General features: G+C 63.1%; 101 protein-coding genes, 1 tRNA gene, 1 pseudogene and 2 riboswitches (1 of these 105 only partly in view). Of the genes and pseudogenes, 69 read left to right on the top strand and 34 right to left on the bottom strand.

Annotated features, from left to right (window positions below):
* Together ACE3P9_RS00515 and ACE3P9_RS00510 are read left to right on the top strand one after the other, a co-directional pair.
* A protein-coding gene (locus tag ACE3P9_RS00515; RefSeq protein WP_374490880.1) for a murein L,D-transpeptidase crosses the window boundary here: on the top strand, positions 1–1,183 show its 3' portion. Its footprint begins 428 nt before the window's first position; only the last 1,183 of its 1,611 coding nucleotides appear in the window; its start codon lies off the left edge, out of view; its stop codon occupies positions 1,181–1,183.
* 203 nt (positions 1,184–1,386) lie between these two features.
* On the top strand, positions 1,387–1,980 hold the full coding sequence (locus tag ACE3P9_RS00510; RefSeq protein ID WP_374490878.1) for a YcbK family protein: 594 nt from the start codon (positions 1,387–1,389) through the stop codon (positions 1,978–1,980).
* 82 nt (positions 1,981–2,062) lie between these two features.
* On the opposite strand, the gene moaC is transcribed toward ACE3P9_RS00510, so the two are convergent.
* Complete coding sequence (gene moaC, locus ACE3P9_RS00505) at positions 2,063–2,554, bottom strand: cyclic pyranopterin monophosphate synthase MoaC (protein ID WP_374490876.1); 492 nt, start codon at positions 2,552–2,554, stop codon at positions 2,063–2,065.
* 29 nt (positions 2,555–2,583) lie between these two features.
* Here moaC and mobB point away from each other — a divergent pair, with 29 nt between their 5' ends.
* The 6 genes from mobB to mog are packed head-to-tail and all read left to right on the top strand — an operon-like array spanning position 2,584 to position 6,355.
* Positions 2,584–3,195 carry a molybdopterin-guanine dinucleotide biosynthesis protein B gene (mobB, locus tag ACE3P9_RS00500; protein WP_374490874.1) on the top strand — a complete coding sequence of 204 codons (612 nt, stop codon included), beginning with the start codon at positions 2,584–2,586 and terminating at the stop codon, positions 3,193–3,195.
* Complete coding sequence (locus ACE3P9_RS00495; RefSeq protein WP_374490872.1) at positions 3,192–3,443, top strand: MoaD/ThiS family protein; 252 nt, start codon at positions 3,192–3,194, stop codon at positions 3,441–3,443. Before mobB ends, ACE3P9_RS00495 begins: the two co-directional genes overlap by 4 nt.
* 4 nt (positions 3,444–3,447) lie before the next feature.
* Positions 3,448–3,912, top strand: coding sequence for a molybdenum cofactor biosynthesis protein MoaE (locus ACE3P9_RS00490; RefSeq protein ID WP_374490870.1), 465 nt, complete (start codon positions 3,448–3,450; stop codon positions 3,910–3,912).
* Positions 3,909–4,550 (top strand): molybdenum cofactor guanylyltransferase MobA, encoded by a 642-nt coding sequence (mobA, locus tag ACE3P9_RS00485; RefSeq protein ID WP_374490867.1) that lies wholly within the window; start codon positions 3,909–3,911, stop codon positions 4,548–4,550. Before ACE3P9_RS00490 ends, mobA begins: the two co-directional genes overlap by 4 nt.
* Entirely contained in the window at positions 4,543–5,766 is a 1,224-nt protein-coding gene (gene glp, locus ACE3P9_RS00480; RefSeq protein ID WP_374490865.1) for a gephyrin-like molybdotransferase Glp, read from the top strand. The genes mobA and glp overlap by 8 nt, the downstream gene beginning before the upstream one ends.
* Positions 5,759–6,355 (top strand): molybdopterin adenylyltransferase, encoded by a 597-nt coding sequence (mog, locus tag ACE3P9_RS00475; RefSeq protein WP_374490863.1) that lies wholly within the window; start codon positions 5,759–5,761, stop codon positions 6,353–6,355. The genes glp and mog overlap by 8 nt, the downstream gene beginning before the upstream one ends.
* 42 nt (positions 6,356–6,397) lie before the next feature.
* Here mog and moaA read toward each other — a convergent pair whose 3' ends face one another.
* Together moaA and ACE3P9_RS00465 are read right to left on the bottom strand one after the other, a co-directional pair.
* Entirely contained in the window at positions 6,398–7,426 is a 1,029-nt protein-coding gene (gene moaA / locus ACE3P9_RS00470) for a GTP 3',8-cyclase MoaA (protein ID WP_374490861.1), read from the bottom strand.
* A 36-nt stretch (positions 7,427–7,462) separates the two neighbouring features.
* Positions 7,463–8,212 (bottom strand): RluA family pseudouridine synthase, encoded by a 750-nt coding sequence (locus ACE3P9_RS00465; protein ID WP_374490859.1) that lies wholly within the window; start codon positions 8,210–8,212, stop codon positions 7,463–7,465.
* A gap of 223 nt (positions 8,213–8,435) precedes the next feature.
* Here ACE3P9_RS00465 and ACE3P9_RS00460 point away from each other — a divergent pair, with 223 nt between their 5' ends.
* From ACE3P9_RS00460 to trmD, 5 genes are all read left to right on the top strand, one after another.
* On the top strand, positions 8,436–9,083 hold the full coding sequence (locus ACE3P9_RS00460; RefSeq protein ID WP_374490857.1) for a DUF47 domain-containing protein: 648 nt from the start codon (positions 8,436–8,438) through the stop codon (positions 9,081–9,083).
* A 122-nt stretch (positions 9,084–9,205) separates the two neighbouring features.
* Complete coding sequence (locus ACE3P9_RS00455) at positions 9,206–10,225, top strand: anion permease (RefSeq protein ID WP_374490855.1); 1,020 nt, start codon at positions 9,206–9,208, stop codon at positions 10,223–10,225.
* 208 nt (positions 10,226–10,433) lie between these two features.
* On the top strand, positions 10,434–10,691 hold the full coding sequence (gene rpsP / locus ACE3P9_RS00450; RefSeq protein WP_374490853.1) for a 30S ribosomal protein S16: 258 nt from the start codon (positions 10,434–10,436) through the stop codon (positions 10,689–10,691).
* Positions 10,692–10,858: 167 nt separating this feature from the next.
* Positions 10,859–11,446 (top strand): ribosome maturation factor RimM, encoded by a 588-nt coding sequence (rimM, locus tag ACE3P9_RS00445; RefSeq protein ID WP_374490850.1) that lies wholly within the window; start codon positions 10,859–10,861, stop codon positions 11,444–11,446.
* 21 nt (positions 11,447–11,467) lie between these two features.
* Positions 11,468–12,262, top strand: a complete 795-nt coding sequence (gene trmD / locus ACE3P9_RS00440) for a tRNA (guanosine(37)-N1)-methyltransferase TrmD (RefSeq protein WP_374490848.1) — start codon at positions 11,468–11,470, stop codon at positions 12,260–12,262.
* Between the two features lie 90 nt (positions 12,263–12,352).
* Here trmD and ACE3P9_RS00435 read toward each other — a convergent pair whose 3' ends face one another.
* The 3 genes from ACE3P9_RS00435 to ACE3P9_RS00425 form a co-directional block, all read right to left on the bottom strand.
* On the bottom strand, positions 12,353–13,171 hold the full coding sequence (locus tag ACE3P9_RS00435; protein ID WP_374490845.1) for a BPSS1780 family membrane protein: 819 nt from the start codon (positions 13,169–13,171) through the stop codon (positions 12,353–12,355).
* Positions 13,162–14,139, bottom strand: coding sequence for a homoserine kinase (locus ACE3P9_RS00430; protein ID WP_374490843.1), 978 nt, complete (start codon positions 14,137–14,139; stop codon positions 13,162–13,164). Before ACE3P9_RS00430 ends, ACE3P9_RS00435 begins: the two co-directional genes overlap by 10 nt.
* A gap of 118 nt (positions 14,140–14,257) precedes the next feature.
* Positions 14,258–14,638 (bottom strand): hypothetical protein, encoded by a 381-nt coding sequence (locus tag ACE3P9_RS00425; RefSeq protein WP_374490841.1) that lies wholly within the window; start codon positions 14,636–14,638, stop codon positions 14,258–14,260.
* On the opposite strand from ACE3P9_RS00425, the gene ACE3P9_RS00420 reads away from it, so the two are divergent.
* Together ACE3P9_RS00420 and polA are read left to right on the top strand one after the other, a co-directional pair.
* Positions 14,637–14,879, top strand: coding sequence for a hypothetical protein (locus ACE3P9_RS00420; RefSeq protein WP_374490839.1), 243 nt, complete (start codon positions 14,637–14,639; stop codon positions 14,877–14,879). The two genes, ACE3P9_RS00425 and ACE3P9_RS00420, sit on opposite strands and share 2 nt — an antisense overlap.
* A complete protein-coding gene (gene polA, locus ACE3P9_RS00415; protein ID WP_374490837.1) occupies positions 14,827–17,679 on the top strand; it encodes a DNA polymerase I in 2,853 nt (950 codons plus the stop codon). Before ACE3P9_RS00420 ends, polA begins: the two co-directional genes overlap by 53 nt.
* A gap of 54 nt (positions 17,680–17,733) precedes the next feature.
* Here the strand turns inward: polA and ACE3P9_RS00410 are convergent, their stop codons facing one another.
* The 3 genes from ACE3P9_RS00410 to ACE3P9_RS00400 form a co-directional block, all read right to left on the bottom strand.
* Positions 17,734–18,609 (bottom strand): sulfurtransferase, encoded by an 876-nt coding sequence (locus tag ACE3P9_RS00410; RefSeq protein ID WP_374490834.1) that lies wholly within the window; start codon positions 18,607–18,609, stop codon positions 17,734–17,736.
* Between the two features lie 112 nt (positions 18,610–18,721).
* The gene (locus tag ACE3P9_RS00405) at positions 18,722–19,603 is read right to left on the bottom strand and encodes a DMT family transporter (protein ID WP_374490832.1); all 882 of its coding nucleotides are present in this window, start codon (positions 19,601–19,603) and stop codon (positions 18,722–18,724) included.
* A gap of 87 nt (positions 19,604–19,690) precedes the next feature.
* Positions 19,691–20,833 (bottom strand): aromatic ring-hydroxylating dioxygenase subunit alpha, encoded by a 1,143-nt coding sequence (locus ACE3P9_RS00400; protein WP_374490830.1) that lies wholly within the window; start codon positions 20,831–20,833, stop codon positions 19,691–19,693.
* A gap of 322 nt (positions 20,834–21,155) precedes the next feature.
* Here ACE3P9_RS00400 and xseB point away from each other — a divergent pair, with 322 nt between their 5' ends.
* The 4 genes from xseB (at position 21,156) to ACE3P9_RS00380 (ending at position 25,644) form a co-directional block, all read left to right on the top strand.
* Positions 21,156–21,422: an exodeoxyribonuclease VII small subunit gene (xseB, locus tag ACE3P9_RS00395; protein ID WP_374490828.1), complete on the top strand. Its 267-nt coding sequence runs from the start codon at positions 21,156–21,158 to the stop codon at positions 21,420–21,422.
* Positions 21,415–22,359, top strand: a complete 945-nt coding sequence (locus tag ACE3P9_RS00390; protein ID WP_374490826.1) for a polyprenyl synthetase family protein — start codon at positions 21,415–21,417, stop codon at positions 22,357–22,359. The genes xseB and ACE3P9_RS00390 overlap by 8 nt, the downstream gene beginning before the upstream one ends.
* A 120-nt stretch (positions 22,360–22,479) precedes the next feature.
* Positions 22,480–24,336 carry a 1-deoxy-D-xylulose-5-phosphate synthase gene (gene dxs / locus ACE3P9_RS00385; RefSeq protein WP_374490824.1) on the top strand — a complete coding sequence of 619 codons (1,857 nt, stop codon included), beginning with the start codon at positions 22,480–22,482 and terminating at the stop codon, positions 24,334–24,336.
* 162 nt (positions 24,337–24,498) lie between these two features.
* A complete protein-coding gene (locus ACE3P9_RS00380) occupies positions 24,499–25,644 on the top strand; it encodes a TRAP transporter substrate-binding protein (protein ID WP_374490822.1) in 1,146 nt (381 codons plus the stop codon).
* Positions 25,645–25,823: 179 nt separating this feature from the next.
* On the opposite strand, the gene glnD is transcribed toward ACE3P9_RS00380, so the two are convergent.
* Positions 25,824–28,655 carry a [protein-PII] uridylyltransferase gene (glnD, locus tag ACE3P9_RS00375; RefSeq protein WP_374490820.1) on the bottom strand — a complete coding sequence of 944 codons (2,832 nt, stop codon included), beginning with the start codon at positions 28,653–28,655 and terminating at the stop codon, positions 25,824–25,826.
* Between the two features lie 168 nt (positions 28,656–28,823).
* The gene (gene map, locus ACE3P9_RS00370; protein WP_374490818.1) at positions 28,824–29,642 is read right to left on the bottom strand and encodes a type I methionyl aminopeptidase; all 819 of its coding nucleotides are present in this window, start codon (positions 29,640–29,642) and stop codon (positions 28,824–28,826) included.
* A 137-nt stretch (positions 29,643–29,779) separates the two neighbouring features.
* Positions 29,780–30,040, top strand: a riboswitch (cobalamin riboswitch).
* Between the two features lie 232 nt (positions 30,041–30,272).
* Between map and ACE3P9_RS00365 the strand changes: the two genes are divergently transcribed.
* From ACE3P9_RS00365 to purL, 5 genes are all read left to right on the top strand, one after another.
* Complete coding sequence (locus ACE3P9_RS00365) at positions 30,273–32,312, top strand: TonB-dependent receptor plug domain-containing protein (protein ID WP_374490816.1); 2,040 nt, start codon at positions 30,273–30,275, stop codon at positions 32,310–32,312.
* Positions 32,313–32,409: 97 nt separating this feature from the next.
* Entirely contained in the window at positions 32,410–33,309 is a 900-nt protein-coding gene (locus tag ACE3P9_RS00360; RefSeq protein ID WP_374490814.1) for an ABC transporter substrate-binding protein, read from the top strand.
* Positions 33,306–34,346 (top strand): FecCD family ABC transporter permease, encoded by a 1,041-nt coding sequence (locus tag ACE3P9_RS00355; RefSeq protein ID WP_374490812.1) that lies wholly within the window; start codon positions 33,306–33,308, stop codon positions 34,344–34,346. Before ACE3P9_RS00360 ends, ACE3P9_RS00355 begins: the two co-directional genes overlap by 4 nt.
* Complete coding sequence (locus ACE3P9_RS00350; RefSeq protein WP_374490810.1) at positions 34,343–35,149, top strand: ABC transporter ATP-binding protein; 807 nt, start codon at positions 34,343–34,345, stop codon at positions 35,147–35,149. The genes ACE3P9_RS00355 and ACE3P9_RS00350 overlap by 4 nt, the downstream gene beginning before the upstream one ends.
* A 288-nt stretch (positions 35,150–35,437) precedes the next feature.
* Positions 35,438–39,487 (top strand): phosphoribosylformylglycinamidine synthase, encoded by a 4,050-nt coding sequence (gene purL, locus ACE3P9_RS00345; RefSeq protein ID WP_374490808.1) that lies wholly within the window; start codon positions 35,438–35,440, stop codon positions 39,485–39,487.
* Between the two features lie 107 nt (positions 39,488–39,594).
* On the opposite strand, the gene ACE3P9_RS00340 is transcribed toward purL, so the two are convergent.
* Both ACE3P9_RS00340 and ACE3P9_RS00335 read right to left on the bottom strand, forming a co-directional pair.
* Positions 39,595–40,077, bottom strand: a complete 483-nt coding sequence (locus ACE3P9_RS00340; RefSeq protein WP_374490806.1) for a gamma-glutamylcyclotransferase — start codon at positions 40,075–40,077, stop codon at positions 39,595–39,597.
* 6 nt (positions 40,078–40,083) lie between these two features.
* The gene (locus ACE3P9_RS00335) at positions 40,084–41,271 is read right to left on the bottom strand and encodes an LD-carboxypeptidase (RefSeq protein WP_374490804.1); all 1,188 of its coding nucleotides are present in this window, start codon (positions 41,269–41,271) and stop codon (positions 40,084–40,086) included.
* 296 nt (positions 41,272–41,567) lie between these two features.
* On the opposite strand from ACE3P9_RS00335, the gene thiM reads away from it, so the two are divergent.
* The 3 genes from thiM to ACE3P9_RS00320 all read left to right on the top strand — a co-directional run bounded on the left by thiM (position 41,568) and on the right by ACE3P9_RS00320 (position 43,721).
* Positions 41,568–42,428 (top strand): hydroxyethylthiazole kinase, encoded by an 861-nt coding sequence (thiM, locus tag ACE3P9_RS00330; RefSeq protein ID WP_374490801.1) that lies wholly within the window; start codon positions 41,568–41,570, stop codon positions 42,426–42,428.
* The gene (gene thiE / locus ACE3P9_RS00325; RefSeq protein WP_374490799.1) at positions 42,425–43,111 is read left to right on the top strand and encodes a thiamine phosphate synthase; all 687 of its coding nucleotides are present in this window, start codon (positions 42,425–42,427) and stop codon (positions 43,109–43,111) included. Before thiM ends, thiE begins: the two co-directional genes overlap by 4 nt.
* Before the next feature lie 82 nt (positions 43,112–43,193).
* Positions 43,194–43,721 carry a GNAT family N-acetyltransferase gene (locus ACE3P9_RS00320; protein WP_374490797.1) on the top strand — a complete coding sequence of 176 codons (528 nt, stop codon included), beginning with the start codon at positions 43,194–43,196 and terminating at the stop codon, positions 43,719–43,721.
* 51 nt (positions 43,722–43,772) lie between these two features.
* Here ACE3P9_RS00320 and dmeF read toward each other — a convergent pair whose 3' ends face one another.
* Positions 43,773–44,780 (bottom strand): CDF family Co(II)/Ni(II) efflux transporter DmeF, encoded by a 1,008-nt coding sequence (dmeF, locus tag ACE3P9_RS00315; RefSeq protein ID WP_374490795.1) that lies wholly within the window; start codon positions 44,778–44,780, stop codon positions 43,773–43,775.
* A gap of 82 nt (positions 44,781–44,862) precedes the next feature.
* Here dmeF and ACE3P9_RS00310 point away from each other — a divergent pair, with 82 nt between their 5' ends.
* On the top strand, positions 44,863–45,138 hold the full coding sequence (locus tag ACE3P9_RS00310; RefSeq protein ID WP_374490793.1) for a metal/formaldehyde-sensitive transcriptional repressor: 276 nt from the start codon (positions 44,863–44,865) through the stop codon (positions 45,136–45,138).
* Positions 45,139–45,251: 113 nt separating this feature from the next.
* Positions 45,252–46,274, top strand: a complete 1,023-nt coding sequence (gene dusA, locus ACE3P9_RS00305) for a tRNA dihydrouridine(20/20a) synthase DusA (protein ID WP_374490791.1) — start codon at positions 45,252–45,254, stop codon at positions 46,272–46,274.
* Between the two features lie 85 nt (positions 46,275–46,359).
* On the opposite strand, the gene ACE3P9_RS00300 is transcribed toward dusA, so the two are convergent.
* Positions 46,360–48,042 (bottom strand): phosphoethanolamine transferase, encoded by a 1,683-nt coding sequence (locus tag ACE3P9_RS00300; protein ID WP_374490789.1) that lies wholly within the window; start codon positions 48,040–48,042, stop codon positions 46,360–46,362.
* A 274-nt stretch (positions 48,043–48,316) separates the two neighbouring features.
* Entirely contained in the window at positions 48,317–49,129 is an 813-nt protein-coding gene (locus ACE3P9_RS00295; RefSeq protein ID WP_374490788.1) for a PP2C family serine/threonine-protein phosphatase, read from the bottom strand.
* Between the two features lie 109 nt (positions 49,130–49,238).
* On the opposite strand from ACE3P9_RS00295, the gene ACE3P9_RS00290 reads away from it, so the two are divergent.
* Entirely contained in the window at positions 49,239–51,380 is a 2,142-nt protein-coding gene (locus ACE3P9_RS00290; RefSeq protein ID WP_374490786.1) for an ATP-dependent DNA helicase, read from the top strand.
* Positions 51,381–51,485: 105 nt separating this feature from the next.
* Here the strand turns inward: ACE3P9_RS00290 and ACE3P9_RS00285 are convergent, their stop codons facing one another.
* The 3 genes from ACE3P9_RS00285 to thiC all read right to left on the bottom strand — a co-directional run bounded on the left by ACE3P9_RS00285 (position 51,486) and on the right by thiC (position 54,093).
* Positions 51,486–51,842 carry a carboxymuconolactone decarboxylase family protein gene (locus ACE3P9_RS00285; RefSeq protein WP_374490784.1) on the bottom strand — a complete coding sequence of 119 codons (357 nt, stop codon included), beginning with the start codon at positions 51,840–51,842 and terminating at the stop codon, positions 51,486–51,488.
* A gap of 37 nt (positions 51,843–51,879) precedes the next feature.
* On the bottom strand, positions 51,880–52,074 hold the full coding sequence (locus ACE3P9_RS00280; RefSeq protein WP_374490782.1) for a DUF2892 domain-containing protein: 195 nt from the start codon (positions 52,072–52,074) through the stop codon (positions 51,880–51,882).
* Between the two features lie 126 nt (positions 52,075–52,200).
* On the bottom strand, positions 52,201–54,093 hold the full coding sequence (gene thiC / locus ACE3P9_RS00275) for a phosphomethylpyrimidine synthase ThiC (protein ID WP_374490780.1): 1,893 nt from the start codon (positions 54,091–54,093) through the stop codon (positions 52,201–52,203).
* Positions 54,094–54,189: 96 nt separating this feature from the next.
* Positions 54,190–54,311: riboswitch (TPP riboswitch) on the bottom strand.
* 150 nt (positions 54,312–54,461) lie between these two features.
* On the opposite strand from thiC, the gene thiS reads away from it, so the two are divergent.
* The 3 genes from thiS to greB are packed head-to-tail and all read left to right on the top strand — an operon-like array spanning position 54,462 to position 56,084.
* A complete protein-coding gene (gene thiS, locus ACE3P9_RS00270) occupies positions 54,462–54,692 on the top strand; it encodes a sulfur carrier protein ThiS (protein ID WP_374490778.1) in 231 nt (76 codons plus the stop codon).
* Positions 54,693–54,698: 6 nt separating this feature from the next.
* Positions 54,699–55,484 (top strand): thiazole synthase, encoded by a 786-nt coding sequence (locus ACE3P9_RS00265; RefSeq protein ID WP_374490775.1) that lies wholly within the window; start codon positions 54,699–54,701, stop codon positions 55,482–55,484.
* A 15-nt stretch (positions 55,485–55,499) separates the two neighbouring features.
* Positions 55,500–56,084 carry a transcription elongation factor GreB gene (gene greB, locus ACE3P9_RS00260; RefSeq protein ID WP_374490773.1) on the top strand — a complete coding sequence of 195 codons (585 nt, stop codon included), beginning with the start codon at positions 55,500–55,502 and terminating at the stop codon, positions 56,082–56,084.
* A 43-nt stretch (positions 56,085–56,127) separates the two neighbouring features.
* Here greB and ACE3P9_RS00255 read toward each other — a convergent pair whose 3' ends face one another.
* From ACE3P9_RS00255 to ACE3P9_RS00240, 4 genes are all read right to left on the bottom strand, one after another.
* Entirely contained in the window at positions 56,128–58,350 is a 2,223-nt protein-coding gene (locus tag ACE3P9_RS00255; RefSeq protein WP_374490771.1) for a bifunctional (p)ppGpp synthetase/guanosine-3',5'-bis(diphosphate) 3'-pyrophosphohydrolase, read from the bottom strand.
* A gap of 209 nt (positions 58,351–58,559) precedes the next feature.
* On the bottom strand, positions 58,560–58,763 hold the full coding sequence (gene rpoZ / locus ACE3P9_RS00250; protein WP_374490769.1) for a DNA-directed RNA polymerase subunit omega: 204 nt from the start codon (positions 58,761–58,763) through the stop codon (positions 58,560–58,562).
* A gap of 15 nt (positions 58,764–58,778) precedes the next feature.
* Positions 58,779–59,426, bottom strand: coding sequence for a guanylate kinase (gene gmk, locus ACE3P9_RS00245; RefSeq protein WP_374490767.1), 648 nt, complete (start codon positions 59,424–59,426; stop codon positions 58,779–58,781).
* A 19-nt stretch (positions 59,427–59,445) separates the two neighbouring features.
* Positions 59,446–60,396 carry a YicC/YloC family endoribonuclease gene (locus ACE3P9_RS00240; RefSeq protein ID WP_374490765.1) on the bottom strand — a complete coding sequence of 317 codons (951 nt, stop codon included), beginning with the start codon at positions 60,394–60,396 and terminating at the stop codon, positions 59,446–59,448.
* A gap of 97 nt (positions 60,397–60,493) precedes the next feature.
* Here ACE3P9_RS00240 and ACE3P9_RS00235 point away from each other — a divergent pair, with 97 nt between their 5' ends.
* The 7 genes from ACE3P9_RS00235 to ACE3P9_RS00205 all read left to right on the top strand — a co-directional run bounded on the left by ACE3P9_RS00235 (position 60,494) and on the right by ACE3P9_RS00205 (position 67,394).
* A complete protein-coding gene (locus ACE3P9_RS00235) occupies positions 60,494–61,429 on the top strand; it encodes a serine/threonine protein kinase (protein ID WP_374490763.1) in 936 nt (311 codons plus the stop codon).
* 113 nt (positions 61,430–61,542) lie between these two features.
* Positions 61,543–62,460 (top strand): PP2C family serine/threonine-protein phosphatase, encoded by a 918-nt coding sequence (locus ACE3P9_RS00230; RefSeq protein ID WP_374490761.1) that lies wholly within the window; start codon positions 61,543–61,545, stop codon positions 62,458–62,460.
* A 4-nt stretch (positions 62,461–62,464) separates the two neighbouring features.
* A complete protein-coding gene (rph, locus tag ACE3P9_RS00225; protein WP_374490759.1) occupies positions 62,465–63,199 on the top strand; it encodes a ribonuclease PH in 735 nt (244 codons plus the stop codon).
* Positions 63,200–63,210: 11 nt separating this feature from the next.
* Entirely contained in the window at positions 63,211–63,828 is a 618-nt protein-coding gene (gene rdgB / locus ACE3P9_RS00220; RefSeq protein ID WP_374490757.1) for an RdgB/HAM1 family non-canonical purine NTP pyrophosphatase, read from the top strand.
* On the top strand, positions 63,825–65,054 hold the full coding sequence (gene hemW / locus ACE3P9_RS00215) for a radical SAM family heme chaperone HemW (protein WP_374490754.1): 1,230 nt from the start codon (positions 63,825–63,827) through the stop codon (positions 65,052–65,054). Before rdgB ends, hemW begins: the two co-directional genes overlap by 4 nt.
* A gap of 144 nt (positions 65,055–65,198) precedes the next feature.
* Positions 65,199–66,926, top strand: a complete 1,728-nt coding sequence (locus ACE3P9_RS00210) for an NAD+ synthase (RefSeq protein WP_374490752.1) — start codon at positions 65,199–65,201, stop codon at positions 66,924–66,926.
* A 129-nt stretch (positions 66,927–67,055) separates the two neighbouring features.
* Entirely contained in the window at positions 67,056–67,394 is a 339-nt protein-coding gene (locus ACE3P9_RS00205; protein ID WP_374490750.1) for a P-II family nitrogen regulator, read from the top strand.
* Between the two features lie 109 nt (positions 67,395–67,503).
* Here the strand turns inward: ACE3P9_RS00205 and ACE3P9_RS00200 are convergent, their stop codons facing one another.
* Positions 67,504–68,625: a beta-ketoacyl-ACP synthase III gene (locus tag ACE3P9_RS00200; protein ID WP_374490748.1), complete on the bottom strand. Its 1,122-nt coding sequence runs from the start codon at positions 68,623–68,625 to the stop codon at positions 67,504–67,506.
* Between the two features lie 287 nt (positions 68,626–68,912).
* On the opposite strand from ACE3P9_RS00200, the gene dnaB reads away from it, so the two are divergent.
* The gene (gene dnaB, locus ACE3P9_RS00195; protein ID WP_374491631.1) at positions 68,913–70,316 is read left to right on the top strand and encodes a replicative DNA helicase; all 1,404 of its coding nucleotides are present in this window, start codon (positions 68,913–68,915) and stop codon (positions 70,314–70,316) included.
* A gap of 30 nt (positions 70,317–70,346) precedes the next feature.
* Here dnaB and pabB read toward each other — a convergent pair whose 3' ends face one another.
* The 4 genes from pabB to ACE3P9_RS00175 form a co-directional block, all read right to left on the bottom strand.
* The gene (gene pabB / locus ACE3P9_RS00190) at positions 70,347–72,284 is read right to left on the bottom strand and encodes an aminodeoxychorismate synthase component I (RefSeq protein ID WP_374490746.1); all 1,938 of its coding nucleotides are present in this window, start codon (positions 72,282–72,284) and stop codon (positions 70,347–70,349) included.
* 204 nt (positions 72,285–72,488) lie between these two features.
* The gene (locus tag ACE3P9_RS00185; RefSeq protein WP_374490744.1) at positions 72,489–74,402 is read right to left on the bottom strand and encodes a PhoH family protein; all 1,914 of its coding nucleotides are present in this window, start codon (positions 74,400–74,402) and stop codon (positions 72,489–72,491) included.
* Positions 74,403–74,659: 257 nt separating this feature from the next.
* Positions 74,660–76,165 carry a CoA-acylating methylmalonate-semialdehyde dehydrogenase gene (locus ACE3P9_RS00180; RefSeq protein ID WP_374490742.1) on the bottom strand — a complete coding sequence of 502 codons (1,506 nt, stop codon included), beginning with the start codon at positions 76,163–76,165 and terminating at the stop codon, positions 74,660–74,662.
* A 181-nt stretch (positions 76,166–76,346) separates the two neighbouring features.
* On the bottom strand, positions 76,347–77,744 hold the full coding sequence (locus ACE3P9_RS00175; RefSeq protein WP_374490740.1) for an aspartate aminotransferase family protein: 1,398 nt from the start codon (positions 77,742–77,744) through the stop codon (positions 76,347–76,349).
* A 231-nt stretch (positions 77,745–77,975) separates the two neighbouring features.
* Here ACE3P9_RS00175 and ACE3P9_RS00170 point away from each other — a divergent pair, with 231 nt between their 5' ends.
* The 3 genes from ACE3P9_RS00170 to ACE3P9_RS00160 all read left to right on the top strand — a co-directional run bounded on the left by ACE3P9_RS00170 (position 77,976) and on the right by ACE3P9_RS00160 (position 80,900).
* Complete coding sequence (locus ACE3P9_RS00170) at positions 77,976–78,869, top strand: LysR family transcriptional regulator (RefSeq protein WP_374491628.1); 894 nt, start codon at positions 77,976–77,978, stop codon at positions 78,867–78,869.
* A gap of 195 nt (positions 78,870–79,064) precedes the next feature.
* A complete protein-coding gene (locus ACE3P9_RS00165) occupies positions 79,065–80,048 on the top strand; it encodes a sulfate ABC transporter substrate-binding protein (RefSeq protein ID WP_374491626.1) in 984 nt (327 codons plus the stop codon).
* A gap of 156 nt (positions 80,049–80,204) precedes the next feature.
* Positions 80,205–80,900: an aspartate/glutamate racemase family protein gene (locus ACE3P9_RS00160; RefSeq protein ID WP_374490738.1), complete on the top strand. Its 696-nt coding sequence runs from the start codon at positions 80,205–80,207 to the stop codon at positions 80,898–80,900.
* Between the two features lie 152 nt (positions 80,901–81,052).
* On the opposite strand, the gene ACE3P9_RS00155 is transcribed toward ACE3P9_RS00160, so the two are convergent.
* A complete protein-coding gene (locus ACE3P9_RS00155) occupies positions 81,053–82,252 on the bottom strand; it encodes an amino acid aminotransferase (RefSeq protein ID WP_374490736.1) in 1,200 nt (399 codons plus the stop codon).
* Between the two features lie 326 nt (positions 82,253–82,578).
* Between ACE3P9_RS00155 and uvrB the strand changes: the two genes are divergently transcribed.
* From uvrB to ACE3P9_RS00075, 16 genes are all read left to right on the top strand, one after another.
* Positions 82,579–84,669 (top strand): excinuclease ABC subunit UvrB, encoded by a 2,091-nt coding sequence (gene uvrB / locus ACE3P9_RS00150; protein WP_374490734.1) that lies wholly within the window; start codon positions 82,579–82,581, stop codon positions 84,667–84,669.
* A 404-nt stretch (positions 84,670–85,073) separates the two neighbouring features.
* Positions 85,074–85,613 carry a Fe-S cluster assembly transcription factor gene (locus tag ACE3P9_RS00145; RefSeq protein WP_374490731.1) on the top strand — a complete coding sequence of 180 codons (540 nt, stop codon included), beginning with the start codon at positions 85,074–85,076 and terminating at the stop codon, positions 85,611–85,613.
* 119 nt (positions 85,614–85,732) lie between these two features.
* Positions 85,733–86,950: an IscS subfamily cysteine desulfurase gene (locus ACE3P9_RS00140; RefSeq protein WP_374490729.1), complete on the top strand. Its 1,218-nt coding sequence runs from the start codon at positions 85,733–85,735 to the stop codon at positions 86,948–86,950.
* 152 nt (positions 86,951–87,102) lie between these two features.
* Positions 87,103–87,405 carry a hypothetical protein gene (locus tag ACE3P9_RS00135; protein WP_374490727.1) on the top strand — a complete coding sequence of 101 codons (303 nt, stop codon included), beginning with the start codon at positions 87,103–87,105 and terminating at the stop codon, positions 87,403–87,405.
* Complete coding sequence (iscU, locus tag ACE3P9_RS00130) at positions 87,392–87,781, top strand: Fe-S cluster assembly scaffold IscU (protein WP_374490725.1); 390 nt, start codon at positions 87,392–87,394, stop codon at positions 87,779–87,781. Before ACE3P9_RS00135 ends, iscU begins: the two co-directional genes overlap by 14 nt.
* A 99-nt stretch (positions 87,782–87,880) precedes the next feature.
* The gene (gene iscA, locus ACE3P9_RS00125) at positions 87,881–88,204 is read left to right on the top strand and encodes an iron-sulfur cluster assembly protein IscA (RefSeq protein ID WP_374490723.1); all 324 of its coding nucleotides are present in this window, start codon (positions 87,881–87,883) and stop codon (positions 88,202–88,204) included.
* Positions 88,205–88,220: 16 nt separating this feature from the next.
* Complete coding sequence (gene hscB / locus ACE3P9_RS00120; RefSeq protein ID WP_374490721.1) at positions 88,221–88,757, top strand: Fe-S protein assembly co-chaperone HscB; 537 nt, start codon at positions 88,221–88,223, stop codon at positions 88,755–88,757.
* 130 nt (positions 88,758–88,887) lie between these two features.
* Positions 88,888–90,759, top strand: coding sequence for a Fe-S protein assembly chaperone HscA (gene hscA, locus ACE3P9_RS00115; RefSeq protein WP_374490719.1), 1,872 nt, complete (start codon positions 88,888–88,890; stop codon positions 90,757–90,759).
* A gap of 2 nt (positions 90,760–90,761) precedes the next feature.
* Positions 90,762–91,100 (top strand): ISC system 2Fe-2S type ferredoxin, encoded by a 339-nt coding sequence (gene fdx / locus ACE3P9_RS00110; RefSeq protein ID WP_374490717.1) that lies wholly within the window; start codon positions 90,762–90,764, stop codon positions 91,098–91,100.
* Positions 91,101–91,243: 143 nt separating this feature from the next.
* Positions 91,244–91,960 (top strand): DNA polymerase III subunit epsilon, encoded by a 717-nt coding sequence (gene dnaQ / locus ACE3P9_RS00105; protein WP_374490715.1) that lies wholly within the window; start codon positions 91,244–91,246, stop codon positions 91,958–91,960.
* Positions 91,961–92,035: 75 nt separating this feature from the next.
* Positions 92,036–92,110: transfer RNA gene (locus ACE3P9_RS00100), tRNA-Val, on the top strand.
* 178 nt (positions 92,111–92,288) lie between these two features.
* A complete protein-coding gene (locus tag ACE3P9_RS00095) occupies positions 92,289–92,645 on the top strand; it encodes a RidA family protein (protein WP_374490713.1) in 357 nt (118 codons plus the stop codon).
* A 6-nt stretch (positions 92,646–92,651) separates the two neighbouring features.
* Entirely contained in the window at positions 92,652–92,957 is a 306-nt protein-coding gene (locus ACE3P9_RS00090; RefSeq protein ID WP_374490711.1) for a hypothetical protein, read from the top strand.
* A 363-nt stretch (positions 92,958–93,320) separates the two neighbouring features.
* A complete protein-coding gene (locus tag ACE3P9_RS00085; protein ID WP_374490709.1) occupies positions 93,321–93,680 on the top strand; it encodes a hypothetical protein in 360 nt (119 codons plus the stop codon).
* Positions 93,681–93,820: 140 nt separating this feature from the next.
* Positions 93,821–94,438 carry a TRAP transporter small permease subunit gene (locus ACE3P9_RS00080; protein ID WP_374491623.1) on the top strand — a complete coding sequence of 206 codons (618 nt, stop codon included), beginning with the start codon at positions 93,821–93,823 and terminating at the stop codon, positions 94,436–94,438.
* Between the two features lie 23 nt (positions 94,439–94,461).
* Positions 94,462–96,309 (top strand): TRAP transporter large permease subunit, encoded by a 1,848-nt coding sequence (locus ACE3P9_RS00075; RefSeq protein ID WP_374490707.1) that lies wholly within the window; start codon positions 94,462–94,464, stop codon positions 96,307–96,309.
* Positions 96,310–97,047: 738 nt separating this feature from the next.
* Here the strand turns inward: ACE3P9_RS00075 and ACE3P9_RS00070 are convergent.
* The 3 genes from ACE3P9_RS00070 to ACE3P9_RS00060 form a co-directional block, all read right to left on the bottom strand.
* A complete protein-coding gene (locus tag ACE3P9_RS00070; protein ID WP_374490705.1) occupies positions 97,048–98,874 on the bottom strand; it encodes a GspE/PulE family protein in 1,827 nt (608 codons plus the stop codon).
* Positions 98,875–98,962: 88 nt separating this feature from the next.
* Complete coding sequence (locus ACE3P9_RS00065) at positions 98,963–100,048, bottom strand: 3-deoxy-7-phosphoheptulonate synthase (protein WP_374490703.1); 1,086 nt, start codon at positions 100,046–100,048, stop codon at positions 98,963–98,965.
* Positions 100,049–100,193: 145 nt separating this feature from the next.
* Complete coding sequence (locus tag ACE3P9_RS00060) at positions 100,194–101,075, bottom strand: EamA family transporter (RefSeq protein ID WP_374491622.1); 882 nt, start codon at positions 101,073–101,075, stop codon at positions 100,194–100,196.
* A gap of 442 nt (positions 101,076–101,517) precedes the next feature.
* Here ACE3P9_RS00060 and ACE3P9_RS00055 point away from each other — a divergent pair, with 442 nt between their 5' ends.
* Positions 101,518–101,967, top strand: coding sequence for a hypothetical protein (locus ACE3P9_RS00055; RefSeq protein ID WP_374490701.1), 450 nt, complete (start codon positions 101,518–101,520; stop codon positions 101,965–101,967).
* Between the two features lie 160 nt (positions 101,968–102,127).
* Here the strand turns inward: ACE3P9_RS00055 and ACE3P9_RS00050 are convergent, their stop codons facing one another.
* On the bottom strand, positions 102,128–103,753 hold the full coding sequence (locus tag ACE3P9_RS00050) for a 3-(methylthio)propionyl-CoA ligase (RefSeq protein WP_374490699.1): 1,626 nt from the start codon (positions 103,751–103,753) through the stop codon (positions 102,128–102,130).
* 180 nt (positions 103,754–103,933) lie between these two features.
* Between ACE3P9_RS00050 and ACE3P9_RS00045 the strand changes: the two genes are divergently transcribed.
* The 8 genes and pseudogenes from ACE3P9_RS00045 to ACE3P9_RS00010 all read left to right on the top strand — a co-directional run.
* Positions 103,934–105,466: a YdiU family protein gene (locus tag ACE3P9_RS00045; protein ID WP_374490697.1), complete on the top strand. Its 1,533-nt coding sequence runs from the start codon at positions 103,934–103,936 to the stop codon at positions 105,464–105,466.
* Between the two features lie 72 nt (positions 105,467–105,538).
* The gene (msrB, locus tag ACE3P9_RS00040; protein ID WP_374490695.1) at positions 105,539–105,964 is read left to right on the top strand and encodes a peptide-methionine (R)-S-oxide reductase MsrB; all 426 of its coding nucleotides are present in this window, start codon (positions 105,539–105,541) and stop codon (positions 105,962–105,964) included.
* Between the two features lie 177 nt (positions 105,965–106,141).
* The gene (locus tag ACE3P9_RS00035) at positions 106,142–106,699 is read left to right on the top strand and encodes a septation protein A (protein ID WP_374490693.1); all 558 of its coding nucleotides are present in this window, start codon (positions 106,142–106,144) and stop codon (positions 106,697–106,699) included.
* A complete protein-coding gene (locus ACE3P9_RS00030; protein ID WP_374490692.1) occupies positions 106,696–106,977 on the top strand; it encodes a BolA family protein in 282 nt (93 codons plus the stop codon). Before ACE3P9_RS00035 ends, ACE3P9_RS00030 begins: the two co-directional genes overlap by 4 nt.
* 82 nt (positions 106,978–107,059) lie before the next feature.
* Entirely contained in the window at positions 107,060–107,848 is a 789-nt protein-coding gene (locus ACE3P9_RS00025; protein WP_374490690.1) for a peptidylprolyl isomerase, read from the top strand.
* An 87-nt stretch (positions 107,849–107,935) separates the two neighbouring features.
* Complete coding sequence (locus ACE3P9_RS00020) at positions 107,936–109,930, top strand: U32 family peptidase (RefSeq protein WP_374490688.1); 1,995 nt, start codon at positions 107,936–107,938, stop codon at positions 109,928–109,930.
* A 41-nt stretch (positions 109,931–109,971) separates the two neighbouring features.
* The gene (gene aat, locus ACE3P9_RS00015) at positions 109,972–110,781 is read left to right on the top strand and encodes a leucyl/phenylalanyl-tRNA--protein transferase (protein ID WP_374490686.1); all 810 of its coding nucleotides are present in this window, start codon (positions 109,972–109,974) and stop codon (positions 110,779–110,781) included.
* A 27-nt stretch (positions 110,782–110,808) separates the two neighbouring features.
* Positions 110,809–111,365, top strand: a pseudogene (locus tag ACE3P9_RS00010) (transposase); the annotation flags it as partial.
* A gap of 168 nt (positions 111,366–111,533) precedes the next feature.
* On the opposite strand, the gene ACE3P9_RS00005 reads toward ACE3P9_RS00010, so the two are convergent.
* A complete protein-coding gene (locus ACE3P9_RS00005; RefSeq protein WP_374490684.1) occupies positions 111,534–112,631 on the bottom strand; it encodes a topoisomerase in 1,098 nt (365 codons plus the stop codon).
* Between the last annotated feature and the right edge of the window lie 469 nt (positions 112,632–113,100).

Raw genomic sequence — 113,100 nt, 5'->3', positions numbered from 1 at the left:
GCGTTACCTGCGTCTGGAGCGTGGCAGCCTCTGGAAACGCAGCGCAGGAGCCGATGGGCAGGTGGTCACAGATGCAGAGGGGTCTGCCTCCATGCCAGTCGCTCCCCAGCGCAAGGCGAACAAAAAACACCCGGCTGCACAGACGACGGCGGGGTCTTCTCTGGCCGAGCAGCGCCTGGTCGCTCTGGGCGATCTGTCGGCAGCCGATCTGGAAGGCAGTTCCGCTTCCGGCAAGAAGGCGTTTCAGGCCGGGGTGCGTTCCTTCCAGCAGCGACATGGGCTGGCTGCCACGGGAGTGCTGGATGCAGCCACACGGGCGCAGCTGGAGGTGCCACCTTCCTCTCGGGCAGAGCAGATTGCACTCACCATGGAACGCATGCGCTGGACTCCTGTGCTCAAGGGGCGGCGCAGCATCGTGGTCAACGTTCCCGAGTTCTATCTGAGAGCCTATGACAACGCCAGTGGGCAGGCCGAGGAAAAACTCGGCATGCGGGTGATCGTCGGCAAGTCACTGGACACTCGTACCCCCCTGTTCGACGAGGACATGCGCTACATCGAGTTCAGCCCCTACTGGAACGTGCCGCCCTCGATCGAACGCAAGGAGCTGGTTCCCCATCTGCGGCGCGATCCTGGTTACCTCAAGCGGGGGGGATTCGAGATCGTGACGGCTGGAGGCGGCGTTACCACCAGCGCTTCTGCCGGGGTGCTGAATGCCGTGCTGGCAGGCAAGGCGCGCATCCGCCAGCGTCCTGGGCCCAAGAATGCCCTGGGCGACGTGAAGTTCGTCTTCCCCAACAATTCCAACATCTACCTGCACCACACATCGAGTCCGGGACTGTTCTCGCGCACCCGACGTGATCTGAGTCACGGCTGCATTCGTGTCGAAGAACCCGTGCAGCTTGCCGAGTTCGTGCTCCAGGACGATCCGGCATGGACGGAAGAACGCATCCGCAAGGCCATGGATCGGGGTCAGCCCACCACAGCACGCCTCAAGGAGCCGCTGCCCGTGGTCATCACCTACAACACCGCTGTGGTACGTGATGGAAAGGTCTATTTCTTGGGCGATCTGTACGGCCAAGACCGTGTATTGGCGCAGGCCCTCTCTCACCAGGGAACTGCAGGAAAGGCCCCTAAGTCCGCGAAGGCGTTACAAAAAAATGATAGCCCCAGAAAGGGGCGATGACTACAATGAGCAGGCTGTCTTCAGCAAATCCATTCCTGTAGGGTCCGTTCTCCAGGAATGCGGGGAGAGTTTTCTCCCCGCGCTTCGATGCCGGAAAGCAGAGTGCTCAGGCGGCGTGTCCGCAGGACATCGATATATTTCCCGTGGTCATGCCATGCAGCGGGAGTCATGGGGAACGGGCTGGTTGTTCAGGCATTGAACGTATGACATCTCAGCACAATTCCCATCGACGTCGTTTTCTCGGGGGGGCCATGCGGGCCGCCCAGGTATCTGCCGCAGCAGGTCTGCTCATGAACGGAGGGCGGGCCCTGGCGTTCAGCTCGCCGGTGCTGGCCCCGCTGTCCGGCTCCCGCAGTCTTTCATTTGACAATCTGCACACGCAGGAAAGTCTGCGGCTGGTGTATGCCGTGGGGAGCGATTTCGTGCCCCAGTCCCTCAATCGGCTCAACGTGTTCCTGCGAGACCATTACAGCGGCACGGTGGGCCACATGGATCCCCAGTTGTTCGACGTGCTGTTCCGGCTGCGGCAGGTCATCGGGTCTCGAGAGTCCTTTCAGGTCATTTCGGGCTATCGCAGTCCAGCCACCAATGAAAATCTGCGAGAAACGCGTGCAGGGGGAGTGGCCAAGCACAGTCTGCACATGGATGGCAAGGCCATCGACATTCGTCTTCCGGGCACTTCGCTGTCAGATCTGCATGGTGCGGCACTGTCCCTGCAGGCTGGGGGCGTGGGCTTCTATCCCCGCGAGAACTTTGTCCATATCGACACCGGGCGCGTGCGCCGCTGGGGTGGCTGAGAACCTCTCCATTCCGCATCGTTCGGCTCCTTGTCCGGATGGCAGACGCAGCCCACGGGCTTGGCTCAGGAGCTGACGACGCTCAGTTTTCCACCTTGGCAGGTGCCGTCCAGGTGCCGCTCTTGCCGCCGCTCTTGGCCAGCAGGCGGATGCCGTCGATGTGCATGCCGCGGTCCACAGCCTTGAGCATGTCATAGACGGTCAGCAGGCCAGCCATGACTCCGGACAGGGCTTCCATTTCCACCCCTGTGCGTCCCACAGTCTCGGTGGTGACTTGGATGTGTACCTGGTGGTGCGCGTCGCTCTGCGTGAATTCCACGTGCACATGGGTCAGTGCCAGAGGGTGGCACAGCGGAATCAGGGAAGCCGTCTGCTTGGTTCCCTGAATGGCCGCCAGGCGTGCCACGCCAATCACATCCCCTTTCTTGGCGCTGCCTTCCTGCAGCAGGGCAAAGGTGGCCGGCTGCATGGAAATATGCCCGGTGGCGGTGGCCACGCGCCGGGTCATTTCCTTGTGGCCCACATCGACCATGTGGGCCTGTCCGCTGGTGTCAAAATGCGTGAGGGAGGACATGCTGTGCAATCCGAAACAAGAGGTGTGCGATGGGCGATAGTGTAGTGGCTGAGGAGGGGAGGGCCGCTGCAGCGTCCTGCAAGCCCGCACAGCAACAGGCGGTGCTGGGGATTGTGGGGTGGTCCGGCAGCGGCAAGACCACGCTGATCGAGCGGCTGCTGCCTGCCTTGTGCCTGAGCGGAATGCGGGTGTCCACCATCAAGCACAGCCATCATGACATCGTGCTTGATGCGGAAGGCAAGGACAGTGACCGGCACCGATTGGCTGGAGCTGCCGAGGTGATGGTGGTGAGTCCGCATCGGTGGGGCCTGTTTGTCGAGACCGCACAATCTCCCGACCTGGCCGCGCAGCTGGCGCGGATGGCACCGGTCGATCTGGTGCTGATCGAAGGGCAGAAGCATCTGCAGATTCCCAAGATCGAGGTATGGCGTCCTGCGCTTGGCCGGACTCCGCGGTACGGGGAAGATCCCTGCGTGATCGCAGTGGCCACCGATGCCATGGAAGACCTTGCCGGTGCATGTTCCTTGCCTGTTCTCAATCTTGATGCCGTCGAGTCTGTGGCAGACTTCGTGCTTGCGCAGTGGAGGCAGGGGTGCCTGTATCCATTGCTTTCATCATCCCAATCAAGTTCACAGAGATGATCAGAATTCTGTATTTCGGTGCCCTCAGGGAGCGCCTGGGCACCGAGGCCGAGGAACTCGCCTGGACGTCTGGCTGCACCAGCGACACGCTGCTCGCCCAGCTGCGCAGCCGAGATGCCCATTGGGCGGAGGTTCTGGCTCCAGGGCAGGTCTTCAGGGTCGCCGTGAACCGGCAGATCGCTCACGGCGATACGCCCGTGCCGGATGGGGCCGAGGTCGGCATTCTGCCTCCGGTCACGGGGGGATGACACCATGTGGCTCAAGGTGGATGTAGGGCCCGAGCCCTTTGAGATGGCAGCCGAGGAGCGGCTGCTGCGCGAGCAGGCGGGAGATGCAGGAGCGCTGGTGGCTTTTCAGGGCATGGTGCGGGCTTGTGACCATGCCCATCCGCTGGCAGCGCTGCATCTGGAGCATTATCCCGGACTCACCGAGTCGGAGATCGCACGCATCGCCCAGGAAGCCGGCCGCCGGTGGCCGATCACTGCGTGCCGTGTGGTCCATCGCGTGGGGCGTCTGGAGCCTGGAGAAGGCATCGTGCTCGTGCTGACGGCTTCGCCCCACCGGCGTGCGTCGTTTGCCGCTGCGGAATATCTGATGGACTACCTCAAGACCGAGGCCCCGTTCTGGAAACGCGAGGAATTTGCCGATGGCAGCCATCAATGGGTCGAGGCACGGCACAGCGACAGCGAGGCACGGCAGCGCTGGGAATCGGCATGACCGACCGCACCAGGATCCTTGGACTCGTGCTGGCAGGCGGAGAGGGACGACGCATGGGGGGGCGCGACAAGGGACTGCTGCCGCTCGGCAATCGACCCATGGTGGCCCATGTGCTGGAACGGCTCATGCCCCAGGTGGCCTGTGCATGCATCAGCGCCAACAGACACCTGACGGCTTATGCCGAGCTGGGTGTTCCTGTCTGGGGCGATGCGCCGGCATGGCAGGGCATGGGGCCGCTCGCCGCACTGGCCAGCCTGCAGGCACGGCATGCCACTGCATCGCCAGGGGCGGCGCTGTGCCGTGGGGCATGGGTTCAGCTCGCACCCTGCGACACGCCTGAATTTCCCTCGACACTGGTGGCCAGGCTGGCGGCCGCCTGGGAGAAAAATCCCGGTCTGGACGTGGCTTATCCCTGCACGGAAGCGGGGCCTCAGCCCGCCATGCTCCTGGCGACCTGGGCAGGCCTTGCCTCTGTGGCGGAATATCTGGAAGAAGGTGGCAGAAGTCTGCGTGGCTGGATTGCCCGCCGCCATTCCATCGCAGTCGACTGCGAGGATCTTGCTGCCGGTTTTGTCAATGCGAATACGCCGGAGGCATTGCTCCGGCTCGAACAGAAATGGAAGGAATCCCATGCTTGATTACCACGAGGCACTGACACAGTTGCTCGATGCCCTGCCGGGGCCTGTCGGGGGGCATGATCTGCCGCTTGCCCAATGCGTAGGGCGGGTGCTGGCGAATTCAGTGGTGGCGTGTCAGGACACGCCCCTGTTCGACAACAGTGCCATGGATGGCTATGCCGTAGCCGACACCTCCGGGCATCTCACAACATTCACGGTGGTCGACCGTATCGCTGCGGGCGATGCAGCCAGCTCCCCGCTGCGCGAAGGGGAGGCCGCGCGCATCTTCACCGGAGCACCAGTTCCGGCCGGGACCACGGCCGTGGTTCCGCAGGAACAAACCCAGCGCGATGGCACCCTGGTCCACATGGAGCAGGCGCCCAGGGCAGGCAGCAACATCCGCAGGCGGGCAGAGGAATACGCAGCCGGCGCCGTGCTGCTGGCACCCGGCACGGTGCTGGACGCAGCGGCCATCGCACTGGCGGCCAGCCAGGGACATGCCTGTCTGTCCGTGACCAGGCCTCTGCGGGTCATGGTGTTTTCGAGCGGCAACGAGCTGCGGCAGCCTGGCGAAGCGCTGGCCTCTGGGCAGATCTGGGACGCCAACCGCTATCAGCTGCTGGCATGGCTGGCCGGGCTGTCTGTCGAAGTCATCGATGGGGGCATCCTGCCTGATGAGGCCAGCGTGACCCGCATGCGCCTGCAGGAGGCGGTGGAACAGGCCGATGTGGTTCTGACCAGCGGAGGCGTCTCTGTCGGAGAGGAAGACCATGTACGGGCTGCGCTGGAGGCGATCGGGCACCTGGAAGTCTGGAAGCTTGCCATCAAGCCCGGCAAGCCCTTTGCCTGGGGAACGGCCGGCAGAGCCCACGTCTTCATGCTCCCGGGCAATCCAGTGGCCACATTCGTCACCTTCCATCAGATGGTGGCTCCCGCACTGCGCCGTTTGCAGGGACAGCCTGCTTTGGCAGTCCGACCTGCTTCCTTCCAGGCAGTGTCTTCCTTTGCACGGAGCAAGCGCGAACCGCGTCGTGAATTCCTGCGCGCCGTGATGACCCCCTGCGAGGATGGCCGCTGGGCAGTGCGTGCCCTGCAGGGACAGGGCTCCGCCATGCTGTCGGCCTGTGTGGAGGCCAATGCCCTTGTGGAAGTCCCGCCGGATACGCCGGTACGAGAAGGCGATCTCCTCACCGTGTATCCCCTGCCCCTCAAATCCTGGAGTGTTTCCCATGTCTGATGCTGATGCTTCTGTTTCCCTGCCTTCCGTGCGGATCGGCCTCGTATCGGTGAGCGATCGTGCCAGCACAGGGGTGTACCGGGATGAGGGATTGCCGGCCCTGCGCACCTGGCTGACCTCGGCGCTCGACAATCCCGTGGAGTGGGTGGAGCGACTCATTCCGGACGAGCAGCCCGTCATCGAGCAAACTCTTCGCGCACTGGTGGATGAGGAGGCGTGCAGCCTGGTGCTGACGACCGGGGGAACAGGGCCTGCGCCGCGCGATGTGACTCCGGATGCCACGCTGGCCGTGGCCGACAGGGTCATGCCCGGCTTTGGCGAGCAGATGCGGCAGATCAGTCTGTACTACGTGCCCACAGCCATTCTGTCGCGGCAGGTGGGTGTCATTCGTGGCCAAAGTCTGATTCTGAATCTGCCTGGCCGTCCCAAGTCGATTCAGGAAACGCTCGGAGGCGTGCGCGATGCGGAGGGCAGGGTGGTGGTCCACGGCATCTTTGCCTCCGTGCCCTATTGCATCGAACTGATGGGGGGACCGTATCTCACCACCCGACCCGAAATCGTCACTGCCTTTCGGCCGAAGAAAAAGTAGCATCGGCGTGCTCCAGAGCTGGAGCCTTCTGACGCTGGAAGGTCAGCCCCCGGTCATGGACATGAAGCGAACCGTCTGCTCGGGCTTTTCGTTGAATTCATGGCGTTCGGGCTTGAGCTCGATGGCCTGCCGGAGCGCCTCTTCCAGCTCGGTTTCGCTGCAACCGCTGCGCAGCCGCTCGCGCAGCGCAAAATCGTCGTTCTGGCCCAGACACATGTACAGAGTGCCATCCACAGCCAGTCGCACGCGGTTGCAGCTGGCGCAGAAGTGCTGCGACATGGGCGTGATCAGGCCCAGGGTGAAGCCAGTGGCAGGACTGCTCCAGTAGCGGGCAGGGCCGCCCCCCAGGGGGGCAGTGTCGGGAACCAGACCGTGTCGTGCCTGCAGGCGCTCCATGACCTGCTCGAAGGGCATGCCCTGGGTTTGTTGCCCGGTATGTCCCATGGGCATGGCCTCGATGAGGCGCAGCACGAAGCCGCGTTCGATGCAGAAGGCCACCATGTCGTCGACATCCGAATCATTCACCCCCACCATGGGCACCATGTTGATCTTGATGCGCCGGAAGCCGGCCTGCTGGGCGGCCTCCAGACCGGCCAGTACCCGGGGCAGACTGTCGCTGCCGGTGATGGCCTGTACGCAATCGCCGCGCAGCGAGTCCAGGCTGACGTTGAGGCGGTGCAGGCCGGCATCGCGCAGCGCCTGTGCATGGCGTGCCAGCTGTGTGCCGTTGGTGGTGAGCGACAGATCCTCCACCTGTGGCAGCTGTGCGAGCCGCGCGATCAGCTCAGGCAGATTGCGCCGGAGCAGAGGCTCGCCCCCTGTCAGCCGGAATCGCCGGGTGCCCAATCGCGCAAAGGCCGCTGCCACTCGCACGATTTCGTCAAAAGTCAGCCAATGGGCTGGTTCCTCGAAGTCGCGGAATCCCTTGGGGATGCAGTAGCTGCAGCGCAGGTCGCAGCGATCCGTCACCGAAATGCGAACGTAGTCGATGCTTCGCCCGAATCGGTCACGCAGACTGTCGGATGCCGGTGGCAAGGCCGCGTCGGTAGGCTGAGAGGAAGGGGAGAACATGTGGCCATTGTCCCGGCAACGGGTGATACGAGCGGATCAAGGGGAAATTTCCCCTTCGGACGGGCATGGATTGCGGGTGGGAACCGCGAAGTTCGTTGGGCAATCCCAGCGCATGTGCGCGCCGGTGCAGGGGTGAACCAGTTCAAGCATGCAGGCATGCAGCAGCAGGCGGGGGGCCATGGCCTGGTTTTCGGGCGAGCCGTACAGGGTGTCTCCGGCAATGGGGTGTCCCAGCGACTGCAGATGCACCCGCAGCTGGTGAGAGCGTCCGGTCACAGGCGCCAGCTCCAGCACCGTGTGGGCGTCGTCGGGGCGATGCCAGTCCGGGGTCAGCATGCCCGGATGTGCCGCAGCATCGGCAGGCAGAACCCTCCAGCGCGTGAGGCTGGGCTTGCCCAGCACTGGATCGATCTTGCTGCGCGGACGATGAGGCCAGTCGACGATCAGCGGGGCATCGATGGTGGACCAGCCTTCCGCATCGAGAGCGGTCTGCGGCAGCATGCCCTCCACCACGGCGACATAGCGCTTGTGCACCTGCCGTGCAGCAAAAGCCATGCTCAGACTCCGGTGCACGGCAGCGCTCCGGGCCATGACCAGCAGGCCGCTGGTGGCCATGTCCAGGCGATGCACGATCAGGGCCTCGGGCCAGATCGTCTGCACGCGGCGGGCCAGACAATCCTGGCGATCTGCGCCGCGTCCCGGAACACTCAGCAGATTGGCCGGCTTGTCCAGCACCAGCAGATGTGCATCTTCGTGGATCACCGAAAAGTGTGCATGGGAAGTCATGAATGGGAATAAAGGGCTGTATATGCACGAAAAATGGTCACGTGCGATGGCCAGAGCAGGCCATGCACGCACGAAATTGGGCACTGCGGTCTGCGGGAGCTGCAGTCCGCTCGGGTAAACTCTAGGGTGTCATGATTTTGTCAAATCGCACGAGAGTTCGCTTCCGTGCGAACAGGAATGGCACTGGCCATTGCCTGCATCGGTATCGTCTTCAGGTATACGCATGTTCCTCAGCAAGCTTCTTCCGCACGACCAGAATTTCTACGAGCTGCTCGATCAGCATGCGGCCTGCATTGTCACTGCCGCACGGGCCTTTTCCCAAATGGTGGCCAACTATGCGGATCCCGTGGCGCGCGAGAAATTCAACCGCGAAGTCGACGAGGCCGAGCAGCAGGCCGACGGCATCAACCAGCATGTCAGCGTGGCCCTGCGCAAGACCTTCATCACGCCCATTGACCGGGACCAGATCCACCAGCTGATCGACACCATGGATGACGTGGTCGACCTGATCCAGGACTGCACCGAGACCATGTCGCTCTACGACATCCATGCGATGACGCCCGACATCGTCAACCTCACTGAAATCACCCTGCGCTGCTGCGAGGCACTGCAGGGCGCCATCGAAGGTCTGCCCCGGCTGCAGAAGCAGGAAACTGCGGCTCAAGTGGTACGCCAGTGCGCGCGCATCGACGAGCTCGAATCCGAAGCCGATCAGGTGCAGCGCGAAGCCATGAGCCGTCTGTTCCGCCAGGAGACGGATGTGCGTGAGCTCATCAAGCTCAAGGCTGTCTACGAAGTGCTCGAAAGCGTTAGTGACCGCTGCGAGGACGTCGCCAAGATCGTCGAGGGCGTGGTGCTCGAAAACTCCTGAGCATCCGCGCGGCGCCTCGGGCACCGGACTCTCCTGCACTGTGTTTTCTGCCTGCGGCAGGATTTAGTGCAGGCACCGGATGCGCCTCAAGGGCGCCATTTCACAGACCAACAGGGAATACCATGCAGGCCGCTTCAAGCGCATTGTGGATCGTCATCATTCTGGTCATGCTTGCCGTGATCTTCGACTTCATGAACGGCTTCCATGATGCCGCCAACTCCATCGCCACGGTGGTGTCCACCGGAGTGCTCAAGCCGGTGCAGGCGGTGGTGTTCGCGGCCTTCTTCAATTTTCTGGCCGTGTTCATCTTCCATCTGAGCGTGGCGGCAACCGTGGGCAAGGGCATTGTGTCGCCCGGCATGGTCGACATCCATGTCGTGTTCGGCGCGCTCACGGGAGCCATTGTCTGGAATGTCATCACCTGGTTCTTCGGCATTCCCAGCAGCTCTTCCCATGCCCTGATCGGCGGCATCGTGGGGGCTGTGGTGGCCAAGGGGGGAGCCGCATCCCTGCTGTGGGGCGGTATCGGCAAGACGGTGCTGTTCATCGTGCTGTCGCCACTGCTGGGATTCGTGCTCGGATCGCTCATGATGGTGCTGGTGTCCTGGGTCTTCCGCCATACCCGGCCCGGGGCCGTCGATCGCTATTTCCGCCGGCTGCAGCTGCTTTCCGCCGGTGCTTACAGCCTTGGGCATGGAGGCAACGATGCACAGAAGACCATCGGCATCATCTGGATGCTGCTGATCGCCACCGGCTTTGCCAAGGCAGGCGAGAGCAGTCCACCCACCTGGACGATTCTGCTGTGCTACACCGCCATTTCCATGGGAACGGTGTTCGGTGGCTGGCGCATTGTGCGCACCATGGGGCAGAAGCTCACCAAGCTCAAGCCGGTAGGGGGGTTCTGTGCAGAGACTGGCGGGGCCATGACCCTGTTCCTGGCCACGGCACTCGGGGTGCCGGTGTCCACCACACACACCATCACCGGTGCCATCGTCGGAGTCGGGTCGACCCAGCGGGCCAGCGCCGTACGCTGGGGTGTCGCTGGGAACATCGTCTGGGCGTGGATTCTCACCATTCCGGCAAGCGCTCTGGTGGCGGGCCTGGGGTATTACCTGAGTCTGGTGCTGTTCGCACACGCCTGATTGCGCCGGCACGACCGGGCGTGAGGCCATAGGGCATGGTCATGCCATGCCCTGTTTCTGCCACACAGGGTCTGTTTCTGCGACTTTCAGGGTAGATGCAACAGGCATTTTCCCTTTATAATCGTGCGTTTTCAGTGTTGTCGCTGGCCGGGTGGCCAGTTGCGTGTCTCAAGCACTGGAAGAATTTTTCCACCCGAAGGATTTGATCATGGTCGTTATTCGACTCTCCCGTGGCGGCGCCAAGGCCCGTCCGTTTTTCAATGTGGTCGTGGCCGACAAGCGCGTGCGTCGTGATGGCAGCTTCATCGAGCGCCTGGGTTTCTACAATCCCGGCGCCAAGGATGGTGAAGAAGGCCTGCGTATCGCTCTGGATCGCCTGAACTACTGGAAGAGCGTGGGTGCACAGGCATCTCCCACCGTGGATCGCCTGGTCAAGCAGCTGTCCAAGCAAGTGGCAGCAGCCTGATCGGTCGGCCCAGCGCCGGTATCCGGGCAAAGCCCAGTGGTTTCCACTGGGCTTTGCTTTTTCTGAAAAGCCCCTATGGTGCAGGTGCAGACTTGCAATGGCGCACGGCTGGGTTGGCCTTGCGCTTCCCTGCCTCATCTTTATTCATTCTCTCTTCTTCGCGCATCATGACTCCAGACCTCGCCACCTTGCTCGCTCCATCCTCTCTTCCGGAGGATGCCGTGGAGGTTGCACGCATCGGTGAGCCGTGGGGTGTGCGTGGCTGGTTCAAGATCATTCCCTACAGCACGGCTCCAGATGCCCTGCAGAAGGCCAAGATCTGGCATCTGCTGCCGGCAGAGCGGGGGGCGCGCCACTTCGGTGGTGTGCTGGATCTGCCGGTGCGTCAGGTGCGTGCGCATGGCGATGGGCTGGTTGCCCAGTCGGCTGCCATCGAAACCCGGGACAGCGCAGAGCTGCTGAAGGGGGCGCGCATCTTTCTGCCTCGGTCGGCGTTCCCTGCTCCGGCCGAAGGAGAATATTACTGGGTCGATCTGATCGGCTGTGTCGTGCGCAACCGTGAGGGTGTGGAGCTGGGTGTGGTGAAGGATCTGCTGTCCATGGGGCCCCAGACCACCCTGGTGCTGGAAGCCGCCGCACCAGAAGGCGAGGATGCCCGCCCGGTCGAACGTCTGATTCCGTTTGTCGATGCCTTTGTGGATGAGGTGGATACGGCAGGGCACCACATTCTGGTGGACTGGCAGCCGGATTACTGAGCTGCAAGCGAGTGAATCTTCATGCGTTTTGACGTCATTACCCTTTTCCCGGAGCTCATTGCCCCCTACCTGGAAACAGGCGTGACTCGTCGAGCCTATGCCTCCGGCCAGATGCAGGTGCGTCTGTGGCAGCTGCGCGATTTTGCCGAAGGACACTATCGGCGCGTCGACGACCGTCCCTTTGGAGGTGGCCCAGGCATGGTCATGCAGGCCGAGCCACTGGCCAAGTGTCTGGCAGCGATCTGGCAGGAGCGGGGAGTCGATCCTGCCACTTCTGCTGCTTTGCCTCCCGTGGTGCTGTTTTCTCCGGTGGGGCGGACTCTGCGCCATTCCGCTGTGCAGCAATGGGCGGATGGAGAGGGGGCAGTGCTGATCTGTGGGCGCTACGAGGGGGTAGATCAACGGTTCATCGATGCCAGTGTGACGCACCAGATCAGCCTGGGGGATTTTGTGCTCTCGGGGGGGGAGATTGCCGCCGTGGCACTGCTGGATGCCGTGGCCAGGCTGCAGCCGGGGGTGCTGCATGACGAGGCCAGTCATGTGGAAGACAGCTTCAATCCTGCTCTCGATGGCCTGCTCGACTGCCCGCATTACACACGGCCGGAAGAGTGGCAGGGCCGCAGAGTGCCCGACGTGCTGCTCGGCGGGAACCATGCTGCCATTGCGCGCTGGCGACGGGCACAGAGCGTGTCGCTCACCCATATGCACCGGCCGGATCTGCTGCAGGAGGCAAGGCGCCTTCCCACCTGGAGCGCGGCCGACGAACGTCAGCTCGAAGCACTGCACCGTCCGCCCAGGGACACGTCCGGGAACTGAGCAGATACGCCCCTTGCCAGCGGCTGCAGGCGCAGGCAAAGGCACGTGCCATCATGCATCTGGACTCTCCCGCTCCAGGAGTATGCGCATTCAGGGGGCTTCGGCGGTATCTGCAGTATCTGCAGAGGGAGCTGGATCGTCGAGGAAGCAGTCGCGGAAGCTGTAATACTGCGAGGCGAAGAACATGGCTCCCATGACCACCGCGACGACCTGTTCGGCAATCAGCATGAGGCCCATGCTTCCGATGGCGCTCATCACCAGCGACACCACGAGCATCGTGAGCATGACAATGCCCAGCCATGCCATGGCGTACAGGAAAAAAGCCTTGAAGTTGCGCAGGCATGCCACCACGCTGAAGAACAGGCTCTTGAGTGCCGGCACTTCATGCCAGTACACCAGTGCGGGCGCATGCCAGAAAAACATGGACAAAAGGGTCGTCAGCACGCCAGCGGTGAACGTGGACAGGAGCAACCCGGGCGATTGAATGCGTTGGATCATCTCCTGCTGGTTGAGTTTTTCACCCTCGATGAACAGGCGGATGAATTCCCCGCCATCGATCAGCCAGGTCACTCCCACCACCATGCCGAAGCCCAGCGCATAGATCGCACCGAGCTGCAGCATGGCGCTGCGACGGGAATCTGCCTGCCTGAAGGCCAGGAACAGGATCGTGGGCATGGGGTACAGCCCGGCACGGACCTTGCGCGTGGCGGCCATGTAGCCCAGCGTGCATGCGGGAAGTACGAGCAGGGCCAGGACGGGCCCGACCATGGGGAGCATTCCGAGTAGGCTCACGACCATCAGGAACATCAGGTACAGCCCCAGCAGCGCGATGGGCTTGCGCCCGAAGGTGGCCATGCCTTCGCGTACCCACTGGATGCCCTGTCCTGCAGGAACGATGTTCAGGCGCATGGGCAATCCCCGGAGTTGGGCACCGTGACCGGATGGGCGATGCGTTCGCGCAGCACCCGCTCGAAATGCACGGGATCATGGGGCGTGAGCATCTGTGCCTCGCGGGGCAGAAAATAATCCCACAGCCGCGAGATCCAGAATCGCAGGGCAGCGGCACGCAGCAGGGCGGGCATGAGCTCACGTTCGGCTGCTTCCAGGGGGCGCACGCCTTGGTAGGCTTCGAGCATGGCATCCGCTCGACGAGGTTCGAGTGCTCCGGTGGCATGGTCGATGCACCAGTCGTTGAGGCAGACGCCCAGGTCGAACAGCCAGGTGTCGACACCGGCAAAGTAGAAGTCGAAGCACCCGGTAAGGATGTCGCCGTCGAACATGACATTGTCACGGAACAGGTCTGCGTGGACCGGCCCCCGTGGCAGCGCGGCATAGGAGGCCCCTGCGGCGATGTGGTTCTGGTAGGCCAGTTCGCTGCGCAGGAGCGTGGCCTGATCTGCATCGAGATGGGGGAGCACCTGGGGAGCGGTTTCGTTCCACCATGCCAGACCGCGCAGATTGGGCTGCTGGCGCGGGTAGTCACGGGCGGCGAGGTGCATGCGCGCCAGGGTCTGGCCCACGGCTGCGCAATGCACGGGCAGAGGCTGCAGCTGGCTGCGTCCGGCAAGCCGGTTCACCACGGCGGCAGGCTTGCCGCACAGAGTGAACAGGATATCGCCCTCCCGGTTGCCGGCAGGCTGGGGGACGGGGATGCCACGCAGTGCCAGGTGCTGCATCAGGTACAGGTAAAACGGGAGCTGTTCGGCCGTCAGGCGCTCGAAGAGGGTGAGGACATATTCTCCCTGGTCGGTGGTGGCGAAGTAGTTGGTGTTCTCTATGCCGCCGGAGATGCCTTGCAGCGCCTGGAGCTTGCCGATGCGCAAAGTGTCGAACAGGGAACTGGCAGCCTCCAAGGAGACTTCGGTGAATACAGCCATGGGATCAGTGGACAGGACGAACCGGACTTCGGAGAGCCGGCCATAGGGAAAAGGGGAACCAGGCGATGCATTCCGGTCTGGGGGCGACTGGAACCATGCCCAAGAGGGGCAAGGGAATTCAGAATTTGAGCACGTTCCAGACTCGCTGGCCGCTCAGCGGGTTGGGTGTGGTGCGCTCCGGCACGATGTCGTAGGCGGGGGTATGGCCGTAGTGCGGCTGCACGCTGATGCTGCGGGCTTCGCCGCCTTCGCGGACTTCATCGATGGTGCTGCCGCTGTCGCTGTGATGGAGGTGCTCGATCTTCTGGTCATGCGTGCGAGGTGCAGCAGCATCCGCAGGGGCGATGTCGGAGGTGCGCTGGGCCGGCTGTGGTCTTTCCCGGGAACCGGAGGCCGCTGGGGAAGAGGGCACACCGATCTGAGCATCGGACTGGGCCAACGCACTGCCGGTCGGGCATCCGATTGCAAGGATCAGGGAAAGAAGAAGGCGAGAGTTCATGAAGGACACAAAAAATGGGCAGAAGATCAGCCCACTGTCGATGGGGCCGAAGGGGCGGGGCACATCCTTTTTTCCCCTGTCGGTGAGACAGGCAAGGAATGGCCGTGCGATGTCATTGCAGGTTTCCATTTTAGAGCCTCCGGCCGTGCGCCATGCCACGCTGGCTTTGCAGGCACAATCACGGCATCATGCAAGATTCGGTACCTTCTTCGTCTTCCACGTCCTCCCCGGCCTCGACTGAGAGCGGGGAGCCTTCGGCTTCTTCCGACAACACGCTGCTGCTGGTGGATGGCTCCAGCTACGTGTATCGTGCCTTTCATGCGGGGGGCAACTGGAGCGTGACCCTGCCTGACGGCACGCACCAGCCTACCGGCGCGCTGCGCATCATGGTGAACATGATGCAGTCGCTGGCCCGCGAGTATCCCACCCGCTATGCGGTGTGCGTGTTCGATGCCAAGGGCAAGACCTTCCGCAACGATCTGTACCCGGACTACAAGGCCAACCGTCCCCCCATGCCGGACGATCTGCGCAGCCAGCTGGCCCTGATTCATGAGGTGGTGGAACTGCTGGGCTGGCATGTGCTGACCATCGAAGGAGTGGAAGCCGATGACGTCATCGGTACGCTGAGCCGCATCGCTTCCGACCGGGGCATGCATGTGGTGGTGTCGAGCGGGGACAAGGACCTGAGCCAGCTGGTGGATGCGCGTGTCACCATCATCGACACCATGAACGGCAAGCGTCGGGACGTGGCGGGGGTGGAGGCCGAGTTCGGGGTACCGCCTTCCCGCATGATCGATTTCCAGACGCTGGTGGGAGATCCGGTGGACAACGTCCCGGGTGTCTACAAGGTGGGGCCCAAGACGGCAGCCAAGTGGCTGCAGGCCTATGGCTCAGTCGATGCCGTGATGGCCCATGCCGACGACATCAAGGGGGCGGCTGGCGAGCATCTGCGCAAGGCGCTGCCCTGGCTGCCCACGGCACGCACCCTGGTGACCATCAAGACGGACTGCGATCTGCGGGACCGGATCGAGGGATTTCCGTCCTTCGATGCGCTGGCCAAGCATCCGCCCCGGGTGGAGGATCTGCGCAGCTTCTATCTGCGCTATCAGTTCAACAGCCTGCTCAAGACTTTGCCGCGCGTCTCCGAGGCCCATCAGAATGGCGTCCCGACGGGGCATACGGAGGACCTGTTCGCAGAGGGGATCACTCCCGAGCAGGGACAGGCGCCGGGCGAACAGGAAGTGCGGTATGACACCATCCGCACGCAGGCGCAGTTCGAGGAATGGCTGCGTCGCATCGATGCGGCGGAACTCACTGCCATCGACACCGAAACCACTTCGCTCGACGCACTGCAGGCCCGTATTGTAGGGATCAGCCTGTGCGTGCATCCCGGTGAAGCGGCCTACATTCCTTTGGCCCACGAAGGCCCCGATGCAGGCGAGCAGCTCGCCCTGCAGGAAGTGCTCGACCGGTTGCGCCCGTGGCTGGAAGATGCGGCACGGCCCAAGCTCGGCCAGCACATCAAGTATGACCGGCACGTGCTGGCCAACCATGGCATCGAGGTTCGGGGCTATGCGCATGACACCATGCTGCAGAGCTATGTGCTGGAGGCGCATCGTCCACACAGCCTGGAGAGTCTGGCACTGCGGTTCCTGGGGCGCACCGGACTGAGCTACGAGGATCTGTGCGGCAAGGGGGCAGGGCAGAAGCCCTTTGCCCAGGTGCCGGTGCAGGATGCCACGGTGTATTCCTGCGAGGATGCCGACTTCACGCTGCAGGTGCATCGCAGGCTGTGGCCGGAGTTGCAGCTTCATGAGCCGCTGGCGCACATCTATGCGCTGGAAATGGCCACGAGCGAGGCGCTTTTCCGTGTCGAACGCAACGGTGTGCTCATCGATTCCGGCGAACTCGCGCGGCAGAGCAACGAGTTGGGACTGCGCATGCATGCGCTCGAACAGCAGGCCCATGAGATGGCTGGACAGCGCTTCAATCTGGGCTCTCCCAAGCAGATCGGCGAAGTGCTGTTCACACAGCTGGGACTGCCCGTGGTCAAGAAGACGGCTTCCGGTGCTCCCAGTACCGACGAGGAGGTGCTGGAAAAGCTCGCCGAGGATTTCCCGCTGCCTCGTGCGCTGCTGGAGTTTCGCAGCCTGTCCAAGCTCAAGAACACCTATACGGACAAGCTGGCCGCCATGGCCGACCCGGTCACGGGCAGGGTGCATACCCACTATGCCCAGGCTGTGGCGGTCACCGGCCGCCTGTCGAGCAACGAGCCGAACCTGCAGAACATTCCGGTGCGCACGCCCGAAGGGCGCCGCATCCGGGAAGCCTTTGTCGCAGGTCCCGGCAACCTGATTGCCAGCGCGGACTACAGCCAGATCGAGCTGCGCATCATGGCGCACATCAGCGGGGATGCAGCCCTGATCCGCGCCTTCGAAACAGGGGTGGACATCCATCGTGCCACTGCCTCGGAGGTGTTCGGAGTGTCGCCGGAGGCAGTCAGCGCAGAACAGCGCCGATATGCCAAGGTCATCAATTTCGGTCTCATCTACGGCATGAGCAGCTATGGACTTGCCAAGTCCCTGGGCATCGACAACGGCGCGGCACGCAACTACATCGAGCGGTATTTCGACCGCTATCCGGCTGTGCGTGCCTATATGGAGCGCACGCGCGAACAGGCGCGCGAACAGGGCTATGTCGAGACGGTCTTCGGACGACGCCTCTATCTGCCGGATATCCGCAGTCCCAACGGGCCCCGCAGGGCTGGGGCCGAGCGGGCCGCCATCAATGCGCCCATGCAGGGCACCGCTGCCGATCTCATCAAGAAAAGCATGGTGGCCGTGCAGAAGGCGCTCGATGACCGGCACATGGCCACCCGCATGATCATGCAGGTACACGATGAACTGGTGTTCGAGCTGCCTGAATCCGAGGCCGACTGGGTGCGCGAGCAGGTCCCGTCGCTCATGGCAGGCGTCGCACGGCTGCATGTTCCCCTGATCGCAGAGATTGGCATCGGGCCGAACTGGGAGCGTGCCCACTGAGGGGCAGCCTCTGCCTCACCGCCGAACGGGGAGAGAAAAGGGGAAATGCCCTTCTCAGCCCCTGGCCACGGGAAGCGGTGGCTGGTGCGTGCACCAGGCGCTCCAGCTTCCTGCGTACAGCGTGGGAGTCGGGCGGCCGCTCAGCGCCAGTGCGAGCACGTTGGGGGTTGCGCTCACACCGCTGCCGCAATAGACCGTCACCGGCAGGGCGGTATCGGTGCCCAGAAGCGCATCGAACTCCTCCCGCAGCTGGGCAGGGGACTTGAATCGTCCGTCGGGTCCCAGGTTGTCCGAGAAGGGGCGGTTGAGAGCTCCCGGAATATGGCCTGCCACAGGGTCCATGGGTTCCACGTCGCCCCGGTAGCGCGGTGCGCCGCGCGAATCGACCAGCCTGCGGTCAGGGGCGTTCAGGTGTGCCAGCACTTCTTCCGTGGAGGCCAGGCTCACCAACGCGGGCTGCATGACGAAGTCGGAAGACGTTGCAGGAGCGCCAGAGGCTTCCCCGGCGGCAAGGGGGAGGCCCTGTGCCTCCCACCCCTGCAGACCGCCGTCGAGCACCGCAACGGCAGCATGCCCCATCCATTGGAGCATCCACCAGAGCCGGCCGCAGTAGTTGCAGCCGTTGCGGTCGTACACCACCGCCTGCATCCCGTTGTGGAAACCGATGTGCCTCAGCCAGGCGGCAAAGGTTTCGCGGTCGGGCAGCGGGTGGCGACCAGCGCTCACAGCGTGGACAGGTTCATGGGTGCTCAGGGCATGGTCCAGATCGGCATAGACGGCCCCCGGAATATGGCTTGCCGCGAACATCCGGGGACCGGCTGCCGGATCTGACAGCTCGAAGCTGCAATCGAACACCATGACAGGAGCGCCGGCAGCACGCAGCTGCTGCAGCTCTTCAGGGGAGATCAGAAGGGAATGACAAGATGGCATGACGAAGATTCTCGGGACCGAAAAATGGAGGAGCGATTCTGGTCAGCGATCCGCATGCCCCTGAGCGATGCCGGGTGGAAGTGGAGGAATGCGCCTGCAGTGTTCCCGTGCATCACGAAGTGCGGTGCGCCGCTGCGCCAGACCCATGCTGCCGCAGCCAGGTGGCAGCCACTCCACTGAGCACGATGATGCCCATGCCCCACCATGCCCACGGATGCAGATGCTCCTTGAACAGCAGAATGCTGAAGAGAGAAGCATATACCAGCCCCAGGTATTGCAGAGTGGCAACCACCAGTGTCGATCCCCGGGTATAGGCCCGCGTAAGGCACAGCTGACCGAGTGAGGCAAATATTCCGGTGGCTGGCAGCAGCCAGGCCGTCTGCCAGTGCAGGGGCGTGAACCCCCCGAAGGCCAGGGTGCCGACCAGGCCCACGAGCGTGGTGCCGAGCGAAAAGTAGAACACGGTACGCAATTCGGGCTCCCCTGCCTTGCCCAGTGCACTAACCTGCATATAGGCCATGGCCGACAGCATGCCGGAGCACACACCCAGCACGCTGGGCAGAGGCGCGTTGCCCTCGAACCGCGGATCCAGCAGCAGCACGACGCCGACGAATCCCGCCACCACGGCCACGAAGAGCCAAGGGTAGGCCATTCTGCGGGTTTTCCACCAGGCACCGGCAATCAGGATCGTGCCGATCCACACGCTGCTCATGTTGTTGAGCGTCATGGCCGTGGCAAAGGGCAGGTGTCCGATGGCGTAGAACCACAGCGACATGGCCGCAATGCCGGCAGCATTGCGCTGCACATGCAGCCGGGGTACGGGCGTGGCCAGCGACAGCCCGCTCATGCGCAGCATCACCGCGAACATCACGATGCCCGTGAGCCCCCGGTACATCACAATCTCCATGGTCTGGTAGGAACTGGATGCGAGCTTGATGCAGACCCCCATCATGGCAAAGAACAGGGCGCCGAGCGCCATCCAGAGGGCTTGCATGCGATGTCAGATACGGGAGCGGTTAAAAAAGGCCCGTCCAGCAGGGTGGACGGGCCTCGGATTCAGAGAGGAGACGAGCGCACCGCATTACCGGGGCAGGGCATCCTGGGCGAGGTCTTCGGGGGATCCCACCTTGCGGCGGTACCACTCATGGAAATGCTGCATGCCATCTTCCATGGGACTTTGGTAGGGGCCCACTTCGTTGTCGCCACGCTCCAGCAGAGCCTTGCGGCCGGCATCCATGCGCTCGGCGATTTCGTCGTCCTCGATGCAGGTCTCCATGTAGGCTGCGCGCTGCGCTTCCATGAATTCGGGCTCGAAGGCCGCGATCTCCTCGGGGTAGAAGAATTCCACCAGATTGAGCGTGCGATCCACGGCAAGCGGATGCAGTGTGGACACCGTCAGCACGTTGGGATACCACTCCACCATGATGTGAGGGTAATACGTCAGCCAGATGGCACCATGCTCTGGCAGTTCGCCATGGCGGTATTTCATCAGCACATCCTGCCAGTGCTTGTAGACCGGGCTGCCGGATTTCTTGAGCTGGTTGGCAATGCCGACGGTCTGGACGGAATACTCGGGCTTGAATTCCCAGCGCAGGTCATCGCAGGTCACGAAGTTGCCCAGTCCGGGATGGAAGGGGCCGACGTGGTAATCCTCCAGATAGACCTCGATGAAGGTCTTCCAGTTGTAGTTGCATACATGCGATTCGACATGCCCCAGCACATACCCGTCGAAAGTCAGTGAGCTTGCCGGGCCCATGTCGGCGAGGTCGGCATGGATGTCGCGGCCGTTGTCCTCGAACAGCATGCCGTGCCATTCGCGCAGGCGGTAGTTGTGGAGATCCAGACACGGATCGTGGCTGAAATGGGGGGCGCCCAGCAGCTTGCCCCCGGCACTGTAGGTCCAGCGATGGAGGGGACAGACGATGTGACCACCGGATTTCTCGCCCAGGTTGCCGCGTCCCTTGAGCATGACGGCCTGACGGTGCCGGCAGACATTGGAGACGAGCTGGATGCCTTCAGGGGTGTGCACGAGCGCACGCCCCTCGTTTTCCTGGGGCAGGGCGTAGTAATCCCCCACATTCGGTACGGATGCCACATGGCCGACGTAGCGCGGCCCCTGGGCAAAAATGGTGTCGAGCTCGCGCCGGAAAAGCGCTTCGCTGAAATAGCTGCTGACGGGGAACTGGCTTTTGGCCTGCTGTAATTGAAGACTTAAATCAGACATCTTGTCCTGACCTAGAGACTCCCCCTATGAAGGGGCAGGTGCGCAAGGTGCGCGAAAAGGTGAAGCATGTCGAAACATTGCGGGAAGCACATGCCACCATGCCCCCACCGGCGAATCTTCAATTGTACCTTACACCCCCTGTTTGCAGAAATGTCCCTGTTCCCGGCCAAGGGAAGACGCATCCATGCCCGAGGTCTGGGCACCGGCAACAGGGGGAATGGCGGGAGCAGCAGCCCAACGCCGGATGCCGCACAGGAAAAGAGGCCGCCATGTTCATGGCCGGCCCTTACAATTCGAGGCATATTCACGGTAAAACCGAACGATGACCAGTAAGAAACAATCTGCCGGCGACAGAATGCCGGCCACCTACGAGGCCGCCCTGGCGGAACTGGAGTCTCTGGTGCAGACGCTGGAATCGGGACAGACGCCGCTCGACCAGCTGCTCGAAAGCTATCGCAGGGGATCGGCACTGCTCGAATTCTGCAAGGAACGCCTGGCTTCCGTGGAGCAGCAGATCCGCGTGCTCGATGCTTCCGGACAGCAGACCGGCGAAGCCGTCGGAATCCGCGAGGAGACTTCTCATGACTGAGCATATGCATACGCCGGAAATTCAGGGCGATGCTTCCTGGGCCGCGCAGCCCTTCGCAGCCTGGAATCGCCATGTGCTGGAAACCGTTGAATCCGGGCTCGATCGATGGGTGGGGCGGGATGCCCCTTCTCCGCTCAAGGAAGCCATGCGCTATGCCGTGCTCGATGGAGGCAAGCGTCTGCGGCCTCTCCTGGTGTATGCCGCAGGAGAAGCGGTGCAGGGCCATGCAGGGGCCATGCTGCGGGCGGCCTGCGCCGTGGAGCTGATCCATGCCTACTCGCTCGTGCACGATGACATGCCCTGCATGGACAACGATGTGCTGCGGCGGGGCAAGCCCACCGTGCATGTCCAGTTCGGGGAGGCGGGGGCACTGCTGGCCGGGGATGCCCTGCAGGCACTGGCCTTCGAGCTTCTCGCGCCTCCCCCGTCAGAGGACGACATGCCCGTCGAGATGCAGGCCCAGCTCTGCAGGCAGCTTGCCCGCGCGGCGGGAGTGACCGGCATGGCCGGGGGGCAGGCAATCGACCTGGCCAGTGTGGGCAAGCGCCTGTCGGCACCGGAGCTTCAGCACATGCATGAACTCAAGACAGGGGCTCTTCTCAGGGCCTGTGTGCGCATGGGAGCAGCTTGCGGAGCGGAAGTGGAAGACAGGGCGCAGGAGGCGCTGGCCGAATATGGTTCGGCCATGGGGCTGGCCTTCCAGGTGGTCGACGACATTCTGGATGTGGTGGCGGATTCGCAGACCCTGGGCAAGACAGCCGGCAAGGATGCGGCGCAGGACAAGCCCACCTATGTGTCCCTGATTGGGCTGGATGCCTCCCGGGCCTTTGCACGCGATCTGCATGACCATGCCCTGACTGCGCTGCAGTCTTCCGGACTGTCCAATACCGCACGGTTGAAGGCCCTGGCCGACCTCATGATCGATCGCGCCTTCTGAGTTCTGTCCGGCTCATTACAATCGTGAGCAGACAGGCACGCCCAGAAACCGTGCATCTCCCCCATCACCGGCAGAGGCATGTCGCCTTGGCATGCTCCTGCCCTTCAGGACGTGTCCTTCATGTCATCCTTGTTAGACAGCATTCACAATCCCCAGGAACTGCGGCGACTGCCCCGTCAGCAACTCGTGGCACTGGCCGATGAACTGCGCGGCTTTCTTCTCGACAGCGTTTCAAAGACAGGGGGACACCTCAGCTCCAATCTGGGGACCGTGGAGCTGACGATTGCCCTGCACTATGTGTTCAATACGCCCGATGATCGCATCGTGTGGGATGTGGGGCACCAGACCTATCCCCACAAGATCCTCACCGGACGCAAGGACCGCATGCCCACGCTGCGGCAATGGCAGGGACTGAGCGGTTTTCCCAAGCGCGACGAGAGCGATTACGACACCTTCGGCACCGCACATTCGAGCACCAGCATCTCGGCGGCGCTGGGCATGGCCGTGGCAGCACGCCAGCAGGGACTGACCGACCGCCAGCACATCGCCGTCATCGGGGATGGCGCCATGACGGCCGGCATGGCCTTCGAGGCCCTCAACAATGCAGGAGTCGAGGACGACATCAATCTGCTCGTCATTCTCAACGACAACGACATGAGCATCAGCCCTCCTGTCGGAGCGCTCAACCGCTATCTGGCGCAGCTCATGAGTGGACGTTTCTATGCGCAGGCACGCCATGTGGGCAAGAGCGTGCTCAGGAATGCGCCCCCGCTTCTCCACCTGGCCAAGCGGCTGGAGGAGCAGGCCAAGGGCATGGTGGTGCCGGCCACGTTGTTCGAGAAGTTCGGCTTCAACTACATCGGCCCCATCGACGGGCATGATCTCGAATCGCTCATTCCCACCCTGGAAAACATCCGCAAGCTCAAGGGCCCCCAGTTCCTGCACGTGGTGACCAAGAAGGGGCACGGCTACGAGCTCGCAGAGGCCGACCCTGTGGCCTACCATGGCCCCGGGAAGTTCGATCCTGCCGTGGGGCTGCAAAAGCCTGCAGGCACGCCCAGGACCACCTTCACCCAGGTGTTCGGAAAATGGCTGTGCGACATGGCTGCGCACGACAAGCGTCTGGTTGGCATCACGCCGGCCATGCGCGAGGGGTCTGGCATGGTGGAGTTCCATCGCCGCTTCCCCGACCGCTATTACGACGTGGGTATTGCCGAGCAGCATGCCGTGACCTTTGCGGCCGGTCTGGCCTGCGAAGGGCTCAAGCCGGTGGTGGCCATCTATTCCACCTTTCTGCAGCGTGCCTATGACCAGCTGATCCATGACGTGGCGTTGCAGAATCTGCCGGTCGTGTTCGCACTGGACCGGGCCGGACTGGTCGGAGCCGATGGTCCGACCCATGCCGGCAACTACGACATCGCCTTCACGCGCTGCATTCCCAACATGAGTGTGGCCTGCCCAGCCGATGAGGCCGAATGTCGGCAGCTCCTGTCGACCGCCTATGCCCAGAACAGCCCGGTGACGGTGCGGTACCCCCGTGGAGCAGGTGTGGGGCATCCCCCCCGTGAAGGACTGGAAGAGCTTCCCTATGGCAAGGCCGAGCTGCGCCGGCAGGGCAGGCGCATCGCCATCCTCGCTTTCGGCACGCTGCTGTACCCGGCGCTGGAAGCCGCCGAGCGGCTTGATGCCACGGTGGTCAACATGCGGTGGGCCAAGCCGCTCGACCATCAGATGCTCATGCAGGTGGCAGAGGGGCACGAGGCACTTGTCACCATCGAGGACGGCTGCATCATGGGAGGGGCAGGCAGTGCCGTCATGGAGCATCTGCAGGCACATGGGCTGAGTCGGCCGGTGCTGCAGCTGGGATTCCCGGATGTGTTCATCGAACACGGAGACCCGGTGCGCCTGCTGCAGATGCAGGGACTCGATGGCGCAGGGATCGAGACCTCCATCCGCCAGCGCTTCGGGGCATCCTGAAACAAGCGCATGCAGCTGGTCTCGGACAGACGAGTGCCGGTGGATGCTTTGGCAGTCGTGCATGTTCCGCACCAGGCATGGGAAAGTGCGGACGCAGGTCCTGCAGGGGAGCGTCCTATAATTCGGCGATTTTCCAAGTTGGATGACTTCAAGGGAGTAGAGATGGATCGACGTTCACTGGTCAAGAACCTCGGGATCGCCGGGGCTACGGTGGCTGCAGGCGCGCTGGCGGCGTGCGGCAAGAAGGAGGGTGCCGATGCCGGTGCCTCCGGTGCTGTGAAGGGGGCGTCTGCCGTGCAGAGTGGCGAGACTGTGCGCTGGCGTCTGGCTTCGAGCTTTCCCAAGTCGACCGACACCATCTACGGCAGCGCAGAGCGGTTCGCGGAAACCGTCAAGCAGCTCTCGGGCGGCAAGTTCGAGGTGACCGTGCATGCAGCCGGTGAGCTCATGCCGGCCTTCGGCGTGGTGGATGCCCTGCAGAACAACACCATCGAGATGGCAGAAACCGCGTCCTACTACTTCACTGGCAAGGATCCGATCTTTGCCTTTGGCTGTGCAGTGCCTTTCGGGCTCACCACGCTCCAGATGGATGCCTGGATGGACCAAGGCAATGGCCGCAAGCTCATGGACGAGTTCTACGCCAAGTACAACATCAAGAGTGCCAGCGCCGGCAATACCGGTACGCAGATGGGGGGGTGGTACCGCAAGGAAATCAACACCCCCGAGGACCTCAAGGGGCTGAAGATGCGCATGGGCGGTGGCGTGTTCGGCGAAGCCATGCAGAAGCTGGGCGTGGTGTCCCAGAACATGCCGGCCGGCGACATCTACCAGGCGCTGGAGAAGGGCACGCTCGATGCCGTGGAATTCGTCGGCCCCTATGACGACGAAAAGCTCGGCTTCAACAAGGTGGCCCCCTATTACTACTATCCCGGCTGGTGGGAAGGCAGCGCCGAGCTGGAATTCTTCATCAATGCCAAGGCCTACAACGCTCTGTCGGCCACCAACAAGGCCATTGTCGATGCGGCTACCCGCGTGGCTGCTGCCGAGACCACAGCCAAGTACAACGCGCGCAACCCCGGCGCCCTCAAGCGTCTGGTGGCTGCCGGCACCCAGCTCAAGCCTTTCTCCAAGGAAGTGATGGACGCCGGGTTCAAGGCCTCGATGGAGGTGTTCGCCGAGCACGAAGCCAAGTCGCCCGAGTTCAAGAAGATCCACCAGTCGATGCGTGAATTCCAGCGCGACCAGATCCTCTGGAACCGCTTCTCGCAGTTCCGCTTCGACAGCTACATGGCGACGGTCAAGGTCTGATCCTGGCTGCGGCGCAGCTGGTGCGCCGTCTGTCTGTGCATTCCGAGGCGGGGATGTGCCGCAGCAGGTCACAGGCAGCGCCCGCAGGCTGCCCTTCTCAGGCTCCCTGTGCCCTTTTGGGCAGGGAGCCTTTGTTTTTGGCGGAGGCTTCACGAAGAGAGCGCAGCCTCCGCCTCCCTTCATGCGGCCGAGATGGCGTCGAGCAGGTCCGATTCGAGCCGGGCCTGCACCGGGCCGGATGACAGGCCCTTGCCCTTGACGAGGAAGGTGTCCTCCACCCGGTCGCCCATGGTGGAGATGTGCGCGAGCTGCAGGTGGATATGGTCGTGCGCCAGCACGCGGGTGATGCGGTAAAGCAGTCCCATGCGGTCGCTGGCGTTGATGGTGATGAGCCAGTGCTCGACCTTTTCATCCGGGGTGAACTGGACCGTCGGCGTCATGGGGAAACTCTTGGCCCGGCGCGAGAGTCGGCCATGCGAAGGTTCGGGCAGGGCGCCCGGATGCTCAAGGACGTGGGTGAGCGAGCTTTCGACCATGGTCATGAATTCGCGGTAGTGCTCGGGCATGATGGAGGTGACCACCTGGAAGGTATCGAGTGCGTAGCCGTCGGTGGTGGTGTGGACCTTGGCATCCAGGATGCTGAACGAGGCGCTGTCGAAGTAGCCGCAGATGCGGGCGAACAGCTCGGGCTGGTCGGGGGTGTAGACCAGCACCTGCAGTCCCTCGCCGTGCGGCGAGAGCCGGGCGCGAACGATGGTTCTGCCCTGCCCGGCATGGCGGGCGATGTGACGCGTGTGCCATGCGATTTCGTTGGCGTCGTGCCGCATGAAATAGCTCACGTCCAGGGCGTTCCAGAGCTTGAGGTGGCCTTCGAAGGGCATCGAGTAGCGCGCCAGTTCGACCTGGGCATCGCGCTTGCGTGCTTCCACCAGCGCATCCAGATCGGGCACGTGGCCACCGAGCACGCGCAGCGTGGCCTTGTAGAGGTCTTCGAGCAGCTTGCCCTTCCAGCCGTTCCAGACCTTGGGGCTGGTGCCGCGGATGTCGGCCACGGTGAGCAGGTAGAGGGCGGTGAGGTAGCGTTCGTTGCCCACGGTCTTCGCAAAGGCGGTGATGACATCGGGGTCGCTGATGTCCTGCTTCTGGGCCACCATGCTCATGGTCAGGTGCTGGCGCACCAGAAAGGCGATCAGGTCGGTGTCTTCCTGGGAGATGCCATGGATCTTGGCGAACTTGCGCACTTCCTGCTCGCCGAGCTGGGAGTGGTCGCCTCCGCGGCCCTTGGCGATGTCGTGGAACAGGGCTGCGGTGGAGAGGATCCAGGGGGCATCCCAGCCGGCGGCGAGCTGGGAGCAGAAAGGGTATTCGTGCGCGTGCTCGGGGATGAAGAAGCGCCGCACGTTGCGCACGACCATGAGAATGTGCTGGTCGACCGTGTAGACGTGGAACAGGTCGTGCTGCATCTGGCCCACGATCTTGCGGAACACCCAGAGGTAGCGGCCCAGCACGGAGGTCTGGTTCATCAGGCGCAGGGCATGGGTGACGCCCGAAGGGGCCTGCAGGATCTCCATGAACTGGCGATGGTGGACCGGATCGCGCCGGAAGGCACTGTCCATGATCACCCGGGCGTTGTAGAGCGCACGCAGGGTGCGGGCAGACAGACCGCTGATGCCGATTTCCCGCTGGGCCAGGATGAAGGTTTCCAGGATGGCGTGCGGTTCACGGAAATACAGGTCGTCGGTGGCGACTTCGAGCAGGCCGTTGTTGTCGAGGAAGCGCTCGTTGATGGAGGGCAGGTGCCGGGGTTCCTGGGTCTGCTGTTCGTAGTCGATGTCCGTCACGGCCGTGCTGGCGACCGGGTTGACGGTTTCCTGCAGGGCCAGGGCGGAGTTGCCCGATTCCTCGGCCTGGATGGCGGCCCTGGCCTGCTGGGCTCTGGCGCTGTCCTGCAGGCGCTTCATGGCTTCGGTGACCGGTGCGGGATCGTCCTCGCGCGTGTGGCCGCTGGCCTGCAGCCGCTCGGCAATGTTGAGCAGCAGGATCTGGGTGAGCTGGGTGACGGCCTTGGCGGTCCAGTAGTAGTGCTTCATCAGCGCTTCGCTGGGGCGCAGCGGACTGGTCTTGCCGGCTCGGGAGGAGGGGGTTTCCAGCGCATAGCCGAAGAGCTTGGCGACGGGGTCCTGCAGATCGAAGATGAGACGGTCCTCGCGGCGGCGCGCGACCATGTGGAGGCGGGTGCGGACGAGGCTCAGCATGACGTAGCTGCGCCGCACATGGCGTGCTTCATAGGGTGTCATGAGCCCGCTGCGCATGAGCGCGCTCCAGGAGTCTCCGTAGCCGGCTGCCTTGGCTACCCAGAGCACGACCTGCAGGTCGCGCAGGCCACCGGGAGATTCCTTGCAGTTGGGTTCGAGCGAGTAGGGCGTGTTCTCGTACTTGCCGTGGCGCTGACGCATCTCGAGCGTCTTGGCCAGATAGAACCCGTAGGGGTGCATGGCACTGTCATAGGCGGCGCTCAGCGCGTCGTAGAGGTCGGCGGGGCCTGTGATGAGGCGGCGTTCGAGCAGGGCGGTCTGGACGGTGATGTCCTTTTCGGCTTCGGCCACGCATTCCTGCACCGAACGCACGCTGGAGCCGATTTCGAGGCCCATGTCCCAGCAGCTGCCCACGAAAGCCTCGATGCGCTGGCGCAGGTCGGCCCCCGCTTCCTGCATGGGCATGGGCAGGAGGATGAGCACATCGACGTCCGAGTAGGGGTACAGCTCGCCTCTGCCGAAGCCACCCACTGCCGCCAGCGCAACCCGTTCGCGGTCGAGCCCATGCTGCTGCCACAGGGCCGTGAGCGAGTGATCGGTGAGTTGCGCCAGCCGGTGCAGGATGCCCATGATGCTGCGCATGGCGCGCACGCTGCCGGATTCATCGGCCAGCGGCGCGAGCAGGGCCTGCTTGGCGGCCTGGTAGTCCTGGCGCGTGAGCGGGGCAGGGGCGGAGAAGGGAGACGGAGTGCTCATGGGAAAGGGGAAAAGGCAGATTTCTCGGAGGACCGGAAAGGAGTGGCACCGGCAGGTTGACCAGGCACTCCGGAGAGGTGCAACTCCGTGGCAAGCAAGAAGCGCACCAGGGCACTGCCTCCCCGGACAAGGCCGCAGCGTCTGCCGGCCGAGCACCGGGAATGGGCATCAGGTCGCAGTGGCGTGCACAAAGTCGGGCAGCGCGGGCATGCCGGGCGACAGGGTGAGCACCTCATAGCCCGTGGGCGTGACGACCACGGCATGTTCCCATTGGGCCGAGAGGGATCGGTCCTTGGTGACGATGGCCCAGCCATCGGGACCTTCCTTGATCTCGCGGCGGCCTGCATTGACCATGGGCTCGATGGTGAAGATCATGCCTGGAACCAGTTCCTCCATGGTGCCTGGCCGGCCGTAGTGCAGCACCTGCGGATCGGTGTGGAAGTCGCGGCCCACTCCGTGTCCACAGAATTCGCGTACCACGCTGTAGCCGTGGCTCTCGACGTATTTCTGGATGGCGTGGCCCACGTCTCCCAGATGGGCTCCGGGCCTGACTTCGAGAATGCCCTTCCACATGGATTCGTAGGTGACGCGGCACAGCCGGCTGACGTAGGGGGGCGCGGCATCCTCACCGCCCACGATGTACATGCGGCTCGAATCGCCATGCCAGCCGTTGAGGCGGGGAGTGACGTCGATGTTCACGATGTCGCCCTTCTTGAGCGGCTTGTCGTTGGGAATGCCGTGACAGACCTGGTGGTTGACCGAGGTGCACATCGACTTGGGATAGGGGCGGTGGCCGGGAGGCGCGTAGTTGAGGGGCGCGGAGACGGCACCGTGGCTGGTGGTGTATTCCTCGCAGAGGCGGTCCAGCTCGTTGGTGGTGATGCCGGGAACGACATGGGGACCGAGAAAGTCCAGCAGTTCGCCCGCAAAGCGGCATGCCTTGCGCATTTCCTCGATTTCTTCAGGGGTATGGATGATGATGCTCATGCAGGAGATTATCCGCGCATTGCCCGTGCATTGCATGACGAAGGTTGTCGTTTCCATGCACTTGGAGAGGGATGGGAGCGCATCGCCGATACAATGGAAAGTTCCTGTACCGAACCCTCACCGCTGTGAGGCGGGGCAGGAACGAGAGAATGCCAGGCGCCCCGCAAGGGTTGAACGGGAACCGGGTGCGCGCCTGCAAGGCGCCATGCCCGGACTGCCCCCGCAACGGTGGGTGAGTGTGGGCGTTTCATGCTGTGCGACATGTTTCATGCCGCGCGGCAGCCACTGTCTGGGTCGTGGAGTCCGTGCAATGCGGTTCTCTTGGATCGACATCGGATGGGAAGGCGAAACGTCAAGACTCACGAGTCCGGATACCGGCCTGGCATGCAGCGTGCTGCCGCTTCAGGGTGCGGCAGCCAGTATCTTGACCGTTTGCGGGGAGCAGACCGGGAGTCCGTCTTCGGGGTGCGGCATGGCATGAAGCCATGCACGTCCGTGCAGAGGGTGTCCGTGCGTTTCAGTTCAGGAAGCGCGCGGGCCGGCATGGGGGTGCAAGGCAAGGCAGTGCGGGGCACTCCGGCTGGCGTGTTTTTCCGGATGCGTGCAATGCGGTCATACACCGTATCGACAATGACACATTCCATTTCTATGTTCCGGCTGGCAGGGCTGCTGTTCTGCCTCAGTCCGGTGGCGGCTGCCGTGGCGCAGACTTCGGGCACTGCGGCGGCACAGGCATCGGCAGGGGAGGCACCGCGCGATTCCGCCGACGGGGGCGATGCCCCGGAGTACAACGTGGTGATCACCGGCTCGCGTGCCGAAATGTCCGTGAAGGACACGCCCCAGCGCATCGAGGTGGTGACGCGCAGACAGATCGAGGCGACGCCCCATGCGGAGCTGGCCGATCTGCTGGGCAAGACCACGAGCGTGGACATCAAGCAGTATCCGGGGCTGTCCTCGGCCGTGGGCATGCGCGGATTCGCGCCCTATAGCCCGATGGTGGGCGAATCGCTGCAGACGCTGGTGCTGCAGGATGGCATTCCGGCCATCGTCAACGAGCTGAGCATGATGCCCACCGCTGGCGTGTCCCGCATCGAGGTGCTGCAGGGGCCTGCGTCGTCCCTTTATGGTTCGCAGGCCATGGCAGGCGTGATCAACCTGATTCCGGTGCGCCGCACGGGTGCGCTGCAGGGTGGTGTGGAGGTGTCTGCCGGCACTATGGGCCAGCGCGAGGTGCAGGGAGACATTGGCGGTGCACTGACACCCTGGCTCAATTTCGACTATTTCGGCGGATGGCACCGTCAGGGGGATTACAGCTACCCGGGAGGAATGGCGCATCCGAGCGGCTATGACACCTACCACCATGACCTGCGACTGGGCTTCAGGCTGGCGCCGCAGTGGCAGCTCGACGTGCGCGCGGATCTGTTCAAGGGCAACGATGTGGAGAATCCCGGAGCGTTGCCTGGCTATTCGGGCACGCCGACGGTCAAGGACATGACCCATCGGCTCTACAGCGCCGTGCTCAGGGGGGATATGGGCAACCATGCCCTCAGCATCACGGGCTACAGGGGCGAGGAACATACGTCCATGGACGACGTGGCCACCGATGGCTCCAGGACTCCCTCGTTCCAGTCTGCACTGGACTGGCATGGGGTGCAGCTCAAGGACGAATGGCAGTGGCACCCCGGTGCGGAGCTGGTCTATGGGTTCGACTATCAGGTACAGAAGGCGCGCTCGGTGAGCTACTGGTATGGTTCCCCGTCGGTCTACCAGCCAGACAGCCGGCAGGAAAACGCTGCGCTCTATGCCCAGCAGAACGTCCGCTTCAACGACGGACGCACATCGGCCTATGTGGGGGGGCGATACGACCATTTCCGCTTGTCCACCCTGGATACGGATTATTTCCCGGACAACGCCTCGCAGAGCCGCAACTTCCACCAGTTCAGCCCGAGTGCCGGCATCCGCCATGCCCTCACGCCTGTACTGGCGCTGCATGCGACCATCGGCCGGGGCTATGCGGCTCCGAGCGCCTGGAAACTTGCGGGCAAGTATTCGAGCTACGGCATGGACTACCAGGGCAATCCGGCGCTCAAGCCGGAGAGCAGCGTCAGCGCCGACATCGGCCTCTCGGCAGAGCAAGACAACTGGAACGCGGATGTGACCCTGCACGACACGCGCGTGCACGACAAGATCGTGGCGGTGACGCTGCCGGGCAATGTGTCCTCGTGGACCAATGCCGACAGAGCCCGGATGCAGGGCATGGAGCTGAGTGGCCGCTGGCGCATCACCCCGGCGCTGGATCTGGGGGTGGGCTACAGCTACAGCTTCCGCGCGGAGCAGAACAACGGCTCGGGCTGGACGGATCTGAAATACGTGCCGCGCCAGACGCTGCGGGCCTCGCTCGATGGCCACTGGGGCAATGTGGGAGCCCATCTGGGAGCCCGGTATGTCGGCCGCACGCTCAAGACCGCCTACTGGGCGGACTGGACGAGCACGCTGGGCCAGCAGGGTGGATATACCCTGTGGGATGCCAGCATGAGCTGGAAGCTGGCAGCCCACCAGACGGTGCGGGTGGCGGTGGACAACCTGTTCAACCGCGCCTACCAGGTGGTGCCGGGCTACCCCATGCCGGGGCGCGAGGTCAAGCTGACCTATCGCTGGGACTTCCTGTAAGGCAGGGCGGACGATGCGCAGGCCAGGGCGACTCGGCAGGGTGGCAGGAGCGGTGCGCTCCATGGGGCGCAGGGGGCGGTGCCTGCCGGCGGTGCTCATGCTGGCAGCTGCACTGGCCGGATGCCGTGACGCGGCTGCGCCTGTGGTCCCCGGGCCGCAGGCCAGTTTGCAGGGGAAATCTGCCTCCTCTTCTGCGGCGCCGGCTGCAGCCCGGCCGCAGCGCATCGTATCGCTCAATCTGTGCGCCGATCAGCTGGTGCTGCAGCTCGCCGATCGCCATCAGGTGGTGGCGGTGAGCGAGCTGGCCCATGACCCGCGCATGTCCATGCTGGCCGAGCGTGCCCGCGGCATTCCCGGCGTGCGCGGCGATGCGGAGAGCATCCTGCGGCTGCGGCCCGATCTGGTGCTGGTGGGCCGGTACACCACACGCTACACGGCCCAGATGCTGCGCCAGCTCGGTGTGCGCGTCGTGGAAGTGCCGCTGGCGAATTCGCTGCACGAAGTGGCCATCCAGACCATGGTGGTGGCCGAGGCTGTGGTGCGACCCGAGCGGGGGCGTGCGCTGGTGGCGCGCATGCAGCAGGAGGTACAGGCTCTGCGCGCAGCACGTGCACAAGAATCCGCCGCCCTGCAGCCTGTGGCAGCCGAGCGCAGCTGGATGGGCTATGGCAGTGGCACGGGCACCATGTTCGATGAGCTGCTGCAACTCGCTGGATACCGGAATGCCGCAGCCATGGCCGGATTGCGCGGGTACGGGTATCTGCCCATGGAACGGCTGGTGGCCACCCAGCCGGATCTGCTGCTGACGCCGGACTATGGCCGGGACGAGCCCAGCATCGAGTTTCGGGACCGGCTGCCGGTGGCGCTGGCCCACCTGAGGCTGGGAGAGATGGTGGTTCCCACGCGCATGACCATTTGCGGAGGCCCCTGGAGTCTGGATGTGGTGCGCATGCTGGAGGCCCGCAGGCATCCGGTGCGCAAGGAGAAGTCGGCATGATGGAGCGTGATGTATCTGCCGGAAAAACCTGCTTCGGTGGCACCGCAGCAGCCAGCCGGATGAAGCTGGCGGGCGCGGGAGCGATGCTGGGGGGGCTCATTTTGCTGTCGCTCGCGATCGGGTATGTCGATCTCTCGCCCTGGCGGCTGCTGAGTGGAGTCTGGGCGGGGGAGTGGGTGCCCACGCGCATCCTGATCGATCTGCGTCTGCCGCGCACCGTGCTGTGTGTGGCCGTGGGGGCGGCACTCGGCATGTCGGGCGCGGCGCTGCAGGGGCTGTTGCGCAATCCGCTGGCCGAGCCGGGCCTGCTCGGCATCACGAGCGGGGCTGCGCTGGGAGCTGTGGTGGCCCTGTATACCGGCCTTGCCCAGCTCGCCATTCTGGCCCTGCCGCTTGCCGGCATGGCAGGCACCCTGCTGGCGGTGCTGCTGGTACTGGCCCTGGCGCGGCGGGGCGAGGACACGACCACGCTGCTCCTCGCCGGCGTGGCCATCTCCTCTCTGGCTGGAGCGCTGATCGCCCTGGTCATGAACTGGTCGCGCAATGCCTTTGCGCTGCAGGAAATCGTGTTCTGGATGATGGGGTCGCTCGCCGATCGGAGCATGCGGGAGGTCTGGCTGGCAGTGCCGGCGATCGTTGTCGGCCTGCTGGTGCTGGCCGGTACACGACAGGGACTGCAGGCACTGAGCCTGGGAGAGGAAACGGCGCATTCGCTCGGCATCGACCTGCGCCGGCTGCGGCTGCGTGTGCTCCTGGGTACGGCTCTCAGCGTCGGGGCGGCCGTATCCGTGGCTGGCAGCATCGGCTTTGTGGGACTGGTGGCGCCCCATCTGATGCGCCCGTGGGTCAAGGCAGATCCGGGACGGCTGCTGGGAGTCTCGGCCTGGTCGGGAGCGGTGCTGCTCCTGGTGGCCGACATGGGCGTGCGCCTGATGTACACCCAGGGCCAGGAGCTCAAGCTGGGGGTGCTCACGGCGCTGATCGGGGCGCCTTTCTTCCTGCGGCTCATCCTGCGTCGCGACAGGAGTGCAGCATGAATGCCAGTGCGTTCACGGCAGCCGTGCTGGAGGCCCACAACCTGGTGGTGCGGGCCGGAACGACCACGCTCGTCGACGGAGTGAGCCTGACCCTGCGCCCGGGCGAGCTGGTGGGCATTGTCGGGCCCAACGGCGCTGGCAAGACCACGCTGCTGCGTGCCATCATGGGATATACCCCTCTGCAGACAGGCACTGTGCACCTGGAGCAGCGTGTATGGCAGGACTGGAGTGCCCGGGAGCGAGCCGTGCGGCTGGCCTACCTGGCCCAGGGGCAGCAGGTGCACTGGCCCTTGCCGGTGCGCCAGGTCGTGGCGCTGGGGCGACTCCCTCATGGAGATGCTGCCACCACAGGCGGCAAGGTTCGGGTCGAACAAGCCATGGTCCAGACCCATAGTCAGACGCTGGCAGAGCGCAATGTGCAGACCCTCTCCGGTGGCGAGCGGGCACGGGTGCTGCTGGCGCGGGCGCTGGCCACGCACAGCCGGGTGCTGCTGGCCGATGAACCCCTGGCCGCACTTGACCCAGCACACCAGATCCAGATCATGGAGCTGCTGCTGCACATGGCACGGCAGGGACAGGCCGTGGCCGTGGTGCTGCACGATCTGACCCTGGCGGCCCGGTTCTGCCAGCGTGTCTGCGTGCTCGACCGCGGGCGTCTGGTGGCCGATGGGGCGCCCAGCACCGTACTGGACGATGCCCTGCTTGAAGCTGTCTTTGGCCTGGAGGTGCGGCGCTGGGGGCAGGGGGAGGCGGCCTGTCTGGTGCCATGGGCGGTGGCTGCTGCGCATGACCGTTCCCTGTAGGAGGGGGCGGAATCACACCTGCCGGCGACTGGGGCATTCCCGTCTGTCGTGCCCAGAGAACTCTGCACACCGCCGCTTTTTGGGGCGCCCGCACAATGGGGGTAGGGCATGCATGCTCATGGAACCCAGCCCCAGGGACCCCGATTACAATAGAAAGATTCCTCATCGCCCCTGCAACGGACGCCTCTGCCCGATCTGCCGGCGGCATGACCTGCCGGCTGCATTGGGGCAGACCGGTGCTTCTCTCCCCGTTTTCCAGCGGCCTCGATGCCTCCTGCGTCCTCCCCTATGCAAACCTTCATCACTTCCTTCGAGGGCGGCAACGCCCTGACTGCCTTCCGGGCCCAGCAGCTCCTGCCCCGCATTCAGGCCGTTGCTCCCGGCGTGCACGGCATTGCCGCCCGCTTCCTGCACTGGATCGACAGCAGCACGGCCCTGGATGCCGGCAGCCGCAAGGCACTGCAGCAGCTGCTGACCTACGGGGAGCCGTATGTCGAACAGGCTCCGGCAGCCGTGAGCCTGATCGTGGTGCCGCGCATCGGCACCGTTTCTCCCTGGGCATCCAAGGCAACCGATATTGCCCGCAACTGCGGCCTGACCGAGGCCTGCGGCGTGCGCCGCATCGAACGTGGCACGCAATACTTCCTGCTGGGGGCTACGCCGACGGCCGAACAGCTCGAAGCCGTGGCAGCCCTGCTGCACGACCGCATGACGGAAAGCGTGCTGCCCTCGGCCGACGCAGCCGAGCGCCTCTTTACCCATCTTGCTCCCGCACCGCTCGAACAGGTCGATGTGCTTGCAGGAGGGCGTGCTGCCCTGGTGCAGGCCAATGCCGACTGGGGGCTGGCACTGGCCGAGGACGAAATCGACTATCTGGTGGAAGCCTTCCGTGGCCTCGGCCGGAACCCCACCGATGTCGAGCTCATGATGTTCGCCCAGGCCAACAGCGAACACTGCCGCCACAAGATCTTCAACGCCGAATTCACCATCGACGGGCAGGCACAGGACAAGACCCTGTTCGGCATGATCCGCAACACCGAGCAGGTGGCCCACCAGCACACGGTGGTGGCCTACTCCGACAATGCGGCCGTCATGGACGGACACGTCAGCCAGCGCTTCATGGCCGACACGGCCACCTCGCATGGCATGGTCTATCAGGCTCGGGAAAAGCTCCAGCACGTGCTCATGAAGGTGGAAACCCACAACCACCCCACCGCCATCTCTCCCTTCCCCGGAGCCTCCACCGGAGCAGGCGGTGAAATCCGCGACGAGGGCGCCACCGGACGGGGCAGCCGCCCCAAGGCAGGTCTCACGGGCTTTACCGTATCGCGGCTCTGGGACGGCATGAGCGACCAGCCCGGCGGCAAGCCGGCCCATATCGCCAGCCCGCTGCAGATCATGACCGAAGGCCCCCTCGGCGGGGCCGCCTTCAACAACGAATTCGGCCGTCCCAATCTGGCCGGATACTTCCGCGAGTACGAACAGACCATCGTCACCACCACGGGGGAGGGTGTGCAGGTGCGCCAGATGGGCTACCACAAGCCCATCATGATCGCGGGCGGGCTGGGCAGCATCGATGCCACGCTCACGCACAAGATTCCGTTTCCGCCCGGCACGCTGCTCGTGCAGCTCGGCGGTCCGGGCATGCGCATCGGCATGGGCGGCGGCGCAGCCAGCTCCATGAGCAGCGGGGCCAATGCAGCCCACCTCGACTTCGACTCCGTGCAGCGCGGCAACCCCGAGATTGAGCGGCGAGCCCAGGAAGTCATCAACCACTGCTGGGCCATGGGTGAGCACAACCCGATTCTGGCCATCCACGACGTGGGCGCCGGCGGACTCTCCAATGCCTTTCCCGAGCTGGTCAACGATGCCGGACGCGGCGCACGCTTCGACCTGCGGCAGGTGCCTCTGGAGGAGTCGGGCCTTGCACCCAAGGAAATCTGGTGCAATGAGAGCCAGGAACGCTACGTGCTGGCCATTTCGCCCGAGACGCTCGACGCCTTCCGTGCGCTGTGCGAGCGCGAGCGCTGCCCCTTTGCGGTGGTCGGTGTGACCACCGAGACGCGCGACCTGGTCGTGGGCGATGTCGACCTCGCCGCCGCAGGTGCCGCTCCGACAGACGGCATTGCCGTGGACATGCCCATGGACGTGCTCCTCGGCAAGCCGCCCCGCATGCAGCGCGATGTGCACACGATCACCCATCAGGGCATGCCGCTCGATGTGAGTGACATGTCCCTGCAGGATGCTGTCATCGGTGTCCTGAGCCACCCGACCGTGGCCAGCAAGCGCTTTCTGGTCACCATCGGGGATCGTGCCGTCGGCGGGCTGACCCACCGCGACCAGATGGTGGGCCCCTGGCAGCTGCCCGTGGCCGATGTGGCCGTGACCCTGGCCGACTACACCGGCACTGCAGGTGAAGCCATGGCCATGGGCGAGCGCACCCCGCTCGCCGTGCTCGATGCCCCGGCCTCGGGCCGCATGGCCGTGGCAGAAGCCATCACCAACCTGCTGGCCGCTCCCGTCGAGCTCTCCCGCGTCAAGCTCAGCGCCAACTGGATGGCCGCCTGCGGCGAACCCGGCGAGGACGCCGCGCTGTACCGCACCGTGCAGGCCGTGGGCATGGAGCTGTGCCCGCAGCTGGGCATCTCGATCCCGGTCGGCAAGGACTCGCTGTCCATGCGCACGCAGTGGGAAGACGCCACCGCCGAAGGCGCGGCGCAGAAGCGCAAGGTAGTCTCCCCCGTCAGTCTCATCATCACCGCCTTCGCCAGCATCGATGACGTGCGCGGCACGCTTACCCCGCAGCTGCATCGCGACGAGGCAGAAACCCATCTTCTGCTGGTCGATCTGGGACATGGCCGCAACCGCATGGCCGGCAGCATCCTGGCGCAGGTACTGGGGCAGGGCGGAGACACCGTACCCGATCTCGACGATGCGCAGGATCTCGTCCACCTCGTGCAGGCCATCAACCTGCTGCGGGCCCAGGGCCACATCCTGGCCTATCACGACCGCAGCGACGGGGGCCTGCTGGCTGCCGTGGCCGAAATGGCCTTTGCCGGCCATGTGGGCGTCGCCCTCAACATCGACATGCTGCTGGCTCCCGGTGACGGCGTCAGCGACAGCCGCATGGACAGCGGCGAGAGCAAGAACTGGGCCCAGCAGATCAGCGGGCGCCGGCATGAGCAGACCCTTGATGCGCTCTTCAGCGAAGAACTGGGCGTGGTGCTGCAGGTACGCAGCAGCGAGCGCAGCGCCGTCATGCAGGTCCTGCGCGAACAGGGGCTGGGGGCCTGCTCCCACTTCATTGGCACGGTGCGCGCCGAATCCTCCTCGCTCGAAATGGGCAAGGGCCAGCTCTCGATCTGGCGCGATGCGCAGCAGATCTTTGCCGCCGATCTCCACGACCTGCATCAGGTCTGGGACAGCGTGAGCTGGAAGATCTGCCAGCAGCGCGACAACCCCGCCTGTGCCGACAGCGAGCATGCCGCTGCAGGGGCCAAGGACGATCCCGGCATGCACGTGCACCTCACCTTCACGCCCGAGGCGCCAGCCGTGCTCAGCCACCGTCCGCGAGTGGCCGTGCTGCGCGAGCAGGGAGTCAATTCCCACATCGAGATGGCCTACGCCTTCGACGCCGCAGGCTTCGAGGCGCTGGACGTGCACATGACCGACCTGCAGTCCGGCCGCGTGCGCCTCGAAGACGTGCAGGGCGTGGTCGCATGTGGCGGCTTCAGCTATGGCGATACCCTCGGAGCCGGCGTGGGCTGGGCTCGCAGCATCACCTTCAATCCGATGCTGCGCGACGCCTTTGCCACCTTCTTTGCCCGCACCGACACCTTTGGGCTCGGTGTGTGCAACGGCTGCCAGATGTTTGCCGAACTCGCTGGCATGATCCCGGGGGCCGAGCACTGGCCCCGCTTCACCCACAACCAGAGCGCCCGCTTCGAGGCGCGCCTGAGCATGGTCGAGGTGCTGGACTCTCCCAGCTTCTTCCTGCAGGGCATGGCAGGGAGCAGGCTGCCCATTGCGGTGGCCCATGGCGAGGGCTATGCCAACTTTGCGGTGCAGGGCGATGCTTCCCGTGTGCTGGCTGCCATGCGCTATGTCGATCACCATGGCCAACCCACCGAGGTCTACCCCTTCAACCCGAACGGCAGCCCTGGTGGCCTCACTGCCGTGACCACGGCCGATGGCCGCTTCACGGCCATGATGCCGCATCCCGAGCGGGTCTTCCGTCAGGCGCAGATGAGCTGGACCGACCCTGCCCAGGCAGGCGATTGCAGCGGCTTCAGTCCCTGGATGCAGCTCTGGGTCAACGCGCGCAAGTGGGTGGGCTGATCCACCGCACCGGCCCTCGCCCCCTGCACCGGGACGCCGCGCTCCCAGCGCCTTTGCCTGCAGGCAAAGGCAGCGCATGGCAGTCGATGGGCGCGGGAAGACCCGCATCAGTCGTGACGGGGTGCCCGCCTCCTGATCCAGGCCATCCAGTCCCCGTCCGCGATGACGGGGGCATGGCGAACGCACGCGGGGTTTATCTCGTAGCAGATGCCGTCCAGTCGATGGCGGTGGCCATGGTCCGTGTCCACCTCCACCGACAGGACGCGCTTGGCATATTCGTCCAGTCCCTGCGGATGGATGCCTTCGATGGCGTCGAGCTGGCGCTCCAGCTCCGGCGTGATGGCCCACACCTCTGCCTGTACATGGGGCGCCATATCCGTGCGCAGGACCAGGCCCGGATAGGCCCCCAGATCATGCAGTGTGCCGGACAGCAGTGTGGTGCCCACATACTGCGGAGCGGGGGTGAGCAGCGTGATGTCGTTGCTGCCTCCCCGTCGCAGGGTGCCGTAGACCAGCACATGCGTCACCGGTGGCGAGCGGCGTGCGAACGAGACGAAGCCATCGTCAGGCAGAACAGGGGGTATCGGCATAGAAACTCACTCCTCGGACGTGGAACTGGGCCCCGTCTCCGGCCCTGGTGGTGAGGGCCAGGTCGCTCGGGCAGGCGAACCATCGACCTCCGTGGCCGAGTCCAGCAGTGCATGCAGGTGGAGCCGCCGGGCATCCAGCGTCGGGTACCCCGAAAAGACCACGCGATAGCCGGACTCCGTGCCCTCGATCCGGGCTGGAAACCCGAGCGGCATGGTGACCTTGTCGTGAATATGCCCGAACGGGAACCCCGTGAACACCGGCAGCCCCGTGAGCTGGCGCAGCGTGGCAATGACGCTGTCGAAGTCGTAGCTCTCGTCATACAGATCGTGCACGCTGCCCAAGCGAAATGTCCCCAGCACAATGGCCTGCTGTCTGCGGAACACCCCTGCGAGGTACAGCGTCTGCAGCATGCGTTCGAGCCGGTAGGGCTGTTCGCCCACATCCTCCAGGAACAGAATGCCGCCCTGCACATCCGGCATCCACGGGCTGCCGACGAGCGATGCCAGCACCGAGAGGTTGCCTCCCCAGAAGCGGCCTTCGACGCGCACCACACGGCCGGTTGGCGGGGGCTGCATCGCGACGCGTACCTCGCAGGACGGGCTGGTACTGGTCTCGACAAAATGGCGCAGCGTGTACAGGCTGGGATTCAGGCTGCCGAACTCGCTGGAAAACATCGGGCCGGCCAGACTTCCCATGTTCCCCTGTGCCAGCAGGGCCAGTTGCACGGCGCACACATCGCTGTATCCCATCAGCAGGGTGCCCGCTTCGCGCATGCGGTGGCCAAGCCGGCGCCAGTCGACCAGCGGCAGCAGTCGGATGGCTCCATAGCCTCCACGCACACCCAACAGCAGCGCCGGCAGAGAGGCGCGTCCCTGTGCGACATCCTGCAGGTCGGCAGCCCGTTCGGCATCGGTACCGGCAAAGCGCTGGTGACGCCGATAGAGGGCGGCCGTGTTGTCCACCACGAATCCCGCGCTTTGCAGCCGCTGCAGGCCGATGCCGATGCGCTCCGAGTGGGCCAGATAATTGGAGCAGGCAAAGAGGTGCAGATGGGGCGCTGCAGATTCCGGGGACTCGGCTGCACCGCAAGCCAGCGGCCACAGGCTTGCGCATGCTGCAGTCGTCCCGAACTGCAGCCAGGTCCGGCGCGAGATCGACAGGTGCTGCGAAAGAGGGAGAGGCATGGAAGACATGGAGCCATTGTTGCGTCATTCCGCGCCCGCATGGGGCACCGGTGGCGATTTGCATGGCAGTTCCTGAATGATGCCCGCCGGATGTCCACCGCCCCACGATGGGATGACCCGCATCAAGCCTCCGGGAGGGCCCGCCATGGAGGCGGTCTTCCCTCGACCTAGAATGCAGTCTGGTCTGTTCACTGTGTGATGGCTTCCGCTCCTGCGGCTGCATGCTGCACCGGGAATGGACGGGCCTTCAGTGACTTTGCCGCTGTGCGCCATGCGTCTGCTTCCTGACTGCTGCTTCCTGTGTCATGACACCTTGCTCGACTGATTCTTCCCCTTCCGCCTGCCTCCGGGGGCAGGATCTGTGGGCCGACATTGCCGCTGTGCGGCAGGCATCTCCCCTGGTGCACTGCATCGCCAATCTGGTGGTCATGCAGCTCAACGCCAATGTGCTGCTCGCTGCCGGTGCAGCGCCCGTCATGGCCCATGCGCATGAGGAAGTGGCTGACATGACGGCCATGGCGGGGGCGCTGGTGCTCAATATCGGCACCCTTGATCCTTACTGGGTACGCAGCATGGCGCTTGCCATGCAGGCCGCCGGGTCCCACGGTGTGCCTGTGGTGCTCGACCCGGTCGGGGCCGGAGCTACTCCCTACCGCAACCGCACGCTGGAGGCACTGCTCGAAGTGGGAGCTCCCGCCGTGGTGCGCGGAAACGCTTCCGAGATCATGAGCATGTCGCACGCCGCGGTGAAAACCCGGGGCGTGGAAAGCACAGCCCAGGCCCAGGCTGCTCTGGAGGCGGCGCGCAGCCTTGCACGGCGCACCGGAGGTACGGTGGCCGTGAGTGGCGAGATCGATTTTGTTCTGGACGCCCGGGGCAGGCAGGCGGCGCTGCGCAACGGCCATGTCTGGATGACCCGGATCACCGGCATAGGCTGTTCTCTGTCCGCACTGGTCGGTGCCGTCTGTGCCATCCAGCCCGATGCCTGGCGTGCCACGCTGGCGGCCATGGCATGGATGGCCGTCGCAGGCGAGATGGCTGCCGAGCGTGCGCTGGCGCAGGAACAGGGAGTGGGCAGCATGGCCGTGCATCTTCTGGACAGGCTGCAGCTTCTGACCGAGGCCGAATTCCTGCAGCGTCTGCGGTGGGAGGCGGTGCCCGCATGACCCTGGACATCCGCCCCGCATTGCAGCCTTGGGGAGTGGAGGCGCTGCAGGTGTACATGGTGACGGACCGTGCCCTGACAGCAGGAAGACCGCTCGATGAGGTGGTGCGTGCTGCCGTGGCCGGAGGTGCCGGTTGCGTGCAGCTGCGCGAAAAACACCTTTCCACGCGCGACTTTGTGGCACAGGCCCGTGCGCTGCGCCCTCTGCTGGCTGCCTGCCATGTGCCGCTGGTCATCAATGACCGCATCGATGTGGCGCTGGCCTGCGGGGCCGACGGCGTGCATCTCGGGCAGGACGACATGCCGGCCGAGGACGCGCGGCGCCTGCTGCCATCGACCATGTTCATCGGCTGGTCGGTGGAGACGCTGGAGCAGGTGCGCCAGGCAGGGCAGCTTCCGGTGGACTACCTCGGCATCAGCCCCGTATTTGCCACTCCCACCAAGACCGATACCGCTCCGCCGTGGGGACTGGAGGGACTGCGCCATGCGCGAGCGGGGAGCCGGTTGCCACTGGTGGCCATCGGTGGCATCCACGAGCACAATGCCGCCTCGGTGATCGCCCACGGCGCCGATGGGGTGGCGGTGGTGCGCGCCCTCTGTGCGGCAGACGACCCCAGACAGGCCGCTTCCCGCTTGCTCGGTGCCGTGCAAGCGGCGTGCCATGGCACCCCTTCTTCCGCATGAAGACGCCATCGCCCGACACCATGGCTTTTGCTCAAGCGGTCCTGAAGGCACATCCTCGTGATCCATGCGGCATGATGCACGCATGACCTCTGCTCCCGCCTCCGATTTTCTGTGGACGCCCCTGCATGACTGGCCCCTGGAGTCGATCCTCGCGCTGCAGGCACAGGCCTATGCGCCTGCGCTGCGCGAGAAGGGGGCGGTACTGCAGGCCAAGCGCGATGCTTCTTCCCGCATGCATCCACTGAGCTGGGCAGTGGCCAGCGCGCTGGCACCGACACGCCTCTGTGCCTATGCCATCGCATGCCCCTGGCGCACCGACATGCCTGCGCAGTGGAATCATGCCCACCTTCCGCCGGCGGCGCCGGATTGCCTGTATGTGCACGACATTGCGGTGGCTGCAGACTGGCAGGGACACCATCTGGCCGCAGGGCTCCTGCAGCGCATTCTGGATGAAGGAGACAGACTGGGATACCGGCAGGCCGTGCTGATCGCCGTGCAGGGCGCCGAACGCTACTGGTGCCGGCATGGATTCGTGCCGGACAGGGCAGCAGGCATGTCCGGTTTCGGCGATTCGGCCATCCGGATGACGCGTGTGTGGACCGGAAAATGATCAGGGCGCAAGAGGTGTGCCTGCCGTGCCGACGGGCGCCCGCGCCGTGGCTCATGGCCTTGGCGCGGAACTCTCGGAAGGCGGAAGCCATTCCACGCTGATGTGCACCAGTTCCTCGTGCACGGCCAGAGCCTGACGCAGAAGGGATGCGCTGGCTGGATCGGGAGCACGCACACTGATCACGGCTGCATAGCGTCCCTTGCCTACCCGCCACACATGCAGATCGGCCAGCGAGGCCGGAGCGGGCAGGGCGGCTGCGGCTTCCCTGATTTCCTGCACCACCGGATCGGTCATGTGGGCATCGAGCAGTACGCGCCCGGACTGGCGCAGCAGCCCCACGGCCCAGCTTGCCACCAGCACGCTGCCCGCAAGGCCCATGACGGGATCGAGCCATGCAGCGCCCCACCACCATCCGGCAGCCAGCGCCACGATGGCCAGCACCGATGTCGCCGCATCCATGAGTACATGCACATAGGCCGAACGCAGATTCAGGTCGTGGTGTCCATGGTCAGACGAAGGCGCGTGTGCATGTGCCTGCGTATGTCCATGGTCCAGTTCAGCATCATGCACGTGTCCATGCGTATGGGTGTGGGCATGTCCGGAGCTGCCATGCAGCAGCCGTGCACACACCAGATTCACGACCAGTCCCAGCACCGCCAGTGCGATGGCCTCCCGGTAGTGAATGGCCACCGGATGCACTACGCGCAGGGCTGATTCCACCAGCATGGCTGCCGCAATGCCGAGCAGCAGCAGGGCGCTGGTGTAGCCCGCCAGCACTTCCACTTTCCAGGTGCCAAAGGCAAAACGCGGGTCCTGACCATGGCTTCTGGCGTAGGCATACGCAAAAGCTGCCAGGCCCAGCGCCAGGGCATGAGACCCCATGTGCCAGCCGTCGGCAAGCAAGGCCATGGAGCCCAGCCACCAGCCACCGGTGATCTCGGCGGCCATCATGACCACGGTCAGCCACATCGCCATGCGGGTGTGTCTTTCCCCCGTGGGATTGCCCGTGTCGAAATGGTGGTGGGTCTTGCAGGGAGAACGCAGGGAAATGGATGACATGGCAGGCAGGGCATGAGGGATGAAAATAGTATACCCCCCTATACCATATGTGGATTCGGCAGCTTGCAGCTATGATGTTCCCATGAGCCACACCATCAAGGACAAATCCCGCCTGCTTGCCCGGGCCCGCCGCATGGAAGGGCAGATGCAGGCCCTGTGCAAGGCGCTCGAAGCCGAATCACCCTGCCAGTCCATCCTGCAGCAGATTGCCTCCATACGCGGCGCCGCCAACGGTCTGATGCTTGAAGTGCTCGAAGGTCACATCACCGACCATCTTGAGGACCCCCAGGCCGATGCGCAGCAGCGCCAGCAGGACACGCGCCAGCTCATCGAGCTGCTGCGCAGCTACATCCGCTAGACGGTGCCCCTGCCTTGGGGGCAGGGAGGCGCTGCAGTGAACTGCACGCTGTGGCCGCCTTGGCGTTCCCTCTGCAGTGCCGGGCATGCGGGCAGCGGGTACACTCCGGCACCATGTGTTCCCAAGCCCTGCGCCCACGCCTGTCGACTGCTCCGCTCCTCGATGTCTCGGATCGCCACGCCCGCTATCTCTGGCGGCTGCTGAGCCACGATGCGCTCCTCTATACCGAGATGATCAACATGGGGGCCATCTGCCGGGGAGCGGCCGAGAGCCATCTGCGTTACAACGCGGAGGAGCATCCCGTGGCCCTGCAGCTCGGTGGCAGCGACCCTGCCATGCTGGCCCAGAGTGCCCGCATGGGCGAGCAGTGGGGCTACGACGAAGTCAACCTCAACTGCGGCTGCCCCAGTGACCGGGTGCAGAAAGGAGCCTTTGGCGCCTGTCTGATGCGGGAACCCCGGCTCGTGGCGGACTGCATCAAGGCCATGCAGGATGCCGTGGAGCACATCCCCGTGACTGTCAAGCACCGCATCGGGCTTGACCGGGACGACAGCTACGATCTGGTGCGTGATTTCGTGGGGACGCTGTCCGAGACCGGATGTCGGCATTTCATCGTCCATGCGCGCAATGCCTGGCTCAAGGGCCTGAGCCCCAAGGAAAACCGCGAGATTCCTCCCCTGCGCCCCGAGGTGGTCTACCAGCTCAAGCAGGATTTTCCGGGGCTGCACATCACCCTCAATGGGGGAGTCGTCACCGAAGAGCAGATCCGCACGCACTGGACCCATGTGGATGCCGTCATGGTGGGGCGCGAAGCCTGGCACAACCCCTGGTCGCTGTCCCGCTGGGATGGACTCATGGCAGACGAGCCGGAGCGCCCGCCCCATCTCACCCGCGAGCAGGTCGAGGAGGCCATGGTGCGCTACATGGAGCGTGAAGCCCGGGACCATGGCACCGGCTGGTACGCCATTGCCCGCAGCATGCTGGGCCTGCGACATGGCCTGAGAGGTGCACGCCGGTGGCGGCAGGTCTGGAGTGACCACCGCCTCAAGGACATGCCGCCTCACCAGGTCATGGCCCTGGCCCATGCGGCCGAACCTGACCCAGAAGACAGCGCCCCTTCCCACAGCGCTCTCTGAAGCCCGGTGTCATCCACCAGGGGGGGCGCAATGCCACGTCGTGGCGGGCCTCACGATCCGCAGAGATGCAGGCCCGGTGCGGGTGTCAATGTGCCGCGCTGGCGCACTGGTGCGTGATGTCCCAGTCGGGCCGGTAGACGCCTGTGCGCACCTGCAGCGCGCCCAGCACGGTATGGAAGTAGTTGTCCTCGCTATAGCGCTCATCGAGCTGGCGTGACAGACAGGCATTGCTGGTGCCCGTGCGCTTCTGCCACTCGGGCGACTGCCACAGAATCATGGGCACGTGCTTCTGCACATCGGGGGCAATGGAGTAGGGCAGCCCATGGAGGTAGAGATTGTTCTCGCCCAGGGATTCCCCGTGATCGGCCACATAGAGCAGGGACGTGGCATGGGTGGCGGACTGCGTGCGCAGCCACCCGATGGCATCGTGCAGGAACTTGTCCGTGTAGACGATGGAGTTGTCGTAGGCATTCACGAGCTGGTCATGCGGGCAGTCCTGCAGCACATTGGTGGTGCACTCGGGGAGGAACTTCTTGGTGGAGGCGTCGGACCGCTCGGAATAGGCAGGGCCGTGGCTTCCCATCTGGTGCATGGCGATCACGATGCCCTTGGCACGGCGCTCGGCAGGCAGCTCCGCAATACGCCGATCCAGATCCTTGAGCATGATCTGGTCCATGCATTCGCCACGTGGACACAGGGCAGGGTCCTTGAGTCCAGACGTCATGACATGGGGAACCCGGTCGCACACGCCCTTGCAGCCTGCCGGCTGGTTGTCGATCCACAGCACCGCCAGGCCCGCATGCTGCAGCACGTCCATGAGCGTGGCGTAGTCCTTGTCGCGGGCCTCGTAGGCGACCTTGCCCAGATGAGAGTACATGCAGGGCACCGCCGTGGCTGTGCTCGTGCCGCAGGACCACACATTGTGAAAGCTCAGCACGCCGTCCTTGGCCAGCAGCGGGTTGGTGTCACGGTCATAGCCGTTGAGTGAGAAGTTGCCGGCCCGGCCCGTCTCGCCCAGCACCAGCACCATGAGCGGCGGCTTCTGGGCCGGATCGGCATACGCCGGTCCAAGGGTGGCGTCCTGCCCGATGTCCTGGAAGGGCCGGGGCTTGATCAGCCGGTGCACGACCGTCACCTCCACGAGCGAATACACGGTAGTGAGCGGATTGATGGTGTAGCGGATCTGATGGTGGTTGCGCATCAGCGAGGCCATGGGCTGGTAGCAGGCCAGCAGCGTCATGGCGAAGATCACCAGCGCAGCCACCCAGGCCACCGCGAGCCGACCCAGATGCCCCAGCACCGATGCCGCACGCGCCACCGGAATGCGCCAGAAAAAGGCAGTCGGCAGGAGTGCCACGATGCCCACCACCACCAGCATGCGCCAGTTGAGCAGATCCCGCGTTTCGCGCACATCGGTCTGGAGCACGTTGTTGATCATGTCGCCGTCGATCACGATGTTGTACTGCATCATGAAATAGGCTCCGAATCCTGCCGTGAGCAGAAGAAGCACGGACACCGGCTTGATGAGTGGGCGCCAGGCCAGCGGGATCATCACCAGCATGTTCAGGCAGGCGATGAGCACTGCAAACCCGACAGCGAACAGAATGCCCTCCACATTGGCCGCCTGCTCCGGCAGGCTGAAGAGGTTGTGCCACAGCACCATGTTGCCCACCGTCGCCATCCAGAGACTGGAGATCATGGCGAACCACAGGGGCGAGCGGGAAGTCCTGAAAAATGCCGGCGAAGCGGCAGGCAGCGTAGCAGTCATGGAGGAGAAGAGGAGGCGTGGGCGACAGGATGCATGCCGCATCGCGATGGGCATGAGCCGCAAACCGATCGGTTCTGTCGCGCCAGAATGCGTACGACCAGCCAGAACCAGCTGGAGGCCATACGGTAAGAATCGAATCAGCTTGTCTGATTATCGCGATCCGCACGCACGTCCACTTTGCCGAGAATGAAACAAATTGCCACCATCTGGGACAATGCAGGTCAAAAAGCACGCAGCGGCAGGCATGTGCGCCTCCTCCTGCATGCCACACCGCTCACCACTCGAAATTCAGCATGCGGTCGGTGGTTTCGGGCAGATGTGCAGCCGGCTTGTTGTCGGGCGGGCTGGTCTTGAGGATGACCATGGAAAGGTTGTCTCCCACTCCGTGCCCCCGGCTGCGCGCGAGCTCGGTGAGCTGCTGGCAGGCCTGGGTGGGCGAGAGCGAGAAGGTGATCTTGGCCATCTCCTTGTCACTGACATGGCCCCACAGCCCATCGGAGCAGGCCAGGATGACATCTTCGGGTTCCAGCTGTCCCCGGTTCTGCTCGCCAAAACGGGGCTGTTCGGGTCCCCCCAGGCAGGAGACGAGCAGATTGCTCTTGGGGTGATGGTAGGCCTCGGCTTCGGTGATCTTGCCTTCGTCGAGCAGACTCTGCACATACGAATGATCCCGCGTGCGGCAGATCATGGCGCCACGGCGGAAATGGTAGAGCCGGGAGTCTCCGCTGTGGATCCAGAAGCACTCCCCCGACGGCATGAGCAGAAAGGCCGCCACCGTGGTGTGCGGCTCGTGCTCGCTGCTGATGTTGAGCATGCGGATGACCGAGTGGGCATCCATGACCAGCTGGCGCAGCAGCGCCTGCGGATTGTCGTGGTCGACATCGAACTGCTGCAGGAGCTGGCGTCCACTGTCGATGACCTGGGCCGAGGCCAGCGCCCCACCGCTGCGACCGCCCATGCCATCGGCCAGCAGGACCAGCAGGCACTGCTTGTTGTAGGGATGCTGGATCACCTGGACACGGTCCTGCTGGTACTCGCGATCCCCCTTGTGGATGGCGGTGGCGATGTTGATGCGGTAATTGCTCATGCGGGGCAGGGACGGGAACATTCCCCCTCTGGACGGGGGGACTGGCACAATGATGCTCTTTCTGCACACATGGGGTGTACAGAATCGGATGATGAGGGTCTCTCTCAGTATGGCAGAAAAATCCGCACACGATCGGGAAGTTGCGGCTCCACGGGCCGGGGCAGAGGCGCTCCGGGAGCGGGTGGCCGGCGTGTTCTCGGTCGAGGGGCCGCTGGCGACGGACAATCCGCGCTACCGTCCCCGCCCCGGACAGCTGGACATGGCGCTCGGAGTCGCGCGCACCATCGCCCACGGAGGCGCCTTCGTCGTCGAGGCTGGCACCGGTGTGGGCAAGACCTTCGCCTATCTGGTGCCCGCGCTCCTGAGCGGCGAGCGCATTCTGGTGTCCACGGCCACCAAGAACCTGCAGGATCAGCTGTTCGCACGCGATCTGCCTTACCTCTGCCATCTTCTGGGGCTGCCGGTGCGGCTGGCGCTGCTCAAGGGGCGTTCGAGCTATGTCTGCACCCATCGGCTGCGGCAGGCACGGCAGGACATGCTGGCGGTGGAACCTGCGGTGCAGCACACGCTCGCGCGCATCGAGCGCTTCGTGCAGTCCACCCGCAGTGGCGATCTGGCGGAACTCGACGGACTGGACGAGCGTTCGCCGGCCCTGACTCTGGCCACCTCCACGCGCGAGAACTGTCTGGGCAGCAACTGCCCCGATTTCCGGAGCTGCTACGTCAACCAGGCGCGGCGCGAGGCCCTGGAGGCCGATGTGGTCGTGGTCAACCACCACCTGTTCTTTGCCGACATGGCCGTGCGCGAATCGGGCATGGCCGAGCTCCTGCCGACCGTACAGACCGTGATTTTCGATGAGGCCCATCAGCTCAACGAAACGGGCGTGATGTTTCTGGGACACCAGCTGGGCACCTCGCAGCTGCTCGATTTCTGTCGGGACACCCTCGGAGCCGGCATGCAGCTCGCACGGGGCCTGGTGGAATGGCAGACCCTTTGCGGGAATCTGGAGCGGGCCGCACGCGATCTGCGGCTCGTGGCTGGACGCATGCCCGCTGGCGCCCGTCTGCGCTGGACCGAACCCACCCCGGAAGGACTCGATGAAGTCGAGTGGTATGACGCCCTGGGCGTGTTGAGGCGCGCACTGGAGGCTCTGGTGCCTGCACTCGACACTGTCACTGAGCTGGCCCCCGATTTCGGGCGGCTGATGCAGCGGGCACAGTTGCTGCAGGAGCGCCTGGAAGCGTTCGGACGCCCCTGTCCAGTCGATGCCGTGCGCTGGGTGGAGGTGGCGGGCGGGCTGCGCATGATGCAGGCTCCCCTCGACATTGCCGCGACCATGCGCGACCGGGTGCTGCACCTGCCTCGCGCCGATGCAGGCGACCCCGCATCCGACACATCCGATGCACAGGAGGCCCACCACACAACCCAGCAGGAAGAGCACGATGCCCACCGTGCCTGGATTTTCACTTCAGCCACGCTGGGGGACGAATCCGGTCTGGGATGGTTCACCCAGCCGTGCGGCCTCCAGGACGTGCCGGCACTGCGGGTGGCCAGTCCCTTTGACTATGCCGGGCATGCCAGTCTCTATGTCCCACCGCTCGTGCGTCCGGGCGATGCAGCCCATCCCGGGGCCGTGGCCGTCTTTGCAGCTCGGGCAGCGCGTGCGCTGGGCGGCCGCACGCTGGTCCTGACCACGACGCTGCGGACCCTGCGCATCATCGGTCAGGCCCTGCGTGCCAGTCTGGAGCCGGAAGGCCGCATCGAGGTGCTGATCCAGGGTGAATCGACCAAGCGGCGCCTGATCGAGCGGTTCCGCCAGGGTGCCGGCAGCGATGGAGAACGCGGCTGCGTGCTCGTGGCATCCGCCTCGTTCTGGGAGGGAGTGGATGTGCCCGGCGAGGCGCTGCAGATGGTGGTGATCGACAAGTTGCCGTTTCCTCCCCCCCACGATCCGCTGGTGGAAGCGCGCGCCCATCGTCTCGAAGCCCAGGGCAAAAGCCCCTTCAAGGAATACTTTCTGCCCGAAGCGGCCGTCATGCTCAAGCAGGGGGCAGGGCGACTCATCCGAAGCGAAACGGATACCGGCATTCTGGCCGTGTGCGACAGTCGTCTGACACAGATGGGCTATGGCGCACGTCTGCTCAAGGCGCTGCCCCCGATGCGGCGCCTTGCCTCGGAAGAGGAATTTGCGCGTTGCCTGAAGGATCTGGCTGCCCAGCGCACTGACCCTGCGGTATCCGGGAACACCTGAACACACCGCAGGGCTGAGGCCGGCATGCTTGCGGGGCAGATAGCAAAAAACCCCTGGCTGCCAAGGCAGACAGGGGCGATGCAAGGAATCTGCAGGAACCGGGAATCAGGCAGCCGCTGCAGCGGAAAACTCCCGGAAGGCTGCCAGAGCATTGGCCGTATACATCAGAGACGGCCCCCCTCCCATGTAGACACACACGGCCAAGGCTTCCTCGACTTCTTCCTGCGTGGCACCCAGTTTGACCAGAGCCTTGATGTGGAAGCCGATGCAGGCATCGCAGTGTCCTGCCACACCCAGCGCCAGCGCAATCAGTTCCTTGGTCTTGGTGTCGAGCGTGCCGGCCGCCGTGGAAGCGCCCGCAAGGTCGTTGAAGGCCTTCATCACGTCAGGCTGGTGGCTGCGCATGACAGCCAGCCCCGTGGAAATGTCGCGGATGTGGGACTTGTACTCGGGAATGCTCATGGAATGTTCCTCTGTCCTTGGATGTATCGTGCAGTCTTTATTTCTTCATCGGGCAGGTGTTGATGCCGAGGAGCTTGTAGGCAGGGCAGAAACCCAGCACCCCGGTCAGCAGGGGCACCACACCGATCCATGCCCAATTGCTGTTGATGTATCCCATCAGCTGGGGCGTGCCGAGTACCAGCGCCAGCCCCACCACGACACGAATCACGCGATCCAGACCACCTTCGTTCATGACGTTCTCCTCGTTCGAAACAATTTACATTGAAGTAAATTATAAGGGGATAAAAAGACGGGTCAGGACCCGTCCAGGAAAAATGCCCCGCGAAGGATCATCTTCTTGCAGGGCATTTGGTTTCGATCAAGACTTTGCGTCTTCGACCGGAACGTACATCTCGCCGCCTCCGGCGATGAACTCGGCGCTTTTCTCGGCCATGCCCTTTTCAAGGGCTTCCTTCTGGGCGGCGTAGTCGCGCACTTCCTGCGTGATCTTCATCGAGCAGAACTTGGGGCCGCACATGGAGCAGAAGTGCGCCACCTTGCTGCTGTCCTTGGGCAGGGTTTCGTCATGGAAGTCGCGGGCCGTGTCGGGATCGAGGCTGAGATTGAACTGGTCGGCCCAGCGGAATTCGAACCGCGCCTTGCTGATGGCCGAATCCCGAGCCCGGGAGCCCGGATGCCCCTTGGCAATGTCGGAGGCATGGGCAGCGATCTTGTAGGCGATGATGCCCTGCTTGACATCATTGCGGTCGGGCAGGCCCAGGTGTTCCTTGGGCGTCACGTAGCAGAGCATGGCCGTGCCGAACCAGCCGATCATGGCTGCGCCGATGGCGCTGGTGATGTGGTCGTAGCCAGGAGCAATGTCGATGGTCAGGGGGCCGAGGGTATAGAAGGGGGCTTCGTGGCAGTGCTTGAGCTGTTCGTCCATGTTGGCCTGGATCATGTGCATGGGCACGTGTCCGGGGCCTTCGATCATGGTCTGCACATCGTGCTTCCAGGCAATCTGCGTCAGCTCGCCCAGGGTACGCAGCTCGGCGAACTGTGCTTCGTCGTTGGCGTCGTCGTTGCTGCCCGGGCGCAGGCCATCTCCAAGGCTGAAGGAGACGTCATACGCCTTCATGATGTCGCAGATGTCCTCAAAGTGGGTGTAGAGGAAGTTTTCCTGATGATGGGCGATGCACCACTTGGCCAGAATCGATCCCCCACGGCTCACGATGCCCGTGCGGCGGTTGGCGGTGAGGTGGATGAAGGGCAGACGCAGTCCGGCGTGAATGGTGAAATAGTCCACCCCCTGTTCGGCCTGCTCGATGAGCGTGTCGCGGAAGATCTCCCAGCTCAGGTCCTCGGCCACGCCGCCCACCTTTTCCAGGGCCTGATAGATCGGCACGGTACCGATCGGTACAGGAGAGTTGCGGATGATCCAGTCGCGGGTGGTGTGGATGTTCTTGCCCGTGGAGAGATCCATGACCGTGTCGGCCCCCCAGCGGATCGCCCACACCAGCTTCTCGACTTCCTCCTCGATGCTGGAGGTCACGGCACTGTTGCCGATGTTGGCGTTGATCTTGGTGAGAAAGTTGCGCCCGATGATCATGGGTTCGATCTCGGGATGGTTGATGTTGGCCGGAATGATGGCGCGTCCCCGGGCCACTTCATCACGCACGAATTCGGGTGTGATGATCCGGGGAATCTGTGCGCCCAGCCCATTGCCCTGCAGACGCATTTCGCGGTTCAGATCGGCCTGGTACTCGGCCATCCAGGCACGCTTGCCGTTTTCGCGGATCGCGATGTATTCCATCTCCGGCGTCACGATGCCCTTGCGTGCATAGTGCATCTGCGTCACGTTGGCACCCGGCATGGCACGGCGGGGCTGACGCTGCAGGGCAGCTGCCTCGCGGCGCAGCTGGTCGATGCGCTCTGCATCCCGGTCATCGAGCTTGCCCCCATCGTCGAGGATGTGGTGCAGGCGGCCTTCGTAGGATTCGGTGTCGCCTCGGGCCTCGATCCATGCGTTGCGCACACCCTGCAGACCGTGGCGCACATCGATGGTGGCTGCAGGATCGGTATAGGGGCCGGACGTGTCATAGACCGTGACCGTCTCGCCATTGGTGAGACTGATCTCGCGCATGGGCACGGAAACTCCCGCCATGGTCCCCGGCTCCATGGTCTTGCGGGAGGCGGGAAGCGGATCGCGGGTGAGAGTCAGCAGCGCGTTGAGGTCTGCGGGTGGGGCGGGAATCTGGTCGGGCGCGTTCATGGGCAATCTCCGGGGTGGGAAAGAAGTGCTCCGAAGTGGCCGGACGCCCGGACTGCTGCATGCATGGGGATGCCAGGAGGGGCATGGGCATCTGCAGGTCAGGGGGCAGGCTCTCCTTCCGCCGGTGTGAGCCGGGTCAAGTTCGCGGGTTCGGCGTCAGCCATCTCAGCCTGTGGCTCTTCCGCGAACGGACGCCACAAACACCCCGGAGCGCTTGCATTGTATGCACAAAGTCGGACGTGACAAAACGGCATGCCGTCCTCTCCTCCTGCCCCGCAGAATGCGACGGGCGTGGGGCGGCTCTTTCTGCGGAGATCCCTGCGCGGCCATCCCCCGCTATCATTGGCGCTTTGCACAAGGATGAAGGCATGTCGACGATCGACACGGAACAGCCCGCGATGCACATACGGCTCAATGATCAGCCCCTGGTGGTGGTAGGGCAATGCTCGCTCGAAGAGCTGCTCGTGCAGCAGGGCATTGCGCCCGATACGCACGCCACGGCGGTCAATGGGCAGTTCGTGCCGCGCACCCTGCGCGCAGGCACGGCCCTGCAGTCAGGCGATGTGGTGACGTGCTTTCAGGCCATAGTCGGAGGGTGAGTCACCATGACCTGGCAGATTGCCGATGCGGCTCTGGAGAGCCGTTTTTTCCTGGGATCGGCGGGGTATCCTTCGCCCGATAACCTGCGTGAGGCCATCATGGCCTCGGGCGCCGAAGTGGTCACTCTGGGACTGCGCCGGCAGCTCGGAGCCGATCCTCACGCCCGCACCGACAACGGATTCGTGGAGGTGGTGCGCTCCACCGGTGTACGGCTGCTGCCCAACACCGCCGGCTGCCGCAGCGCACGCGAAGCGGTGACACTGGCCATGATGTCGCGCGAACTGCTGGACACCCATTGGATCAAGCTCGAAGTGGTCGGCGACGAGCAGACGCTGCAGCCCGACCCTTTCGAGCTGGCAGAGGCGGCCGATGCGCTGGTTCGCGAAGGGTTCGAGGTATTTCCCTACTGCACCGACGATCTGGTGAGCTGCCAGCGGCTGCTCGATGTGGGCTGTCGCATTCTCATGCCGTGGGGGGCTCCCATCGGATCCGGACAGGGGCTGCTCAATCCATGGGCGCTGCGCACCCTGCGTGCCCGCTTGCCGGACGTGCCACTGGTGGTCGACGCTGGGCTGGGGGCGCCATCCCATGCCGCCGAGGCGATGGAACTGGGATTCGATGCGGTGCTGCTCAACTCGGCCGTGGCTCAATCCCATGACCCCGTGAAAATGGCTGGTGCCTTCCGCGATGCCATTCGGGCGGGGAGGGCGGGATTCGAAGCCGGGCTCATTGCGCCTCAGGACATGGCTGTGGCCAGCACGCCCGTGACGGGACGTCCCTTCCTGCTCTGAAGCGGAGAGCGAAGCATGAACAAGGCATTCACCCGCGAATCAGATCGCGAGGACGATGAGGACGACGAAGGCGCTGGCCTGCCTGCCTTGCCGACCGGAACCCGCAACTACATGACTCCCCAGGGCTATGCGCGCCTGCGTGCCGAACTCATGCAGCTCATCGACGACGAGCGTCCGCGCATCGTGGACATCGTGCACTGGGCTGCCGCCAATGGCGACCGTTCCGAGAATGGCGACTATCTCTATGGCAAGAAGCGCCTGCGAGAAATCGACCGACGCATCCGATTTCTGACCCGTCGACTCGAAAAGGCCGAAGTCACCGACCCCAGCGTCCACCACGGCAGTGACCAGGTCTTCTTCGGGGCCACAGTGACCTATATGGAGGAAGATGGCGAGGAGAAAACCGTCACCATCATGGGAATCGACGAGGTCGACAACCTGCAGGGACAGGTCAGCTGGATCGCTCCCGTCAGCCGTGCACTGCTGCGTGCACGGGTAGGGGACGTGGTGCCACTGCACACGCCGGCCGGCATCCGCGACATCGAGGTGATCGATGTGCAGTATCCCGCGCCATACGGAAACCCTCCCGAGGCCTCCTGACCGTCTCCTCTCTGCCTGCAGATATCCCGATGAAGAGCGTGGACTAGGAGGTGGTCTTGACCCGCATGGCACGGATGGCGGATGGCACGCGGCGAATGGCGCGCAGGACATGGGCCAGATGCTGGCGATCCCGCACCTGCAGAATCATGCGCAGATCCATCACCTCCTGGCTCATGTCGTCCGACATGCTGATGTACCCGATGTTGGCATCGGCATTGGCAATCGCCATGGTGACGCTGGCCACGGCACCCACACGGTTGTGGATGGTCACCGTCACCGCAGTGGCAAAGCGGCTTTCCATGTGGTCGGACCATTCCACGGGCACAAAGCGCTCGCCGTCGCGTGTCTTGAGCCGCTTGGCCACATTGCAGTCGGCCGTGTGCACAATCAGGCCTTCTCCGCGTCCCAGATAGCCGACGATCTGGTCCCCGGGCAGCGGATGGCAGCAGGAGGCATACTTGACCGACGATTTTTCGCTGCCGTCCAGGGCAATGGTCGGTTTGTAGTGCTGCTCGTCCTGGCTGTAGCGTTCCATGGACATGAGCACGGCATCGGGACGTTCCCCCATTTCGGTCATGAGCGTCGCGAGCTGCTTGGCAATCACGCTGGTGATGCGCTTGCCGTGGCCAATGTCGGCAAACAGGTCATCGAGGGTCTTGTTGTTGGCAAAGCGCAGCAGCTTTTCCCAGACGCTGCGATGTGCATCGTCGTCGGGCGGGAGCTGCTCCATGCCCTCGGCCCGGTAGGCCTGGGTGAGCAGCCGTCGGCCCAGCACCTTGGCTTCGGCCTCGGACTGGATCTTGAGATGGTTGCGGATGCGCGAGCGCGCCCGCGCCGTGCGCACGAAGCTCAGCCATGCAGGCTTGGGGCGCGAGTCGGGATCGGTCATCACCTTGACGACATCTCCGCTGTGCAGTTCGGTACGCAAGGCAGCCGGCTGGTTGTTGACGACAGCCGAGACAGCCTGATCCCCCACGTCACTGTGAATGGCATAGGCAAAATCGATCACCGTCGCTCCCCGCGGCAGCGACATGATGCGGTTCTTGGGTGTGAAGACAAACACATCCTCGGGAAAGAGGTTGAGCCGCACATGGTCGAGAAACTCGTTGGAATCCAGTGTCTCCTTCTGGATGTCGAGCAGGCTCTTGAGCCAGTTGGCTGGCTTGGCGTCCTTGCCGTCTGCCGTGGCCTGCAGGGTCTGTTCGTTCTGGCTTTTGTAGAGCCAGTGGGCAGCCACCCCCGATTCTGCTACCTGGTGCATCGCGTCGGTACGCATCTGGAACTCGACGTGGATGCCGGCCGGGCCCACCAGCGTCGTGTGCAGGGACTGATAGCCGTTGTCCTTGGGAATGGCAATGAAATCCTTGAGCCGCTGGGGCACTGGCTTGTAGAGCGAATGCAGGATGCCGAGTGCGATATAGCAGTCGGTATTGGTCGGCACGATGATGCGGAAACCGTAGATGTCGTACAGGTCGGCAAAGCTCTGCCGTTTGGTATCCATCTTGCGGTAGATCGAATAGATGGTCTTCTCGCGTGCGCTGATGCGGGCATGCAGCCCGGCTGCCGCAAAGGCATTCTCGACGTTCTTCTGAACTTCCTGCACAAGGTGGCGCCTGCGGCTGCGGGCACGTTCGATGGCCTTCACCAGCGTCTGGTAGCGCCACGGATGCAGGTATTTGAAGGACAGATCCTCCAGCTCGCGGTAGGCACGATTCAGACCCAGTCGGTTGGCGATGGGAGCGTAGATCTCGAGCGTCTCTGCGGCTATGCGCTTCTGTGCCTCCGGCTTCATGTCGGAGAGCGTGCGCATGTTGTGCGTGCGGTCGGCCAGCTTCACCAGGATGACGCGTACATCGTTGGCCATGGCCAGCAGCATCTTGCGGAAGGACTCTGCCTGATTTTCCTGGCGGGTGCTGAACTGGAGCTTGTCGAGCTTGGTCAGGCCGTCGACCAGGTCTGCCACATGGGCACCGAACTCTTCCGTGAGCTGAGCCTTGGTGACCCCCGTATCTTCCATGGTGTCATGGAGCAGGGCAGCCATGAGAGCCTGTGCGTCGAGCTTCCACTCGGCACACTGTGCAGCGACCGCGATCGGATGGGTGATGTACGGTTCGCCGCTCTTGCGCATCTGCCCCAGGTGCGCGCGGTCCGCCAGCTTGTAGGCCTTGCGTACGCGCGCTATGTCTTCTGGACTCAGATAGTCCAGTTTGGTGAGCAGCGCCGCAAAACTGGCGGCGGAAGCATTTTCGGCGGCGGAATTGACCATGGTGGAAACAGTGCACGCCGTCCTGACTACCCCATGCAGCGGTTCGGCGCCTATGTCAGGAATCTTAACCTCAACTCTGCCTGCTCGACAGGACTCTCCCATGCAGGAGTGCGTGCACAGGGTAGACAGGCTGCGTGGATCAGGCAACAAAAAGGCACCTCGCGAGGTGCCCTGGACGGTGGCTTCAAAGCGCAGCGTATGCGCAAAGCTCAGGTCGGAACCTTCTTGAGCATTTCGAGGCCTACCTTGCCTTCTGCGATTTCACGCAGGGCAGTGACACCGGGCTTGTTGCGGCTTTCCACCTTGGCGGTGTGGCCCTGGCTCAGCATGCGGGCACGATAGGTGGCTGCGAGCACGAGCTGAAAGCGGTTGGGGATTTTTTCCAGGCAATCTTCCACAGTGATGCGGGCCATGAGGGGACACTCCTGTCAATTGATGCGCAGCTGCGCAAAAACATCCGCCTTGGAGCGGAGCTGCGCAACGAACTTGAGACGCTGGGCGTGCACGATGCTCTTGAGATCGAAGAGCGCACGCTCGAATGATTCGTTGATTATAACAAAATCGAAATTTTGGGCCTGCTGCATCTCGTGCTCGGCGTTGACAAGACGCTGTTCGATGGTGTCCGAGCTGTCTTCTCCGCGACGCTCCAGGCGGGCACGCAATTCCTCCAGACTGGGGGGAAGAATGAAGATCAGCACGGCGTGGGGAAAAATCCGCTTGATCTGCAATGCGCCCTGGAAATCGATCTCGAGCAGCACATCGCCTCCGGCGGCAATGCGGGCTTCGACTGCCTGACGCGAGGTGCCATAGCGGTTGCCGTGCACGCTGGCCCATTCGAGGAAATCGCCTTCCTGCACCATGCGGTCGAAGGTCGAGCCATCGACGAAATAGTATTCACGACCATGCTTTTCCTGTCCGCGGGGAGCTCGGGTGGTGTGGGAAATGGAAGCCTGCACGCCTCCATCGACCTCCATGAGAGCCCTGACGAGACTGGATTTTCCGGCTCCGCTCGGAGCGGAAACGACAAAGAGATTGCCCGGATATTCCCGGGCGCTGCAAGAAGAAACTGCGGTCATGATGACGTGGGATGGTGGATCACTCGATGTTCTGGACCTGCTCGCGCATCTGCTCGATGAGGACCTTCATGTCCACGGAGATGCGGGATGTTTCCAGGGAGGCGGATTTGGAGCCCAGTGTGTTGGCTTCACGGTGCAGTTCCTGGATGAGGAACTCCATCCGCTTGCCCAGCTCGCCTCCGTCCCGCAGGTGCTTCTCGATGGTATCGAGATGTGCCTGCAGGCGGGTCAGCTCTTCGGCCACATCGATGCGGATGGCAAAGGCCGTGGCCTCGGTCAGTGCCCGCTCCTCGGCTGTTTCCGGAATGTGGCCCTGCCGGGAAGCGGTCTGCAGAGCATCGTTCCAGCGGTCGAGGAAACGCTGCTTTTGCTGGGCAACCAGCTGGGGGATCAGCGGTTCGGCTTCGCGGGCAAGCGTGCGCAGGGCATCTACCCGTTCCAGCAGGCTGTCGGCGAGCTGTTTGCCTTCGGTGGCACGGGTCTGCTGCATCTGGTCGAGCAGGGCGGTCACGGCAGATGCAAAAGTCCGGGACAGGGCATCCATGGGAAGGGTGGGGCGGGCGGTGCCGGCAATGCGCAGGACGTCAGCGACCGACAGCGGCATGGCCTGCGGCATCCAGGAGCGAATGGCTTCTTCGCAGGAAGCCAGTCGCTGAAGCGTTGCAACGGCAGGCATGTCGGCTGCGGCGCCGCTGGCGGTGCCGCCATATTCGAGCGAGGCGCGCAGTTCCAGCTTGCCGCGATGCAGACGCCGCTGCAGCTGTTCACGTGCCAGCGACTCGAACGGACGAAGCTCATCGGACAGGCGGAAGGCCAGGTCGAGGAAACGGCTGTTCACGCTGCGCAGTTCCAGCGTGAGCTGCCAGACATGCTCGGATTCCGTGACGGATTTGGCGCTGTCGCTGCCGGTTGCCGAAGGGACGACCGGGATTTGCAGGCTCGCGTAGCCTGTCATGCTGTAAACTGGCATTCATTCCTCACTAGGCATTCCGTATGCAGCCGCAGGCCGCGCAGGGTGTGCCAAGTATAGCCTTCGCGCATTTGTCCTTCGTGTCGATCAGCCCACCATGACCACTGTTGCCAAAGTCAAGCCCGCACCGCTGGCACCTGGCACCCAGCTGGGGGACTACCGGATCGTCAAGCAGATTGCTGCGGGGGGGTTCGGGCTGGTGTATTTCGCCATCGATTCCGCAGGGCGTCGTGTGGCCATCAAGGAATACCTTCCGGCAGCGCTTTGCACGCGGGAAGTCGGTCAGTTCGTGCCGGTGATCCAGCCCGAGAAGATTTCCCTGTACCGCCTCGGGCTCAAGAGCTTCTTCGAGGAAGGGCGTGCGCTGGCACAGATTTCGCACGACTCCGTCGTGCGGGTGCTCAACTTCTTCCGTGAGAACGAAACGGTCTACATGGTGATGAACCTGCTTGAAGGGGCTTCCCTGCAGGATTTCATTCTTACTGCCCGATCGCTCAAGAAACCGCGCGTATTCCATGAGGCCACCATCCGTTCGCTGTTCGAGGAAGTGCTGCGCGGGCTGCGCATCGTGCACCAGCACCGCATGCTGCACCTCGACATCAAGCCGGCCAATATCTTCATCACCAACGAGGACCGTGCCGTGCTGATCGACTTCGGGGCTGCGCGCGAGGTGATCAATCACGAGATCAATTTCGTCCGCCCCATGTACACTCCGGGCTTCGCTGCTCCTGAGATGTACCGGCGCAAGGGGGAGCTGGGGCCCTGGACCGACATCTATGCCATTGGTGCGTGCATGTTCGTGTGCATGCTGGGCTACCCTCCCAACGCGGCACCGCAGCGTCTCGAAAAGGATCGCCTGACTCTGGCACTGTCCAAGGTCCGGCGCATCTATTCCGATTCCCTCATCGAGATGGTGGAGTGGTGCATGGCACTTGATCCTCTTTCTCGGCCACAATCAGTGCATGCGCTGACCAAGGAGCTTGAAGCGGATGGGTTGAGGCTCTATTCCCAGAAATATCTGAGTGTGCGGTAACGGGCCGTGCTCGGCGGGAAACAGAGGCGTGGCCTGTATTTCAGGGGATCGGCGCATTCAAGCAACATGCCCGGCAATGGGTGTGACAGGGTCCGACAACAAAAGAGGCAGGCATGAAATTCAGCGTGTTCCAGCTCAGCCGCCGCGGCGGTCGCAAGAAGAACGAAGATCGCATGGGCTATTGCTATACCCGTGATGCAGCCCTGTTCGTGCTCGCGGACGGCATGGGTGGGCATGTGGAAGGGGAGGTGGCGGCCCAGATTGCCCTTCAGTCCATGGCAGCCCAGTTCCAGGCCGAAGCCAAGCCCACTGTGCGCAAACCTGCGGAGTTTCTCTCGAACGCCCTGATGAACGCGCATCATCAGATTCTGCGGTATGCGGGGGATACCGACATGCCCGATACGCCCCGCACCACGCTGGTGGCGGTCATCGTGCAGGAAGGGCATGCCACATGGGTGCACTGCGGTGATTCGCGGCTCTACATGATCCGGAACGGCAGTCTGCTGGTGCGCACGCGCGACCACAGCTACATGGAGCAGGGTGAGCATTACGTGACCAAGTCCATGCACATCAACCGCAATGTGCTCTTCACCTGCCTGGGATCTCCGAGCCGGCCGATCTTCGATGTGTCCCTGCCCATGCTGCTGCAGCAGGGCGATCGCATTCTGCTGTGCTCGGATGGCCTGTGGGGCACCATGAGTGACGAGGATGTGGTGAAGGGCGTATCCAATATCGACAAGCCGCTGGCCGAATGCGTGCCTGATCTTGTGGAAGAGGCCCTGCGTCGCGGTGGCCCCGGGTGCGACAATACCACCGCCCTGGCGCTGAGCTGGGAAATGCCTGCCACCGAGGGTGCGGAAGTCGTGACCGACAGCATCCTCGATGGGGTGTTTGCTTCCACGATCCAGGCTGCAGGCTGGGACAGCGAGACGGAAAACGAGCTCAACGAAGACGACATCGAGCGTTCCATTGCCGAAATCAATGCCGCCATCCAGCGAGGCGGCCCTCTCAAGAAGAACGAACAGAACTGACTCCATGACAACCGAAGCGAATGTACGCTCGGGCGGTCGCCGCCCGAATGAAATGCGCCCTGTGCGCCTCACCCGCCACTACACCATGCATGCCGAAGGATCGGTGCTGGTCGAGTTCGGCAACACGAAGGTGCTGTGCACTGCCTCCGTGGAAGAAAAGGTGCCCCCGTTCAAGAAGGGCAGCGGCGAGGGATGGCTGACGGCTGAGTACGGCATGCTCCCCCGCTCCACCCACACACGCACGGCCCGCGAGGCAGCCAAGGGCAAGCAATCGGGCCGCACGCAGGAAATCCAGCGGCTCATAGGCCGTTCCCTGCGCGCAGTGGTGGATCTGAAGGCGCTGGGCGAACGCACCATCCAGTTCGACTGCGATGTGCTGCAGGCCGATGGCGGTACCCGCACTGCGTCGATCACCGGCGCCTATGTGGCTCTGCAGGATGCCGTGGCCGTGCTGATGCGCGAAGGCAAGCTCGCGCAGAGTCCCGTGCGGGAGCCGGTCGCAGCCATTTCCGTGGGCATCGTGAACGGCACTCCGCTTCTCGATCTGGAATACACCGAGGATTCGTGCTGCGACACGGACATGAATGTGGTGATGACCGGAGCAGGGCGTTTCATCGAGGTGCAGGGGACAGCCGAAGGAGCTCCTTTCAGCCGACAGGAGCTCGATACCCTGCTGGCACTGGCCGAGAAGGGCATTGTGGAGCTGCATGCGCTGCAGGCGCGCGCGCTGGCAGAGTGAGGGCGATCGGCATGCGCATCGTTCTCGCATCGCACAATCAGGGCAAGCTCGTGGAGCTGCAGGCCCTCTTCGGTGTCCTGGGCGTGGAGCTGGTGCCCCAGGGAGCGCTGGGAGTTCCCGAGGCTGAGGAACCCTTTCACACCTTTCTGGAAAACGCTCTGGCCAAGGCACGCCATGCCAGCCGTCTGACCGGACTGCCGGCCATTGCCGATGATGCGGGGCTGTGCGTGGATGCCTTTGGTGGCCTGCCCGGCGTGCAGACGGCCTACTATGCCACCCAGTTCGGCTATCCCAAGGGAGATGACCAGAATGTCAGGGCACTGCTCGAACAGATGCGCGAGGAACCCCGGCGACGCGCGGCTCTGGTGAGCACGCTGGTGGCATTGCGCTCGCCCGATGATCCCGAGCCCTTGGTGGCCGTGGGACGGGCCGTGGGGGAAATCACGCGCGAACCCGTGGGCACGCATGGTTTCGGGTTCGACCCTGTGATGTACATTCCCTCGAAGGGCTGCACCTTTGCCCAGCTTCCTCCCGAGGAAAAGAACCGCTTGAGCCACCGTGGACAGGCAGCGCAGGAGATGCTGCGCCTGCTGCGAGCCACCTGGTTTGCGGAGGCGGCACGTCCATGACCCTGCCTGCGATAGTGGCTGCCACCGAGCCGGTGCGGGACATCATGGACTACATGCGGCCCGGAGCCCTGCAGCTGGCCTCGCTGCCTCCACTGTCTCTGTATGTGCATCTGCCCTGGTGCCTGCGCAAATGTCCCTATTGCGACTTCAATTCGCATGCGTGGGCGACCTCTGAGTCCCCATTGCCCGAGCAGCCCTACATCGATGCCCTGATGGCCGACCTGCAGCAGGCCCTGCCTCTGGTCTGGGGACGTCCTGTGCACAGTGTGTTTCTCGGTGGAGGCACGCCCAGTCTGTTCTCGCCCGATGCCGTGGCCGAGCTGATCAGCCGCATCCGTGCACTCCTGCCCTTGGTGCCGCTGTGCGAAATCACCATGGAGGCCAATCCAGGCACCTTCGAGCGCGAGCGGTTTGCTGCCTTTGCCGCAGCAGGGGTGACGCGGCTGTCGATGGGTGTGCAGAGCTTCAACGACAGGCATCTGCAGGCGCTGGGCCGGGTACACGACGGGCGGCAGGCGCGCGCCGCTGTGGAGGAGGCGGCCCGCAGCTTCCAGACATTCAATCTCGACCTGATGTATGCCCTGCCGGGGCAGACGGGGGAGGAATTGCAGCAGGACATTGCACAGGCCATGGCCTTTGAGCCGCCGCACCTCAGCATCTACCATCTCACGGTCGAGCCCAACACCTACTTTGCCAAATATCCTCCGCAGGCGCTTCCCGACGAGGATACCGCCTACGCCATGCTCGATGTCCTGACCGAAGCCACGGCACGGGTGGGACTGGACCGCTATGAGGTATCGGCCTACGCACGACCGGGACATCGGTGCGTGCACAACGTCAATTACTGGACCTTCGGCGACTATCTCGGCATCGGGGCCGGAGCGCATGGCAAGATCAGCTTTGCCCACCGTGTGGTCCGGCAGATCAAGGTCCGCGATCCGCAGCGCTACATGCAGCAGGCTCTCGAAGGGCATGCACTGGCGCAGGAGCACGAAGTGGCGCGGGAGGAGCTGCCCTTCGAGTTCATGCTCAATGCGCTGCGGCTGCGCCATGGGTTCGATCCGGCCCTGTTCGTGCAGCACACGGGGCTTGCACCTACTGCCGTGGAACGGGGACTCGACGAAGCCGAGCGCCGTGGATGGATCACCCGCGATCTGCATCATGTGTGTCCCACGGAGCGGGGATTCGATTTTCTGAGTGACCTGCAGGAGCTGTTTCTGCCGTGAGGGGCTCGCACAGGGTGCGGCCGCCCATCGGGAGGGGCGTCGTGGGCTGCGTCATAATCGCAGGCAGGTCAGTCCGGCTGGTGCGATGACACTGTCTGCGGTAGCGCTGGATTCTGTGTTTTTTCTTTCTTCACCACGATCTTCATGACTCTGCGTATCCATGTGGCCCAGCTCAATCCCCGGGTGGGTGATTTTGCCGGCAATGTCGAGGCCATCATTCGGGCAGCACGGCATGCCCATGCGGATGGAGCGCACCTGATGCTCACGCCCGAAATGTCCATCTGCGGCTATCCGGCACAGGATCTGTGGCAGCGGCCGGCGTTTCAGAAGGCCTGCGACGAAGCCGTGGAGGCTGTCGCCAGTGCGCTGTCCGATCTGAAGGGGTTCTCCGTGGTGGTGGGTCACCCCAGTGGCAATGACAGCCTGCGCACGCGCTGCGTGACTGTGCCGCAGCACCACAATGCCGTGTCCGTGCTGCGGGAAGGGCAGCGCGTGGCCTGGTATGCCAAGCAGAAATTGCCCAACTACCAGGTGTTTGATGAGCTGCGTTATTTCACTCCCGGCACGGCTCCCTGTGTGATCGAGGTGCAGGGCGTGCGCATAGGCCTGCTGATCTGCGAAGACTGCTGGTTCGACGAGCCGGGTGCTGCTGCTGTGGCCGCAGGGGCACAGGTGCTGGCCATCGTGAATGCCTCTCCCTACCACATGGGCAAGGCGCGGGATCGGGAGCGCCGGCTGGCCGAGCTGTCGAGCCGGCTGAAGGTGCCGACTCTCTATGCCCACATGGTGGGGGGACACGACGAACTGGTGTTCGACGGGGGATCGTTCTGCATGCATGCAGATGGCACCCTGGCTGGACGTGCACGCAGCTTCGTCGAGGATTTCTGGCGGGTGGACGTGGAGCCACCTGTGGCGCCCGGATTGCCGTGCGGGCTGCAGGCCCGCATCGAACCTGCGGCAGAACGCGATGGTGTGATCGGCCTGCCGCCCTACCAGCACCGATTCAGCAGCGAAGAGGTATGGCACGCCCTGGTCACGGGGACACGCGACTACGTTCGCAAGAGCGGGTTCGAGCGGGTGGTGCTGGGGCTGTCCGGAGGCATCGATTCGGCCCTGGTGCTGGCGATTGCGGTGGATGCTCTCGGGCGCGACAACGTGCGTGCGGTGATGATGCCTTCGCCCTACACGGCCGATATTTCCTGGCTCGATGCGCGCGACATGTCGGAGCGGCTGCAGGTGCGGTACGACGAGATCCGCATCCTGCCCGCCTTCGAGGCGTTCCGGTCGGCACTGGCGGGCGTGTTCGAGGGGCTTCCCGAGGATACAGCCGAGGAGAACATTCAGGCGCGCATCCGTGGCACCCTGCTGATGGGCATTTCCAACAAGCTGGGCTGTCTGGTGCTCACTACGGGCAACAAGAGCGAGCTCTCCACAGGATATTGCACCCTGTATGGGGACATGGCCGGCGGATTCGCTCCCATCAAGGACCTGCTCAAGACCCAGGTCTATGCGCTGGCGCGGTGGCGCAATGCGCATGATCCCTACGGGACTGGGCGCGAACCCATTCCCGACCGGATCATCACCCGTGCGCCGAGTGCGGAACTCCGGCCCGACCAGACCGACCAGGACAGCCTGCCTCCCTATGAGGTGCTCGATGCCATCGTGATGCGCTACATGGAAAACGATGTGCCCATGGCGGACATCGTTGCCGATGGGCTTCCAGCCGAGGCAGTGCAGCAGGTGACTCGGCTCATTCGCATCAACGAGTACAAGCGCCAGCAGGCGCCTGTGGGCATCCGCATCACGCACCGCAGCTACGGCAAGGATTGGCGCTATCCGCTGGTCAATGCCTTCCGCGAGCGCATGGAGTGAATTCACTCGCCCCTGCACGCGTTCTCCAGAGGACGGCGCGGCATGGGGTAAAGTCCTGCATGCGGACAGGTGCGTACGAGAGCCCTGTCGTTTTATTGTGTTTTTGTCAGCTGAGGAGACCTTTCCCCCATGAAACAGATTACCGCCGTCATCAAGCCGTTCAAGCTCGACCAGGTTCGCGAGGCACTGGCCGAATGTGGCGTCACGGGCTTGACCGTGACCGAGGTCAAGGGCTTCGGTCGCCAGAAGGGACATACCGAGCTGTATCGCGGCGCTGAATATGTGGTGGACTTTCTGCCCAAGATGAAGGTGGAGCTGGTGGTGAACGATGGCGATGTGGACAGCTGCGTCGATGCCATCATCAAGGCCACGCGCACCGGCAAGATCGGAGACGGCAAGATTTTTGTGTCGCCGGTCGAGAACGTGATCCGCATTCGCACGGGCGAGATGAACGAAGACGCCATCTGATCAGCGGGGCTGCCCAAGCCCCTCCGGCATCACCAGGCTCCCGTTCCCGTTCAGGGGGTGGGAGCCTTGCTGTTTGGTGTGGCAGCTGGGAAGGAAACGGGGCGAGCCTTCACTGCTTGCGCAGCAGCAGACTGCCGATGGAGTAGCCGGCCCCGAAGGAGCAGATCACGCCCAGGTCGCCTGCCTCCAGGTCCTGCTGGTGGCGATGGAAGGCAATGATCGAGCCAGCCGACGCGGTATTGGCGAATTCGTCGAGGATCACGGGCGCCTCGTCGAAGGAGGGCTCGTGTCCGAGCAGGCGCCTGGCGATCAGGTGGTTCATGCTCAGATTGGCCTGATGCAGCCAGAACCGACGGATATGTTCCGGCAGGTGGCCACAGTCCTCGATCTGGGCGGTGATGTGTTCCGCAGCCATGGGACAGACTTCCTTGAACACCTTGCGGCCTTCCTGCATGAAGAGCTGATCCCGGTCTGCGGGGTTGCGGTCCTCGGCACGGCTCATGAAGCCGGCGTTGTTGCGGATGTTGTTGGAGAAGCGGGTGGCCAGCCGGCTGCCGAGCACTTCCCAGCGATGCGCTGCCACGGAGTCGCCAGCGCGCTCCAGCACCACGGCGGTGCAGACATCGCCAAAGATGAAATGGCAGTCCCGGTCCATCCATGCCTGATGCGCGGAAGTGAGTTCGGGATTGACCACCAGCGCCCGTCGGACCTGTCCCGTGGCAATGGCATTGACTGCCTGACTGATGCCGAAGGTGGCCGAGGAGCAGGCGACATTCATGTCGAAGGCATGTCCGCCTGCACCGAGGGCATGCTGGATCTCGATGGCCATGGCCGGGTAGGCACGCTGCATGTTGGAGGCGGCGCAGATGACCAGATCGAGGTCCCGGCCATCGCAACGGGCGGCTTCGAGCGCCTGGCGGCCTGCATCGACGGCGATTTCGGCCATCAGCGAGAGCTCGTCGTCGGGACGCGGAACCAGACGCGGACGCATGCGCTGGGGATCGAGCACGCCTTCCTTGTCGATCACGTAGCGCTGGCGGATGCCCGAAGCCTTCTCGATGAAGGCCGCATTGGATTCCGGCAGGGCCGCCTGTTCGCCGGCCGCAATGGCAGCCGCATGCTGAGCGTTGTAGGCCTGGGCATATGCGTTGTAGGACGCGACCAGTTCGTCATTGGTGATGGTGTGGGGAGCGACCCAGAGGCCGCTGCCGCTCAGGATGACCGGATGCATGATGGACAGGAGGAAGTTGCAGAAAATCGAACGATTGTACGATGCAGGGCCGTGCGAGCCCAGACGGGCAAAAGGTGGTGAGCTGCTCCGGATGGACCACGGAAAACAGGCTGGCGATGGCCCTGAGAAAATCGGAAGATCACAGCTTGTCCACAGGATTGTGCACAGGGTGTGGAGGGGGAATCCTCTACCATATCGGCCTGGCTTCCGTATCCGGATGTCCAGTCGATCTACCCATTTCCATCATGAATCACCCCCAGGACGCCCTTCCCGACATTCCGCAGGACATGCCAGATTACCCCAGCTATCCGGACTATGGCGGCGCTTCCGACGAGCGCATTGCCCAGCTGCGGGTGCCACCGCATTCGGTGGAGGCCGAATCCAGCGTGCTCGGCGGGCTGCTGCTCGACAACAATGCCTGGGACCGCGTGGCCGACCTGCTGGTCCCCAAGGACTTTTACCGCTACGAGCACCAGATGGTGTTCGAGTCCATCGGCAAGCTCATCAACGCCAGCAAGCCAGCCGATGTGATCACGGTGTTCGAGACGCTGCAGAGCCTGGGCAAGGCCGACGAGGTGGGGGGGCTGATCTACCTCAATGCCTTGGCGCAGTATGTGCCAAGCGCCAGCAACATCCGTCGCTATGCAGAAATCGTGCGTGAAAGATCGATCCTGCGCAAGCTTGTGACAGCCAGCGACGAAATTGCGACTACCGCCTTCAATCCTCAGGGCATGCCGGTCGACAAGATTCTGGATCAGGCCGAGCAGAAGATCTTCAAGATCGGCGAGGAAGGTTCCCGCATGAAGGAGGGCTTCCAGCCGATGGAATCGCTGGTGGTGGAGCTGCTCGACCGGGTGCAGGAAATGGCCGACAACCCCAATGACATCACGGGGGTGCCCACGGGGTTCTATGACCTCGACCGCATGACCAGTGGCATGCAGGCGGGGGATCTGGTGATTCTGGCGGCACGGCCTTCCATGGGGAAAACGGCCTTTGCGATCAATATTGCCGAGCATGTGGCGCTGACCGAAGGCCTGCCGGTGGCCGTGTTCTCGATGGAAATGGGCGCTGCCCAGCTGGCCGTGCGTATCGTGGGTTCCATCGGGCGCATCGACCAGGGGCGGCTGCGCACCGGCAAGCTGACCGACGAGGAGTGGCCCCGCCTGACCGAGGCCATCGAAAAGCTGCGCACCGTGTCCATGCACATCGACGAAACGCCGGGCCTGACGCCCAGCGAGCTGCGCGCCAACGCCCGGCGGCTGGCGCGCCAGTGCGGCAAGCTGGGCCTGATCGTGGTCGATTACCTGCAGCTCATGAGTGGCAGCGGGGGCGCCAGCAGCGAAAACCGCGCCACCGAGCTCAGCGAGATTTCGCGGGGCCTCAAGATGCTGGCCAAGGAGCTGCAGTGTCCAGTGATCGCGCTCTCGCAGCTCAACCGCAGCGTGGAAACCCGTACCGACAAGCGTCCCATGATGAGTGACCTGCGCGAATCAGGCGCCATCGAGCAGGATGCCGACGTCATCATGTTCATCTACCGGGATGACTACTACAACAAGGAAAGCCGCGAACCCGGAGTGGCCGAGATCATCATCGGCAAGCAGCGCAATGGCCCGACCGGTACCGTGAAGCTTGCCTTCATCAAGCCCCTGACCAAGTTCGAGAGCCTTGCCAGCATGCCCGAAGAATTCTGAGAGGGCGCCATCCGCTCGGCGCTGGCTGGGTCAGGAGTCTGCTGGTGGGGCCATGCGTACCCAGCCACGCACGCTGTTCACGGCCCACAGGGTTTCGTCTGGAGCCAGCACCCGCAGCCGCTCCATGGGCAAGGGGGCTTCTTCCAGCACGCCACGCTGCAGCAGTGCCTCGCGCAGCGTGCCAGCCAGCAGCCCCGCAGTACGGGGAGGCGTCAGCCACCGGCCATCGGCGGTATGCAGCACCATGTTGGCGCGGGTGGTTTCGGTGATCTGGCCCGAGTGTGTGTACAGCAGGACATCCCAGGCGTCGGGATGAAGGGAGCTGGCACGGTCGTAGTGGCTGCGACGCGTGGTCTTGTGCAGCAGCCAGGGACGCAGGGTGTCTGGCATGGGAGCATCGGCCCAGGCTATGGGCTGGGGGGGGGCTGACAGCGCCTCTCCTGCAGGAGGAGAAAGCCAGTGAACCGGCGCCAGTCCATCGCTGGACCAGATGCGCAGCGCCGGAGAAACATCGCCCTGCAAAAGGGTGGCAGTGGTCGACAGGGTGCCTTCGGCCGTCTGCACGAGGCGCACCCGCCAGCATCCGCCGGAATGCATGCGGGCACAGGCGTCGAGAGCAGACTTGCGCTGAGCGCGGGACACAGGGCGGAAGTTCCAGGCACGGGCCGACGCTTCGATGCGATCCAGATGCAGGGGCAGCAGGGCATAGCGCCCATCGACCAGCAGCAGGGTCTCGAACAGGGCAAAGTCGGGCTGCGGCAGCGGAGGGGTATCGAGAAAGCGGGCCTTGAGCTGTGCTTCGGCATATTCGGCCTGTGCGTTTGATGACCAGGTGATCCCGCTGCCCACGCCAGAGGTAAGCCGGCCGCTGGCATCGGCCACCAAGGTACGGATGGCGACGTTGAAGACGGCCCTGTAAGGATGCACAATTCCCACGGCACCGCAGTACACCCCCCGGGGTTCGGCTTCCTGCCCGGCAATGCGTGCCATGGCCTTGCGCTTGGGCGCTCCGGTGATCGAACCGCATGGAAAGAGCGCCCGCAACACATCTGGGAGGGTGGTCTCTGGCCTGACGGTGGCTTCCACGGTGCTCGTCATTTGCCACAGGGTGGGGTAAGGCTCGGTCGTGAAAAGCCGGGGAACCTGCACGCTGCCTGTCGTGGCGATCTGTCCCAGGTCGTTGCGCAGCAGGTCGACGATCATGACGTTTTCGGCCCGCTCCTTGGTGTTGGAACGCAGGGCCTGGGCCTGTGCTGCATCTTCGGCCGGGGTGGCACCGCGTGGAGCGGTCCCTTTCATGGGACGAGTGACGATGTGTCCCGTGTGCCGGTCCCAGTCGAAGAACAGCTCGGGCGACAGCGACAGCACCTGTTCATCGCCCCAGTCCAGCCAGGCGCTGTAGCGGGCCTGCTGACGCTGGCGCAAGGCCTCGTGGTAGTGCCAGAGGCCCAAGGGGTGTTCGGAGGCCTGCGTCCGTGCCTGCGCATGCAGGCGCAGGGTGTGGTTGACCTGGTAGACCTCTCCGGCAGCAATCGCTTCCCGGATGGCTGTGATGGCTGCCTGGTGCTGGGCTGCATCTTCTGCCATGTGCCAGACAGGGGCATCCGCAGGCGCAGCAGATTCGGGGAGCTGGGCGGCATGGATGGGCAGGCCCTGGGTGCCCTGGGCATAGTCCGGGGCGGAATCTGGAGCGTCGAACAGGGCAAAGGCCACCAGCGGCTGCACAGAAGACGATGCGGCAGGCGGTGTCGCCAGAGACAGCCATGCCGCAGCGGCTTCATAGGCGACATAGCCTACTGCCCAGGCTCCCCGGCGCGTGGCTGCATCGACCTCCGCCAGCGCATCGGCCACTTGATCGGTCTGCCATGCCATGCATACGCGGTGCGCCTGTGTGAAGACGAGCCGCTCCATCCCGCCCTGTGCATCGGGAAAATCGACCACCATGCGGATGGCGGCAAGAGAGGGCATGGGCATGTCCGGCATGTCTGGAAACAGGGCTGGGCAAGACGATACTGCAGCGGAGACAGGGCGCTGGCCAGGCAAGGGCCAAGGGCAGCATGCACACGACAGCACACCACGGCGCGACAAGGCACTACAGAACTGCATGGCGCAGTGCCGCAGGCCTTGCCGGGCATCGTCACAGCAGGTGCTGCAGCGACTCCTGCTGTGGATTCAGAGCACTTCGCTGGCGAAATCGGCCAGGCGGGAGCGTTCGCCACGGGCCAGCATGATGTGCCCGCTGTGGGGCCAGCCCTTGAACTTGTCCACCACGGCGGTAAGGCCGGAGGAGCCTTCGGTGAGGTAGGGCGTGTCGATCTGGGCCAGGTTGCCCATGCAGATGATCTTGGTTCCCGGGCCGGCCCGGGTGATGAGCGTCTTCATCTGCTTTGGGGTGAGGTTCTGGGCCTCGTCGATGATGACGAACTTGTTCATGAAGGTGCGGCCGCGCATGAAGTTCATGCTCTTGATCTTGATGCGGCTGCGCACCAGTTCCTGTGTCGCGGCACGTCCCCATTCGCCGGCACCGCCGTTGCCCGAGCCTTCGCCCTTGGTGAGGAATTCGAGGTTGTCGTCGAGCGCGCCCATCCAGGGCCCCATCTTTTCTTCTTCGGTGCCGGGGAGAAAGCCGATGTCCTCGCCCACGCTCACCGTGGCGCGGGTCATGATGATCTCGGTGTAGCGGCGCTCGTCGAGCACCTGGGTGAGGCCACAGGCCAGCGCCAGCAGGGTCTTGCCGGTACCTGCCGTGCCGGTGAGCGTGACGAAGTCGATCTCGGGATCGAGCAGCAGGTTCATGGCGAAGTTCTGCTCGCGGTTGCGGGCCGTGACTCCCCAGGCTGCGTGTTTGGGGTGCGTGCAGTCGCGCAGGGTCTTGAGCACGGCACTGTCGCCCCGGATTTCCACCACGCGGGCGTACAGGCTGGGTTCACCGGGCTGCTCGAAGTAGACGAACTGGTTGACCAGCATCTGCTGCGCAAGCGGGCCGTGCACGCGGTAGAAGGTGTATGCACCTTCCTGCCAGCTTTCGATCCGGTCTGGGGTGTCCCAGAAGTCCGGGGGCAGGGGAAGCGTGCCGTTGTAGAGCAGCTCGTCGTCGTCGAGGGTCTTGTCGTTCTGGTAGTCCTCGGCGGGCAGACCCAGCGCACGTGCCTTGACACGCATGTTGATGTCCTTGGAGACCAGCACCACTTCGCGCCCGGGATGGAGCTGTTCGAGTGCAGCCACGACGCCGAGGATCTGGTTGTCTGCCTTGCCCTGGGGCAGGGAGTCGGGCAGCGTGGAGCGCAGTGCCTCGGTCTGGAAGAAGAGCCGGCCGGTGGCTTCGCGGTGGCCGGTGGCGTCGAGCGGCATGCCGTCGGACAGGTCCTGTCGATGTACGGCTTCGACCAGGGCATCGAGTGTGCGACTGGTCTGGCGCACATTGCGGGCCACTTCGGTGACCCCCTTCTTGTGGTTGTCCATTTCCTCGAGCACGATGAGCGCGAGGTAGATGTCGTGTTCCTGAAAGCGGAACAGGCTCATTGGGTCGTGCATGAGCACGTTGGTATCGAGCACAAAGAGCTTGCGGGCCGCCGGTGCCTCTGCGGACGAGGGGGCCGCCTGCGATGCAGGAGGGGCACTGCGCACGGGAGTCTGTACGCTCCTGGCCGGGACACGCGGCTGCGGTTCGGCCGGCGCGGTGCGCGCTGTCACGGGGGCAACAGGGGCTGCAGGAGCGGGCGTCGATGCCGCAGACGCATTCCCTGCGCTCTTGCGGGCGCGGCGTGCGGGCTTGGCTGCCCGGTCGGGTGCGCCAGCAGGCTTTGCGGTGTCAGGCAAGGAGGAAGATGTGTCCGCCGCCTCGGGAGCAGCGGCAGGCTCGGCCTGAGGCATGGGTTCCATGAGCGCAGCCTTGCGCTTGCGCGTGGCTGTCTTGCGCGGAGCGGGTGCCGCCGGGGAAGGAGCGGAGTCGGTCTCTGCGGCAGAGGCCGTGGCCTGCAGGGGCACGTCGGCAGGATCGGCGTCGGCTTCGGAGAGCTTGCGCGGCTGGAAGTATTGGGAATCCAGCAGGCTGGCAGGTTTCTTGGGAGGAGGAGGCAGGGGCATGGGTACGGGAGATGAGGTCTATGGCAACACACCAACCACCACCACGGCATGGGCAGCGTGCCAGAAGGACTTGCGTGTCTGTTGCCTGCCAATATACAACCTGCGGTGGCGGTTCTGTCACGGCAGCGTCATCATCCCTATGACGCTGCGCCCCCCTGCAGCCGGCAAGGTGCGACATGTCGCTCCCGCAGCCGTGTCCACTGGCGCCGGAACCCTGCCCGGTGCCGGTGGCCGGATGCCTGCCGGCACAGGGATGGTCAGGTGCGGCTCGATGGGAAGCTGAACACACTGCCTTCGCGCACGCCGGCCGAAGGCCAGCGCTGGGTGATGGTCTTGCGCTTGGTGTAAAAGCGCACGGCATCGGGCCCATAGGCGTGCAGGTCGCCGAAGAGGCTGCGCTTCCAGCCTCCGAACGAGTGGTAGGCCACCGGCACCGGCAGAGGCACGTTCACGCCCACCATGCCGACCTGGATATGGTCGGTGAAATGGCGTGCCGCCTCGCCGTCGCGCGTGAAGATGCAGGTGCCGTTGCCGTATTCGTGTGCGTCGATGAGCTGCATGGCCTCGGCCAGGGTGTTCACACGCACAATGCCGAGCACCGGCCCAAAGATTTCTTCCTGATAGATCGTCATGCCGGGTCGCACATGGTCGAACAGGCAGGGGCCGATGAAATAGCCTTCCTCATGTCCGGGCACGGTGAGCGTCCGGCCATCGACCAGCAGGGTGGCACCTTCGGCCACACCCTGATCGACATAGCCACGCACCTTGTCGAGATGCTGGCGGGTCACGAGCGGGCCCATGTCGCAGGTATTGTCCGAGCCGGGCCCCACGTGCATGGCGGCAATCTCTTCCTTGAGACCGGCAATGAGCGCATCGGCCACCTGGTCCCCCACGCACACCGCCAGGGGCACGGCCATGCAGCGTTCGCCGCAGGATCCATAGGCCGCTCCCATGAGGGCATGCACGGCCTGGGCGATGTCGGCATCGGGCATGATCACCGCATGGTTCTTGGCGCCTCCCAGGGCCTGCACGCGCTTGCCGGCCCTGCAGCCCTCGGCGTAGATGTGCTCGGCCACGGGGGTGGAGCCGACAAAGCTCACTGCCCGCACCCGCGGGTCGTGCAGCAGGGTCTCCACGGCCTCGCGGTCGCCATTGACCACATTGAGCACCCCAGGGGGGAGGCCAGCCTCCAGTGCCAGGCGGGCGATGTACAGCGTGCTCGACGGCGCGCGCTCGGAGGGCTTGAGCACAAAGGTGTTGCCGCAGACCACAGCCATGGGCCACATCCACAGCGGCACCATGGCAGGGAAGTTGAAGGGTGTGATGCCTGCAGTGACCCCCAGGGCCTGAAATTCGCTCCACGAGTCGATGCCGGGGCCGACGTTGCGGGCGTGCTCGCCCTTGAGCAGCTCCGGCGCATAGCTGGCGTATTCGACGTTTTCGATGCCCCGCTGCAGCTCGCCATGCGCATCCGACAGCACCTTGCCGTGCTCGGCCGTGATCAGCGCGGCAATCACGTCGGCCTGCTCCTCCAGCAGAACCCGGAACCGGGCCATGATGCGCGCCCGCTTGAGCGCAGGCGTATTGCGCCATGCCGGAAAGGCCTGTTCAGCCGAGGCGATGGCGGCCCCGACGGTGGAAGCGTCGGCCAGTGCCACCTGGGCACGGATGGCTCCGGTGGCGGGATCGAACACGGGCTGGGTACGGGAGGAATCGGAAGACACCAGGGTGCCATCGATCAGATGGCCAATGATTTTCTGCATGGTCGTGAATGGGAGGGAGGCAAAGGGAAGAAGGAATTCCCTCCGACCCTGTGGCGCATGCCTGTCGATATGCAGCCCGGGAGGGAGGGAAAAAGCAGCATCAGGACCTGGCTCTCCCCCACAGGAGAGAGGCCCCCGCAGGCGCGGGAGCTCTGAGCCAGGGATCCATGAAGGGGCACTGTCAGGCCACCTCCGAGAGAGCATCTCCCAGGGCGCTCACCAGACGGTCGATGTCGGCCGGCTCACTGATGAAGGGAGGCGCCAGCTGGATGGTGTCGCCGCCATAGCGTACATAGAAGCCTTTCTGCCAGCACTTCATGGCCACCTCGTAGGGGCGCAGGGCAGGTTCGCCGGGCAGAGGCGCGATGCTGATGCCTGCAGCCAGACCGAAATTGCGGATATCGGCCACATGGGGAGCCCCTCGGAGGCTGTGCACGGCCTGCTCGAAATACGGTGCCAGGGTGCGTGCGCGTTCCGGCATGGCCTCGCGCTCCAGCAGATCAAGCGCCGCCAGCCCTGCCGCACAGGCCACAGGGTGGGCCGAATAGGTGTAGCCGTGGGCAAATTCGAGCATGTACTCGGGGCCACCTGCTGCCATGAAGGTGTCGTAGATCGTCTTGCTGGCTACCACCCCGCCCAGCGGCTGGGCTCCGTTGGTGACCTGTTTGGCAAAGTTCAGGATGTCAGGCGTGACGCCGAAGGCTTCGGAAGCCGTCCATGCCCCGCTGCGGCCGAATCCGGTGATCACTTCATCGAAGATGAGCAGAATGTCATGCTGGGTGCATATCTCGCGCAGGCGCTGCAGATAGCCCTGCGGGGGAATCACCACCCCGGCCGACCCGCTGAAGGGCTCGACGATGACAGCGGCAATGGTGCTGGCATCGTGCAGGGCAATCACGTCGAGCAGCCGGTCCGCCAGGGCACGGCCCCCTTCGGGAGGCAGGCCCCGATGGAAGGAACCCATGGGAGGTTGCGTGTGGGGCAGGTGATCTGCTTCGATGCCCTGTCCGAAGGTCTTGCGGTTTCCGCCGATGCCGCCCACGGAAATGCCGCCGAAGTTCACGCCGTGGTAGCCCTTTTCGCGTCCGATGAAACAGGTCTTGGAGGCCTGACCACGGGCACGCCAGTAGGCACGTGCCATCTTGAGCGCCGTGTCGGCCGATTCCGATCCACTGCCGGTGAAGAACACATAGTCCAGCCCTTCCGGTGTCAGTGCCTTGATTTTGTTGGCCAGTGCGAAAGACAGCGGATGCCCGAACTGGAACCCGGGGGCATAGTCGAGCCGCGATACCTGCCGGGCCACTGCCTCGCTGATCTCGCGGCGGCCATGTCCCAGACCGCTGCACCACAGACCAGAGAGACCATCGAAGATCTTGCGTCCCTCGCTGTCGGTGTAATAGGCGCCCTGCGCCGAAGTGATGATGCGCGGATCCTGCTTGAACTGGCGGTTGGCCGTGAAGGGCATCCAGTGGGCATCGAGCCAGGCGGCATCCTGACGCAGCGGGACATCGGCGGCCGTCTGGGTGGGGACGGGGAGGGGGGATGAGGGCACAGCAGTTTCGGCAACAGGCGGGTTCATGTGAGACAGCTCCATGGGCAACAGGGGAGAGCGGAAAAAACCGGGACGGGATCCTGCGGCATTCCAAAGCCCATTCTGCGAAGCGGTGTTGCTCTTTAAAATAGGCATATATCCATGTTCAGTTGCCGATTCATGCAAGCAAACATCTCGTCAGATGCTCCCGATGCGGCCCCCGCTGTCCTGGCAGCCGCCACGGGGCGCTCACGGGCCGTGCTGGGCCAGCTCAGCGACATGGATCTGCGGCTGCTGCAGGTGTTCAAGGCCGTGGTGGAGTGCGGAGGGCTTTCCGCCGCCGAGTTGGAGCTCAACATCGGCACCAGCACCGTAAGCCGCCATCTCAAGGACCTCGAAACCCGGCTCGGCCTCACCCTGTGCCGACGCGGGCGGGGCGGCTTTGCCCTGACGCCCGAAGGCCAGCGCGTCTACGACGAAACGCTGCGCCTGCTCGCAGCCGTGGAGGGCTTTCGCGCCAGCGTCGATGACATCCACGCCCGCATGGGCGGAGCCCTGCACGTGGCCGTATTCGAAAAGACTGCCAGCAACCCCGAGGCCCACATTGCCGAAGCCATCGCCGCCTTCGTGCAGCGTGCCCCGCATGTGGATCTGCACCTGCATGTCGGTTCCATCCGCACCATCGAACGCGGCGTCATCGATGGCAGCTTTGCCGTGGGCATCGTGCCCACGCACCGCAGTTCCGCCAGCCTGCGCTATGACCGGCTGTTCGGCGAAACCATGGGGTTGTACTGCGGCACGCAGCATCCCCTGTTCGGAGCCAGCCATGCCGCACTGGACTGGCAGGCCCTGCGGCAGCGGGGCGATTTTGCAGGGCTGGGCTACCACTCTCCCAACATGGAGCTGGCGCATGCCAGACACCTGCCGCGTACCGCCACCGGTTTCGATCAGGAGGGCATTGCCACACTGATCCTCTCTGGCCGCTTTCTGGGCTTTCTGCCCGACCACTATGCCGCTCCCTTCGTGGCCACAGGCCGCATGCAGGCTGTGCGGCCTGGCGTGCTGCGCTACGCCTGCGATTTCGTGAGTGTGCTCAGGCGATCCCCCCGGCCGGCACGTGCGGCGCTCGCCTTCCATGCCTGTCTGCTGGAAGCGCATCGGGAATCTTCCTGACTGGGCGGAACGGCAGGCACAGCACCTGACAGACAGTTGTAAGCACATGCCGAAATATTCTTTATTGAAAATAAGACGAGTGCATATCATGACTTCATGTTCTGAAAGAGGTCCTGCGCCATGCCATCGTTCCCCACAGGCTCCTGGAGCCGTCGCCATTTCGTCACCCGTCTGCCCGCACTCGGAGGTGCCGTTATGGGCAGCTCCTGGCTCGCCGGCTGCAGCAAGCCCCAGCAGGTCGAGTTGCTCAATGTGAGCTATGACCCCACCCGGGAGCTCTACCAGGACATCAACCGGGCCTTCACCAAGGCCTATGCCGCACGCAACAGCCATGTGGCCGTGCAGGTCAAGCAGTCGCATGGAGGCTCGGGCAAGCAGGCACTGGCCGTCATCAATGGCCTCAAGGCCGACGTCGTGACTCTGGCCCTGGCTGCAGACATCGACCAGATTGCCAGGCAGGCCAAGCTCCTTCCGGCCGACTGGCAGAAGCGCCTGCCCAAGAACAGCACCCCCTACCGCAGCACCATCGTCTTTCTGGTGCGCAAGGGCAATCCCAAGGGCATTCACGACTGGAGCGACGTGGTGCGGCCCGGCGTCGCAGTCATCACCCCCAACCCCAAAACGTCCGGCGGTGCCCGCTGGAACTACCTGGCGGCCTGGGGCCAGGCCCTGCAGCGCACGGGCTCGGCCGAACAGGCACGCGCCTTCGTGGCCGATCTGTATGCCCATGTGCCCGTGCTCGATACGGGTGCACGCGGCTCTCTCATCACCTTTGCCCAGCGGCATATCGGCGATGTGCTCCTGTCCTGGGAAAACGAGGCCTATCTCGCTCTCAAGGAAATGGGACAGGATCAGTTCGACATCATCACCCCCCCGGTGAGCATTCTGGCCGAGCCGCCCGTGGCCCTGGTCGATCGCAATGTCGACGCACGCGGCACCCGTGCCATTGCCACGGCCTACCTCGAATTTCTCTACACCCCCGAGGCCCAGCGCATCATGGCCACGCACTGGTACCGTCCCGCCGACGAGCAGGTCGCGCAGACCGTGGCAACGCAGTTTCCCAGGCTGGAGCTGTTCACTCTCGACAAGTATTTCGGGGACTGGACCCGGGCCCAGAAAGAGCACTTTGCCGATGGCGGCGTCTACGACCAGCTGGTGGCTGCACGAGGCAAATCCTAAGGCGATGCACGCGGTGCAACGGGGGCTCGGCCATGCCTGGCCTCCGTCCACAAGCCGCCGTTTATCATGGAATGCAGGCCCCCTGCAGGGGCCGCAGCGACAGAGCCGGCGGCTTTCTGCCCATGGCCTGCCGTGCACGCATGAAAGGCATCCAGGATGAAAACCATCGGGCTCATCGGCGGCATGAGCTGGGAATCCACCATTCCCTATTACCGCCAGATCAATGAAGCGGTCAAGCAGGCACTGGGAGGATTGCACTCGGCCAAGATCGTGCTCTACAGCGTCGATTTCCAGGAGATCGAATCCTTGCAGCGCCAGAACGACTGGGACACGGCAGGACAGCACATGGTCCGGGCCGCATCTGCGCTCGAAGCCGCCGGGGCCGATTTTGTCGTACTCTGTACCAACACCATGCACAAGGTGGCACCGGCCATGGAGACAGCCGTGCACATTCCGCTGCTGCACATTGCCGATGCCACGGCCCATGCCATCCGGCAGGCGGGGCTTGCGCGCGTGGGGCTGCTGGGCACGCGCTTCACCATGGAGGAGCCTTTCTACCGTGATCGTCTGCAGCACATGCATGGCATCGATGTGCTGGTGCCTGAAGCCGCAGACCGTCTTCTCGTGCACGACGTCATCTACCACGAGCTGTGCCTGGGACGCATCCACGAGACCTCCCGCACGGCATTCCGCGCCGTCATGCAGAGGCTCGTGGAGCAGGGCGCCCAGGCCATCATCCTCGGCTGCACCGAAATTTCTCTGCTCGTGCACCCCGAAGATGCCAGCGTGCCGCTTTTCGATACCACCACCCTGCACGCACAGGCCGCTGCCCGGCTGGCTCTGGGGAGCTGAACGGCGCACCGAACCTGCACCGTGACATGGCACAAAAAAGCCACCGCAATGCGGTGGCTTGGGTGGAGGAGGGCAGGGCAGGCATCCCCGGCTGCCTCTCTCCACAGAGTGGGGAGGCTGCAGGAGGCAAGGCCCTGCAGGCCCCCAGTCGATCAGCCCAGCACCTTGGCAATGCTGGCGCAGACGTGACCGATGTTCTTGTGGTTGAGCGCAGCCACGCACATGCGACCACTGTCGGTGCCGTACACACCGAACTCATTGCGCAGGCGCACCATCTGGTCCTTGGTCAGACCGGAATAGCTGAACATGCCGATCTGCTGCGTGATGAACGACATGTCGCGCTGCACGCCGGCCGCCTGCAGACCTGCGACCAGGGCCTGGCGCATTTCCTTGATGCGGGTGCGCATGTGTCCCAGTTCCTCTTCCCATTGCGTGCGCAGCTCGGGAGTGTTGAGCACCGTGGCCACCACCGTGCCGCCATGCACCGGCGGGTTGCTGTAGTTGGTGCGCACCACGATCTTGAGCTGGCTCAGCACGCGCGCAGCAGCATCCTTGCTGTCGCAGACGACGCTGAGCGCACCGACGCGCTCGCCATACAGGCTGAAGCTCTTGCTGAAGGAAGTGGACACGAAGAATTCCAGGCCAGAGGCCACGAACTTGGCGATGGCAGTGCCGTCCTCGACCAGACCGTTGCCGAAGCCCTGATAGGCCATGTCCAGGAAAGCCACCAGCTGGCGTGCCTTGACCACCTCGACCACCTGATCCCACTGCGCAGCAGTGATGTCGTAGCCGGTCGGGTTGTGGCAGCAGGCATGCAGCACCACGATGGTGCCGGCCTCGGCGCCCTGCAGGCTGGCGAGCATGCCCTCGAAGTTCACGCCGCGCTTTTCGGCGTCATAGTAGGCATAGGTCTCGACCTGAAAGCCTGCATTGGTGAAGATGGCGCGGTGGTTTTCCCAGCTGGGGTTGCTGATGAGCACCTTGGCAGCAGGACGCAGCTTCTTCAGAAAGTCGGCGCCCAGCTTCAGGCCGCCGGTGCCACCGAGCGCCTGCACGGTGCAGACACGGCCACCCTGCACGAGATCGCTCTCGGCACCGAACACCAGGCCCTTGACGGCGCTGTCATAGGCGGGAAGACCGTCGATGGGCAGATACCCGCGGGCAGCCTTCTTCTCCATCATCATCTGCTCGGCGGTCTGCACGCACTTGAGCAGGGGCAGCTTGCCGTTGCCGTCGAAATAGACGCCCACGCCGAGGTTGACCTTCTGGGGATTGGCATCGGCGGCGTACTGTTCATTCAGACCCAGAATCGGGTCGCGGGGGGCCATTTCTACGGCAGAAAAGAGAGACATGAAATTTTTCCTTAGTGGAGACGAGACAACAGAGACATCCGCGAAGACAGGTTGCACCGTACATCTGCCCAGAGGAGAACCCCATGAGATTCCCGGCAGGAAACCGGCATGTCAGCCGACAGTGCCATCCTTCTGTCTTGCCCCCCTATTGTAAAAGCCGCACAACGGCTGTGCACAGAGATGGCCGGGATAGGGAGACCTAAACCCGCCATGGTGCCGGAAGGCGACAGCAGCATGCCCCGCATGCACCGCGCGGAGGCACACCGGGCCGCTGCAGACCGGGCATGATTGCTTTACATTGCGCGATTCGCCTCCATCTCCTTGCCATGCCAGACACTCCTTCCTCCTCCGACGCACCGGTGGCTGCCACGTCCGGCCGCTTTGCGCATTTCCCCGATTCGCCCTTCGAGCTGTTCGAACCCTATCCGCCCGCTGGCGATCAGCCCACGGCCATCGACAAGCTGGTCGAAGGAGTCCAGGATGGCGAGGCCTACCAGACCCTGCTCGGCGTGACCGGGTCCGGCAAGACCTACACGATGGCCAATGTCATCGCCCGTCTGGGGCGCCCGGCCATCGTGTTCGCGCCCAACAAGACCCTGGCGGCCCAGCTCTACAGCGAATTCCGCGAGTTCTTTCCCAAGAACGCAGTCGAATACTTCGTCAGCTATTACGACTACTACCAGCCTGAAGCCTACGTGCCGCAGCGCGACCTGTTCATCGAGAAGGACAGCGCCATCAACGAACACATCGAGCAGATGCGCCTGTCGGCCACCAAGAGCCTGCTGGAACGCAGGGACGTGGTCATTGTCGCCACGGTGTCTGCCATCTACGGCATCGGCAGCCCAGAGGAATACACCGAGATGCGGCTCATCACGCGGGCGGGCGACCGGGTGTCGCAGCGTGACTTCATCGCCCATCTGGTGCGCATGCAGTACACCCGCAACGACATGGATTTTGCGCGCGGCACCTTTCGGGTGCGTGGCGACACCATCGATGTCTTTCCTGCAGAACACTCGGAGCTGGCCATCCGCATCGAGATGTTCGACGACGAAATCGAGGCGCTCACGCTCTTTGACCCCCTTACCGGGAAGACAGTGCACAAGGTGCCGCGCTTCGCCATCTACCCGGCAGGCCACTATGTGATGGGGCGCGCCAGCGTGCTGCGCGCCATCGAGACCATCAAGGCAGAGCTGTCGGAGCGACTCAAGCAGTTTCTCGATGACGGCAAGCTTGTCGAGGCCCAGCGGCTCGAACAGCGCACTCGGTTCGACCTCGAGATGATGCAGGAAGTGGGCTATTGCAAGGGCATCGAGAACTATTCACGCCACCTCTCCGGCGGAGCCCCCGGCGATCCTCCTCCCACGCTGGTCGAGTATCTGCCTTCCGATGCGCTGATGTTTTTCGACGAATCCCATGTCCTCATCGGACAGTTCAACGGAATGTACAACGGCGATCGGGCCCGCAAGACCACGCTGGTGGAATATGGGTTCCGTCTGCCGTCGGCACTGGACAACCGTCCTCTCAAGTTTCCGGAATTCGAGCAGCGCATGCGCCAGTCGATCTTCGTGTCGGCCACGCCCGGGGACTACGAGCTGCAGCACTCTGGAGGCGCGGTGGTCGAACAGGTGGTGCGGCCCACCGGTCTGGTCGATCCCATCGTGGAGGTGCGCCCAGCCACCCATCAGGTCGATGACGTGCTGCAGGAAATTCACGAGCGCGTCAAGGTGGGCGAGCGGGTGCTTATCACCACGCTCACCAAGCGCATGGCCGAGCAGCTCACCGACTACCTCACCGAGAACGGGGTCAAGGTGCGCTACCTGCACTCCGACATCGACACCGTCGAGCGCGTCGAGATCATTCGGGACCTGCGCCTGGGCGCCTTCGACGTGCTGGTGGGCATCAACCTGCTGCGCGAAGGACTGGACATTCCCGAAGTGTCGCTGGTGGCCATCCTGGACGCCGACAAGGAAGGCTTCCTGCGAGCCGAACGCAGTCTGATCCAGACCATCGGCCGGGCAGCCCGCAACGTGCATGGCAAGGCCATCCTCTATGCCGATCACGTTACCGAATCCATGCGGCGCGCCATGGGCGAGACCAGTCGGCGCCGAGCCAAACAGCTCGCCTTCAATGCCGAGCACCACATCACCCCGCGCAGCGTGGTCAAGAAGGTGCGCGACCTCATCGATGGGGTCTACAGCGACAAGGCCGGCAAGGCTGCACAGGCACAGGACCTGGTGCGTGCCTACGTCGAGGACGTGAGCGAGAAAGACCTTTCCCGTGAAATCAAGCGTCTGGAAAGGCAGATGATGGAGCATGCCAAGAACCTGGAGTTCGAGCAGGCTGCCCGAACCCGCGATCAGCTCGCAGCGCTCAGGCAACGCGTGCTGGGCGGTGCCGCACACGATGCCGTGGAATGACATGGTGGGTGTGGCCTGTTTCTTGCTTTGAAATGCGCCGGGTTGCCCGCAGTGCCTCATTCTGGGGCGCGCATGTCCGGCAGGGGGTACATGGGACCCCCACCCGCACCTTTGCCGGGCACGCCCCTCCATGGAGGCATCGGGATGCACAGGCCTTGTCCATCCTCGAAACGAGGCATTGCCCCCGCTCACACCCTTTTCACTTGATTTCAGACAAGGCGTCGGCGCAAATTTTGTGTCTTCCATCGACGTACTTGAGAGAATTTCTCAGTTATCGGGTATACTTGAGTCAAATAGTAGGAAAAGAGGTCCGCTGGCCTTTGACCGAGGTTTGCGCTGGCGGTGGGGCAAAACCCTGTCCCTCCGTGTCTTTCCTTTTTTCCAGACTTGTGGAGCACATGCACATGCGACTTACTACCAAGGGCCGTTTTGCAGTCACCGCCATGATCGATCTCGCCCTGCGTCAGAGCAGTGGCCCTGTCACGCTGGCTGCCATCAGCCAGCGCCAGCAGATTTCGCTGTCCTACCTGGAGCAGCTGTTCGGCAAGCTGCGCCGTCACCATCTGGTCGAATCCACCCGGGGTCCGGGCGGCGGCTACACCCTCGCACGCAAGGCATCGGACATCAGCGTGGCCGAAATCGTCGTGTCGGTGGACGAGCAGCTCGACGCCACCAGCTGCGGCGGCAAGGAAAACTGCATGGGCGAACACAACGGCCCCTGCATGACCCACGATCTGTGGACCAGTCTCAATGCCAAGATGCTGGAGTTTCTGCAGTCCATTAACCTCCAGAAGCTGGTCGACGACCAGCTCAGCAAGGGCGTGCAGATCGAGGATCGGCCCATGCTCAAGCGCGCCATTTCCTCCACTCCGGTGCTCAAGCCCGTGCGCGTTAATGCCCCCAACTCCGTGTTTGCGCTGGGGTCCACGCCGCTGGCCAAGTGACCCGGCAAGGGGAATGCCCAAGTACCCGCATCGCGGCCGTTGGCAAGTCTCCCCTCACAATGTTTCCTTTCGGGCGCGGTGGTATACCACGCATCCTCAGAATTTGATACGAGAGCATCATGACCGACAAGCAATATCCCATCTATCTCGACTACGGTGCCACCACGCCGGTGGATCCGCGCGTGGTCGATGCCATGGTGCCCTGGCTGCATGACCATTTCGGCAATCCCGCCAGCCGCAGCCATGCCTGGGGCTGGGAAGCGGAAGAAGCCGTCGAAAAGGCCCGTCAGCAGGTGGCCGACCTGATCCACGCAGATTCCCGCGAAATCATCTGGACCAGCGGAGCCACCGAATCCGACAACCTCGCCATCAAGGGCGCTGCCCACTTCTACCAGGGACGTGGCAAGCATCTCATCACGGTCAAGACCGAGCACAAGGCCGTGCTCGACACCATGCGCGAGATGGAGCGCCAGGGATTCGAGGTGACCTATCTGGAAGTGCAGGAAAACGGACTCATCGACCTTGAACGCTTCAAGGCCGCCATCCGTCCCGACACCATCTTCGTGAGCGTCATGTTCGTCAACAACGAAATCGGCGTCATCCAGGACATTCCTGCCATCGGAGCCATCTGCCGTGAAAAGGGCATCATCTTCCACGTCGACGCCGCACAGGCAACCGGCAAGGTGGAAATCGATGTCAACACCATGCCCATCGACCTGATGAGCCTGGCGAGCCACAAGACGTATGGTCCCAAGGGCATCGGTGCCCTGTATGTGCGCCGCAAGCCACGGGTCCGCATCGAGGCCCAGATGCATGGCGGTGGTCATGAGCGCGGCATGCGCAGCGGAACCCTGCCTACCCACCAGATCGTGGGCATGGGAGAAGCCTATCGTCTGGCCAAGGAAGAGATGCAGCATGACCTTGCCCATGCCCGCAAGCTGCAGGCCCGACTGCTGGCCGGACTCAGCTCGGTCGAGCAGGTCTACGTCAACGGAGACCTGGAACACCGGGTGCCGCACAACCTGAACATGAGCTTCAACTTCGTCGAAGGCGAATCGCTCATCATGGGCATCAAGGGCCTCGCAGTATCGAGCGGATCTGCCTGCACCAGCGCCAGCCTGGAGCCCAGCTATGTGCTCCGCGCCCTGGGGCGCAGCGACGAACTTGCCCATAGCAGCCTGCGCATGTCCTACGGCCGTTTCACCACCGAGGCCGAGATCGACTATGCCGTGCAGGTCATCAAGGAAAACGTGGCCAAGCTGCGCGAACTCAGTCCGCTGTGGGAAATGTACCAGGACGGGGTGGACATCGGTTCCATCGAGTGGGCCGCGCATTGATGGCAGGGCAGGGGAGGCACATGCAAACGCACACGCTACCCTCCTGGCACAGACGCCCAGGCACAAGGCCCGCATGGCTGGTGGGTGTGGTGCTTGCAGCCACCCTGGGAGGCATCATGCCAGCCCGGGCTGCCATGAACATTTCGTGCCTCATGGCTGCGCGGGTACAGGAAGCCCATGCGCAGCCCCTGCACGAGCTCATGGTCAAGGCCCAGGTGCTGGCCGTGCACGATGACAACAACCACCGCAACGATGTCGAGTGTCCCAAGCAGTTCAAGACGGGCTCTTCCCTCTGGCTGAGCCTCAATGCGCGCAAGGTGAGCCGCACAGTGCGTCCCGGCGACAGCATGTGGCTCAGCCTGCGCTACGGAGAAGACCGCAGCGGCGCGAACTGGCGCCGCTATGAGCCCATCACCTACCAGGAATATCAGGAGAGAAAAAATGGCATACAGTGAAAAGGTCATCGACCACTACGAAAATCCCCGCAACGTGGGATCCTTCGACAAATCCGATGCATCCGTAGGCACCGGCATGGTGGGGGCTCCGGCCTGTGGCGACGTCATGAAGCTGCAGATCAAGGTCAACCCCGCCACTGGCGTGATCGAGGATGCCCGGTTCAAAACCTACGGGTGCGGCTCAGCCATTGCATCGTCGTCTCTCGTCACCGAATGGGTCAAGGGCAAGACCCTGGACGAAGCCTCTGCACTCAAGAACAGCCAGATCGCCGAGGAGCTTGCCCTGCCTCCCGTCAAGGTGCATTGCTCCATTCTGGCCGAAGATGCCATCAAGGCTGCTGTCAATGACTACCGTCAGAAGCACGGCGCAGCCTGAGACGGTGCTGCGCGCGCCGATCGACGTTTGAATTTCTGAGGTCGGCACGAACCTCCCCTCACGATGTCCGTGCCGACAAACTGCGAAGGTATCACCATCATGGCTATCAGCTTGACGGAAGCGGCCGCGCGTCATGTGACGCGCTCGCTGGCCAAGAGAGGCAAGGGACTGGGCGTGCGGCTCGGTGTAAAGACCACGGGCTGTTCGGGCCTGGCTTACAAACTTGAATATGTGGATGAAGTCGAGCCCGAAGACGTCGTGTTCGAGCAGCATGGCGTGAAAGTGCTGGTCGATCCCAAGAGCCTGTCCTATATCGATGGAACCGAGCTGGACTTCGTTCGCGAAGGACTCAATGAAGGGTTCAAGTTCAACAACCCCAATGAGCGCGATCGCTGCGGCTGCGGCGAGAGTTTCCGCATTTGAGGGCAAGGCACACGTCATGAACCTGCAGGACGATGACTTCACGCTGTTTGGTCTGCCGCGTACCCAGCAGCAGGACGAAGCGCAGCTCGATCAGCGCTGGAAGGCCCTGCAGCGCCAGGTCCACCCCGACCGGTTCGTGGGCGAGGGACCGGCGGCACAGCGCGTGGCCATGCAGTGGTCCGTGCGCGTCAACGAGGCCTATCGCCGCCTCCGCGACCCCCTGCAGCGTGCCGCCTATCTGTGCGAGCTTGCAGGCATGCCGATTCAGGCGGAGCAGAACACGGCCATGCCGCCGGACTTCCTGATGCAGCAGATGGAATGGCGCGAACAGCTCGATGAAGCCGACAGTGCCCAGTCTCTGCAGACCCTCGCAGATGCGGTACGCGCGGAGCGTGACCGCTTGCTGGCTTCGCTCCAGGTGCATCTGGATGCATTGCCCGACTACGCGGCGGCGGCGTCCGAGGTCCGCTCGCTCATGTTCATTGAAAAATTCGCCAGGGATGTGCGACAACGCCAGCTGCAGTGGCAACATGCCCAGGCAGCCGGCGCATGATGCGTCGGTTTTTTCTTCCTCAGGGGCATGGGGCAGTGCGCATGCACTCCTGACGTGCTGCATGCCTCTCTCCCTTTCATCTCTCCCATTGCCAGGCCGGTGCTGAAAGGCACCGCCTCTTTCGTCATCTATGGCTCTTCTACAGATTTCCGAACCCGGACAGACTCCGGACCCGCACGAACGGCGCATCGCGGTAGGCATTGATCTGGGCACTACGCATTCCCTCGTCGCGGCCATGCGGCATGGCGTGGCCGAATGCCTGCCCGATGCGCAGGGCAAGGTCATTCTGCCCTCGGCCGTGCGCTATCTCCCCTCGGGCGGGCGACAGATCGGCGCCGAAGCCCTGCAGCATCTGGCAGAAGACCCCCTGAACACGGTGGTTTCCGTCAAGCGGATGATGGGACGCAGCCTGCGCGACATCCAGACCTCTCTCGGGCATTCCCTGCACTACGAGCTGGTGGCCGAAGACCCGGACAAGGGCATGGTGCACATCCGCACACGCGGCGGAGACAAATCCCCCGTCGAGATCAGTGCGGAAATCCTGGCCACCCTGCGCCAGCGTGCCGAAGACACCTTCGACTCCGAGCTCTACGGCGCCGTCATCACGGTGCCGGCCTATTTCGATGATGCACAGCGCCAGGCCACCAAGGATGCTGCTCAGCTGGCTGGCCTGCACGTCCTGCGCCTCATCAACGAACCCACCGCAGCCGCCATTGCCTACGGCCTCGACAATGCCAGCGAAGGCATCTATGCGGTCTTCGACCTCGGTGGCGGTACCTTCGACATTTCCATCCTGCGGCTCACCCAGGGCGTTTTCGAAGTGGTGGCCACAGGCGGTGATTCGGCGCTGGGAGGCGATGACTACGACCGTACGCTGGCCGACCTGGTGCTGCAGCGTTCCGGCCTCGCCGCCCCCACAGCCATGGACCGTGCCGCTCTCTCCGTTGCCGCCCGTGCCTGCAAGCATGCCCTCACGACACAGGAACAGGCCCCGTGCATCGCACGGCTCTCGACTGGAGAAGCCCACGTCCAGGTCAGTCGTGCAGACTTCGAATCCGTCACGGCCGCATTGACCGGACGGTGCCTGCAGGTCATGCGGTTGACCCTGGATGATGCCGGACTCCTGCCATCCGAAGTGCAGGGCGTCGTCATGGTCGGCGGCTCGACACGCATGCCCCATGTGCAGACAGCCGTCGGGCAATTCTTCGGCTCGCAACCGCTCACGAATCTCAATCCCGACGAAGTGGTCGCTCTGGGTGCAGCCATCCAGGCCAACCAGCTCGCCGGCAACAGCACGGATGGCAATCTGCTGCTGCTCGATGTCATCCCCCTGTCGCTGGGCATCGAAACCATGGGAGGACTGGTCGAACGCATCATCCCCCGCAACCAGACCATCCCCGTGGCCATGGCACAGGACTTCACCACCTACCAGGACGGCCAGACCGCCATGAGCCTGCATGTGGTGCAGGGCGAACGCGACATGGTGGCCGATTGCCGCAGTCTGGCGCGTTTCACGCTGCGCGGCATTCCTCCCATGACGGCAGGGGCCGCACGCATCCGCGTGACTTTCACGGTCGATGCCGATGGACTCCTTCAGGTCAGTGCACGGGAGCAGACCAGCGCAGTGGAAGCCCATGTCGAGGTCAAGCCCAGCTATGGCTTGACGGACGATGCCATCTCCCACATGCTGCAGGACAGCTTTGACGCCGCGCATCAGGACAAGGAGGCGCGGGCACTGGCCGAGGCCCGTGTGGATGCCGACCGCATCATCCTGGCCACGGAAAGCGCCCTGGCTGTCGACGGCCATCTCCTCACCGACGAGGAGCGTGCCCACATCGATGCGCTGATCGCAGCTCTGCGAGACCAGCGGCATGCCGAGGATGCCGCAGCCATCGAAGCCGCCAGCAAGGCTCTCGCCAGCGGCACCGAGGCATTTGCCGCCAAGCGCATGAACCAGGGCATCCAGCAGGCCCTTTCCGGCAAGAACATCGAGACCATTTAACCATGCCACACATCAAGATCCTGCCTCATCCCGAGTACTGCCCCCAGGGCGCCGACATTGAAGTGCCCACCGGCACCACCATCTGCCAGGGACTGCTCGACCACCATATCCCCATTGAACATGCCTGCGACATGAGCTGCGCATGCACCACCTGCCACGTCATCGTGCGCGAAGGTTTCCGCAGTCTCAATCCGATGGATGAATGCGAGGAAGACATGCTTGATCGCGCCTGGGGCCTCGAACCCGATTCGCGCCTGTCCTGCCAGGCCATGGTGGCGCAGCAGGACCTCGTCGTCGAGATTCCCCGCTACTCCATCAACCACGCCAAGGAAAAACACTGAGTACCCCTGACGGCATCGCACGTGTCCTGCGTGCCATGATGAAAAGCCTGCCGCCTCCGCAGGGCAGGGCGAGGGCGCATGCCTGATGGGCGATTTATCCCGCAGGCGTGCCATCCACGGAAGTCATAAGGAAACCTCTTTCCATGCGTCAGATCATTCTGGATACCGAAACCACCGGCCTTGAAGTCAGCGATGGCAACCGCATCCTCGAAATCGGCTGTGTCGAGCTGGTCAACCGCCAGTTCAGCGGCAATACGCTCCACCTGTACATCAACCCCGAACGCGAAAGCGAGGAGGGCGCACTGCGGGTACACGGACTGACTACCGAATTCCTGCGCGACAAACCCACCTTTGCACAGATTGCAGATGATTTCCTGACTTTTGTGCAGGATGCGGAAATCATCATCCACAACGCAGCGTTCGACACGCGCTTTCTCGACAATGAGCTCCAGCTCGTGGGCAAACGGGAATTCAGATCCTATGTCGCAGGCGTTGTCGACTCCCTGGCATTGGCCAAGGAACAATTTCCCGGCAAGCGCAACTCGCTGGATGCCCTCTGTGACCGATTCGGCATCGACAACTCCAGCCGTACCCTGCACGGCGCCTTGCTGGATGCCGAACTGCTGGCCGACGTCTACATCAGCCTCACCCGTGGCCAGGAGTCGCTGGTCATGGACACCGGAACCGACACACCAGAGCAGCAGTCTGCCGCTGCCAGTGCCAAGCTCGACCTGAGCCAGATCGTGCTCCCCATCCTCCATCCGAGCGATCTGGAACGTCAGGCGCATGAAGCCATGCTCGCCGTCATCGACAAGGCCAGCGGCGGAGAAACCATCTGGAAAAAAAATTCGTCCGCATAGACAAAACCAGATATTTCATGCCATAATTCAATCTTTCGCAGCAAACAACAAATTGTAGGTTGCAAAACAAGTCAAGGGTGATTAGCTCAGCGGTAGAGCACTGCCTTCACACGGCAGGGGTCACATGTTCGATCCATGTATCACCCACCATATAAAAGGCGCCTGATCCACGATCAGGCGCCTTTTTCATGCTTGCTTCAGGGGCTGCACCAGCCAAACACGAGGCGGTCAAGGTGGAGCAGGGCAGTTTGCCTAGAATGAGACTTGACGCAGCAAATCGCAGTGCGTCCTCAACCCCTTCTTTCCTTCCTTCATTTTCATCTTTTCCATGAAGTCCATTCGTCGATTGCATGTGGAGCCCAGGTACAGCGATGTCGCGGTGCACGCTGGAGTTGCCTATCTGGCTGGTCAGGTTCCCGAGGACAGCACACAGGACATTCGCGGACAGACACGCCAGGTTCTGGCTACGGTAGATAGACTGCTCGAAGAAGCTGGCAGCCATCGGTCACGCATCCTCATGTGCCAGATCTTTCTGCGCGACATCGAGGACATCAGCGGCATGAATGAGGTGTGGGACTCCTGGGTCGACTCTGCAAACAGCCCCCCGCGCGCCACCGTGCAGGCCCACCTCGCAGACCCCACCTGGCGCATCGAGATCGTCGTCACTGCAGCAGCAGAGGAATAATACAAAATGGGCAAATTTTTTGCGTGGCTGTGGGGCAGCTTCTCGCTGTTTCTGGGACGATGTGTCCTCATCTTTTGCATCCTGCCGGGCATCGTCCTTATGGCAGTAGCCATCCCGTCATACAAAAACTACATGGACAAATCGCACAAAGCGAGAGCAGAAGCGGAAGCAGCAGCAGCCGCGCAGAAAGACGGCGCCACATCAGCACCGCAGACCGACAAATGCCTGCCAGGAATGACCACAGAGCAGTGCAACGCCACCCGCACCAACGAACAGAAGGGCATCCCGGCAGACCAAGCCGCATCCAGCTAATCGCCACCAGCACCCACCAAGCCCGCCCAGCGCGGGCTTTTTCATGCCGCAGGGAATCGACCTGCGCCGCCAGATTCGCTGCCACATTTCCAGACACACATCCGCATACCGCCGCCCCTCGGGAGACTCATGCCACAGCAGCATCCGGAGGCTGCACCCGACCGGCAAGCCAATTCTTGACAGTAGACGTCGACACATGCAATGAAGCGCATAGGGGATGTGAAACCATGATAGATTGCACACCGCGCAGCTCATTGAACTTTTAGAGCCTTGCCTAAGTTAACGTAATATACATTGTGTAAAGCAGGATCATGAGGTGGGCATGCCAGTTCATCGTGTGCTGGACCATCTCGACATGACGCCATGGCTGCCCGCACCGTGGCAGCCGCTCCTGATCGTCCTGCCAACTCCATGACGGATCCCGTTTTCGTGCTCCTTATCTCTACAATCCTGCCAGGAGGTATGAATATGGGACTCATGGATCGCGATTACATGCACGAGCGACACCGTCAGCGCACGCGTGGATCCTCAAATGCAAACGCAAAATTCGATCGGAAACGCATCGAGTACGATCCTCGCCAGTTCAGACGGGATCGGACTGCGTCGCAGCTCTCTCGGAATGCAGATCGACCACCTGTCAACCGCAACCTGCGCTATCTGCTGATCTGGCTGGCATTCTTCTACATTCTGTACGCTGTCATCAAGCGCTTCCTGCACGTTTAGCACTGCAGCCTGTGGGCAGCGCCTTCCATGCGCATGCGCTCCATGTGCACCCCGCGCCATCTGTCGGTAAAATACACAACTTTTTACGATTGGTTGTCGCACGCAGGAAGCCGCGTTCCTGGCAGCCTGGGGGACTCTTCATGCAGTGGCTCATGCAATTATCCAGGGCTATCGATGGCCTCAACCGATGGGTGGGAAAATCGGTCATCTGGCTCATCCTGGCTTCGACTCTCATCAGTGCGGGCAATGCGCTGGTGCGCAAGATATTCAACACCAGCACGAATGCCTTTCTGGAAATCCAGTGGTATCTGTTTGCCTGGTCTTTCCTGCTGGCAGCTGCATTCACTCTGCTCAATCAGGAACATGTCAAGATCGACGTGCTGTATTCGCGCCTCGCGCGTCGTACGCAGGTCTGGATCGATATTTTCGGCTTCATCTTCTTTCTGACACCTTTCTGTGCGGTGATCATGTACTACGCCATTCCAGTGGTGATGAGCAAGATCAGCTCGGGCGAAATGTCGGGCAATACGGGTGGGCTTATTTTGTGGCCCGTCTGGATTGCGCTGCCGATCGGCATGTGTCTGCTCATGCTGCAGGGATGGTCGGAAGCCATCAAACGGGTCGCCTTTCTGCGTGGAGAGATTCCGGATCCAGCTGAAAAATCCGAAGAAAAAACCTCCGAGGAAGAGCTGGTAGAAGCCATCCGTCAGCAGACGGCCGAGAAAAACCGCACGGCATCGGCGCCGTCTGTGCATTGAAAGACGGAGGCACAAGGCATCTCATGGAATTCATTACACAAAATTTTGCCCCCCTGATGTTCGGTGGGCTGGTGGTCTTTTTGCTTCTCGGTTTTCCAGTGGCATTCAGCCTGGGCGCATGCGGACTGTTTTTCGGGTTCCTGGGCATTGAACTCGGGGTATTGCCGAGCGAATTGATGCAGGCGCTTCCGCTGCGGATCTTCGGCATCATGAAGAACGATACGCTGCTGGCCGTTCCCTTCTTTACCCTGATGGGGCTGATTCTGGAGCGCAGCGGCATGGCCGAGGACCTGCTGGAAACCATTGGACAGGTGTTTGGACCCATGCGTGGGGGATTGGCCTTTGCCGTCATTCTGGTGGGCGCCCTGCTCGCCGCCACTACAGGGGTTGTGGCTGCATCGGTCATTTCCATGGGGCTTATTTCCCTGCCCATCATGCTTCGCTATGGGTATGACCGGCGCGTGGCGTCGGGTGTGATCGCCGCATCAGGCTCGCTTGCCCAGATCATTCCACCTTCGCTGGTTCTGATCATCATGGCCGACCAGCTGAGTCGGCCTGTGGGCGACATGTACAAGGGCGCCTTCCTGCCTGGCTTCATTCTCATGGGGCTCTATCTGGGGTATGTGGCACTGCTGGCCATTTTCAAGCCGGATCGCGTCCCCGCTCTGCCTCTCGAAGCGCGCATCTACCGGGAAGCCAATGGCAAGAGCGGCTATCTGTCGCTTGCGGTGGTGATGGCACTTTCTGGCTTGGCGGCTTATTTCGTCGCAGTGCACTTGGCCGATATCCGGCACTGGTATTCGGGCCAGCCGATCACGGATGTGCCCATGGACGAAACCATCGTCATTGCATTGTGTGGAGCGGTGGCTCTCGCACTGGTGCTGGCATTTCTCAATCGGGTGAGTGGTCTGCACTTGCTGTCCAAGCTCGCCGAGCGCGTGACCTTTGTGCTCATTCCTCCCCTGCTTCTGATCTTTCTGGTTCTGGGTACCATTTTCCTGGGCATTGCATCGCCTACCGAAGGGGGAGCCATGGGCGCCGTGGGTGCCTTTGTGATGGCGCTGGTGCGTGGCCGGCTGAATTTCGGCCTGCTCAAGCAGGCGCTGACTTCCACCACGCGCCTGACCAGCTTTGCCACCATGATTCTGGTGGGATCCACCGTGTTTTCGCTGGTGTTCCAGGGAGTGGACGGATCGCGCTGGGTCGAACATCTGCTCATCGACCTGCCTGGAGGCACTGTAGGGTTCCTTATTTTCGTGAACCTGCTGATTTTCTTCCTGGCCTTCTTCCTCGATTATTTTGAGCTGTCCTTCATCGTGATTCCCCTGCTGGCCCCGGTGGCAGAAAAAATGGGCATCAACCTGATCTGGTTCGGCGTGCTGCTGGCGGTCAACATGCAGACTTCGTTCATGCATCCACCCTTTGGGTTCGCCCTCTTCTTCCTGCGTTCCGTCGCTCCCGCCAAGGAATATCTGGATCGAGTGACCAAGAAAATGATCGCTCCCGTGACCACCATGCAGATCTACTGGGGAGCCATTCCCTTTGTGCTGATTCAGATCATCATGGTGGGATTGATCATCACCTTCCCTCAGATCGTCACTGGAGGCCTTGAAAAGCAGAAGACCTATGACCTCGACAAGGTGGGGGAACAGATGCGCGAAAGTCTGTCCGCCCCTGCGCTGGATGCGCCCTTGACGGCTGCTCCTGCCAAGCCAGGCACGTCGAGCACAGCAAACGCTCCCGTCAACAAGGCCAAGGCAGACAAGGCGCATGCAGCCCCTGCCAAGGCAGACCCGCTGGCTCCCCCCCCCATGGATGGCCTGAGTGACGATCCCATGAAGGATCTGAAGCAGTCGATGCAGAAGCAGTGAGTTCGTCTCCGCCATCCCCTTGCCGGCCTCTGGAAGTTCCGTTTGGAATATCCCAGAGGCAGGACAGGAAACGGCGGCCTTGTGCCCCATCTGCAAAGCCACAAAGCCCTCGCGTGCGCCCACGTCGAGGGCTTTGTGGCTCCTGAAGCACACGGGAGGAATTGGCTGTGAATGGAGATGCGGATGTTCACGCAGCCGATGTGCACCAAGGTGCCGCCGGCAGAGGTGTGCGCGTTCTGACGAAACAAAAGGCGCGTGAATGTGATGGTGCCCGAGGCCGGAATTGAACCGGCACGCCTTGCGGCGAGGGATTTTCATCCCACTTCAGCTTTCGCTGCCCATGCGGAGCACGGTTCGTGGGCTGGAGCACGCCTTCACCATAGTCCGAAAAGACCGTAGGTGCCCGCCGTCTGCTCTCTACACCTTCCCGATGGAAACCATCGGGCTTGGCTCGGCGTTGGCTCGGATGCAAGACATCCAGGGCTTTCTCCGACTTTGACGGGATTCACTCCAGAGGTTTCCCTCCGGAGGCTCAAATTGTTCAAGTCCCTTGTGTCTACCGATTTCACCACTCGGGCAGTATGCACGTGGCATGCGCAACGGAAAATGGGAGTACCCCGTCTGTCCTGCGCAGGTGCTTGTCTGAGCCTGCAGGGAAGGTCCTTTCAGGCTGCAGATGGTGCATGGGATGGCGCCGATTATACGGGGCGGACGTGACTGGGCCTTTGGCTGGTGCGCTCATTCATTGGAAGCGCGCTGATCCCAGTCGAGTGCCGGTGTGGCGGCCAGCAGCTCGTCGAGCGTGGTCAAGCCTTCTGCCACACGCAGCGACCCTGCCAAGCGCAGGGGGCGCATGCCGTCCTTGACGCCCTGGCGGCGCAGCGTGTCGATATCGGGCTGGGGGGTGACGAGTTTCTTGAAGGTTTCACTGATGGTGAGGAGCTCGTATACGCCCATGCGCCCTCGATAGCCTGTATTGCGGCATTCCAGACAGCCTACGGGCGTATACCCTTGGTAGGCTCCATGAATTTTCCAGGGCTTGACGGCCTGACGCAGCAGGGACTGCTGCTCTCCTTCGGTATCAGGCTGCTTGCAGTGCGGGCAGAGAATGCGGACCAGCCGTTGCGCCAACACCCCCAAGAGGGTGGCATTGATCAGGTAGCTGGGTACTCCCAGCTCGATGAGGCGTGTGATGGCCGATGGCGCATCGTTGGTATGCAGGGTGGAGAAGACCAAGTGCCCCGTCAAGGCCGCCTGGATGGCCATGTCGGCGGTCTCCAGATCACGGATTTCCCCCACCATGATGATGTCGGGATCCTGCCGCATGAGGGTACGCACGCCTTCGGCAAATCCGAAGTCGAGCTGAGATTGTGCCTGGGTCTGGTTGAAGGCCGGCTCGATCATCTCGATGGGGTCTTCGATGGTGGCCACATTGACTTCCTCGGTGGCCAGACGCTTGAGGGTGGAATACAGCGTCGTGGTCTTGCCGGAACCTGTAGGGCCCGTCACGAGGATGATGCCACTGGGTTTGGAAATGAGCTCCTGCCAGCGTTCTGCATCGTGTTCTGCAAAGCCGAGCTGTTCCAGGGTCTTGACGGTGGAGTCTGGATCGAAAATCCGCATCACCAGTTTTTCGCCGAAGGCTGTGGGCATGCTCGAAAGGCGCATTTCCACCTCGTTGCCCAAGGCGTTGCGGGTCTTGATGCGTCCATCCTGAGGGCGGCGTCGTTCGACGACATCCATGCGTCCCAGCAGCTTGATGCGTGCCGTGACGGCCGCCATGACGGATTGGGGAAGCTGGTAGACGGGATGCAATACCCCATCGATCCGAAACCGCGCGACGGCCATGTCACGACGGGGCTCGAGATGGATGTCGCTGGCTCCCTGCTCGAAGGCATACTGCCAGAGCCAGTCCACCAGCTGGACGATACCTTGGTCGTTGGCATCGAGATTCTTGCTGTTCTTGCCCAGCTCGACGAGTTGCTCGAAGCTGACGCTGCCCTGCCCCGTTCCGTTCCGAGTGACGGCCTTGATGGAGTGGGAAATGCTGTAGAACTCGGTGGTGTAGCGTGCGATGTCTTCGGGGTTGGACACGACGAGCCGCACGTCCTTGCGGCACTGACGCTCCACCTCGGGAACCCAGTCGGTCAGGAAAGGCTGCGACGTGGCCACCACGATTTCCGTCGGGCTCACCTGAACAGGCAGGATCTTGTGCCGCTCGGAATAGCTGCTGCTCATGGTTTCGGCGATGCGGCCGGCATCGACCTTGAGGGGGTCGATTTTCAGGTACTCCAGCCCTGCCTTGTGGGCCAGGAAGCGCACCAGATATTCCATGTCCATGGGCGTGCCATCGCTGGCCTTCTGCACGCCCAGCTGAGCCAGACGCACCAGCGGATGCTGACGGCTTTCCATGACGGTGCAGCGCTCGACAATGCGCTCGTATTCCTGCTGCGTGATCTCGCGGTCGCGCAGCAGCCAGCGACTCAAGCGCCTCCAGTCGATGGATGTACGTACCGACCGCACATGATCGGCAGAATGAACTGGTGGTGCGTGCAAATCTCCCATGGGCGCATTATGCGCTGCAAAGCGCTGTGCCGATACCACGCATTCTGCGACTCAGACCACGCGCGCCCCAGGGGAGAATGATGATCTGTCAGCCTGCAGTGGAGATGCTCCGCTGCCTGCGGGTCTGGACAGCCCGAGCCAGCTCGCGCAGCACGGGTTCGGTCTGCTCGAAACTGATGCACGCGTCGGTGATGGACACGCCGTACTGCAGCTCCCCCTTGCCCAGATCCTGACGCCCTTCGTGCAGGTGGCTCTCGATCATGACGCCCATGATGCGGGAGTCGCCACCCGCGATCTGGGCTGCCACGTCAGATGCGACATCGATCTGGCGACGATGCTGCTTGCTGCTGTTGGCATGGGAGAGATCGATCATGACTTCTTCGCGAAGTCCGCTGGCCTTGAGGAGCTGGCAGGCGGCTTCGACGTGCTCGGCACTGTAGTTGGGGGCTTTGCCTCCGCGCAGGATGACATGGCAGTCCTGATTGCCTCGGGTCTCGAAGATGGCTGCCTGCCCCATTTTGGTCATGCCCATGAAGGCATGGGCAGACTGGGCCGCCACGATGGCATCCACGGCGACCTTGACGCCGCCATCCGTGCCATTCTTGAAGCCGACGGGGCAGCTCAGACCGGATGCAAGCTGACGATGGCTCTGGCTTTCGGTGGTGCGGGCGCCGATGGCCCCCCACGAGATCAGATCGCTGATGTACTGGGGACTGAGCAGATCCAGGAATTCAGTGCCGGTAGGCAGACCCAACCCTGCAATGTCGAGCAGCAGCCGGCGGGCCCGCTCCAGACCGACATTGATGGCAAAGCTGCCATCCAGGTAGGGGTCGTTGATGTAACCCTTCCAGCCCACGGTGGTGCGCGGCTTCTCGAAATACACGCGCATGACCACGATCAGCTCGTTACCCAGTTCTTCGGCCAGGGGCTTGAGACGCTGCGCGTAGTCCATGGCCTGATCATGGGCATGGATGGAGCATGGGCCCACCACCACCACCAGACGGTCACCGCGGCCATGCAGAACGTCCGAAATGGCATGCCGGTGGTGTTCCACGTCGGCGAGCACCTGTTCGCTCACGGGCAAGGCTTCCTGCAGGAGCGCAGGGGTGATGAGAGGACGCACCGCGCCAATGCGGGTGTCGTCGATGCGGGTCAGGTCTTGGGTGGAGGGCATGGCAGCGAAAACGGAAAAACGGATCGAATCGAAGGGCCGAAAAAGCCAATGCAGAGGCAGGAAGATGCATCCGCGTCAATGTCCTGCATTGTAGGCGGTAGGAATGCGCCCCTTCCCCTGCCACCGTCTGAGGCGGCAGTCCCTGCTACGGATGCGCACGCCAGCGCATCTCCAGACGGGGCCAGGTCACATTGACGATCAGCCCTGCCATCACCAGCAGACCGGCCTCCACCTTCCAGGCCGGAAGAGGCTCGCCGAGCCACAGGGCAGCCGCCCCCATGCCGAAGACGGGAACCAGCAGGGCCATGGGCGTTACCGAAGCGGCCGCATAGCGGTTGAGCAGCCAGGCCCAGGCGCCGAACCCGAAGATGGTATTGCCATAGGCCTGCCACATCACCGCCAGCCAGGCCATCGCATCGGCGTGGAGAAGTGCCTGGACAATCCGCTGGGGACCTTCGAGCCATACACTGAGCAGGGACAGGGGCAGAATGGCAAAGACACTGCTCCAGACCATGTATCCCAGCATGTCCACTCTGCCGGCTGCCCGGCTCACCAGATTGCCGCAGGCCCAGCTCAGGGCCGCAGCGCCCGAGAGAGCAAGTCCCACGGCCGTGGTGGTGCCATCGGTGTGAAGAGCAATCAGCAAGAGCCCTGCCACCGCAATGCCCATGGCGACCCACTGAAACAGGCGCGGCCTTTCCCTGTCCACCAAGGCCACCAGCAGCATGGTCAGGAAGACCTGGGATTGCATGACCAACGATGCCAGACCCGGCGAGATGCTGTGCTGCATGGCGATGTAGAGCAGTCCGAACTGCCCAACGCCGATCAGCACGCCATAAGCGGCCAGCTGTCTCCAGGGCACGGCAGGCTTGCGAATGAGGAAAATGCCCGGCAAGGCTGCCGCAGTGAAGCGCAGGGCCGCGAACAGCAAGGGCGGCAGTTCATGCAGGGCCAGTTTGATGACCACGAAATTCGTTCCCCAGACAAAGACCACCGCCAGCGCCAACAAGAGGTGCCTCACGGGCAGGACAGCTGTCAACAAGGGTGTACTCCTGGCTTTTTGCGATGCGGGGACATGGTGAGAGAAGGAAGTTCACTGAAGAAAAGTCTTCCTGTCAGCTTCCGAAGAGCTCCCGAGAGGCTCCCATTCTGGCATCGTGTGCATGTCCCCTGCACAAGGGGCATCACTTGGCCCTTCATTCGTGTACGGCCAGGAATGGCAGAGGGAGCCCATTGCCAGACAGCACCAGCCGAAATGTCGCCTGTTGCCTGCTGCCATGCACACGCGGATGGCATGCGTCTTGAGGGGGAGCACGGCCCTGCCCTGTCAGGTTTCTGAGGGTTTATTTGTTACGGATTAGGCACAAACTTCTACAATTTCGCCGAAACCGTCCCCTCCTTCTGCGTTCCAATCGAATAGCCGTATGGATGACGAACACTGTTCGGCTGAAACACACAGGAGTATGAACATGCAGATCAACAAGAAGTGGTGCGCAGCCCTTGTGGTTGCGGGAGCAGGCTGTCTGGCTGCCGGTGCAGCACAGGCGCAGGTCACTATTGGGACTCCGATCACCCCCGGAGTCTATGGACAGATCGTCATTGGCAATGGCGCGCCGCCACCGGTGTACGTGTCCACGCCTGTGGTGGTGCGCCCTGTGGCTGCCCCTCAACCGCCTGCCTACCTCTATGTGCCTGATGGACACCGTCGGCATTGGGCCCGTTACTGCGGCCGCTACAACGCCTGCGGTCGCCCGGTGTATTTCGTGAATGGGCACGATCCCCGCGCCCGCCGCTTTCATTACGAAGGACAGCGTGCCGAATGGCGAGGCGATCGTCGCGAGGACCGCCGCGAATGGCGCCATGACGAAGGACGTCACCTGGGCTGGGAACGTGGAGTGGGCAACCCTCACCGCGACTGATCACCCCAGCCACAGGTCCTGACAGGGCCATCACCGTCGGGCAATCTTCAGACCGCCCGGCCTCCACAGCCAGCAGAAGGCACACGCCATGCCTTCTGCTGGTTTTTTCATGTGCAAGGCATGGGCCATGCGCGCGCATCTTGTTGTTGCGTCAGGACAGTCACAGCGCAGGCAGCATGTACCCTTCGAGCATCTGGCGGACACGGGTCTTGAGCATCTTGCCGGTGGCTCCCAGAGGAATGGTGTCGACAAACACCACATCATCGGGAATCTGCCACTTGGCCAGCTTGCCCTGATAGAACGCCAGCAGCTCGTCCCGTGCCAGCTCCGTGCCTGGCTTGAGGGATACCACCACGATGGGCCGTTCGTCCCATTTGGGATGGGGCATGCCGATGCAGGCGGCCATGGCCACTGCGGGATGCCCCATGGCGATGTTTTCGATGTCGATGGAGCTGATCCATTCGCCGCCGGACTTGATGACATCCTTGCTGCGGTCGGTGATCTGCATGAAGCTGTCGGGGTCGATGGTGGCCACGTCACCGGTATGGAACCATCCCTGCTCAGATACCGCCGGGGCGTCGCTGCGGAAGTAGCGCTCGATGACCCAGTTGCCCCGTGCCATGAGGTTGCCATAGGTCACGCCGTCATGCGGGAGGGTCTGACCGTCGTCATTCATGATGGCCAGTTCGACACCAAAGACTGGGCGCCCCTGCTTGACCAGCAGTCTGCGCTGATCGTCATGGGACAGGGACTGGTGCTTTTGCTTGAGGGTACTCAGCGCCCCCAGAGGGGACAGCTCGGTCATCCCCCAGGCATGGATGACCTGGACCCCCATGCGCTCGAAGGCGTCGATCATGGCAGGCGGGCAGGCTGCTCCCCCTATCACGGTGCGCCGCAGGGAGCTGAAGCCGGCCTGAATGCCCTGCACATGCATGAGAAGCATCTGCCACACGGTGGGCACCCCTGCGCTGAACGTGACCTGTTCGCGCTCCATGAGCTCATAGACTGAGGGGCCGTCGAGTGCGGGGCCAGGAAACACCAGCTTGCATCCAGTCATGGCTGCGCTGAAGGGAATGCCCCAGGCATTGACGTGGAACATGGGCACCACAGGCAGTACGACGTCTCGGGCACTCAGGCACATGGCGTCGGGGGCAATGGCAGACAGGGCGTGAAGAATGTTGGAACGGTGGGAGTAAAGGGCGCCCTTGGGGTTCCCGGTGGTCCCGCTGGTATAGCACAGGCCGCTGGCAGTGTGTTCGTCCAGGCTGGGCCAGTCGTAGGTGGTGGGCTGATGGGCGATGAGAGCCTCATAGCTCGACAGGTGGGGAAGGCCGCTGTCCGGAGGCAAGGCATCGGCATCGCACAGGGCAATCCAATGCCGCACTCCAGGGCACTGTGCATGAATGCGTTCCATGAGCGGCAGAAAAGTCATGTCGAAGCACACGGCCTCGTCTTCGGCGTGGTTGATGATCCAGGCCATCTGGTCGGGATGCAGCCTCGGGTTGATGGTGTGGATGATCCGCCCATTGCCGCTCACCCCATAGTACAGCTCCAGATGGCGGTAGCCATTCCAGGCCACGGTACCCACGCGCGCGTCTGCACTCAGTCCCAGACCATCCAGGGCATGGGCAAGCTGGCGGACCCGGCGCGCAGCGTGGTGCCAGGTGTAGCGGTGCACATCCCCTTCCACCCGGCGCGAGACGATTTCGGTATCTCCATGGTTGGCGGCAGCAAACTCGATCAGCGAGGATTGCAGCAGGGGTTGGTTTTGCATCAGTCCGAACATGGAAAGCGATTCCGTATAAAACAAAAAGGTCTGCACAGCCACCGGCAGCATCGGATATGCGCAAAGCAGAAACGTTGCCGTATTTTCTGCGTCAAAAAACACAAATAGCAGTGCGTTGATGACAAATAGGTGAAAACCTGATGCATGTCGGGGAATTCGGCCATCCTGCACAATGCAGACATGAGTGACGTTTCCTCGACCCCGCTACCCGCCCCTCCTCCGCCGACGACCGGAGCTGAAACTGTGCCCGCCTCCCAGCCTGAAGGGCCTGCATGGTCTCCTGGCCTGGCGGAACTGGGTGACGCTTTCGTCACGCATCTGCCCCCGCACCCTCTGCAGGATCCCCACTGGGTGGCGATCAGTCCACAGGCCGTGGCCGATCTGGGACTGGATCCGCTGTGGATGCAGGAGGAAGACGCGCTGCGGCTTTTTTCGGGCAATGCCGTGCCGCACGCCAGCCAACCATGGGCCAGCGTCTACAGCGGGCACCAGTTCGGAGTCTGGGCAGGACAGCTGGGAGATGGCCGCGCCCTGACACTGGGGGCCTTTCGGGATGCCTCCGGCTCCCTGCAGGAAATCCAGCTCAAGGGCAGCGGACTGACGCCCTATTCACGCCATGGGGACGGGCGTGCGGTGCTGCGCTCCTCGATCCGGGAATTCATCGGCTCGGAAGCCATGCATGCGCTGGGCATACCGACCACCCGCGCGCTCTGTCTCACGGGCTCCTCCGAGCCGGTGTACCGGGAAACGGTGGAAACAGCCGCCGTAGTCACCCGCTTTGCCCCGAGCTTCATCCGCTTTGGGCATTTCGAGCACTTTGCGGCCCGCCGGCAATGGACACCCCTGCGGCAGTTGGCCGACCATGTGATCCACACCTGGTATCCGGAATGTCTGCAGGAGACGCAGCCCTATGCGGCCTTTTTGCGGCAGGTCAGCCTGCGCACGGCAGAGATGATCGCGCAGTGGCAGGCAGTGGGCTTTGCGCACGGTGTCATGAACACCGACAACATGAGTATCCTGGGCCTCACGCTGGATTACGGGCCCTTCCAGTTCCTCGATGCCTATGATCCTGGGCATATCTGCAATCACAGCGACCATGCAGGCCGCTATGCCTTCGATCGACAGCCCGATGTGGCGCAGTGGAACCTGTATGCCCTGGCGCAGGCCCTCCTGCCCCTGATCGAGGATGGAGAAGCCGCCAAGGCCGCAGCGGAGGCGTTTGCCCCGCATTTTCATGCCACATGGCAAAGTCACATGACACGCAAGCTCGGCCTGCAGGACGATGCGCGCGCCCGGGCCCTCCTCCAGGATCTGCTGACGCTCATGCGCATGAGCCGTGTCGATTACACCCGCTTCTGGCGCACGCTGGCGCGCTGGGTCCAGGGCACGGTGCCGCAGGAGCAGCTCGAAGACCACTTCACCTGCCGTGCCGAGTTCAGGGAATGGCTGCAGAAGTACCAGGCCCATCTGTCCGGCGAGCAAGGAGTGCTGCCGCAGGTGGGCGCCGTCATGCTGCAGGCCAACCCGGCAGTGGTTCCCCGCAACTATCTGTGCCAGAACACCATAGAGGCCGCCGAACAGGGAAACTCCCGTCTGGTGCAGGATCTGCTTGAGGCATGTACTTCTCCCTTTGATTCGCGTTGGGACGACACGCCCTATGCCGCCCTGCCTCCCGCGTGGGCGGCAGGCCTCACGCTGAGCTGCTCCTCCTGAACGGCATGCCCATGGTGGATCCCTTCCGTTTCCTCTTTTCCGTTGACTTCCTGTTTTTGCAAGGAGCTGTGCATGTCGTCCTTTCCTGTCGCCAAGTCGCCTGAAGAGTGGCGTGCCCATCTGGCTGCGCGCCAAGCCGAGCCGGGCGCCTATGAAATCACCCGGCAGGCTGCCACCGAGCGTCCCTTCACGGGGGTCTATGCCGACTTCGACCAGCCGGGGCTGTACCGTTGCATCTGCTGCGATCAACCGCTGTTTTCGAGCCTGACCAAATTCGACGCAGGCTGCGGCTGGCCCAGCTACGGAGCGCCCGTGCGCCCTGGCGCCGTCATCGAGCGCACGGACACCAGCCATGGCATGGTGCGTACCGAGGTGCTCTGCAGCCACTGCGGGGCCCATCTGGGCCACGTCTTTCCAGATGGCCCAGCTCCCACGGGGGACCGGTACTGCATCAATTCGGCAGCACTGGCCTTCGACCCTGAATCCCCATCCACCTGACCTTCGCATGGCCCTTGGCTGAAAGACGCGACATCCTGCAGACTGTCGCTCCACTGCCCCCCTTTCACACGCGCCCCACGAGAAGCTGCTGCAGATGTTCTGCATCCTCGGATGCCTCTGCCAGAAAACAGCGCACAATCTCGGCTTCTCTGCACTCTGTCCTCTCACTGCCCCTCGATGAAACAGCTTCTCGACCTCATTCCCATCATCGTCTTCGTGGTGGCCTACCGGCTGCAGGGCATCTATACCGCCACAGCAGTCCTCATGGGTGCCACCGTGGTACAGATGGCGGTGGTGTATGCGCTCGATCGCCGCCTCAGCCCCATGCACAAGGCCACCCTGGCGCTGATCCTGGTCTTCGGCACCCTGACGCTCACACTGCACGACGAGCGCTTCATCAAGTGGAAACCCACCGTGCTTTACGGTGCCATGGCCCTGGTACTGGCGCTGGCGCTGCTGATCTGGAAGCGCAATCTGCTCCAGCAGATGCTGGGCAGCCAGCTGGAGCTGCCCCAGGCCGTGTGGCAGCGCCTGGCATGGTCCTGGGTGGGCTACTGCGTGTTCATGGCCGCCATCAATGGCTATGTGGCCCAGTTTTTCACCACTTCCCAATGGGTGGACTTCAAGCTGTGGGGCTATGCCTTTCCTCTCGTGTTCCTGGTGGGACAGGGCATCTACATTGCCCGCTACATGAAAGCGCCCTCTTCCTCCTCCGGTTCCGACTCCGCATCATGACTGACTCTGCCTTTTCCATTCCTACCGCCGACGCCCTGCGCACACAGCTCCAGTCCACCCTTTCTCCCACCGTGCTGGAGGTGCTCGACGAAAGCGGCACCCACCGCGGCCATGCCGGGGCCAACGACCTGGGATACGGCACCCATTTCAGGGTGCGCATAGGGGCTCCGGCCTTCGTGGGGCAGACACGCGTGGCCTGCCACCGGCTGGTGTATGACGCGCTCGATCCCTTCATTCGCGCCGGCCTGCACGCGCTCGTCATCGAGATCGTGCGCTGACGCACAAAGCCTGCCCCCGGGCGTCTGCTGCCCGCAGGGTGCGCTATAGTCCAAATTTCCTCACCTCATCTCCCTCGCTGACATGAAAAAAATGCACATCGCGGCGCTTGCAGGCTCCGCCTGCGTGGCTGCCACTGCGGTATTTGCGCAGAATCTGGCCATCGTCAATGGCAAGGCCATCCCGCTGGCCAAGTACAACTCCATCGTGGCAGCCGTCAAGGACCAGTCCGCCCAGACGGGCCGTCCCCTGCCTGTCGGCTATGAAGACCGCATCAAGTCCAAGCTCATCGAGACCACCGCGCTCGTGCAGGCTGCAGAGGCACGCGGTCTCAACACCACCCCCGAATTCCGCGAGAAAATGGACGAGGCACGCGATGCCATCCTGATCTCCCTGCTCTATGAGCAGTACAAAAAGACCCATCCCGTCACCGACGCGCAGGCCAAGGCTGAATACGACCGCTTGGTCGCTGCCAACGGCACCGAGTACCGCGCGAGCCACATTCTGGTGAAGACCGAGGCCGAAGCCCAGAAGGTCGAAGCCGAGCTTAAGAAGGGAGCCAATTTCGGCGCTCTGGCGCGCAAGTACTCTCTCGACCCCGGCTCCGCACGCCGCGGCGGCGATCTGAACTGGTCGGTGGCCAGCAACTACGTGCCGCCCTTTGCCCAGGCGCTGGAAACCCTCAAGAAGGGGCAGATCACCGCCACGCCGGTCAAGAGCCCGTTCGGCTACCACATCATCCGGCTCGACGATGTGCGCAAGGCCCCGGTACCCGCCTTTGAGCAGGTCAAGGGACAGATCAGGGACCAGATGGAACAGCAGCAGATCATGCGCTTCCAGCAGGAAATGCAGGCACACGTCAAGATCCGCTGATCCTTGCTTCCGGCATCGCAAAGGCGAACCTCCCCATGGGCGGTTCGCCTTTGCTTTTCCAGCCTCCTGCCCCCACAATTGCGTGCCATGCTTTCCCATCAGCTCGAACTCCTCAGCCCCGCCCGCACCGCCGATATCGGCATCGAAGCCATCCGCCACGGAGCAGATGCCGTCTACATCGGCGGTCCGGCCTTCGGTGCCCGTGCCAACGCCTGCAACAGTGTGGAGGACATTGCCCGTCTGGTCGAATTCGCCCACCGCTACCACGCCCGCATTTTCGTGACGCAGAACACCATCCTGCGCGACGACGAGCTCGAACCCGTGCGACGGCAGATATGGCAGCTCCACGATGCGGGTGTCGATGCCGTGATCGTGCAGGACATGGGCCTGCTCGAACTCGACCTGCCCCCCATCCAGCTCCACGCCAGTACGCAGGCCGACATTCGCACCCCCGAAAAGGCCCGCTTCCTGCAGGACGTGGGCTTCAGCCAGCTGGTGCTGGCGCGCGAGCTGACCCTCGAACAGATCGCGGCCGTGCGCGCCGCCTTGCGCCCGGACACCATCATCGAGCACTTCGTGCATGGTGCCCTGTGCGTTGCCTACAGCGGGCAGTGCTACATCAGCCACGCCTCGACCGGACGCAGTGCTAACCGGGGCGACTGCAGCCAGGCCTGCCGCCTGCCCTGGGAAGTGCGCGACAGCCACAACCGCATCGTCGCGCACGACAAGCACGTGCTCTCCATGAAGGACAACGACCAGAGCGCCAACCTGGCCGCCCTGGTGGACGCGGGAGTGCGCAGCTTCAAGATCGAAGGACGCTACAAGGACATGGGCTATGTCAAGAACATCACCGCCCACTATCGCCGGCTGCTCGACGATCTACTGACCCAGCGGCCCGATCTGGCGCCTGCCAGCAGCGGACAGTGCCGCTTCACCTTCACGCCCGATCCCCGGCAGAACTTCAACCGCGGCAGCACCGACTATTTCACCCACGGCCGCCAGCAGGACATCGGCGCCTTCGACAGTCCCAAGAACCCGGGCCAACCCATCGGCTACGTCACGCGGCTGCACCCCACCAGCCTGGAGCTGATGCTGGACGATGCCACTGCCACCCTGCAGAACGGAGATGGCCTGTGCTACTTCGATTTGCACCATAACCTTATCGGCCTGCAGATCAACCGCGCAGAGAAGCTGCCGGGGAGCAAGCCCCTGTGGCGCATCTTTCCCAAGGACCCCATGCACAGCTTCCGCGATCTGCGGCCAGACACCGTGGTCAACCGCAACCGCAGCATGGACTGGGTGCGCACCCTCGACCGCCCCAGTGCCGAGCGCCGCATCCCGGTCTGGGGCACCCTGACGGATACCGCCGAAGGAGTCGCCCTCACCTACACCGATGCAGAAGGCTTCAGCGGACAGGCCAGCCTCGTCTGCGACAAGGCCCACCCCCGCGACATTGCGCGCGGTCGCGCAGCCCTGGAAGACAACCTGCGCAAACTCGGTACCAGCGCCTACCGCGCAGAGCACATCGACCTGCAGACCGCCGAGCCCTGGTTCATTCCCTCCTCGCAGATCAATGCCTTGCGCCGTCAGGCGGTGGAAGCACTCGATGCCGCCCGGCTGCAAGGCTACCCCCGCCCACAGCGGGCACCAGCAGTGGAACCCGCCGTCTCTTTTCCCGAAGACACACTCACCTATCTCGCCAACGTGTTCAACCACAAGGCGCGGGATTTCTATGCGCGCCATGGCGTGCGCCTCATCGCCTCGGCCTATGAAGCGCATGAGGAAGAAGGCGAAGTTCCCCTCATGATCACCAAGCACTGCGTGCGCTTCAGCCTGAGCCTCTGCCCCAAGCAGGCCAAGGGCGTACAGGGTGTGCAGGGCCAGGTGCGCGCCGAGCCGCTCACCATTACCCATGAGGGCGACACCTACACCCTGAAGTTCGATTGCAAGCCCTGCGAGATGCACGTCATGGGCAAGCTGCAGCCATCGATTCGGCGCCGCGGTGTGGTGCCGGCCGAGGAACGTCCGGCTGCTGAAGTTCCCATCATGTTCTACCGCTCCCGCGCCGACCAGTCCGCCTGAAGCGACGCTCGCTCGCCACCTCTTCGCCTCGCGCAATCCCCATGAGCGACAGCTCCTCCACCTCCATCGCACTGCCCTGGCTGGAACCCCACCAGCCCTTCCCTCCTGTGGAACAGGCGCTGGATGCAGACTCACCCTGGCACGGTCTGCTGGCGGCTGGAGGTGTGCTGGATGCCGTCACCCTGCGCATGGCCTACGCACAGGGCATCTTCCCCTGGTACAGCCAGGAGCAACCCATTCTGTGGTGGAGCACCGATCCGCGCATGGTGTTGCGCCCGCGGAACTTCCGCTTTCACAAATCCCTGCGCAAGCGCATGGCGCACTTCCAGGCCGATCCCGCCTGCGAAATCCGCGTCAACCATGCCTTTGAACAGGTCATGCACGCCTGCGCCGAACCACGCGAGGGACAGGACGGCACCTGGATCACCCCCGACATCCTGTCCGCCTATGTCGACCTGCACCACCAGGGCCTGGCCTACAGCGTGGAAACCTGGGTCCACCACCAGCTCGTCGGCGGACTCTATGGCGTGGCGCTCGGACACGCCGTATTCGGCGAAAGCATGTTCACCCGCATTCCAGACGCCAGCAAAATCGCTCTGGCCGCCCTCATCGGCATCTGCAGCGCCCAAGGCGTCGAAATGATCGACTGCCAACAGGAAACCGCCCACCTCGCCCACATGGGCGCATCCCCCATCCCCCGAGCCGAATTTCTGCAATCCATCACCCGCACCCAGCACCAACCGCCCCTGAACTGGACCTGCCAGGCAGATTGTTGGCGGTTGCTGGGTGGTAATCCCCCCGCAAATTCAGTGCGCTGTGGGCTGTTGCCGATTTCAAAGACACCTTGTTAAGGTGGAAGATGAAACCGGAGGTGGTTCATGGAGAGAAGAAGGACATTCAGCCGAGAGTTCAAACTCGAGGCGGTCAAGCTGGTCATCGAGCGTGGCGTGGCCGTGGTCCAGGCGGCCAAGGACTTGGACGTTCACGAGAACGTGCTGCGCAAATGGGTTCGTGAGCTGCGAGACGAACCCCAGGAAGCCTTTCCTGGCAACGGTAAACAGAAGGCTCAAGACGCGGAGATAGCACGGCTGCGCAAGGAAGTGGCCAAGCTCAAGATGGAGCGCGACATCCTGAAAAAAGCCGCGGCCTACTTCGCGAAGGAGTCGATGTGAAGTTCGGCTTCGTGGCGAAACACCGGGGGGCATGGCCGGTCAATCTGATGTGCGAGGCGCTCGGTGTCTCGCGAGGCGGCTTCTACGCGTGGCTCACACGGCCCAGGAGCCGACGCAGCCTCAGCGATGAGGTGCTGGGCGCACAGGTTCACCAGAGCTTCATGCGCAGTGACCACACCTACGGCGCACGCCGCGTGTGGCACGACGTTATGGAGCAAGGCCAGACTTGTGGTCTGCACCGCATCGAGCGCCTCATGCGCGAACACTGGCAATTTCCGCCACTGCGCCCATTGCTCACGTGCAGTCGAAAACGATTCGACCTCAGCGCCAGTGTCAGCCCAATAGGCAATGAGCGCCAAGATCAGCCCCTATTCGAGATGGCGCGGACGCGAATGGCCGTTCTTGCGGACTTCCCTCGATTCTGACTGGAATCACTTTGGCGACTTGAACGCAAGAAAGTCCTCCAATGCATGAAATTCCAGTTGCTTGGGGCGCTTGGCTGGCGTCAGATAGTCCTCGATGTCGGAAAAAATCTTGTCGTAGTCTTGGAGATCCTTGTCCGTGTAAACGATCACGGGAATCCCGCGCTTGCGGAAGTACGCCTTCAATTTCGACATTTCTCTCTCGAAATTGGCTTGCGCTTCTTCGTTGATGGCCTTTTGGGTTTTGCCCTTGGTGCCAGAAAGAAGGCCATGAGTCGACCAGGGAGACAACTCGAACCCTACCTTGGACAGCGTGTACGGATCGATAACGGTGAAGTCCAGGCGATGCTCGTGCTTGACCTCTTTCCCACCATAGCGCAGTTCGGGAATGAGCAGCGGCACATCTTCCGGTGCTGCACTTTCTCGAACAAACTCGCAGTAGAGCTTGGCAATGGCAAGCTCGTGCGCTGAGCCGGAGTTCCGCACAAGGGTGTTGCGAAAGAACGAAAGATACTGCTCGACGTCGTTGAACGTGATGCGCTCGTCCTCATCAGGTATGACGAACCCGGTTTCCAAGATGTGGCCGATCGTCCAATACTTCGGTTTGAAGTGCCTGATCTCGCTCTTGTCGTTTTCCCACGCCCCGTTCTTGAACCTCGGCGTCACGAAGATTCCATAGGCGGCATTTTTCTGGCCGATCCAGATCTCCGCCTCTTCAACGTCCGGGCGCTTCTTGGACAGGGCGTCGTAGTTCCTGAGATAGGTGCGCGTCAGAAAGAGCTTGAGCCACTTGAGCACCTTCTTGTGGTTTCGGACATGCACGTAGGCATCGAAGTAGCGATTGCCTGCGCGTGCGTAGATGCCCAGTCCTTCCAACGTCCGCAGGAACCCCTGAAAGTACAGGGCCACGAATTGCTCGGGCGTGTCGATCACCTCGTTCTTGATGTCGATGTACTCTGCATACTTTCCGCCATAAGTCGCATTCAGTGAGTGCTCGTTCTCGTATCCTGTCAATTCAAGAACATCGTCAAGACGGTCGTTAATCTCTTCGGTCAGCTTAGCGATCTGCTGATTGCGTAGGGTCTTTACGGGATCTCTTTTTGCCATCGTCTCTGCCGCCTCCAAAATGGTTCATCTCGCTTACATATGGTAACCCCGGTTATCCGAAGCACCGACCGATATGAGTTGAAACGGCGATGCCCTTTACGATCCGGCATTCACAAAGGCTGTCACGTACCAATTCGAATCTGACAAGCCTGCCGGGATCGATTTCCGTCAACTCTTGATGTAGCTGCGTCGATGGACAAGATCATTCGTGGTCGTTCGCTTCAACGCACCCTTCCCGCAATGGGGGATGTGCACCCGCTCACAAAATTCAAGCGCGAAGCCTCTGCATCGTGGGCATTCACGTTCTCAGTCTCAGTTGCCTCATGACAACCCGCACGCATCTAGTTGTCAGGTCCCGGATGATTGGATTGTAAAAACCAAGCGTCCGCTACTGCTCAGCCGTGAGGTACTTAAAACGGTTGTGGCAACATGGCGCATCGAGACAGGAGAGACGCCATGCTGATCTCAT

The sequence above is a fragment of the Allobrachymonas sp. genome (assembly GCF_041912815.1).
Lineage (GTDB): Bacteria > Pseudomonadota > Gammaproteobacteria > Burkholderiales > Burkholderiaceae_C > Brachymonas.
The sequence above is the reverse complement of the archived record's forward strand: the minus strand, read 5'-3'. Positions and strand labels throughout refer to the sequence as shown.

What these genes read in the sequence shown, in the direction of transcription:
- glnD (WP_374490820.1), bottom strand. Translation starts at nt 28,655, where the DNA reads ATGAGCACTCCGTCTCCCTTCTCCGCCCCTGCCCCGCTCACGCGCCAG.
- iscU (WP_374490725.1), top strand. Translation starts at nt 87,392, where the DNA reads ATGGCATACAGTGAAAAGGTCATCGACCACTACGAAAATCCCCGCAAC.
- ACE3P9_RS00145 (WP_374490731.1), top strand. Translation starts at nt 85,074, where the DNA reads ATGCGACTTACTACCAAGGGCCGTTTTGCAGTCACCGCCATGATCGAT.
- ACE3P9_RS00180 (WP_374490742.1), bottom strand. Translation starts at nt 76,165, where the DNA reads ATGCAGAAAATCATTGGCCATCTGATCGATGGCACCCTGGTGTCTTCC.
- ACE3P9_RS00400 (WP_374490830.1), bottom strand. Translation starts at nt 20,833, where the DNA reads ATGTCTGATTTAAGTCTTCAATTACAGCAGGCCAAAAGCCAGTTCCCC.
- map (WP_374490818.1), bottom strand. Translation starts at nt 29,642, where the DNA reads ATGAGCATCATCATCCATACCCCTGAAGAAATCGAGGAAATGCGCAAG.
- purL (WP_374490808.1), top strand. Translation starts at nt 35,438, where the DNA reads ATGCAAACCTTCATCACTTCCTTCGAGGGCGGCAACGCCCTGACTGCC.
- ACE3P9_RS00310 (WP_374490793.1), top strand. Translation starts at nt 44,863, where the DNA reads ATGAGCCACACCATCAAGGACAAATCCCGCCTGCTTGCCCGGGCCCGC.
- pabB (WP_374490746.1), bottom strand. Translation starts at nt 72,284, where the DNA reads ATGCCCTCTCTTGCCGCCATCCGCATGGTGGTCGATTTTCCCGATGCA.
- thiM (WP_374490801.1), top strand. Translation starts at nt 41,568, where the DNA reads ATGACACCTTGCTCGACTGATTCTTCCCCTTCCGCCTGCCTCCGGGGG.
- ACE3P9_RS00365 (WP_374490816.1), top strand. Translation starts at nt 30,273, where the DNA reads ATGACACATTCCATTTCTATGTTCCGGCTGGCAGGGCTGCTGTTCTGC.
- thiE (WP_374490799.1), top strand. Translation starts at nt 42,425, where the DNA reads ATGACCCTGGACATCCGCCCCGCATTGCAGCCTTGGGGAGTGGAGGCG.
- ACE3P9_RS00295 (WP_374490788.1), bottom strand. Translation starts at nt 49,129, where the DNA reads ATGAGCAATTACCGCATCAACATCGCCACCGCCATCCACAAGGGGGAT.
- rph (WP_374490759.1), top strand. Translation starts at nt 62,465, where the DNA reads ATGACAACCGAAGCGAATGTACGCTCGGGCGGTCGCCGCCCGAATGAA.
- glp (WP_374490865.1), top strand. Translation starts at nt 4,543, where the DNA reads ATGCTTGATTACCACGAGGCACTGACACAGTTGCTCGATGCCCTGCCG.
- hscB (WP_374490721.1), top strand. Translation starts at nt 88,221, where the DNA reads ATGAACCTGCAGGACGATGACTTCACGCTGTTTGGTCTGCCGCGTACC.
- ACE3P9_RS00320 (WP_374490797.1), top strand. Translation starts at nt 43,194, where the DNA reads ATGACCTCTGCTCCCGCCTCCGATTTTCTGTGGACGCCCCTGCATGAC.
- ACE3P9_RS00420 (WP_374490839.1), top strand. Translation starts at nt 14,637, where the DNA reads ATGAAGGACACAAAAAATGGGCAGAAGATCAGCCCACTGTCGATGGGG.
- ACE3P9_RS00080 (WP_374491623.1), top strand. Translation starts at nt 93,821, where the DNA reads ATGCAGTGGCTCATGCAATTATCCAGGGCTATCGATGGCCTCAACCGA.
- ACE3P9_RS00095 (WP_374490713.1), top strand. Translation starts at nt 92,289, where the DNA reads ATGAAGTCCATTCGTCGATTGCATGTGGAGCCCAGGTACAGCGATGTC.
- rimM (WP_374490850.1), top strand. Translation starts at nt 10,859, where the DNA reads ATGACTCCAGACCTCGCCACCTTGCTCGCTCCATCCTCTCTTCCGGAG.
- mobA (WP_374490867.1), top strand. Translation starts at nt 3,909, where the DNA reads ATGACCGACCGCACCAGGATCCTTGGACTCGTGCTGGCAGGCGGAGAG.
- thiC (WP_374490780.1), bottom strand. Translation starts at nt 54,093, where the DNA reads ATGAACGCGCCCGACCAGATTCCCGCCCCACCCGCAGACCTCAACGCG.
- ACE3P9_RS00155 (WP_374490736.1), bottom strand. Translation starts at nt 82,252, where the DNA reads ATGTCTCTCTTTTCTGCCGTAGAAATGGCCCCCCGCGACCCGATTCTG.
- ACE3P9_RS00165 (WP_374491626.1), top strand. Translation starts at nt 79,065, where the DNA reads ATGGGCAGCTCCTGGCTCGCCGGCTGCAGCAAGCCCCAGCAGGTCGAG.
- ACE3P9_RS00455 (WP_374490855.1), top strand. Translation starts at nt 9,206, where the DNA reads ATGCAGGCCGCTTCAAGCGCATTGTGGATCGTCATCATTCTGGTCATG.
- polA (WP_374490837.1), top strand. Translation starts at nt 14,827, where the DNA reads ATGCAAGATTCGGTACCTTCTTCGTCTTCCACGTCCTCCCCGGCCTCG.
- fdx (WP_374490717.1), top strand. Translation starts at nt 90,762, where the DNA reads ATGCCACACATCAAGATCCTGCCTCATCCCGAGTACTGCCCCCAGGGC.
- ACE3P9_RS00230 (WP_374490761.1), top strand. Translation starts at nt 61,543, where the DNA reads ATGAAATTCAGCGTGTTCCAGCTCAGCCGCCGCGGCGGTCGCAAGAAG.
- ACE3P9_RS00510 (WP_374490878.1), top strand. Translation starts at nt 1,387, where the DNA reads ATGACATCTCAGCACAATTCCCATCGACGTCGTTTTCTCGGGGGGGCC.
- ACE3P9_RS00430 (WP_374490843.1), bottom strand. Translation starts at nt 14,139, where the DNA reads ATGGCTGTATTCACCGAAGTCTCCTTGGAGGCTGCCAGTTCCCTGTTC.
- moaC (WP_374490876.1), bottom strand. Translation starts at nt 2,554, where the DNA reads ATGTCCTCCCTCACGCATTTTGACACCAGCGGACAGGCCCACATGGTC.
- ACE3P9_RS00425 (WP_374490841.1), bottom strand. Translation starts at nt 14,638, where the DNA reads ATGAACTCTCGCCTTCTTCTTTCCCTGATCCTTGCAATCGGATGCCCG.
- ACE3P9_RS00085 (WP_374490709.1), top strand. Translation starts at nt 93,321, where the DNA reads ATGGCTGCCCGCACCGTGGCAGCCGCTCCTGATCGTCCTGCCAACTCC.
- ACE3P9_RS00035 (WP_374490693.1), top strand. Translation starts at nt 106,142, where the DNA reads ATGAAACAGCTTCTCGACCTCATTCCCATCATCGTCTTCGTGGTGGCC.
- ACE3P9_RS00285 (WP_374490784.1), bottom strand. Translation starts at nt 51,842, where the DNA reads ATGAGCATTCCCGAGTACAAGTCCCACATCCGCGACATTTCCACGGGG.
- dnaB (WP_374491631.1), top strand. Translation starts at nt 68,913, where the DNA reads ATGCCAGATTACCCCAGCTATCCGGACTATGGCGGCGCTTCCGACGAG.
- ACE3P9_RS00240 (WP_374490765.1), bottom strand. Translation starts at nt 60,396, where the DNA reads ATGCCAGTTTACAGCATGACAGGCTACGCGAGCCTGCAAATCCCGGTC.
- ACE3P9_RS00380 (WP_374490822.1), top strand. Translation starts at nt 24,499, where the DNA reads ATGGATCGACGTTCACTGGTCAAGAACCTCGGGATCGCCGGGGCTACG.
- ACE3P9_RS00055 (WP_374490701.1), top strand. Translation starts at nt 101,518, where the DNA reads ATGCAGATCAACAAGAAGTGGTGCGCAGCCCTTGTGGTTGCGGGAGCA.
- ACE3P9_RS00265 (WP_374490775.1), top strand. Translation starts at nt 54,699, where the DNA reads ATGACCTGGCAGATTGCCGATGCGGCTCTGGAGAGCCGTTTTTTCCTG.
- ACE3P9_RS00405 (WP_374490832.1), bottom strand. Translation starts at nt 19,603, where the DNA reads ATGCAAGCCCTCTGGATGGCGCTCGGCGCCCTGTTCTTTGCCATGATG.
- dxs (WP_374490824.1), top strand. Translation starts at nt 22,480, where the DNA reads ATGTCATCCTTGTTAGACAGCATTCACAATCCCCAGGAACTGCGGCGA.
- ACE3P9_RS00045 (WP_374490697.1), top strand. Translation starts at nt 103,934, where the DNA reads ATGAGTGACGTTTCCTCGACCCCGCTACCCGCCCCTCCTCCGCCGACG.
- xseB (WP_374490828.1), top strand. Translation starts at nt 21,156, where the DNA reads ATGACCAGTAAGAAACAATCTGCCGGCGACAGAATGCCGGCCACCTAC.
- ACE3P9_RS00350 (WP_374490810.1), top strand. Translation starts at nt 34,343, where the DNA reads ATGAATGCCAGTGCGTTCACGGCAGCCGTGCTGGAGGCCCACAACCTG.
- ACE3P9_RS00460 (WP_374490857.1), top strand. Translation starts at nt 8,436, where the DNA reads ATGTTCCTCAGCAAGCTTCTTCCGCACGACCAGAATTTCTACGAGCTG.
- hemW (WP_374490754.1), top strand. Translation starts at nt 63,825, where the DNA reads ATGACCCTGCCTGCGATAGTGGCTGCCACCGAGCCGGTGCGGGACATC.
- ACE3P9_RS00355 (WP_374490812.1), top strand. Translation starts at nt 33,306, where the DNA reads ATGATGGAGCGTGATGTATCTGCCGGAAAAACCTGCTTCGGTGGCACC.
- ACE3P9_RS00340 (WP_374490806.1), bottom strand. Translation starts at nt 40,077, where the DNA reads ATGCCGATACCCCCTGTTCTGCCTGACGATGGCTTCGTCTCGTTCGCA.
- ACE3P9_RS00280 (WP_374490782.1), bottom strand. Translation starts at nt 52,074, where the DNA reads ATGAACGAAGGTGGTCTGGATCGCGTGATTCGTGTCGTGGTGGGGCTG.
- ACE3P9_RS00390 (WP_374490826.1), top strand. Translation starts at nt 21,415, where the DNA reads ATGACTGAGCATATGCATACGCCGGAAATTCAGGGCGATGCTTCCTGG.
- ACE3P9_RS00210 (WP_374490752.1), top strand. Translation starts at nt 65,199, where the DNA reads ATGACTCTGCGTATCCATGTGGCCCAGCTCAATCCCCGGGTGGGTGAT.
- ACE3P9_RS00075 (WP_374490707.1), top strand. Translation starts at nt 94,462, where the DNA reads ATGGAATTCATTACACAAAATTTTGCCCCCCTGATGTTCGGTGGGCTG.
- ACE3P9_RS00005 (WP_374490684.1), bottom strand. Translation starts at nt 112,631, where the DNA reads ATGGCAAAAAGAGATCCCGTAAAGACCCTACGCAATCAGCAGATCGCT.
- ACE3P9_RS00335 (WP_374490804.1), bottom strand. Translation starts at nt 41,271, where the DNA reads ATGTCTTCCATGCCTCTCCCTCTTTCGCAGCACCTGTCGATCTCGCGC.
- ACE3P9_RS00070 (WP_374490705.1), bottom strand. Translation starts at nt 98,874, where the DNA reads ATGGGAGATTTGCACGCACCACCAGTTCATTCTGCCGATCATGTGCGG.
- ACE3P9_RS00090 (WP_374490711.1), top strand. Translation starts at nt 92,652, where the DNA reads ATGGGCAAATTTTTTGCGTGGCTGTGGGGCAGCTTCTCGCTGTTTCTG.
- ACE3P9_RS00065 (WP_374490703.1), bottom strand. Translation starts at nt 100,048, where the DNA reads ATGCCCTCCACCCAAGACCTGACCCGCATCGACGACACCCGCATTGGC.
- msrB (WP_374490695.1), top strand. Translation starts at nt 105,539, where the DNA reads ATGTCGTCCTTTCCTGTCGCCAAGTCGCCTGAAGAGTGGCGTGCCCAT.
- ACE3P9_RS00020 (WP_374490688.1), top strand. Translation starts at nt 107,936, where the DNA reads ATGCTTTCCCATCAGCTCGAACTCCTCAGCCCCGCCCGCACCGCCGAT.
- ACE3P9_RS00205 (WP_374490750.1), top strand. Translation starts at nt 67,056, where the DNA reads ATGAAACAGATTACCGCCGTCATCAAGCCGTTCAAGCTCGACCAGGTT.
- iscA (WP_374490723.1), top strand. Translation starts at nt 87,881, where the DNA reads ATGGCTATCAGCTTGACGGAAGCGGCCGCGCGTCATGTGACGCGCTCG.
- ACE3P9_RS00360 (WP_374490814.1), top strand. Translation starts at nt 32,410, where the DNA reads ATGCTGGCAGCTGCACTGGCCGGATGCCGTGACGCGGCTGCGCCTGTG.
- rpsP (WP_374490853.1), top strand. Translation starts at nt 10,434, where the DNA reads ATGGTCGTTATTCGACTCTCCCGTGGCGGCGCCAAGGCCCGTCCGTTT.
- ACE3P9_RS00235 (WP_374490763.1), top strand. Translation starts at nt 60,494, where the DNA reads ATGACCACTGTTGCCAAAGTCAAGCCCGCACCGCTGGCACCTGGCACC.
- thiS (WP_374490778.1), top strand. Translation starts at nt 54,462, where the DNA reads ATGTCGACGATCGACACGGAACAGCCCGCGATGCACATACGGCTCAAT.
- mog (WP_374490863.1), top strand. Translation starts at nt 5,759, where the DNA reads ATGTCTGATGCTGATGCTTCTGTTTCCCTGCCTTCCGTGCGGATCGGC.
- ACE3P9_RS00255 (WP_374490771.1), bottom strand. Translation starts at nt 58,350, where the DNA reads ATGGTCAATTCCGCCGCCGAAAATGCTTCCGCCGCCAGTTTTGCGGCG.
- ACE3P9_RS00300 (WP_374490789.1), bottom strand. Translation starts at nt 48,042, where the DNA reads ATGACTGCTACGCTGCCTGCCGCTTCGCCGGCATTTTTCAGGACTTCC.
- ACE3P9_RS00290 (WP_374490786.1), top strand. Translation starts at nt 49,239, where the DNA reads ATGGCAGAAAAATCCGCACACGATCGGGAAGTTGCGGCTCCACGGGCC.
- rdgB (WP_374490757.1), top strand. Translation starts at nt 63,211, where the DNA reads ATGCGCATCGTTCTCGCATCGCACAATCAGGGCAAGCTCGTGGAGCTG.
- ACE3P9_RS00175 (WP_374490740.1), bottom strand. Translation starts at nt 77,744, where the DNA reads ATGAACCCGCCTGTTGCCGAAACTGCTGTGCCCTCATCCCCCCTCCCC.
- dnaQ (WP_374490715.1), top strand. Translation starts at nt 91,244, where the DNA reads ATGCGTCAGATCATTCTGGATACCGAAACCACCGGCCTTGAAGTCAGC.
- ACE3P9_RS00160 (WP_374490738.1), top strand. Translation starts at nt 80,205, where the DNA reads ATGAAAACCATCGGGCTCATCGGCGGCATGAGCTGGGAATCCACCATT.
- gmk (WP_374490767.1), bottom strand. Translation starts at nt 59,426, where the DNA reads ATGACCGCAGTTTCTTCTTGCAGCGCCCGGGAATATCCGGGCAATCTC.
- mobB (WP_374490874.1), top strand. Translation starts at nt 2,584, where the DNA reads ATGGGCGATAGTGTAGTGGCTGAGGAGGGGAGGGCCGCTGCAGCGTCC.
- dmeF (WP_374490795.1), bottom strand. Translation starts at nt 44,780, where the DNA reads ATGTCATCCATTTCCCTGCGTTCTCCCTGCAAGACCCACCACCATTTC.
- ACE3P9_RS00135 (WP_374490727.1), top strand. Translation starts at nt 87,103, where the DNA reads ATGGCTGCGCGGGTACAGGAAGCCCATGCGCAGCCCCTGCACGAGCTC.
- greB (WP_374490773.1), top strand. Translation starts at nt 55,500, where the DNA reads ATGAACAAGGCATTCACCCGCGAATCAGATCGCGAGGACGATGAGGAC.
- ACE3P9_RS00050 (WP_374490699.1), bottom strand. Translation starts at nt 103,753, where the DNA reads ATGTTCGGACTGATGCAAAACCAACCCCTGCTGCAATCCTCGCTGATC.
- ACE3P9_RS00030 (WP_374490692.1), top strand. Translation starts at nt 106,696, where the DNA reads ATGACTGACTCTGCCTTTTCCATTCCTACCGCCGACGCCCTGCGCACA.
- dusA (WP_374490791.1), top strand. Translation starts at nt 45,252, where the DNA reads ATGTGTTCCCAAGCCCTGCGCCCACGCCTGTCGACTGCTCCGCTCCTC.
- ACE3P9_RS00170 (WP_374491628.1), top strand. Translation starts at nt 77,976, where the DNA reads ATGGATCTGCGGCTGCTGCAGGTGTTCAAGGCCGTGGTGGAGTGCGGA.
- uvrB (WP_374490734.1), top strand. Translation starts at nt 82,579, where the DNA reads ATGCCAGACACTCCTTCCTCCTCCGACGCACCGGTGGCTGCCACGTCC.
- ACE3P9_RS00200 (WP_374490748.1), bottom strand. Translation starts at nt 68,625, where the DNA reads ATGCATCCGGTCATCCTGAGCGGCAGCGGCCTCTGGGTCGCTCCCCAC.
- hscA (WP_374490719.1), top strand. Translation starts at nt 88,888, where the DNA reads ATGGCTCTTCTACAGATTTCCGAACCCGGACAGACTCCGGACCCGCAC.
- ACE3P9_RS00140 (WP_374490729.1), top strand. Translation starts at nt 85,733, where the DNA reads ATGACCGACAAGCAATATCCCATCTATCTCGACTACGGTGCCACCACG.
- ACE3P9_RS00025 (WP_374490690.1), top strand. Translation starts at nt 107,060, where the DNA reads ATGAAAAAAATGCACATCGCGGCGCTTGCAGGCTCCGCCTGCGTGGCT.
- ACE3P9_RS00410 (WP_374490834.1), bottom strand. Translation starts at nt 18,609, where the DNA reads ATGCCATCTTGTCATTCCCTTCTGATCTCCCCTGAAGAGCTGCAGCAG.
- ACE3P9_RS00495 (WP_374490872.1), top strand. Translation starts at nt 3,192, where the DNA reads ATGATCAGAATTCTGTATTTCGGTGCCCTCAGGGAGCGCCTGGGCACC.
- trmD (WP_374490848.1), top strand. Translation starts at nt 11,468, where the DNA reads ATGCGTTTTGACGTCATTACCCTTTTCCCGGAGCTCATTGCCCCCTAC.
- ACE3P9_RS00465 (WP_374490859.1), bottom strand. Translation starts at nt 8,212, where the DNA reads ATGACTTCCCATGCACACTTTTCGGTGATCCACGAAGATGCACATCTG.
- ACE3P9_RS00435 (WP_374490845.1), bottom strand. Translation starts at nt 13,171, where the DNA reads ATGCGCCTGAACATCGTTCCTGCAGGACAGGGCATCCAGTGGGTACGC.
- aat (WP_374490686.1), top strand. Translation starts at nt 109,972, where the DNA reads ATGAGCGACAGCTCCTCCACCTCCATCGCACTGCCCTGGCTGGAACCC.
- ACE3P9_RS00490 (WP_374490870.1), top strand. Translation starts at nt 3,448, where the DNA reads ATGTGGCTCAAGGTGGATGTAGGGCCCGAGCCCTTTGAGATGGCAGCC.
- rpoZ (WP_374490769.1), bottom strand. Translation starts at nt 58,763, where the DNA reads ATGGCCCGCATCACTGTGGAAGATTGCCTGGAAAAAATCCCCAACCGC.
- ACE3P9_RS00185 (WP_374490744.1), bottom strand. Translation starts at nt 74,402, where the DNA reads ATGCCCCTGCCTCCTCCTCCCAAGAAACCTGCCAGCCTGCTGGATTCC.
- moaA (WP_374490861.1), bottom strand. Translation starts at nt 7,426, where the DNA reads ATGTTCTCCCCTTCCTCTCAGCCTACCGACGCGGCCTTGCCACCGGCA.